Here is a 115,343-nt window from a genome sequence, read left to right on the forward strand (position 1 = left end):
GTGAATCTCTCAAATCTTTGGCAAAGTTGCCTGTTACAACTTCAAGATCAAGTTTCAGCCAGCGATCTTAGCACTTGGCTTCGTCCTTTACAGGCTGATGTAGTATCGAATAACCACATTGTTTTATATGCTTCTAATATGTTTGTGAAAGGTTGGGTGGAAACTCATTATCTCGCACAAATCCAGCAAATTTGTCAAACACTTGCACAAAATCCTGAACTGCGTATTTCTTTAAAAGAAGGGGTCAAGCCTGCACCTAAAGTAGTAGAAAATACGCCAAATACATCACTTAGATCAGAAAGTGCGGTAGATTTTCAAACAGAATCTAGTACGCCAATAAAATTTGAATCTCATCTCAATACTAAACACTTATTTGATAACTTTGTTGAAGGTAAATCGAACCAACTCGCACGCGCAGTCGGTCAAAAACTTGCTCAAGCACCGGGCGAACCATCAGCCAATCCTTTCTTTTTATATGGCGGCACTGGTTTAGGGAAAACTCACTTGTTACACGCCATTGGCAACGGCATTTTAGCCAATAAACCGAATGCGCGAGTGCTTTATATTCACGCCAACAACTTTATGCAACATATGGTAAAAGCAGTGCGTGATAATAAAATGGATCAGTTCAAAAAATTCTATCGTTCTCTTGATGCGCTTTTAGTGGATGACATTCAATTTTTCGCTGAAAAAGAAAAAACCCAAGAAGAATTCTTCCATATATTCAATAACTTATTTGAAACGGGTCGCCAAATTATCTTAACCTCAGATCGTTACCCAAAAGAAATTGAAAAAATAGAAGAACGTTTAAAATCACGTTTTGGCTGGGGCTTAACAACAGCCATTGAGCCGCCCGATCTTGAAACGCGTGTAGCGATTTTATTGAAAAAGGCGGAAGAACATAATATGAACTTGCCAGAAGAAGTTGCTTTCTTCATTGCTCAACGCTTGCGTACCAACGTGCGTGAACTTGAGGGTGCATTAAATCGAGTAAAAGCAATGCGAGACTTCAAAGGTGGCGACATTGATATTGATTTCGTGCGTGATACCTTAAAAGATATTTTGGCTCTACAAGAACGCTTGGTTACCATTGAAAATATTCAAAAAGTGGTGGCTGAATATTATCGAATTAAGGTTTCAGATTTAAAATCAAAAAGTCGTGCGCGTTCAGTGACTCGCCCTCGCCAAATTGCAATGGCATTAGCAAAAGAATTAACAAACCGCAGTTTGCCTGAAATCGGTCGTGCATTTGACCGGGATCACACAACCGTATTAAACGCTTGCCGAGAAGTGCCAAAATTCCGCGAGCAAGATAATAGCATTCAAGAAGATTGGGCGAATTTAATCCGCACTTTGTCTGCATAAAAGGAGAACGCAATGCAATTTAGCATTTCAAGAGAAAATTTATTAAAACCGTTGCAACAAGTATGTGGCGTATTGAGTAATCGCCCAAATATTCCTGTATTAAACAACGTATTGTTGCAAATTGAAGACAATCGTCTGACTATCACAGGTACAGATTTAGAAGTCGAATTATCGAGTCAAACTCAGCTTTCATCGTCTTCTGAAAATGGCACTTTTACCATTCCAGCAAAAAAATTCTTAGATATTTGCCGCACTTTATCTGATGATTCAGAAATCACGGTGACTTTTGAAGAAGAACGTGCATTAGTGCAATCGGGGCGTAGTCGTTTTACACTAACCACTCAACCTGCCGAAGAATATCCAAACCTCACAGATTGGCAGTCTGAAGTGGATTTTCAACTACCACAAAATACCTTACGCCGTTTAATTGAATCCACTCAATTTTCTATGGCAAACCAAGATGCACGCTATTTCTTAAATGGTATGAAATTTGAAACAGAAGGCAATTTATTGCGAACTGTAGCAACAGACGGTCATAGACTTGCGGTGTGTACTATCTCACTTGAACAAGAATTACAAAATCATTCTGTGATTTTACCTCGTAAAGGCGTATTAGAGCTGGTTCGTTTATTAGAAACAAACGATGAACCAGCACGTTTACAAATTGGCACGAACAATTTACGTGTCCATTTAAAAAACACGGTATTTACATCAAAATTAATTGATGGTCGCTTTCCTGACTATCGCCGAGTATTGCCTCGTAATGCCACAAAAATTGTCGAAGGCAGTTGGGAAATGCTGAAACAGGCTTTTATTCGTGCGTCCATTTTATCTAATGAACGCGCGCGCAGCGTGCGTTTAAGCTTAAAGGAAAACCAGCTTAAAATTACTGCCTCAAACACAGAACACGAAGAAGCAGAAGAAATTGTCGATGTCAATTACAATGGCGAAGAATTAGAAGTGGGCTTTAATGTCACCTATATTCTTGATGTGCTGAATGCACTTAAATGTAATCAAGTGCGAATGCGCTTAACTGATGCGTTCTCCAGTTGCTTAATTGAAAACTGTGAAGACAGCAGCAGCGAATACGTCATTATGCCAATGCGTTTATAATATGGCGATTTCTCGTTTACTGGTCGAAAAATTTCGTAACTTAACAGCAGTGGATCTTGATTTTGATCCCTGCTTTAACTTTTTAATCGGCAACAACGGCAGCGGAAAAACCAGCTTATTAGAAGCTATTTTTTATCTTGGTCACGGACGTTCATTTAAAAGTGCGGTCACAAACCGCATCATTTCTTACGACGAACCGCACTTTACCCTATTTGGGCAAATCCAAGAAAGCCAACATCAATGGTCTGTCGGCTTACAAAAACTGCGTCAAGGCAACACCTTAGTAAAAATTAACGGCGAAGATGGCAATAAAATTTCCGATCTTGCCCATCTTTTACCAATGCAATTAATCACGCCAGAGGGCTTAACCTTACTCAACGGCGGGCCAAGTTATCGCCGCGCGTTTTTAGATTGGGGATTATTCCATCACCAAACAAGTTTCTATTCCGCTTGGAGCAATCTCAATCGATTACTTAAACAACGAAATGCCGCCCTTGCACAAAATCAGCCTTACTCTGCCATAAAAATTTGGGACGTTGAACTTGCCAAATTTGCCCACCAAGTAAGTCAATGGCGTGCCGAATATGCAGAAGCACTCCGCCCTGAAATTGAACAAACTTGCCAACTTTTTCTGCCTGAATTAGAAATTAATGTCAGCTTTCATCAAGGGTGGGAAAAAAATACTGATTATTATGAAATTCTTCAACAAAATTTTGAACGAGATCGTTCCTTAAATTACACCTTTTCTGGCCCTCAAAAAGCGGATTTTCGTTTCAAAGCACAAGGATTGCCTGTTGAAGATGTGCTTTCTCGTGGACAGCTTAAACTTTTAATGTGTGTATTAAGACTAGCGCAGGGCGAGCATTTAATGAAAGAAAAGCAACGCCATTGTATTTTTTTAATCGATGATTTTGCCTCCGAATTAGATCAATACAAACGTGCCTTGTTGGCAGAACGATTACAACAAAGCGGTTCGCAAGTATTTGTTACCGCCATCACTCAAAGACAACTAAAAGAAATGCAAGTGGAAAACAAAAAAATGTTTTCTGTCCATAATGGCATCATTAACGCCTTAAATTAACCAAAAGTGCGGTAAAAAATACGCCAATTTTTTAAAAAATATCAAAAATCATTATCATTACCTAATAAATGTAATTCAAGTTTTGAGCGATTTATGCTATAAAACCCACTCATTATAAAAATGAAGACAACTTGCAAACTATCAACGCAACACAGTCAAGACTTGAATCAACTTGTAGCCGTATATCAAATTGTGTCCTATCAAATCTACTTTTTAAACTTAATTAATAAGGACAGCTTCTATGCTAAATAAAAAATTCAAACTCAATTTTATTGCGCTTACTGTCGCCTACGCATTAACCCCTTATACAGAAGCTGCGTTAGTGAGAGACGATGTGGATTATCAAATATTTCGTGATTTTGCAGAAAATAAAGGGAAGTTTTCTGTTGGTGCAACAAATGTGGAAGTGAGAGATAAAAATAACCACTCTTTAGGTAATGTTTTACCTAATGGAATTCCGATGATTGATTTTAGTGTGGTGGATGTAAATAAACGTATTGGTACATTAGTGGATCCGCAATATATTGTAAGCGTAAAACACGCACACAAACATATAAATGACTTTTATTTTGGGCATTATAACGGACACCGTGATGTTTCTGATGATGAAAATAAATATAGTGTGGTCACACAAAATAATGTTAAACCAAATGAAGACTGGCACGTAGATAAGCGATTAGATGACTATAACATGCCTCGTTTAAATAAATTTGTGACCGAGGTTGCACCAACTACGCCTACATTAGCAGGAGATGGTTTAGAAACCTATACAAATAAAGAAAAATATCCGTCCTTTGTGCGAGTAGGTGCTGGTCGCCAATTAGTATATGAAAAAGGAAGCCGCCATGTAGAAGATAAAGAACATGGAGTAGATTTAAAAGATCTTTCAGCTGCATATAATTATGCTATCGGTGGTACACCTTATGAAGGGATTAATATTGATCCTTCCCAAAGTAAAAAAGGACTTATAGGTTTTGGAGATAGCCGTGAAAATCACGTTATTGATGCTAAAACTTTGCTTTCTCAAGACCCACTTACCAACTACGGCGTATTAGGCGATAGTGGCTCGCCTTTATTTGCTTTTGATAAACAACAAAACAAATGGGTTTTTATCGGGCCTTATACTTATTGGGCTGGCTATGGTAAAAAATCTTGGCAAGAATGGAATATTTATAAAAAAGATTTTGCTGATAATATAAAAAAACGAGATAACGCTAAACCTGTGCTTTTCTCTAACAAAGAATATCGTTGGACAAAAACTACAAATCATCAAAGTGAAATAAAAAACAGTGATCATACAATTACTGTAACACTCCCCTCAGATCCAAATCGACTTGTTAATTATCAGAAAAAAGAAAACGAGAATACTGGACAAAATGTAATTTTTGAAGGAAATGGTAATTCTCAAAACACACTTGTTTTAGAAAATAATATCAATCAAGGTGCTGGCGGTTTATTCTTTAAAGGAAACTATGAAGTTAAAGGAAAAACGGACAATATTACTTGGGTAGGCGGCGGAATTTCTGTTGAAGAGGGAAAAACTGTAACGTGGAAAATACATAATCCTGAAAAAGATCATTTAGCCAAGATAGGGAAAGGAACATTAATTGTTGAGGGCAAAGGGAATAATAAAGGTTCGCTAAAAGTGGGCGATGGTACTGTCGTTTTAAAACAACAAATAACTAAAGGAGAACACGCTTTTGCTTCTGTAGGAATTGTAAGTGGTCGCTCAACTGTTGTACTTAATGATGATAAACAAGTAGATCCTAATTCAATTTACTTTGGTTTTAGAGGCGGTCGATTAGATGCCAATGGCAATAATCTCACTTTTGAACATATCCGTAATATTGATGATGGTGCAAGAGTAGTTAATCATAATATGACTAATGCCTCAAATATAACGATTACTGGGACAGGACTAATTACAGATCCAAAGAAAATTACTTCATATGATATAGAATCACCAGATGAAGATTATCCTTATTCCTTTCGACGGATTAAAGATGGATACCAACTCTATTTAAATGTGGAAAACTACACTTATTATGCGTTAAGAAAAGGTGCTAAAGCTAATTTACAACTTCCTTACAATGATAAAGAAAGCAATGAAACTTGGCTATATATGGGTAAAAACAAAGAAGAAGCCCAAAAGAAAACGATGGAATACATCAATAATAGCCGTATGAATGGCTTTAACGGTTATTTTGGCGAGGAAGACGGTAAAAATAACGGTAATCTAAATGTGACTTTTAAAGGCAAAACCGATCAAAATCGCTTTTTATTAACAGGCGGAACAAACCTTAACGGTGAATTAAAAGTTGAAAAAGGCACCTTATTCCTTTCTGGCAGACCAACACCGCACGCAAGAGATATTGCAGGTATTTCTTCGACAAATAAAGATCCTCACTTTTCTGAAAATAATGAAGTAGTGGTAGAAGACGACTGGATTAACCGCAATTTTAAAGCAACAAATATTAATGTAACCAATAACGCCACCCTTTATTCAGGACGCAATGTTGCAAATATTACTTCAAATATCACAGCTTCTAATAATGCACAAGTGCATATTGGCTATAAAACAGGCGATACCGTTTGTGTACGTTCTGACTATACAGGCTATGTGACTTGTACTACTGACAAGTTATCCGATAAAGCCCTTAATAGCTTTAACGCCACCAATGTATCTGGCAATGTAAATTTATCAGGTAATGCAAACTTTGTCTTAGGTAAAGCTAACTTATTCGGCACAATTCAAAGCATTGGAACTAGCCAAGTTAATTTAAAAGAAAATAGCCATTGGCATTTAACAGGCGATAGCAGTGTTAATCAGTTAAATTTAACCAATGGGCATATTCATTTAAATAATGTCTCAGATGCAACAACAGCAACAAAATACCACACGCTCAATATTAGCAATTTATCAGGTAACGGTTCTTTCTATTATTTAACTGATCTTGCCAATAAACAAGGCGACAAAGTTGTTGTAACACAATCCGCCACAGGTAACTTTACATTGCAAGTAGCAAATAAAACAGGCGAGCCAAATCATAATGAACTCACGCTTTTTGATGCGTCAAAAGCTCAAAGAGATCATTTGAATGTGTCATTAGTTGGGAATACCGTTGATTTAGGTGCTTGGAAATATAAATTACGCGAAAACAATGGACGTTACGATTTGTATAATCCAGAGGTAGAAAGAAGAAATCTAACTGTCGATACGACAAATATCACAGCACCTAATAATATGCAAGCTGATGCACCTAGCGTATCAAGTAACAATGAAGAAATAGCCCGTGTTGAAGCACCAGTTCCACCACCAGCACCACCTGCACCTGCTACTGGATCAACAATGGCAAACGAGCAACCAGAAACTCCTCCTGTAGAAACCGATCAACCAGCGATGGAAGAGACAAATACTGCTAACTCAACGGAAACTGCTCCAAAATCTGATACCACAACACCAACTGAAAATCTAAATTCAGAAAGTGTTCCATCAGAGACAACTGAAAAAGTGGCTGAAAATAGTCAGCAAGAAAGTGCATCAGTAGAGAAAAACGATCAAAAAGCAACCGAGACAACAGCTCAAAATGGAAAAGTTGCAGAAGAAGCTAAACCAACTGTAGAAGCTATCACTCAAACGACTGAAACTGCTCGTCAGTCTGAAATAAATTCTACTGAAGAAACAGCAGTGGAAGATGATCTGACACGCAGTGAACCAAAGAACAGACATAGAAGAAGTATTAGCTCGTCTTCTAATAATATAAATCCAGCAGGAACAGAGGATACTGCTAAAGTAGAAAAAGAGAAAACTCAAGAAGTCCCTAAAGTGACTTCTCAAGCGTCTCCAAAACAAGAAGAACCAGAAATGGCTAAACAGCAAGAACAGCCTAAAACTGTTCAATCGCAAGCAGAGCCAGAAACTACCACACAGCAAGCAGAGCCTGCTCGTGAAAATGTTTCGACTGTTAATAATGTAAAAGAAGCTCAACCGCAAGCAAAACCTACAACTGTTGCTGCGAAAGAGACAACTGCATCAAACAGTGAACAGAAAGAAACTGCTCAACCTGTAGCTAATCCAAAAACAGCTGAAAATAAAGCAGAAAATCCTCAATCAACAGAAACGACAGATGAAAATATTCATCAGCCTGAAGCCCACACTGCTGTTGCTTCAACAGAAGTTGTTACACCTGAAAATGCTACAACACCTATTAAACCTGTTGAGAATAAAACTACAGAAGCTGAACAACCTGTGACAGAAAGCACAACAGTAAACACTGGAAACTCTGTAGTGGAAAATCCAGAGAATACAACACCTGCTACAACTCAATCTACGGTTAATTCAGAGGCAGTTCAATCAGAAACAGCGACAACAAAAGCTGTTGTTAGCCAGTCTAAAGTGACTTCTACTCAAGAAACGACAGTGGATAATTCAGTATCTACTCCAGAACCACGAAGCAGAAGAACTCGTAGATCAGTGCAGACAAATAGTTACGAGCCAGTGGAACTACCTACTGAAAATGCGGAGAATGCGGAGAATGTGCAATCGGGAAATAATGTGGCTAATTCACAACCAGCATTACGCAATCTCACAAGTACAAACACAAATGCGGTAATTTCTGATGCAATGGCAAAAGCACAATTTGTTGCATTAAATGTGGGGAAAGCAGTTTCTCAACATATTAGCCAGTTAGAAATGAATAACGAGGGGCAATATAACGTTTGGGTATCTAATACTTCAATGAACGAAAATTATTCCTCAAGTCAATATCGTCGTTTTAGTTCTAAAAGTACGCAAACTCAACTTGGTTGGGATCAAACAATCTCAAACAATGTTCAGTTAGGTGGCGTGTTTACTTATGTTCGCAATAGTAACAACTTTGATAAGGCAAGCAGTAAAAATACTCTAGCACAAGTTAATTTCTATTCTAAATATTATGCGGATAATCATTGGTATTTGGGCATTGATTTAGGCTACGGCAAGTTCCAAAGCAACCTACAAACCAATAATAATGCGAAATTTGCTCGCCATACTGCACAATTTGGTTTAACCGCAGGCAAAGCATTTAATCTTGGCAATTTTGCTGTTAAACCAACTGTAGGAGTTCGTTATAGTTACTTATCAAACGCTAATTTTGCATTAGCTAAAGATCGCATTAAAGTAAATCCAATATCTGTCAAAACAGCCTTTGCTCAAGTTGATTTAAGTTATACTTATCACTTAGGCGAGTTTTCCATTACGCCAATTTTGTCTGCTCGATATGATGCAAATCAAGGCAATGGCAAAATTAATGTAAGTGTATATGATTTTGCTTACAATGTGGAAAACCAACAGCAATATAACGCAGGACTTAAATTGAAATATCATAATGTGAAATTAAGTCTAATCGGTGGATTAACAAAAGCAAAACAAGCGGAAAAACAAAAAACAGCGGAAGTGAAACTAAGTTTTAGTTTTTAATAAGCCTGTTTGAATTAGCGTTATAGACGACAAAGCCCTGTGTATTACAGGGCTTTATTTTTGAATGAAATTCAGTGATTAAGTGCGGTGAAAAATCAGCTCATTTTTTATTTTTAACGTAAAAACGCTGGAATATTTTTTTCGTATGCTGAGATTTTGTCTTCGTGCTGCAGGGTTAAGCCGATATTGTCCAATCCGTTTAACAAACAATGACGGCGGAATTCATCCAGTTCAAAGTGATAAACTTTATCCCCTACAGTGACCGTCATCGCTTCTAAATCTACGTGGATTTGTTTGCCATCATTTGCCCATACCCATTGAAAGATTTCTTCTACTTCTTCTTCGCTTAAACGAATCGGTAACATATGATTATTTAAGCTGTTGTTATAGAAAATATCTGCAAAACTTGGGGCGATCATTACTTTAAAGCCGTAGTCTGCTAATGCCCAAGGGGCGTGTTCACGAGAAGAACCACAACCAAGATTTTTACGTGCGAGCAAAATCGTCGCACCTTGATATTGTGGATAATTTAAGACAAATTCTGGATTTGGCTTGGTGCCGTCCACATCAAGATAACGCCATTCGTGGAATAAATGTTTGCCGAAACCTACGCGAGTGATGGCTTGTAAAAATTGTTTTGGAATAATTGCATCAGTATCTACATTCGCCGCATCCAATGGAACGACTAAACCCGAAAGTTGTTTAAATCCTGCCATTTTTCTTTTTCCTCTTATTGAGCCTTAATTTAATGCCACTTCACGAATATCAACAAATTTACCGAACATTCCTGCCGCCGCTGCCATTGCAGGACTTACTAAATGGGTACGTCCATTACGACCTTGACGCCCCTCAAAGTTACGGTTTGACGTTGAAGCACAGCGTTCCCATTCGCCTAAACGGTCGTCGTTCATTCCTAAGCACATTGAACAACCTGGATTACGCCATTCTGCACCTGCGGCAATAAAGATTTTATCCAAGCCCTCTTTTTCCGCTTGTTCTTTCACTAAGCCAGAACCTGGTACTACTAAAATACGTTTTACATTATCCGCTTTTTTACGACCTTTCATTACAGCCGCTGCTGCGCGTAAATCTTCAATACGTGAGTTGGTGCAAGATCCAATAAACACTTGATCAACTTTAACCTCTTTTAAATTAGTGCCAGCTTCCAAACCAATATAATGTAAGGCTTTTTCTGCCGAAGCACGTTGTACAGGATCTTCCATTTCTTGCGGATTTGGTATGGTTTCATTCACAGAAATTACCTGCCCTGGGTTTGTCCCCCAAGTGACTTGTGGTGCGATGTCTTTTGCTTCTAGCGTTACCACAGTGTCAAATTGTGCATCATCGTCAGATTTTAAGGTTTTCCAATAAACAACGGCATCATCCCAATCCTTGCCTTTAGGTGCGTGTGGACGATCTTTCAAATATGCAAATGTGGTTTCATCTGGTGCAATCAAGCCTGCTTTCGCGCCCATTTCAATTGCCATATTACAGACGGTCATACGACCCTCCATAGAAAGGTCTCGGATCGCTTCGCCACAAAATTCCACAACGTGTCCTGTTCCGCCTGCCATCGTGGTTTTACCGATAATGGCAAGAATAATATCTTTTGCCGTAATACCTGATGCGACTTTACCACGCACTTCAATTTTCATACTTTTTGCGCGAGCCTGTTTTAAAGTTTGGGTGGCTAATACGTGTTCTACTTCAGAAGTACCAATACCAAAAGCCAAGGCACCAAATGCACCGTGCGTTGCGGTGTGTGAATCGCCACAAACAATTGTCATACCCGGTAAAGTTAAGCCTTGTTCAGGCCCCATAACGTGTACAATGCCTTGCTCTTTGGTTGTTATATCAAATAATTTAATGCCTGTTGCTTTGGTATTTTTATCCAGTTCTAACACTTGAATTTTAGCCTGACCTTCAAGTTTATTGACATCTCGTACTTGAGTAGAAATGCTGTGATCCATTGTGCCAAAAGTTTTGTTTACTTGACGTACTTGGCGATTTGCGACGCGTAACCCATCAAAGGCCTGCGGGCTGGTTACTTCGTGAATCAAATGACGGTTGATATACAAAATCGGCGTTTCGCCCTCTGCTTCATACACAATGTGTGAATCAAATAATTTTTCGTAAAGTGTTTTTGCCATAATATTTTTCTCTATTCGTTAAGGGAAGTGCGGTTAAAATTCGACGTGTTTTTCAACCGCACTTTAAATACTTTGTCCCCCTGTTTATTGGGGATATTTCTAAATAACTAAGGGTGGGAAATTGCCCCCTTCCGCCCTTCGGGCACCTTCCCCCGTAAACGGAGGAAGGCAAGTATTAAATAATTGCTTGTGTAATCAATTTACCCATTTCTGCAGTAGAAACTGGTGTGGAATCATCGGCTAAATCGGCGGTGCGATGACCACTTGCCAAGACTTTTTGAACCGCACTTTCAATGGCATCGGCTGCTTCGTTTAAGTTGAAGCTATAACGCAACATCATTGCTGCAGAAAGAATTTGTGCGATTGGGTTGGCAATGCCTTTGCCTGCAATATCAGGGGCAGAACCGCCAGCAGGCTCGTATAAACCAAAACCCTCTTCATTTAAGCTGGCAGATGGCAACATTCCCATAGAACCTGTGATCATCGCTGCTTCGTCAGAAATAATATCGCCGAAAATGTTAGAGCAAAGTAAAACATCAAAAGATTCTGGTGCTTTGATTAATTGCATTGTGGCGTTATCGATATAGATATGCTCTAAAGTCACTTCAGGATATTCTTTTGCCATTTCTGTCACAGTTTCACGCCATAAAATGGAAGACTGTAATACGTTCGCTTTATCCACAGAAGTGACTTTTTTATTGCGTTTCATTGCTGCCTCAAAAGCCGCACGTGCAATGCGTTCGATTTCATATTTGTAATACACTTCTGTGTCGAATGCTTTGGTTTGTACGCCTTCGCCTTCACGGCCTTTAGGCTGACCGAAATAAATTCCGCCCGTTAATTCACGCACCACCACCATATCAAAGCCTTTTGCGGCAATATCTGCACGTAATGGACAGAATTTTTCCAAGCCTTTATAAAGGGTTGCAGGGCGAAGATTACAGAATAATTTGAAATGTTTACGCAAAGGCAATAATGCACCACGTTCTGGCTGTTGATCTGGCGGTAAATTTGTCCATTTAGGGCCACCTACAGAACCAAATAAAATGGCATCCGCTTCATCACAGCCTTTTAAGCTTTCGGCTGGTAATGGGCAACCGCAATAATCAATGGCAGCACCACCCACAAAAAACTCGTTAAAGTTAAGTTTAAAACCAAATTTTTCTTGGGCTTTGTTTAATACCTTAATCGCTTCCGCCATTACTTCAGGGCCGATACCATCACCTGCTAATACTGCTACATTGTATGATTGCATATTATTTTTCCTATTTTTTACTGCAAAAGTGCGGTAGTTTTTTTCGTATTTTTCCCCTCTTAAAAAGAGGAACTTGATAAATTAATGATGTTTATGATTCTTAATATCTGCCACTTTATGCGCACGATAAATCGCATTGATGGCGTGGACTAAAGCAAGTGCGGAAGATTCAACAATATCTGTTGCTAAACCAACACCGTGGAATTTACGCCCTTTGTGTTCCACCACAATATCCACTTGCCCTAATGCTTCTGCACCCTCGCCTTTGGCAGTTAAGTTATAGTGAGACATTTTGATTTCTAAGCCTGTTAAATTTAAGATGGCGTTATAAACCGCATCTACTGGGCCGTTACCACCAATTGACGAAGTGCTTAATTTTTCGCCATCTAATTTCAATTGAACAAAGGCTGTGGCTGGATATTCTTTGGTTGAATGCGCAGAAAGTTTATCTAATACCAAACGATCTTCATCCCCTTGTTGCATATCGATAAACGCCAAGGCTTCCAAATCATAATCGAACACTTGACCTTTTTTATCCGCCAATTTTAAGAACGCGTCATACAATTTATCCAAATCATAATCTTGTTCGTTATACCCCATATCCGTCATATGACCTTTCACAGCCGCACGACCAGAACGTGCAGTTAAATTCAATTTTTCTTTTTTCAAGCCAATGGTTTCTGGAGACATAATTTCGTAGGTATTTTTGTTTTTCAACATACCATCTTGATGGATACCAGAAGAATGGGCAAAAGCATTTGAACCCACAATGGCTTTATTCGGTTGAATCGGCATATTGCAAAGTTGGCTAACCATTTGGCTGACACGATGAATTTCTTGGGTATTAATACGAGTATCCACGCCCATAAAATCCTGACGAACTTTCATTGCCATGACTACTTCTTCAAGGGAAGTATTGCCCGCACGTTCCCCAATTCCATTAATGGTACATTCAATTTGACGCGCACCATTTTGTACAGCCGTTAAAGAATTAGCGGTTGCCATACCTAAGTCATTATGGCAATGCACAGAAATCACAGCTTTGTCGATATTCGGCACGCGATTACGCACTTGAGCAATAATATTGCCGTATTCATTTGGTAAGCAAAAACCAACGGTATCTGGAATGTTTACTGTAGTCGCACCTGTATTGATTGCGGCTTCAACAATACGACAGATATTATCAATGCCCGTACGCCCCGCATCTTCGCAAGAGAACTCAACATCATCCGTATAATTACGCGCGCGTTTCACTGCTGCAACTGCCATTCCTACCACATCATCAAAAGAACGTTTTAATTTCGCTTCAACGTGTAATGCGGAACTTGCAATAAACGTATGAATACGAAATGCTTCAGCGACTTTCAATGCTTGGTATGCGGCATCAATGTCTTTATCTACGGCTCGAGATAACGCGGCAACACGGGCGTTTTTAATATGGCGTGCAATGGTTTGAACAGATTCAAAATCCCCTTGAGAAGAAACGGGAAACCCCACTTCCATTACATCCACGCCTAAGCGTTCAAGTGCTAAAGCGATCTGTAATTTTTCTTTTACCGTCAAACTTGCTTTTAACGCCTGTTCCCCATCACGCAAGGTGGTATCAAAAATAATAACGCGATCTGTCATAACAATATCCTTACTAAAAGTTCCTCTAAAATCACTCCAAAAGTGCGGTGCGTTTTTCCTGTATTTTTTAGACAAAAAACCCGCGACTTATAAAGTGCGGGTTTAAAATTGGGTATTTACATCTGACTGTTTTTTATACACAACTTAGCCGCACGCAAAATGTGAGAGCTGCAGGTTAGAGATAAAGAAACAATACGAGACATAAATAAAAATCCTTCTGTGTAAAACGTTTTCCATATTACGAATAAAAAACTGGCTGTCAAACTATTTTTTTGGCATTTTATATTAAAAATAAACCTACTTACACTTCATAAAATATACATTTAACTAATAAATTTAATAAAATTAGCATATTTAACCAACACCATCTTAATCAACAAATTTTTCTTATTGGATTTTTTATATTTTCAAAATAAGAAAAATTTTGCAATTTTTTATTCATTAAAAAGAATTTTTGCGATCTACATCGCAAAATGCTTTTAAATTAATCGTTTCTCTCCCTCGTTTTTTCCATACTAGATTTTCAAATAAAAAGGAAAAAATATGAATGACATTACCTACACATTACTCCGTTTAATGCAAGTGCCTAAACTTGGCGGCGTTGGCATTGATAAAATTTTGTCCAATATTACCTTAAATGAATTACTTAATTATGATGATATTGCTTTCCGACAAATGGGATGGGGAGCCATTCAAATTCGCCGTTGGTTCAAACCTGAAGCAAAATTTATTGAGCCAGCACTCGCGTGGTCACAAAAAGAGGGAAATCATTTAGTAAATTATTTTTCCCCTTTTTATCCCTTTTTATTGAAACAAACCGCAAACTTTCCGCCACTATTATTTGTAAAAGGAAATTTAACCGCACTTTCACAACGCCAAATGGCAATGGTTGGGAGCCGTTATTGCACGACTTATGGAGAATATTGGGCAAAACATTTTGCGACAGAACTTTCATTAGCTGGCTTTACGATTACCAGTGGACTTGCATTAGGAATTGATGGACATTGCCATCAAGCTGTCGTTAATATTCAAGGGCAAACTATTGCGGTCTTAGGCAGTGGATTAGAACAAATCTATCCCTCTAAACATCAAAGATTATCGGCACAAATCATCGAAAATAATGGCGCATTAGTCTCTGAATTTTTACCAAACCAAGCACCTATTGCTGCTAATTTTCCACGCCGTAATCGGATTATTAGTGGGCTTTCAGTCGGCACGCTTGTTGTTGAAGCCACCGAAAAAAGTGGATCACTTATTACAGCACGGTATGCGTTGGAACAAAACCGAGAGGTTTTTGCTGTGCCAGGCAATATTCAAAATGAATCAAGTCAAGGTTGTCATCGCCTAATTAAACAAGGCGCAATGTTGGTAGAAAATGCAAAGGACATTTTGGAAACGCTCTACCAACATTCTATCCACAGCCAAACTGAAATTGATTTTGACCAGATCGCCGTGCCTAATTACACGCCACCACCCGATCCTCGCCGATTAGTAGAAGCACCAAGCCACCCGAAACTTTACTCGCGTATTGGCTATACTCCTGTGAGCATTGATGATTTAGCTGAAGAATTTAATTTAAGTGTCGATGTTTTACTTGTTCAATTGCTCGATCTTGAGCTACAAGATCTTATCATAAGTGAAAATGGCTTATATAAACGCGTTTAACGTAAATTTTTATGCTAAGATACGCCCATTCTTTTTTCATAAAAGGACGATTATGTTAGCAATTATCTCCCCTGCCAAAACCCTTGATTTTGAAAGTGCGGTAAAAAATTTTCCTGTTTCTCAACCGCACTTTACTGATTACAGCGAACAACTTATTGAGGTTTGTCGTAAACTTTCTCCGCAAGATCTTTCATCATTAATGTCTATCAGCGATAAGTTGGCAGGTTTAAATGCCGCACGCTTTGCAGAATGGACAAAAATTCACAATGAAGACAATTCCCGCCCTGCACTCTTTGCATTTAAAGGCGATGTTTATACGGGTTTAGATGCTGATTCCCTTTCGGAAGATGATGTCATTTTTGCACAATCCCATTTACGTATGCTTTCTGGTCTTTATGGGCTTTTAAAACCACTTGATTTAATGCAACCTTACCGATTAGAAATGGGCACAAAATTAGCCAATCCGAAAGGAAAAGATCTGTATGCCTTTTGGGGAAATGTGATCACCCAAGCGGTTCAACAAGCTATAGATGAACAAGGCGATAATGTTCTGATAAATTTAGCCTCTGATGAATATTATAAATCTGTTAAAGAAAGCCAAATTAACGCTAAAATTATTAAGCCAGTTTTCTTAGATAATAAAAATGGCAAATATAAAGTAATTAGTTTTTATGCGAAAAAAGCTCGAGGCTTAATGTGTCGCTATATTATTCAACATCATTTAACTGAAATTGAACAGTTAAAAGAATTTGATTTAGGTGGTTATTGGTTTGATTCAGCATCCTCCACTGAAACTGAATTTGTCTTTAAGCGAGATATTAATGAATAAAATTTTTGTTATTTTGACCGCACTTATACTTTCAGGCTGTGCAACTAAGCTGACGCAATTAAATGTGCCTACGCAGTTAGAATATAATGGAAAACATTATGTACTTACTGGCAGCCAAGATTTCGAAACCATTGCACGCTATGTGTATATTGCTAAACCAGATACGCTGGAAAATTGGCAATCTGAAATTGAAATTCTCTTTGATCGCAATCAATCCGAACGTTCTATTAAAGAACGTATTGCATTAAGAGAACGCATTTATCGCAATACAGGCGTAAAAGATTTCCATTTCGATGCTATTCCAAAAAATTCGACCAATCCAAATGAATTAAATGGATATGTTATCTATTCGCCAACGAAAGAAAATCCATCTTGGCAAGTCAATGTGATGAAAGGACGACAATTGTCCCAATGTGGCTTTGTGCAATTTCAATATTCGCAGAAAATACAGCAACCAACGCGTTCTAAACATTTATCTGTCAATAAAGTACAACGACATTTGCAAAAATACATTGTGGATATAGAAAGAAAGCATTTACAAAATTTGAAATGGCAACTGTTTTGTGAAAAATAATGTAGATCAAAATCTCGTCAAATTTTGCTAGAGCAGATTCTTTGAATAATGTAATCTTATGCCCATTTTCAATTATGCTTAAAAGTAGGTAAATTATGATTAAAAAAATTGCAGTTTTAACAAGTGGTGGCGATGCGCCTGGTATGAATGCCGCAATTCGTGGCGTAGTACGTTCTGCACTTGCAGAAGGCTTAGAAGTATTTGGTATCTATGACGGTTATCAAGGTTTATACAATAATAAAATCAAACAATTAAATCGCTATAGCGTATCTGATGTGATTAATCGTGGCGGTACTTTTTTAGGTTCTGCACGTTTTCCTGAATTTAAAGATCCTAATATTCGGGCAAAATGTGCGGAAATTTTACGTTCTCACGGCATTGACGCACTTGTGGTTATCGGTGGTGACGGTTCTTATATGGGGGCAAAATTATTAACCGAAGAACACAGTTTCCCTTGTGTTGGCTTACCCGGTACTATTGATAATGATGTGGCAGGTACTGACTATACCATCGGTTATCAAACCGCATTACAAACTGCAGTGGATGCAATCGACCGTTTACGTGATACATCAAGCTCACACCAACGTATTTCTATCGTTGAAATTATGGGTCGCCACTGTAGTGACTTAACCATTTCTGCGGGCATTGCTGGCGGTTGTGAATATATCGTCGCATCAGAAATTGAATTTAATCGCGAAGAATTAATTCAACAAATTGAACGTAGCATTATTCGCGGTAAACGCCACGCTATTATTGCTATCACTGAACTTTTAACTGATGTTCGTTCTTTGGCAAAAGAAATTGAAGCTCGCGTAGGTCACGAAACTCGCGCAACCGTTTTAGGGCATATTCAACGTGGTGGTTCTCCTTGTGCTTTTGACCGTATTCTTGCCTCACGTATGGGCGCATACGCAGTAGATTTATTGCTACAAGGCAAAGGCGGCTATTGCGTAGGTATCCAAAATGAACAACTCGTTCATCACGATATTATTGATGCCATTAATAATATGCAGCGTGTATTTAAGGCTGATTGGCTTAAAGTGGCAAAACGTTTGGAATAATCCTTTATTCACTATATAAATCACTAACACTTAATTCATCTTTTTATCTTTCTCAAACAGACACAACAATGTGTCTGTTTTTTCTTAAAAAGTGCGGTCAGTTTTTCTCTTATTTTCTACAAATCATTTATTTTTAAAGATTGAAAATAAATGCGACTGCCAGTTCTACCTAGATGATCTTTTTGCTATCAAAATAGAGATCCGATAAAATGCCTCAGGCAAAATAAGGGATAAAATTATGACAAAGAAAAAAGTAAAACCCAATTCAAATACTATCGCACTGAATAAACGTGCAAGACACGATTATTTTATTGAAGATGAAATTGAAGCAGGTCTTGAATTACAAGGCTGGGAAGTCAAATCTATGCGCGCAGGCAAGGCAAATATTAGTGATAGTTATGTTATTTTTAAAAATGGCGAAGCCTTTTTATTCGGCGCAAGCATTCAGCCATTAAATGTTGCATCAACGCATATTGTTTGTGATCCAACTCGCACTCGTAAGTTATTGTTAAATAAACGCGAATTAGCATCCCTATTTGGCAAAGCAAACCGAGACGGTTTTACCATAGTTGCACTTTCTCTTTACTGGAAAAGTGCGTGGGCAAAAGTCAAAATTGGTTTAGCCAAAGGTAAAAAACAACAGGATAAACGTGATGATATTAAAGAACGTGAATGGAAAGTAACAAAAGATCGCATTATGAAAAATGCACATCGAAGATCTTAAATTGTAATAATAAATTAGCCCCAAATTACTTGGGGCTAATTTTTAAAATAGAATGAAAAACATTCAATCTTTTTGTTAATAAAAGAATATCGCCTTATCCCATACCGTATTTTTTTAATTTTTTACGTAATGTACCACGGTTGATACCAAGCATATTTGCTGCACGGGTTTGATTACCACGAGTATATTGCATAATCATATCTAACATAGGGTGTTCAACTTCCGCTAATACTAGCTCGTAAAGATCATTCACATCTTGACCATCTAATTGTGCTAAATAATTACGCAACGCTTGTTTGACTGAATCGCGTAATGGTTTGCTGGTCACTTGTGATTGCGCATTTAATACTGATACCGTTAAGGCATCGGCAGAATTACGTTGTTGTTCTAACATTTTTCTTTATCCAAAATTAAATTGAAAAAATCTTCCAATACAATCAGCTGCTCTTTAGGATCACTAATTGCATTAAAAGTCTGTTTAAAAACGGAATCAGGTTGAATTCCCTGTAAATACCAAGCTACGTGTTTACGCGCAATGCGATAGCCTTTTTGTTCGCCATAGAATTGATGTAATTCTTGAATATGACGCAAAATCTGACCGCACTTTTCTTTTAAACTTGGCATTTGACTTATCGAGTTATGCTCAATTAGGTTTTCTACCGCTTGAAATAACCAAGGGTTACCTAAGGCAGCACGACCGATCATAATGGCATCCGCTCCAGTATAATCAAGAACGAATTTTGCTTTCCGAGCAGAATCAATATCGCCATTAGCTATAACTGGTATAGCAATCGCTTGTTTAACAGCTTTAATGTTGTCATATTCCGCTTCGCCTTCAAAAAGACAAGCTCTTGTACGACCATGCACCGTTAATGCTTGTATGCCACATTGTTCTGCAATTTTGCCGATTTGAACGCAGTTTCGATTAGATTTATCCCAGCCTGTACGAATTTTTAAGGTCACTGGCACATTGACGGCGGACACTACTTCTCGCAAGATTTTTTCCACCAAATCTGGAAATTGCAACAACGCAGAGCCTGTGAGTTTGCGATTTACTTTTTTGGCAGGACATCCCATATTAATGTCAATGATTTGAGCGCCATATTCCACGTTAATAGCAGCGGCTTGCGCCATCTCGAGTGGATCACTACCTGCAATTTGCACCGCATTGAGACCTAAATCTTCGCTATGTGCCAAACGCAATTTGGATTTTTCGGTATGCCAAACTTGCGGATTTGTGGACATCATTTCTGAAAATGTAAGCCCCGCACCATAATATGCACAAAGACGGCGGAAAGGCTGGTCGGTAATACCTGCCATTGGTGCAAGTAAAACACGATTTTTTAATTGGTATGAACCGATTCGCATTTTACGTTCCTTTCCTAGCAAGCCTAAATCTAATTTATATCGAACTGCTCGACAACCAACAAGGCTGGCTATAATACGCATTTTGCCTTACTTTGCAAAGTGAAATTTGTTTAAAAAATACACTTTTTTTGATTGACAAAAAGAAATTAAAGCGTTTTTAGATTACCCGTAATTCGGCACCATTCTTCTCTTACCGCGACGGGCTCTAACGCAAATGTTTGCGTATAAGCATCACAGACAGATTGAGCTTGAGTTTCTAAAATACCTGATAAACCAAGATTGCCATTCGGTTTAACAAGTTGGCTAATGATTGGGTAAAGTTCTTTGAGTGGGCCAGCAAGAATATTTGCCACCACGACATCAGCTTTTAAATCAGAGGGTTTTTCATCAGATAAGAACAGTTGTAGGCGATCTGCTACACCATTTTGCTCGGCATTATTACGACTGGCTAGAATTGCTTGTGGATCGATATCAATTCCCACCGCACTTTTCGCACCAAGTTTTAATGCTGCAATGGCTAAAATACCTGAACCACAGCCAAAATCAATGACGCTTTTATCTTTTAAATCAAGGCCATCTAGCCATTCTAAACATAGTGCGGTTGTAGGATGAGTGCCTGTACCAAATGCTAAACCTGGGTCAAGCATAACATTGACGGTATTTTTATCAGGCACATCACGCCAACTTGGACAAATCCATAAACGCTTACCAAATTGCATTGGGTGGAAGTTATCCATCCACTCACGCTCCCAGTCTTTATCTTCTATTTGTTCAATTTTGTATGCCGTATTGCTATCTAAGTGTTTTGCTTCTTTTAATAAGCGGACAATTTCTGCCATATCTGTTTCTGCATCAAATAGCGCAATAACATCGGTATTACCCCATAAACGCGTTTCGCCCGGCAAAGGCTCAAAAATCGGTGTATCTTGACTATCCATAAAAGTTACAGAGACGGAGCCGATTTCTTCTAAAAAATCACTCATTTGTTCTGCTTTTTCATTGGTGCTATTTAGGCGAATTTGAATCCAAGCCATTTGTTTTTTCCTTTCAAAAATTTGCGGATTTTCACCGCACTTTATTCTTTCTCATAACCTTCGTAATAATAAGATTGCTCAATACCTTTAAAAATAATTTCTCGGTTATTTACATCATCTGTTAAATTTGCTTGTAATAAAAAACGAATTTCTAAATCGTTAATTGGGCTACGCTCCATTGCTTGTAAGTATTGAGTTTTATCCACATTTTGCCAATTAACAACTTTACCTAAATTTTTCTTTAAAACTAAATCTAACCAAATGCGAGTTGAACGACCATTACCTTCTAAAAAAGGGTGCGCAATATTCATTTCTACATATTTATTAATAATATTTTCAAAAGTATCTTCTGGCATTTGCTCTATTTTTCCTAATGCTTCTTTTAAATAAAGTGCATTAGCAAAACGAAAATGACCTTTTGAAATATTTTGTTCACGAATTTTACCAGCAAATTCATAAAGACCATTAAATAGGTAATGATGAATTTGTTGCAGACTTTTTGTTGAACCAATTTCAATTTGATGAATATCACCGCTTTCAAATAAACGGTAGGCATTTTCTAAACTTTGTTGATCAATTTTTTTCACAATAATGATAAATCCAAAATTTGGGGGGCATATTATACCGATTTTTTTAAAAGTTTCGGTAGTAAAGTCGAGCCAAGTGTGGCTAACATAATAATTGTTATGCCAAGTACGGCTGAAAATGACAGCGTTTCGCCAAGTAATGATACGGCAAATAAGATTCCGAATAATGGTTCAAGTGCGACTAAAACACCGGAGATATTGGCATCCACACTATTAAGGCCTTTATTCCATAACCAATAGGCAAGCCAGCTACAGCCAATGGCAAGATATAATAAACCTGCAATACCAGTAGAATTTAATGATATTTGCCAGTTTTCTGTGAGTAATAGCGTAAATGGCAATGTTGTGATGGTGCCAAGAACAATGCTGACGGAGGTATAAGCCTGCGTTGAGACTTTGGCTACAACTCGCTGTGTCCAACGTAATACGGCAGCGAAAATGATCCCAGCACTTAGTACTAATAAACAGCCGAATAAACTGATGTTATCAATGCCTTCATTATTTTTTCCGCCATTAATTAAAATTGCCACGCCAATAAATGCCATTGCACCGAATAGCCAGTGAAACCATTTTGCTTTGTCTTTAAAGAAGAAATGCCCGACAAATACAACGAGTAGCGGTTCTAGCCCAATCATGGTGACTGCACTGGAGGCTGATGTATATTTTAGTCCGATGAATTGCAATAAAAATACGGCGGTATAGTTAAAGAATGCCAACCACCAAAGCTGTTTACGCATTGGTTTATCAATTTTTTTCCAACGACGTAAAAAGAGTGGCATGACAATAATCATTGCAATAATTAACCGCACTTGCACAACAAGCACAGGATCCATCATCGAATAAGTGAGCTTACCGACGATTAATGAACTGCTCCAAATAAGTAGCGCAAGAATTTGATAGAGCATTGATGTATCCCTGTGAATTGTTCCAATTCTATGTTTTAGCGTAGAAATTGCTGAAAGTGAGAAAATTAAATATCACCTTCCTCTCATTTAGAAGAAGGTGACAGCATATTGATTAATACTTAAAGTGCGGTAACTTTTAATTGAGTTTTTTCAATACGACGTTCGCCCAATTTATTACCCACTAAAAAGGCAATTAATCCAAATACTAATGACGGCACGATTTGATGGAAGTTAAATAATTTTATGCCAAGTTGAGTGAGCAAGATATAACTCCCCAAGCCGATAATCATTGAGCTTAACGCACCATAAGCATTTGCTTTATCCCAATAAATACCCAGTACAATTACCCATAAAAATGCGGCTTCCAGTCCGCCAAAGGCAAATAGGTTTAACCAAATAATCATATCTGGTGGATTGAGTGCTGCAAAGATTAAAAGTGCGGTCAAAATCAGCGTAATAATTGATGAAAAATAGCTCACTTTTTTCTCATTTTTTGCGGCCTCTGGTTTCGCAGAAAGGTATAAATCTTTTACAAAAATAGAAGAAGATTGAATAAGTTGCGCATCAATTGTGGACATAATTGCGGACATCGGTGCAGCTAAAAAAATCCCCGCAACAATAGGCGGTAATACTTTTAACATTAAAGTTGGAATTACTTGATCCGATACCGTTAAATTTGGAATAACCGCTCTGCCAAGCGCGCCAGCTAAATGCATACCTAACATAATTATAGAAAGTACAATGGTTCCAATCAGCATGCCGCGATGTAAGGCTTTACTGTCTTTAAATGCCATACATCGAACTGCGGTATGTGGAAGACCAACCACCCCGAAACAAACGAGTATCCAGAAAGAAGCCATAAATTGAAAATCTAACATTCCATTTGGCCCGTAAGGCGTGACTAAGTCAGGATCAATTTCAGTCAATTTATTGACCGCACTTTCTACACCACCGAGGGCATAAATCGTGCCAATAAGGAGGATTATAGTCCCAAAAATCATAACGGTGCCTTGAATGGTATCCGTCAGTACGACAGCACGGAAGCCCCCGATAAAAGTATAGATTCCCACCGTTAAAGCAAATAAAAGTAATGCTTGAGTATAAGAAATGCCGATGGTTGTTTCTAATAAGCGCGCCCCACCAATAAATTGCACGGTCATAGCCGCAAAAAATGCGAGAAGAAGAGCAAGGCTTGATAACCAGACTAAATATTTGTTTTTATAGCGATAAAAGAAAAGATCATTAATGGTTAAAGCATTGGTTTCTCTTGATAAGAGTGCGAATTTTTTACCCAACGCACCTAATGCTAACCATACAGCAGGGACTTGAATCATCGCAAGTAATACCCAGCCTAAGCCGTATTTATAAGCAGCCCCTGGCCCTCCTACAAAAGAACTTGCACTGGCATAAGTAGAGGCTGTGGTCATTGCAAGTACAAACCCCGTCATTGAGCGATTTCCTACATAATATTCTGTTAAAAAATCGCCTTTTGTACGTTTTACATAGGCAAAAATTGCCGCACCAAAAACAAAAGTGAGATAAATAATTAAGGGAAGAATAATACCTAGATTCATTTCTGACTCTCCTGATCGTTAATTTCAAGAGAAATATCCTGAAAAATAATTTTGATAATCCAATAACCAATCACGATGAATAAAATAGGTAAGTAAATACAGGAAAGTTCAAACCAGAGAGGGAAACCAATCGGCCCTTGGGTTTCTTTGGGTAAATAAGCACATAAGCACCAACCTATCACATATAAAATAGATAGGCCTAATGCCCAACTGGCTTCTTTACCAGCTTGTTGATAACGTTGTTTTAATGTCATATTTCTTCCTTAAAATTTTTTATAAGTGAAAGTATATTTTTGAATGGTATAAGGAGCGCATATATCCTACGCCCCTTATACTTATTCATATTACAACTTTTTTGAATAATTCAAAACGCTTTACTAGCTTTAGTTTTTATTATCATTAAATAAATATCGGCATATATAAAAAATGGCTAACCTTTGTTAGCCATTTAACGTTTAATTATTCATTCATACCTAATTTTTTCTCCAAATAGTGGATGTTTGTTCCGCCTTTTTGGAAATTTTCATCTTCAAGAATTAATTCATGAAGTGGGATATTGGTTTTTATACCATCAATAATCGTTTCAGATAAGGCATTTTGCATACGACGGATTGCAATTTCACGCGTATCGCCATAAGTGATAAGTTTTGCGATCATAGAGTCGTAATGTGGAGGCACAGTATAACCACCGTACACGTGAGAATCCCAACGAACGCCCAAACCACCCGGAGAATGTAAGTGATTTAATTTACCTGGAGACGGTAAGAATGTTTTTGGATCTTCTGCGTTAATACGGCATTCCATTGCGTGTCCTTTAACTTTGATGTCTTCTTGTTTAAAGGAAATTGGTAATCCTGCTGCAATACGTAATTGCTCTTTCACTAAATCTACACCTGTAATCATTTCAGTTACAGGGTGTTCTACTTGGATACGCGTATTCATTTCAATGAAATAGAATTCGCCATTTTCATATAAGAATTCAAAGGTTCCAGCTCCACGATAGCCGATTTCTACGCAAGCTTTTGCACAGCGTGAGCCAATATCGCGACGAACTTCTTCTGTAATACCTGGAGCTGGCGCTTCTTCCACCACTTTTTGGTGACGACGCTGCATTGAGCAGTCACGTTCAGCCAAATAAACTGCATTACCGTGAGTATCTGATAACACTTGAATTTCCACGTGACGTGGATTTTCTAAGTATTTTTCCATATAGACCATATCATTATTGAATGCAGCTTTCGCTTCAGCTTTGGTCATCGCAATAGATTCTTCTAATGCGTCTTCGCTACGTACAACACGCATACCTCGGCCGCCACCACCGCCAGATGCTTTGATGATGATTGGATAGCCAATACGTTTAGCGATTTCTTTATTTTTAGCAATGTCATTACCTACAGGGCCATCAGAACCAGGTACACAAGGCACACCTGCTTTTTTCATCGCTTTAATAGCTGAAACTTTATCACCCATTAAACGGATGACATCTGCTGTTGGGCCAATGAAAGTGAAACCTGAACGTTCAACTTGTTCAGCAAAATCAGCATTTTCAGATAAAAAACCGTATCCTGGATGAATTGCATCCGCACCTGTGACTTCGGCGGCAGCAATGATAGCTGGAATATTTAAATAACTTTTTGCGGAAGGTGCTGGACCGATACAAACGGTTTCATCAGCGAGTAAAACATGTTTTAAATCACGATCAGCGGTAGAGTGAACCGCCACTGTTTTAATGCCTAATTCTTTACAAGCACGTAAAATGCGTAGTGCAATTTCACCACGATTAGCAATCACAACTTTTTCTAACATAAAAGAGTCCGTTTAGTCAGATAGACGTGAATTTTTATGTAGGTTCTTGAAATATTGTTCTCCCTATTCAAATTTGGTGTGAACAGATTTCAATTTATATCGCCTACGATAAATTCGCTCTAATTGTTTGTATATGAAATAGGCGGACTAAAGTCCGCCCGACGAAAATATTGGAAATTATTCAATAACGATTAATGGTTCGTCGAATTCAACAGCGTCACCGTCGTTGATAAGAATTGCTTTTACTACGCCAGCCTTGTCCGCTTCAATGCGATTCATCATTTTCATTGCTTCAACGATACAAAGCGCGTCGCCAACTTTCACAGACTGACCCACTTCAACAAATGCTTTTGCTTCAGGACTTGGACTGCGATAGAACGTTCCCACCATTGGAGAACGTACAAGATGACCTGATAATTCATCCGATGCGGCTGGTGCTGGTGTCGCAGCTGCTGGTGCTTGAGCTGGCGCAGCGGCAGGAGTCGGTGCTACTACTGGTGCAGCAGCATATTGAACGGCTGCTGGAGCAACGACTGGTGTGGCACGGCTAATACGTACTGTGCCTTCCTCTTCTTGCACTTCTAATTCAGTAATGCCAGATTCTTCTACTAATTCGATTAATTTTTTGATTTTACGAATGTCCATACGTTCTTCCTAAAAAGATTGAAATTTTAACCGCACTTTTAAACGAAAAAAGTGCGGTTATGAATAAACTTGTTTTTGTGTTGCAGAGATTACCTCAAATTTTGCAAATTTGCGATAAAATTCTATGAATTTCGCCAAAAATGCTCGATTTTCTTATTTTTTAGCAAGGTAATCCATAGCAAATAAAAAGGCAAACTCGTAACCTTTTGCACCCAAACCGCAAATAACACCTTCAGCCACATCGCTAAAATAAGAATGATGACGAAATGGTTCACGTTTATGCACGTTGGATAAGTGAATCTCCACAAAAGGAATTGAAACGGCTAAAAGTGCATCGCGCAATGCTACACTGGTATGGGTATAAGCCGCAGGATTAATTAAAATAAAATCGACTTGCTGAAAACTTTCGTGGATCTTATTAATTAATTTTTCTTCACTATTGGCTTGAAAACATTCCACTTTTACATTGTGCTGAGTGGCTAAAGTTTGTATTTTCTCTTCAATGGATGCAAGAGAAATACTGCCATAATGTTTTGGCTCGCGAGCCCCTAACATATTTAAGTTCGGGCCATTTAACAGCAAAATTCTGTGTGTTTGCGACATTTTTAATCCTTTTTGTGTGGTGCATTATACTGGTTTTTCGATTTTTGGTGGTCGAATCAGATAATTTTAGTGATAAATTCAGATTCTAAATCCACAATAGGTAAATTAGAAGCAGGCCAAGCACGTAGCACTTGATATTCCATCAAATCTAACGTGTCTAAGCCTGGAGTCACATTCGGGGTGTATTGTTGTGCGATTCGCGCAAGTTGAGAAAGCCCTAAACTGCTTTCGATACTTGAACTAATAACCGCTTTTAGACCTAACGAATGGGCTTTCTTAATAAGTTCTGCACAACGTTGAATTGAACCAATTAAAGTGGGTTTGATTACGACAGCCGATAAGTGCGGTTCTTTTTCTAGGCAAAAATTAGGCTCTCGCAAGGATTCATCCCATGCAATCACGATGTCGGTTTGAGCTGCAAATTCACGGCTGAGTTCTTGTGTTTTACAAGGTTCTTCTAAAAATTGAATACGTTTTCTATGTTGCGGTTTGACTTTAGCGGCAAATTGTAACGCTTTTTCTAACGACCAATGTCGGTTTGCATCTAGTCGTAATTGTAAATCGGGAATGGCTTCTAAAAACATATCGGCAATTAATCCATCGCGATTGGCTTCGTATATACCCACTTTCATTTTTGCCACTTTTTCGCCTTCTATGCTCGCAAGTTTGGCGTACAGTTCATCTGTATCGCCATAACAAAGTGGTGCTGTATGGTAATTGCCTTCAGTTTGTAAATAACCTTTCATTTCATCCATTGCGCAACTGATACCAAAAGCAACGGAGGGATAGGTGCCATTTAATGGTACGCGAGGTGCGTCACAGCTTGCATTGCACCATGTTGTTAGCCATTCAATTGCTTGTTCTTGAGCTTGGTCTAAGGTTTCTTCGCTAAAACCAGGTAGCGGGGCGATTTCTCCCCAACCGTCTCGGCTGCAACTCACTCTTACGATTAAGCCTTCACGGCGTTTTAAAAAACGATCACGCAGAATAAGTTGGCTATCAACGGGGATGGAATAACGGTAAAGATTGAAGGATTTTTGTGCCATGCTTGCTCCCAATGCAAAAGTGCGGTCAAAATTCACGAAGATTTTTAACCGCACTTTAGAACGATAAATTAAGGGTTACGTCTGAATTTGCTGAAGTCTGGAGCGCGTTTTTCGTTAAACGCATTGCGACCTTCTTGACCTTCTTCAGTCATGTAGAACAACATTGTCGCGTTACCCGCTAATTCTTGAAGACCCGCTTGGCCATCACAATCCGCATTTAATGCTGCTTTCAAACAACGAATTGCGATTGGGCTATTGCGTAACATTTCACGACACCAACGCACAGTTTCTTTTTCAAGATCAGCGTAAGGCACAACCGTATTGACTAAGCCCATATCTAATGCTTCTTGTGCATTATATTGACGGCATAAGAACCAAATTTCACGTGCTTTTTTCTGACCCACTAAACGAGCCATATAGCTTGCGCCCCAACCACCATCGAATGAACCAACTTTTGGCCCAGTTTGCCCGAAAATGGCATTTTCAGCAGCAATGGTTAAATCACAAAGCATATGAAGTACGTGACCGCCACCAATAGCATAACCAGCCACCATTGCCACCACAGGTTTTGGACAAGAACGAATATCGCGTTGGAAATCCAATACATTTAAGTGATGTACGCCGCTATCATCTTTATAACCGCCGTAATCGCCACGCACTTTTTGGTCACCACCAGAACAGAATGCTTTTTCGCCTTCGCCAGTTAATACGATAACACCAATGTTTTCATCGAAACGAGCATCAGAAAATGCAGTGATCATTTCTTTCACTGTTTGTGGACGAAATGCATTACGAACTTCTGGGCGGTTAATCGTGATTTTAGCAATACCGTCAGTGGATTTATGATAGCGAATATCGCTATAGCCTTCACTGTGATCGACCCATTCAACAGGCGCATATAACACATCATCTTTTGGATTTTGCATAAGAATTCCTTTTAATTAACGTAAAAAAGTGCGGTCATTATAACGGAAGTTTTTCAGATCAGGAAAACTAAATTCATTTGTTGCTTTATCTGTTGTGAAGATATTGCTAGAATTTTGCGTATTCTCTCTTTTATAAGGATCAAATGTGAAATTAATTGCAACCTTAGGTATGGCAGCATTGTTATCTAGCTGTTCAATGTTTGGTAGCCAACAATCCGTAATTCCAGCGGAATTTGCGGGGGCAGATTACCAACTGTCTGATCAAGATTCAAAACAATGGGCAATTGCAAGTAAGCAAGTAGAACAATGCGTTTACCCAAATTTAACTCGTATTTTACAACAGCATTTTTCTAAAGAAGATAGCTATATTCACTCACAATATGTCTTTTTCTATCCGTTGGAAAAAATTATTGGCGAACAATATGTGAAGATTATCCAAGCCGATGAAAAATCAATGAATTATGCAAGCTATCAGTTTAAAAAATTCCGTACCGAAATGGGTAATGTTGAGCCTTTAACTGAACAGGCTTGTTTTAAATTGCGTAACGAAGCACGCGATGATTTGGCTGTCGTGAAAGGTCAATATAAAAATGGTATGTTGGAAGTGCAAAAAAATGAAGATGGCACACCAAAAAATTCTGATGGCATTGCAACCAATCAAAATAAATTCTTCTTTGATATTATCAAATGGGGATCGATGTTGTTGCTTTAGTCTAAAATTCAATGGAATAAAAAACCGCACTTTAAAGTGCGGTTTTATTTTTCATTCTTTCTAGCTAAAAATTACGCTAATTTTTTGATTTGTGCAGCTAATTTAGATTTGTGATTTGCTGCTTTGTTAGCGTGGATTAAGCCTTTAGAAGCCATACGATCAACAACTTTTTGCATTTCAACGAATGCTGCTTCAGCTGCTGCTTTTTCACCTGCTGCTACTTGAGCATATACTTTTTTGATGTAAGTACGCATCATAGAGCGTTGGCTTGCGTTATGTTGGCGGCGTTTTTCAGATTGAACCGCGCGTTTTTTTGCTGACTTGATATTAGCCAAGGTCAAACTCCTAAAATTTCTGTTGATTGATAGACAAAATAAAGGGCGTCAATTTGCCGATTTTGTATGTTTTTGTCAATGAAAAATTTGTGTTGATTTCGGTGAGACACAACCGAAAGTAAGCATCGTTATTTTTACAAGCTCTTTCAATAGGGGCTCACACAAACGATGTGCGACGGATTTTATCAGTTTTTTTTCACGGAATATAGCGTAAAAACAAAATTTCTATACAATTAGGCAAAAATTTTAGGGTAGAGAAGAATATTTTGAGTAAACGACTTTTAAAATCTAGCATTGTTGTTAGTTCTATGACTTTATTATCAAGAGTGTTAGGTCTTGTTCGCGATGTAGTTATCGCACATCTTATTGGTGCAGGCGCGGCAGCAGACGTTTTTTTATTTGCTAATCGTATCCCAAATTTTCTTCGCCGTTTATTTGCTGAGGGAGCTTTTTCTCAGGCTTTTGTGCCTGTTCTCGCTGAATATCAACAATCTGGCGATATAAATAAAACCCGTGAATTTATTGGAAAAGTTTCTGGTACTCTTGGAGGATTGGTCAGTATTGTTACGATCCTTGCAATGGTTGGTTCGCCTGTCGTTGCCGCTTTATTTGGGATGGGATGGTTCACTGATTGGATAAATGATGGCCCTGATGCACATAAGTTTGAACAAGCCTCTCTTCTTCTTAAAATAACCTTTCCTTATTTATGGTTTGTCACTTTTGTCGCACTTTCTGGCGCGGTACTTAACACAATCGGGAAATTCGGCGTGATGTCTTTTTCGCCTGTACTCTTAAATATAGCGATGATTTCCACCGCACTTTTCCTTGCGCCACAAATGGACAATCCAGATCTTGCACTGGCTGTCGGGATTTTTCTTGGCGGCTTATTGCAGTTCTTATTCCAAATTCCCTTTATGAAACAAGCAGGTTTACTAGTGAAACCCAAATGGGCTTGGCGGGATGAAGGCGTAACCAAAATTCGTAAATTAATGATCCCTGCGTTATTTGGTGTATCGGTAAGTCAAATTAATCTTTTGCTGGATACTGTGATTGCAAGCTTTTTAATGACAGGTTCAATTAGCTGGTTGTATTATTCTGACCGCTTATTGGAATTTCCTCTTGGTTTATTTGGTATTGCTATTTCTACCGTAATTTTGCCAACGCTTGCTCGCCACCACGTTAATCGTGAAGGCGATTCAGCTAAAAGTGCGGTTGATTTTCGTAATACAATGGATTGGGGCGTGCGAATGATTTTATTACTTGGCGTTCCTGCAGCCATTGGTATTGCTGTATTGGCTCAGCCAATGTTACTGACTCTCTTTATGCGTGGAAATTTTATGCTAAATGATGTTCATGCCGCCTCTTATTCTTTATGGGCATTTAATGCGGGGTTACTTAGCTTTATGTTGATTAAAATTCTCGCCAATGGCTATTACGCCCGCCAAGATACCAAAACACCAGTAAAAATTGGCATTATTGCAATGATAAGCAATATGGGCTTTAACTTATTAGCAATTCCTTTCAGCTATGTAGGATTAGCCATTGCTTCAGCGATGTCGGCAACTCTTAATGCTTATTTGCTCTATCGCGGCTTAGCCAAAGCGGATGTCTATCATTTCTCACGTAAAAGTGCGGTCTTTTTTGTGAAAGTTTTATTGGCAGCAATTGCAATGGGGGCAGCAGTTTGGTATTACGTACCTGAAATCAACCAATGGGCGAAAATGGATTTCTTTATGCGTGTTTATTGGCTTGTTTGGTTGATTGTCTTAGCCGCCATAGTTTATGGCGCAACGTTGATTTTATTAGGCGTTCGAAAACACCATTTGCTGACAAAAAACTAACTTCTCGCTATAATGCCGAAATTCTCTTATTTTCATGGATAAGGACATGCAATTAATTCGCGGGCTTCACAATGTAAATCGTGTTTTACAAGGTTGTGCGCTAACGATCGGCAACTTTGATGGCGTGCATTTAGGGCATCAAGCCGTCCTTCGCCATTTGCGTCAAAAAGCTGACGAATTAAATTTACCCATGGCGGTATTGTTATTTGAAGCTCAGCCGCGTGAATATTTTATGGGGGAAAATGCTCCAGCCCGTTTAATGCGTTTGCGTGACAAAATTTGTTATCTCGAAAAAGCGAAGGTTGATGTCGTAATTGTGGCGAAATTTGACCGCACTTTTGCCGAACAACCAGCTGATGTGTTTATTGAGCAAACGCTTGTTAATCATCTACATGTGAAATTTTTAAGCATTGGCGATGATTTCAAGTTTGGTTCAAAACGCCAAGGCAATTTTGCAATGTTGCAAGAAGCTGGTAAGCGTTTCGGTTTTGTTGTTGAAGATAACCGTAGCTTTTGTCTAGATGAACAGCGAATTAGTAGTACTGCAATTCGCGAAGCGTTAGCGAATGATGACTTACAACTTGCAAAAAATTTACTCGGTAAACCTTATCGTATTTTCGGGCGTGTGATTCATGGGAATAAGTTGGGCAGAACAATTGGATTTCCAACGGCAAATATTCGTTTGCATAGACAAGTCAATCCAATCAAAGGTGTTTATGCCGTAAAAGTGCGGTTAAAATCGGGTGAGATTTTTAACGGCGTGGCAAATATGGGAAAACGCCCAACTATAAATGGATTAATGCAATTATTAGAAGTGCATTTATTTGATTTTTCTCAGAATATTTATGGCCAAATGGTGGAAGTCGAATTCTGCCACAAGATTAGAAACGAGATTAAATTTCCGTCTTTTGATGATTTAAAACTGCAAATTGAGAAAGATGTAGAAACAGCGAAAGCGTTTTTTAACAGTTAATTTTAAAATATAAAAATTGGAAAATAAAATGACAGTCGATTACAAAAACACTCTTAACCTACCGGAAACCAACTTTCCAATGCGTGGCGATTTAGCTAAGCGCGAACCTGTAATGTTAAAAAATTGGTACGAGAAAAATCTTTACCAAAAAATTCGTGAAGCGAGTAAGGGTAAAAAATCTTTTATTTTGCATGATGGCCCTCCGTATGCGAATGGTAACATTCATATTGGTCACGCTGTAAACAAGATTCTGAAAGATATTATTATTAAATCCAAAACAGCATTAGGTTTTGATTCGCCTTATATCCCAGGTTGGGACTGTCATGGTTTACCAATTGAACTTAAAGTTGAAGGTTTAGTAGGTAAACCAAACGAGAAAATTACGGCGGCTGAATTTCGTCAAAAATGTCGCGAATATGCTGCGGAACAAGTCGAAGGTCAGAAAAAAGACTTTATCCGTTTAGGTGTGTTGGGCGATTGGGATAATCCATACCTCACGATGAATTTCGATACTGAAGCGAATATTATCCGTACTTTAGGTAAAGTGATTGAAAACGGTCATTTATACAAAGGTTCAAAACCAGTTCATTGGTGTTTAGACTGCGGTTCTTCTTTGGCTGAAGCAGAAGTAGAATATGAAGACAAAGTTTCTCCATCTATCTATGTTCGTTTCCCAGCAGTAAGTGCGGTTGAAATTGAAGAGAAATTTAATACGGTCAGTAAAGGGCAAGGTAAATTATCTGCTGTTATTTGGACAACCACACCTTGGACAATGCCATCTAACCGTGCGATTGCAGTAAATGCCGAATTAGAATACAACTTAGTACAACTTGGCGATGAGCGCGTGATCTTGGCCGCTGAATTAGTTGAATCCGTAGCGAAAGCGGTGGGCGTAGAACAAGTTGAAATTTTAGGTTCAGTAAAAGGTCAGGCGCTTGAGTTAGTTCGCTTTAACCATCCGTTCTATGATTTCACTGTACCAGTAATTTTAGGTGATCACGTGACCACTGATGGTGGTACGGGTTTAGTACATACCGCACCTGATCACGGTTTAGACGACTTTGTCGTGGGTAAACGATATGATTTACCGATGGCGGGTCTTGTTTCTAATGATGGTAAATTTATTTCAACGACTGAATTCTTTGCTGGCAAAGGTGTATTTGAAGCAAATCCGCTTGTGATAGAAAAATTACAAGAAGTAGGTAATTTATTAAAAGTTGAAAAAATCAAACACAGCTATCCACACTGCTGGCGTCACAAAACCCCAATTATTTTCCGTGCGACACCGCAATGGTTTATCGGTATGGAAACGCAAGGTTTACGCCAACAAGCATTAGGCGAAATCCAACAAGTTCGCTGGATTCCAGATTGGGGTCAAGCACGCATCGAGAAAATGGTGGAAAATCGCCCAGACTGGTGTATTTCACGCCAACGTACTTGGGGCGTGCCGATGACGTTGTTCGTGCATAAAGAAACAGAAGAATTGCATCCTCGAACATTAGAATTACTTGAAGAAGTAGCGAAACGTGTAGAGAAAGCCGGTATTCAAGCATGGTGGGATTTAGACGAAAAAGAATTATTAGGTGCGGACGCAGAAACCTATCGCAAAGTGCCAGATACCCTTGATGTATGGTTCGACTCAGGATCGACTTATTCTTCTGTTGTCGCGAATCGTCCAGAATTTAATGGTCAAGATATCGATATGTATTTGGAAGGTTCTGACCAACATCGTGGTTGGTTTATGTCTTCTTTAATGCTTTCTACGGCAACAGACAGCAAAGCACCATATAAACAAGTATTAACCCATGGCTTCACGGTGGATGGTCAAGGCCGTAAGATGTCAAAATCTATCGGTAACATCGTGACTCCACAAGAAGTAATGGATAAATTTGGTGGCGATATTTTACGTTTATGGGTTGCTTCAACAGATTATACGGGCGAAATGACTGTTTCTGACGAAATCTTAAAACGTGCAGCGGACAGCTATCGTCGTATTCGTAACACCGCGCGTTTCTTATTGGCAAACTTGAATGGTTTTGATCCAAAACGTGATTTAGTTAAACCAGAAGAAATGATTAGTCTAGATCGTTGGGCTGTGGCCTGTGCCTTAGATGCGCAACATGAAATTAAAGATGCGTACGATAACTACCAATTCCACACAGTGGTACAACGTTTAATGCGTTTCTGTTCGGTAGAAATGGGTTCATTCTATTTAGATATTATTAAAGACCGTCAATACACCACCAAAGCAAGCAGCCTTGCGCGTCGTAGCTGCCAAACTGCGTTATGGCATATTGCTGAAGCATTAGTTCGTTGGATGGCACCGATCTTATCTTTCACTGCCGATGAAATTTGGCAACACTTGCCACAAACCGAAAGTGCTCGTGCAGAATTCGTATTTACTGAAGAATTTTATCAAGGCTTATTTGGTTTAGGCGAGAATGAAAAATTAGATGATGCTTACTGGCAACAACTGATTAAAGTTCGTTCTGAAGTGAACCGCGTATTAGAAATTTCTCGTAACAATAAAGAAATAGGCGGCGGTTTAGAAGCAGAAGTGACCCTTTATGCGAATGACGAATATCGTGCATTGTTAGAACAATTAGGCAATGAATTACGTTTTGTATTAATTACCTCAAAAGTAGATGTAAAATCTTTATCGGAAAAACCTGCTGATTTAGCGGACAGCGAATTAGAGGGTATCACAGTAAGCGTAACACGTTCTAACGCAGAAAAATGCCCTCGTTGCTGGCATTATTCTGACAAAATTGGGGTAAACCCAGAACATCCAATGCTTTGTCCACGTTGTGTAGAAAATGTAGTGGGCAATGGAGAAGTTCGACACTTTGCATAATTAAATTCATTGTAAAACCAAAAAGTGCGATTGATTTGCTCAGCCCTCAAAAGTTAGACTAAATAAGCAACAATTATGGGCAGATTAATTCGCCGCACTTTTTCTATTAAGGAGCAAACAATGGCAGAAGAAACAATTTTTAGTAAAATTATCCGTAAAGAAATTCCGGCAAATATCGTCTATCAAGATGAATTAGTCACTGCATTTCGTGATATTTCCCCTCAAGCTAAAACACATATTTTGATTATTCCAAATAAAGTAATTCCCACAGTGAATGATGTGACGGAGAAAAATGAAGTAGCTCTAGGTCGATTATTCAGTGTAGCGGCTAAACTCGCTAAAGAAGAAGGCATTGCGGAAGATGGTTACCGCCTAATTGTGAATTGCAATAAACATGGTGGGCAAGAAGTATTCCATTTACATATGCACTTAGTTGGTGGAGAACCTTTAGGTAGAATGTTAGCGAAATAATGAAAAAATATTTTCTAATTTTGGCGAGCTTTATGCTCGCGGCTTGTTCAATTTCAGAGCAAAACTTAACTTATTCAACAAAGCCGATTTTGAATATTACGTCGTCTCTTTCGCCTTTAATTCAAGTTGAAACGACTCAAAAATCAGCGGTTATAAAAAATAAAAGTCAGCAACTTTTGAATATAAGTTACCATTTATATTGGTACGATCATTTAGGGGTAACCCAAATTTGGGAAAATCAGCAAGAAAGCTATTCCGCTCAATTTTTGCTAAAACCACAAGAGCAAAAATCAATTGATTTAACTAAACCTACTGTAGAAAGTAAAAATTACCGCCTTTATTTAAAATAATTTATGAGTACCTTGTTAATTGATTTAAAAGGAAAAGAGTTGGAACAAGAAGAAGTTGAGTTACTTTCGCACCCTCTTGTTGCAGGATTGATTTTATTTACTCGAAATTTTGAAGACAGAGAACAAATTCAAGAATTAATTCGTTCTGTTCGCCAACGAGTAAAAAAGCCTTTATTAATTACGGTGGATCAAGAGGGTGGACGAGTTCAACGTTTTCGTGATGGATTTACAATATTGCCTTCAATGCAGGCTTTTCAAGAAACACTATCAGCAACTGAACAAGTGAGTTTTGCTAAAGAAGCAGGTTGGCAAATGGCAACAGAAATGATTGCCTTGGATATTGACTTGAGTTTTGCACCAGTGCTGGATTTGGGGCATGAATGTCGAGCGATTGGTGATCGCAGTTTCTCATCTGATGTAAAAAGTGCGGTAAATTTAGCCACCGCTTTTATTGATGGTATGCATCAAGCAGGTATGGCATCTACGGGTAAACATTTTCCCGGTCATGGTCATGTATTAGCCGATTCTCACTTAGAAACACCTTATGATGATCGCACAAAAGACGAAATTTTTGGTTGCGATCTCCAACCTTTCCAGCAATTGATTGCACAAAATAAACTTGATGCGATTATGCCTGCTCACGTGATTTATTCGCAATGTGATAGTCAGCCTGCAAGTGGTTCAGAATATTGGTTGAAAGAAATTTTACGCAAGAAATTAAATTTCCAAGGTACAATTTTTTCCGATGATCTAGGAATGAAAGGCGCGGGAGTAATGGGGAATTTTGTAGAGCGTAGTAAAAAAGCACTCAATGCAGGTTGTGATCTTTTGTTATTGTGCAATGAACGAGAGGGCGTAATTCAAGTGGTGGATAACCTAAAACTGGCTAAAAATCAACCGCACTTTATGGCTCGTCAAGCTCGCTTACAAAATTTATTTAAACGTAGAGTGATCGATTGGAATGATCTGGTTTCAGATCTACGTTGGAAACTGAATTACCGAAATCTCGCAGATATTCAAATCCGTTGGCTAGATATTCAGGCTGCAAAAAAATGATTGATTGTCAATACTATCAACAAAATGAATGTCGTTCTTGCCAATGGCTTGAAATACCTTATGACCAACAGATCGCTGAAAAACAACATCATTTAAAACAACAACTTATCTCTCTTGATTGTTCTGACGTTCACTGGTTAGCTCCTTTTAAATCCAATGAACAAGGCTTTCGTAATAAAGCTAAAATGCTTGTTAGTGGTAGTGTGGAACGCCCAATACTTGGTATTTTAAAAAATCCTAATGATCCACAAAGTGCGATTGATTTGTGTGATTGTCCTCTTTATCCTGCTCATTTCTCAATAATTTTTTCAATCCTCAAAGATTTTATTGGTCGCGCAGGTTTAGTACCTTATAACATTGCTAAACAAAAAGGCGAGCTTAAATATATTTTACTGACAGAAAGTATCGCAACAGGAAAATTAATGTTGCGTTTTGTGTTACGTACAGAAAATAAATTGCCGTTAATCCGTCGAGAATTACCAAAATTATTAGAAAAACTACCGCACTTAGAAGTGGTTAGCGTTAATTTGCAACCACTGCACGCTGCTATTTTGGAGGGAGAACAAGAAATTTTTCTGACAGAACAACAATTTTTGCCAGAAAATTTCAATAATATTCCGCTTTTTATTCGTCCACAAGGCTTCTTTCAAACTAATCCTAAAGTGGCGGAGGGATTATATGCAACCGCTCAACAATGGGTATCTGAATTACCTATTTATAACCTATGGGATCTATTTTGTGGTGTAGGTGGATTTGGCTTACATTGCGCCAAAGCGTTACAGGAAAAATGGGAAAAACCCACAGAATTAACGGGAATTGAAATTTCTTCTTCTGCTATTTTAGCGGCGAGTAATTCTGCTAAAATACTGGGGTTAGAATATATAAATTTTCAATCTCTAGATGCAGCAAGCGTGATTGAAAATAAAAATGAAAATAAGCCAGATCTTGTGATTGTAAATCCACCACGTCGTGGAATTGGAAAGAAATTAAGTGAATTTCTTAACGAAATGCAATCAGACTTTGTTTTATATTCTAGTTGTAATTCTGTCACAATGGGTAAAGATTTCACTTATTTGACCCATTACAAACCATTAAAAATTCAACTTTTTGATATGTTTCCACAAACATCTCATTATGAAGTATTAGTTCTATTACAAAGAAAAAAGAATAATCAAAAAATATAAATAGTTTGAGGATTTGAAAGAAGGGTGGTGGAACTAAGCAGAATTGGTCTTAACAGCAAGTGGCTTACTGCACGCATCCCTGCGGGATTTCTACCCAGCCCACCATAGATTAGAAAATGCATCTCGGTGTTCTAGCTTTTGCAGCATAAAACTATGCAATAAGGTTTAAACCTTTAAAGCCACTATATCAGGAGACCAATCCTGTCTTCTTACAATATCCGTAAGAAGTGAAGCAATGATAAAATCCTTTATATTAATTGTCAATTAATGTTTTGAATATTCTTTCCAATTAAACAAAAACCACCCAAATTGATTTCGGATGGTTTTATTTTGAATAAATTATGATGAAAAATTATCTTGCGCCATATACAACGATGGTTTTTCCATGGGCATGAATAAGGTTCTGATCCTCTAACATCTTGATAATTCGTCCCACAGTTTCCCGTGAACAACCCACCATTTGCCCTATTTCTTGGCGTGTAATTTTGATTTGCATACCATCAGGATGGGTCATTGCATCGGGTTGTTTAGCTAAATTCATCAGTGTTTGAGCGATACGCCCTGCTACATCTAAGAATGCAAGGTTACTTACTTGACGTGATGTATTTTGCAAACGTCTTGCCAATTGTGCGGTTAAAAACATTAAGATTTCTGGGTTTGCTTGAATTAATTGACGATATTTTTTATAAGAAATCTCAGCAATTTCACATGTTGTTTTTGTTTTTACCCAAGCTGATCGTTTTGAACCCTCATCAAATAATCCCGCTTCTCCAAAAAATTGTCCTGCACCTAAGTAAGTGAGAATCATCTCTTTGCCTTCATCATCTTTTGAAGACACCATTACAGAGCCTTTAATTACATAATACAACGTAGTCGCATCTTCCCCTGCGTGAATTAAAGTTGATTTTGCAGGATATTTATGCAAATGGCAGTGGGTAAGAAACCAATCTAAAATGGGATCATTCGGTGTTGTTTCTTCCTGCGGAGATGTTACAACATCATCAACTTCAGTTAATTCATTTGACATTCGTACTCCTTACATTCCTGTTTCAAAAATTCCGTTTTATTTTTGATGTTAATGGATTCATGCAATTCAGACCATACAATCACCGCAATTCCATTGCGAATTTGAGTCAGTAAAAGTTGTTTTTTTTGGTTGAGTGAAAGTTCTTCTATACCGTAATCAGTTCCTTCGCGTAAAATCACGCTTTCTACGATATTATCTAATGTTTCTGCTTCTAGTTCTTGCCAAGGAATAATCATATATTTACTCAGTAAAGTCAATTTAGGCAAAAAGTGGCTCGATAAAACGCCATTGTTGTTCAAAAGACTGGCTTGCATTCAGACGGAAATTAGTACGAACATAGCGCATAAATTGTCCTTCGCAAAGTATCACTAAATGCGAAGCAATTATGCGTTCATCCACATTAAAACCACGCCCTTCACGCAATTTTCGCATCTGTAAAATATTGACAAACTGCATTTCAAGACGATCGAAAAATTGTGCCACACGTGCTTGTAATTGTGCTTCTTCAAACATTAACGCGTGCCCTGTTAGAACACGTGTTAAGCCAGGATTTTTACGGGCAAAATCCAAAATTGTTTGTAAAATGTCGTGAATGCGATTCATTGTTTGAGTTTCGTTACGCATTGACGCTGTAATTCGGCTCAGCAAAGTATTTTCAATATGTTCAATTAATGCTTCAAACATTTTTGTTTTACTTGGGAAATAACGATACAGTGCCGCTTCAGATACACCAACTTCTTTTGCTAGACGAGCCGTTGTCATACGCTCCATACCACGTTCCGAATGAAGCATATGTATCAATACTGTAAGCACTTGCTGACGGCGTTCTTTTACCGTTCTTTTTTCAATTTTTGGAGTTTCAATTTTAGGCGCAATCTCTTCTACGCCTGATAAAGATAATTGTTCTTCTACCATAAATTATTGTTTACCTGAATGACCGAAACCGCCTTCGCCACGTTCGGTTTGTTGAAAATCTTCTACAATATTAAATTCAGCTTGTACCACAGGCACAAAAACAAGTTGAGCAATACGATCGCCAACTTCAATTTTGAATGGCTCATTTCCACGATTCCACATTGATACCATTAATGGCCCTTGATAATCGGAGTCAATTAATCCTACAAGGTTTCCTAGCACAATGCCATGTTTATGACCAAGACCCGAGCGAGGCAAAATTACTGCCGCTAAATTTGGATCCGCAATATAAATTGAAAGCCCCGTTGGAATTAATTTTGTCTCCCCCGCTTGAATTTCAAAAGTTTCATCGATCAACGCCCGCAAATCAAGACCTGCAGAACCTTCAGTTGCGTAAGTTGGCAGAGGAAATTCATTGCCAATACGAGGATCTAAAATTTTTACGTCAATTTTTTTCATGTAATACTCCGTTTGAAATTCATTCTGCGATTGATTGCCTAGGGTAATATACCCTAAGCTAGTTGCAATGTTACCCCCTTGGGGTAAACGTTCCCCAAAGGGGAACTACTATCACTATAATTAACCGTGGGTATACTTACCCTCGGTTAAACATCATTACGATAATATTTAATTACCTAGGGTAATATACCCTAGGCTAGTTGCAGTGTTACCCCCTTGGGGTAAACGTTCCCCAAAGGGGAGCTACTATTACTATTACTATAATTAACCGTGGCTATGCTTACCCGTGGTTAAACATCATTGTGATAATATTTAATTACCTAGGGTAATATACCCTAGGCTAGTTACAATGTTACCCCCTTGGGGTAAGCGTTCCCCAAAGGGGAACTACTATCACTATAATTAACCGTGGGTATACTTACCCTCGGTCAAACATCATTACGATAATATTTAATTACCTAGGGTAATATACCCTAGGTTAGTTGCAATGTTACCCCTTTGGGGTAAGCGTTCCCAAAGGGGAACTACTATCACTATAATTAACCGTGGGTATACTTACCCTCGGTCAAACATCATTACGATAATATTTAATTACCTAGGGTAAGTATACCCTAGGCTAGTTGCAGTGTTACCCCTTGGGGTAAGCGTTCCCAAAGGGGAACTACTATCACTATAATTAACCGTGGGTATACTTACCCTCGGTTAAACATCGATTGTTTATATTGTTCAACAATCTCACTTACCAAATCCACCGCCAAATCTGCTTTCGATTGTAATGCCAGTGTTTTACTGCCATTTTTCCAGAAAAGCTGCAAGGCATTTTCATCAGCGTTAAAAACTTGTCCGCCAGATACATCGTTGGCACAAATCATATCAAGATTTTTGCGTTCAAGTTTATCTTTTGCATAATCATCAATATTTTGGGTTTCGGCTGCAAATCCAACAGTAAAAGGACGATGTGTTTTTAAATGTCCTACATCTGAGATAATATCGGGATTTTTGATTAACTTGATAGATATTTCATCCCCAGATTTTTTGATTTTTTGGTCAGCAACTTCAGCTACTCTGTAATCAGCAACTGCCGCACAGCCAATAAAAATTTGATTTTTCACCGTACTTTCAAGAGAAGCTTGCCACATATCTTGTGCTGAAATGACATTAATTCTATTTACATTTTTTGGTGTTGTTAAATTTACTGGCCCTGAAATTAACGTGACATTCGCCCCTCGTTTGGCAAAGGCTTCAGCAATCGCAAATCCCATTTTGCCTGAACTATGGTTAGAAATATAACGAACAGGATCGATTTCCTCACGAGTTGGGCCTGCTGTAATGGCGACATTTAATCCTTGTAGATCTTGTTTTTGAGAGAAAAAGTCAGAAAGTGCGGTAAAAATTTCCTCTGGTTCTGACATACGCCCTTTCCCCATATCGCCGCAAGCTTGAAAACCACTATTCGGGCCAATAAGCGTAATCCCACGTGTTTGAAGAACCGTTAAATTTTGTTGAGTAATAGATTGACGATACATCTGTTGATTCATTGCTGGGGCAAGAAAAATTGGCGCGTCAGTCGCAAGACAAATTGTTGAAAGTAAATCGTTCGCCATACCAACAGTAAGACGGGCGATAAAATCTGCACTAGCTGGCGCAATAACGATAGCATCAGCCCATTTGGCAAGCTCAATATGCCCCATCGCCAGCTCAGCTTGTGGATCAAGTAAGGATTGTGCGACAGCATTGCCAGAAATGGCTTGAAGCGTTAAAGGCGTAACAAATTCTGCCGCAGCAGGGGTTAATACTACACGTACCTCAGCTTCTGCTTTGCGTAATAAACGAATCAACTCTATTGTTTTATAGGCTGCAATACCGCCAGTTATACCGACTACAATATGTTTTCCGTTTAAATTCATTTTCTTACCTTGTTAGTACTCAACCACAATTTCGCCATTTTACTTGAATTTTGCCGAATACCCAATGCTATTTTTGCGATATGCATCGCAGATTTTGAATCACTTGCTCGTCAAAGCTAAAAAGTGCGGTCAAAATCTTTCTTATTTTTCTTTCATAAATTTATGGAAAACAATGATGATTTAATGCCACGGGAAAAATTGCTGGCATTCGGAGCAAAAGCATTAAGTGATTATGAACTACTTGCGATTTTTTTACGTACTGGTATCAAAGGTTGTCCTGTTATGTCACTTTCTAAAAATGTATTAACGCATTTTGGCTCCTTGCACGCTTTACTTTCCTCAGATAAAAAAGCTTTCTGTTCTGTAAAAGGCTTAGGTATTACGCAATTTATTCAACTACAAGCAATTACGGAAATGACCAAGCGTTATTTAAAGCAAGAGATGTTAAGTACGCCGATTATTAATGATCCTGAAACTGTAAAACTTTTTTTACTCACTGAATTGCAACACGAAGAAAGAGAAGTGTTTATGGTTTTATTTTTGGATAATCAACATCGTCTGATTAAAAAAGAGCGGTTATTTTTAGGTACAATTAATGTATCAGCGGTTTATCCTCGAGAAATTATTAAAGAAGCACTCTATTGTAATGCAGCGGCTTTAATTTTGGCACATAATCATCCTTCAGGTGTAACGGAGCCGAGTTATTCGGATCAGCTTATTACTAAAAAAATTCAAGATGCAGCTGAACTAATGGAAATTCGCGTACTTGATCATTTAATTGTAGGGAAAAGCGATTGTTATTCTTTCGCGGAGAATTGTTTATTATAATTTTTTATAATATTGACCATTTTTTTACCGATTACATTCAGGAAAATCGCATTTACACTTGAGAAATGAAAACAAAGTCAGTATAATTTGCGACCTTTAATATAGTAAGCGGGTCGGATTAGTGCGGCCTGACGAGGTAGCAAGCTAGGTTTAACCAGCTTTAAACAATCCGAACCGTAAGCTCGAGCTTATATTTAATTATTGGAGATTATTATGTCTAGAGTTTGTCAAGTAACAGGCAAGCGTCCAGCTGTGGGTAATAACCGCTCACACGCGATGAATGCGACACGTCGTCGTTTTCTTCCAAACCTTCACACTCACCGTTTTTGGGTTGAAAGTGAAAACCGTTTCGTAACCTTACGTTTAACTGCGAAAGGTATGCGTATTATTGATAAAAAAGGCATTGATGCAGTATTAGCTGAAATCCGTGCTCGTGGCGAAAAAATCTAAGGAGCTAAAAAATGGCAGCTAAAGGCGCTCGTGAGAAAATCCGTTTAGTTTCTACTGCAGAGACAGGTCACTTCTACACAACTGATAAAAACAAACGTAATATGCCTGAAAAAATGGAAATCAAAAAATTTGATCCAGTAGTGCGTAAACACGTTATCTATAAAGAAGCAAAAATCAAATAATATTGATTTAATTATTTTAAACCCGAGTAAAAACTCGGGTTTTTTATTTGTTCTTATTACAAACGTTTGCTTTTTATTTAACCGTTTGACTCGTAAGAAGTTAAATTTGCTTTTCATATTGCAAAAAAAATGTACAATTGTCCCCGTTTTGACGTAACCCTACATCAAAACCTGTTTCCAACCTAGCCCGTCCTGTGGGCAAACTAGGGTAAAAACAAAAAAGCTGAAACGCTTTTTTTAATAAGTAACGAGTCAAATGCCCTATCTGTCTGTTTTATAAACGGTAAATTTATCGCAAGGCACCCGACTTATTTTTTTCACCTCTTTTAGAAGGTTTTAATCAAAAATGACAATAATCACCCCTGTACAAGCAATTCTTGCTTCAAACCAACATTTTTTAGATCGCCAAGATGTAATGGAATCCAACGTACGTAGTTATCCTCGCAAATTACCTTTTGCCTATGCAAAAGCACAAGGCTGTTGGGTTACTGATGTTGAAGGTAATGAATACCTCGACTTTTTAGCAGGCGCAGGAACCCTTGCATTAGGACATAATCATCCTGTGTTAATGCAAGCCATTAAAGACGTATTAGATAGCGGATTGCCGTTACACACTTTAGATTTAACCACTCCACTTAAAGATGCGTTTAGTGAAGAATTATTGTCATTCTTCCCGAAAGATAAATATATCTTACAATTCACAGGCCCTTCTGGCGCAGATGCAAATGAAGCAGCCATCAAATTAGCCAAAACTTACACAGGGCGTGGCAATATCATCGCTTTCTCAGGCGGTTTTCACGGTATGACCCAAGGGGCATTAGCCTTAACAGGTAATCTTGGTGCAAAAAATGCCGTTGAAAATTTAATGCCGGGCGTACAATTTATGCCATATCCACACGAATACCGCTGCCCATTTGGCATTGGTGGAGAAGCGGGTGCAAAAGCAGTTGAACATTATTTTGAAAACTTCATCGAAGATGTAGAAAGCGGCGTGGTAAAACCTGCTGCGGTGATCTTAGAAGCAATCCAAGGGGAAGGTGGCGTTGTGCCAGCACCAATCAGCTTCTTACAAAAAGTACGTGAAGTTACCCAAAGACACGGTATTTTAATGATCGTCGATGAAGTACAAGCTGGTTTCTGTCGTTCTGGAAAAATGTTCGCCTTTGAACACGCAGGTATTGAGCCTGATATTATTGTGATGTCAAAAGCAGTTGGTGGCAGCTTACCATTAGCTGTATTAGCTATCCGTAAAGAATTTGATGCGTGGCAACCTGCAGGACATACAGGTACATTCCGTGGCAATCAATTAGCGATGGCGACAGGTTACGCTTCACTTAAAATTATGCGAGATGAAAATCTTGCACAAAATGCGCAAGAACGTGGCGAATACTTAACCAACGCATTACGTGAATTAAGCAAAGAATATCCGTGCATCGGCAACGTACGTGGTCGTGGCTTAATGATGGGCATTGATATTGTTGATGAACGCCAATCGAAAGATGCGACAGGGGCTTATCCACGCGATGGCGAATTAGCCGTTGCCATTCAAAAAGCCTGTTTCAAAAACAAACTCTTGCTCGAACGTGGCGGACGCGGTGGCAACGTGGTTCGCGTGCTTTGTGCGGTAAACATCAACCAAAATGAATGCGAAGAATTTATCAAACGTTTCAAGCAATCTGTAGCAGACGCATTGAAAGCCGTGAGAGGCTAAAGTGCGGTTAAATTTTTCAAAATTTTTGTGAATTTTGACCGCTTAGTAATTATCCTCCCTCTTTAAAAATAGGGGCAAGGGGGAATTTGATTACAATGTTTAATTACTCACAAAGTTGAATTTTCTTCTGCTAAATATCCCCTACCCCCTCTTTGCTAAAGAGGGGGAATCTTTTAGGAAATTAGATAACAATGTCAAACCTCAAACAACACAAACAAGCTTTGTTTTGCAACGATAGCAAAGCAATTACCGATTATGAAACAGCGATGCATAATGCGGTGCAAGCAGTCTCTGCTTGGCTGAAAAATGAAAAAATGTACACCGGCGGTTCAATCAAACAAATGCGAGCCTTAATAAGCGGTTTTAATCCGACGAAAGAGGGTATGGGTGTACAGAAATCACTCGATCATTTGGTAGAAATTTTCCTTAATCCAAGCCTTAAAGTGCATCATCCACACTCACTTGCCCATTTACATTGCCCAACAATGGTGGCAAGTCAAATTGCGGAAGTACTGATTAATGCGACCAACCAATCAATGGATTCGTGGGATCAAAGCCCAGCAGGTTCAATTATGGAGGAGCATTTGATCGACTGGCTACGCCAAAAAGCAGGCTACGGCGAAGGCACTTCGGGCGTGTTTACCTCTGGTGGCACGCAATCAAATTTAATGGGTGTGTTGCTGGCACGTGATTGGGCGATTGCGAAACATTGGAAAAATAATGATGGCTCCGAATGGTCAGTACAACGTGATGGTATTCCAGCGGAAGCAATGCAAAAAGTGAAAGTAATTTGTTCAGAAAACGCACACTTCTCTGTACAAAAAAATATGGCAATGATGGGAATGGGTTTCCAATCAGTCGTTACTGTGCCATCAAATACCAATGCACAAATGGATGTGATTGCACTTAAGCAAACACTTGCACAGCTTAAAGCCGAAGGCAAAATTACTGCCTGTATTGTTGCTACCGCAGGCACAACAGATGCGGGTGCAATTGATGACTTAAAAACAATCCGCAAACTTGCCGATGAATATCAAGCGTGGTTACACGTTGATGCTGCTTGGGGTGGCGCATTATTGCTTTCCAAAGATTATCGCCATTTCTTAGCTGGTATTGAATTAACCGACTCAATCACGCTAGATTTCCACAAACACTTCTTTCAAACCATTTCCTGTGGTGCATTTTTGCTCAAGGATCCAGCAAACTATCGCTTCATCGATTACAAAGCTGATTATCTCAATTCGGAATATGATGAAGCTCACGGCGTGCCAAACTTAGTGACAAAATCGCTACAAACAACTCGTCGTTTTGACGCATTAAAATTATGGTTTACCCTTGAAGCATTGGGAGAAGATCTTTACGCTTCAATGATCGATCACGGTGTAAAACTAACCAAAGAAGTCGAGCAATATATCAACGATACTCCAGCCTTAGAGATGCTTGTACCAAGTCAGTTTGCATCCGTGTTATTCCGTGTCGTACCAAAAGGCTATCCAGCTGAATTTATTGATACGCTAAACCAAAACGTGGCAGATGAACTCTTTGCACGAGGCGAAGCGAATATTGGCGTGACTAAAGTGGGTGACAAGCAATCACTGAAAATGACTACCCTAAGCCCGATTGCAACATTGGAAAATGTTAAAGCGTTATTAACTCAAGTACTAACAGAAGCAAATCGTATTAAAGACGACATCAAAAATGGTACTTACACACCACCCATTGATTAATTAGTCAATTAACACAAAAAATAACCGCTTGTATCTGAAGACAAGCGGTTATTCTGTAAAATAAAAATCTTTTAGCATAGATTAAACGAGATATATAAATTTTATCCATTAGATAACTACCTATATTTTTGAAATATTCATCATTTTAATTTTCAAAGAATATAAAAAATGGTAAAACTAACCGCACTTTATATCATTATTCAATCTACTCACTAAGTTAAAAATTATGCCAGAACTTCCCGAAGTTGAAACTGCACTACGTGGTATTAGCCCTTATCTTAAAAATTTTACGATTGAGAAAGTTGTCGTACGCCAGCCTAAATTGCGCTGGGCTGTATCAGAAGAATTGATAACCCTTAAAAATGTAAAAATTGTCGATCTCACTCGTCGCGCAAAATATTTGATTATTCACACGGAAAAAGGCTATATCATCGGGCATTTGGGCATGTCAGGTTCGGTGCGAATTGTGCCACAGGATAGCGCAATAGATAAACATGACCATATTGATATTGTGATGAACAATGGCAAATTATTACGTTATAACGATCCTCGCCGTTTTGGTGCGTGGTTATGGACGGAGAATCTAGATGACTTTCATCTTTTCTTAAAGCTAGGGCCTGAACCGCTTTCTGATGAATTTAATGCAGAATATTTATTCAAAAAATCTCGTCAAAAATCAACCGCACTTAAAACCTTCTTGATGGATAACGCTGTGGTGGTGGGTGTTGGAAATATTTATGCGAATGAAAGTTTGTTTATTTGTGGTATTCATCCACTTAAACTCGCTAAAAATCTGACCCTCAATCAATGTATTTCCTTAGTGAACACGATTAAAGATGTTTTGAGAAAAGCCATTATTCAAGGTGGAACGACACTTAAAGATTTTTTACAGCCAGATGGTCGCCCAGGTTATTTTGCACAAGAATTATTGGTATATGGCAATAAAGATAAACCTTGTCCAAAGTGCGGTGGAAAAATTGAAAGTTTAGTTATTGGGCAGCGTAATAGTTTCTTTTGCCCGAAATGTCAGAAAAGGGGTTAGAACAAATAAATTTTCAAATTGAAAAGAAAGTATTAAATATAATGAAAACAGCGGTCAAAATAGACCGCTATTTTTAGTTTACTGGAAATTCTTCAATGACAACAGGAACTTGTAAGATTTTGCCTAACCGTAAAATAGTAACAAGAACTTTTGAATTAGGTTTTGTATTTGCGATAATTTGCATCATTTCTCGGGCTGAAATCCCCTCTTGATTATTTAATTTCAAAATCACATCACCAACTTGAATACCTGATTTCGCTGCGGGGCTGTTCGGGCTTACGTCTGTGATAACTATTCCTTCTTCATTACTTGAACTAATATCACTTTGTACACCAAAATAACCTCGAATCACACGTCCATCACGCATAATTTTACGTAGTACATCATTTGCAATATCTATTGGAATGGCAAAATTTAGTCCTTCTGCGATTTCATTGGCGGTTTTACCAATACTAAGTGTGCTGATTCCTACCAATTCTCCTGCAGAATTAATTAAGGCACCGCCTGAGTTTCCGCGGTTAATTGATGCATCGGTTTGGATGAAGTTTTGTCTGCCAACAGAATCACCTACCGCATTACGACCCATTGCGCTAATGATTCCTTGGGACACGCTTTGTCCTAAATTGTAAGGATTACCGATTGCCAACACTACATCGCCGACTTGAGCTTGACGATTTGAATTTTGTGGAATAGTTGAAAGATTATTTGCACGAATTTTGAGAACAGCGAGATCAGTGAGATTATCTGAACCAACAAGACTGGCCTCAAAAATATTTCCGTTTTGCAACGCTACTACAATTTGATCGGCATTTTGGATAACGTGTTTATTTGTCAAAATATAACCGTCTTTACTCATAATTACGCCAGAACCTAAGTTATTCACTTGTAGTTGCTCATTATCATTAATGCTGGAAGAAAAAGAGCGGTTATAAACATTCACTACTGCTGGAGAGGCAATACGCACGGCATTTTTGAATGATACAATATCATCAGTAGTGAAGATGTTGCTGTTATTCAGTCTTGGAACCGCAAACAAAATCACGCCCGCAGCAGCCAAGCCCCAAAGGGCGGAATGGAAAAGTTTTTTAAGCATTTAGATTCCTTTCGGCGTGTAAGTTAATTTTATATCGTCACCGATTTGTTCTAATTCATTGAGTTGCCATAATGGTGCATCGGCAAGTTTAGTTAAATTCGGTAATTGGCATAGACCACGAGCATTGTCGCCAAGTAATTTGGGTGCAACGTAAATAATCAATTCATCGACTAATTTCGCATCAATTAAACTCCCTGCTAAATTTGCTCCAGCTTCTACCCAAAGGGTATTTATTTGTCGTCTTCCCAATTCTTGCATTAATTCTTCTAGTAAATTTTCTTTTGGAAGAATAATTTGTTCACAGAAATCAGGAAAGCCTGTTAAATCTCGTGGTTCATTAGAAACTAACCAAACGGGAGAATGAGTTAAAAAAAGTTTATGAGTCGGCTGAATGCGATGTTGTGAATCTAAAATGACACGCACAGGCTGGCGAAGATCTTCTTTTTTATATTCTGTTTTAAGATTTTCAGGAAATTCGTCCCAGCGTACATTAAGGCTTGGATCATCAGCAATTATTGTCGCAGAAGTAGATAAAAGTGCGGATGATTTTGCTCGCATTTTTTGTACGTCCGAACGAGCATCAGAGCCTGTAATCCATTTACTTTCTCCACTTTCCATTGCTGTTCGTCCATCTAAACTCATCGCGAGTTTGAGTTGAACAAAAGGCATACCTTGACGCATTCGTTTTAAAAAGCCTTTATTTATTTTTTCCGCTTGATCGTTCAATAAATTCACCGCACTTTCGATGCCTGCATCAGACAACATTTTCAAGCCTTTCCCTGCGACTTGAGGATTTGGATCTTGCATAGCCGCAATGACTTTTACTACGCCAGCCTCAATTAATCCTAATGCACAAGGTGGGGTGCGACCATAATGAGAGCAGGGCTCTAAGGTGACGTAAGCTGTTGTTCCTTTGGCATTTTCGCCAGCTTGAGCTAAAGCAACGCGTTCGGCATGAGGTTGTCCTGCCTTAAAATGAAAGCCTTCCCCCACAATTTCACCATTTTTTACCAATACGCATCCCACCGATGGGTTCGGTGTGGTGGTATATTGTCCTTTGGTGGCTAAATCTAAGGCGCGTTGCATAAATACGTGATCTTGTGAGGAAAATTCGCTCATGGTTAATCCTTTAAGCTCTCAATTTCTTTGGTGAATTGATTAATGTTATCAAAACTCAAATAGACTGATGCAAAACGAATATAAGCCACTTTATCGAGTTTTTTTAACTCATTCATCGCGAGTTTTCCAACCAGTTTACTTGGTACCTCACGTTCACCCGTCGCACGTAATTGAAAAATTATATGGTTAATTGCTTGTTCAACATCATCCGCACTTACAGGGCGTTTTTCTAATGCGTGCTGAATACCACTGCGTAATTTATCTTCATTGAACGGCTCTCGAGTGCCATCAGTTTTAATAATTTTTGGTACGATTAATTCGGCTGTTTCAAAGGTAGTAAAACGCTCATGGCAATGACCGCACTCACGACGGCGGCGAACTTGATAGCCATCCGATACCAAACGGCTATCAATTACCTTGGTTTCTTCTGTAAAACAAAATGGACAGCGCATAGACAATTCTCCGTCAAAAGGGTCGTTATCTTAGCAAAAAATCGGTTCTTTGACGATTGCTTTATGCTTTTCTTGTCTTCTTTTGTGCGAATAATAAGCCAAACCAATCTTTTGTTTGTGTTAATAATTTTGCAATATTTTCAGGTTGTTTAAATCTTGAGGTCTGCGTTAATACGCGTGACCAATATGGATCGGCTTTTGACCCGAAACCATTACTTTCAGTTAATTCCTGAAGTTTTTCAGAAACATTGTCAAAATTTACCGCACTTTTATCATCTACAATAAAATCACTTATATTTCTTATTGTTGGCACCAATTGGATTTCAATTTGACTTTGTAAATAATCTTTTACGTAAGTTTGTAATTGAGAGAGAGCGGCTTCACGCTCAATAGTCGGTAATTCAAGAACCTTATCTTGCGTAATTAATTTTGCTGGTAGCGCATTTTCTTGTGTAACACATTGAATCAAATAATAAATCCAAGGACGGATGCAATAGCGATCTTTGTATTTTGCAAAATGCCACTGAATCACCTGTGAATCATCGCCAAATAAAGCGTCCATATAACCAAATAAGCGGATTTTTTGATTTTCGTTTTGCCAATCTACGGCAATATTAAAATCTATAGAAGCCTGTTTAGGCTCGCCAAGATCTGCTATTTTCTTTTTAAATTCTAGAACATTGTTACGAATATTTTCAGCATAAACCTTTCTAAATTCTGCGCGCGGTAACACGCCTTTTACTTCTGCTTGTCTAAAATAATCAGCAAAATTTTGTTCATCAAGGTAGATTAAGTCATTATTGAGTGAGTAATTATCTAACCCACTTAAAGTGAAGTTTTCACTGTCAGCAATGCGTTCATCTTTATCGCGAAAATAAACACCGAGTTGTTTTTCAAAGAAAAATTTCACTGGGTTTTCCACAAAACTGACTAAAGAATCCAGTTCAATTTCTTCGATTTTTTCTGGGTTTTCTGTCATCGTGACGGCAAATTCCGAATTACTTGCATTTGCGTCAAATTGAGCCATTGGCAACCATTTTGTCGCAAAAGAGCGGGTAAATTTTTCGTTGTTTTTGAAATTATCTGGGCTAAATGCAGTCATTGGATGTTCAATGACAGTAAGGACATTTTCACTTTGACCTTGATTAATATAATCCACGAGTTGGCTTACCAATACAGATGGTTCTTTCGGTTGATTATCGGTAATGGAACGCCCAACATAGCTGATATAGCAATAATTACGTGCTGCCAATAAGGCTTCTAAAAACAAATAGCGATCATCATCACGGCGAACACGGTCGCCTTTTTGATGATATTGCATTAAATCAAAACTGTTTGGTGTTTGTGTTCTAGGGTAATCAGCATCATTCATTCCAAGTAAACAAACTACTTTGAATGGCACTGAACGCATTGGTAATAAGGTGCAGAAGTTTACTTTCCCTGCAAGGAATTTGAGGCTATTTGGCGCATCTTCCAATTTCATTGTGATGACATCGGCAATCACATCTGCTTGTAATTCTTCAGTAAAATGGAGCGTTTTTAGATGCTCAGCTAATTCATTAATTTTCTCTTGAATATAGAAAATCGTGTCGCTAGTGTCTTCATTTTGTATGAAGAAATCTGATAAAAGTGCGGTTAAAATTTCTTGCCATTTTTCGATGGAATGTGCTTTTTGCAGGGTTTCATGCAGCGAGGAAAGTGCGGTGAAAAAGTGCGATAAATTTCCAGCAAGTTCACCTTTTAAGCCATAGCTGCTGTTTAACCCCAAACTATCTTGCCAAATGCCCTGTTCTTCACGCATCGCATAGCCTAAAATCATTCTTTCTAATCCAGCTTGCCAAGAATTGAAATTGATGCCATCTTGATTTTTTTGCAAACCGAAACGAATCCCTGAATCCGCCACCCATTCTCGCACTAATGGTAAATCAGCAAGAGAAATATTAAATCGTTCTCGCATCGCAGGAATATCCAACAACGCTAAGACATCCTCTGCACTAAAATTGCTTTCTTTTAAGCGTAATAAAGTTAAGTAACTTGAGACCAACACATCGCTTTCTGAAAGTTTATTATCTGAAAGTGAAAATGGAATTTGTGGCGCATCTCCATTTTTTTGCCCGAAAACTGCCTGAATATAAGGTGTGTATTGGTTTATATCTGCCACCATCACGACCACATCTTTTGGCGTAAGGCTAGGATCTTGATTGAATAAATCCAGTAAATAATCGTGCAATACTTCCACTTCTCGCATAGCGCTGTGGCAAGAATGTAGGGTTAAAGTGCGGTCATTTTTTGCGATATTTAGCGGTTTATTTTCTAAATGCAGAATTTGAGACTGCAATTGTCCAAGTAAACTGTTCGATTTAATTTCTTGATAAGCATTGACAGGATAAGTTGGAATATGTTCTTCATCTCTCACCAATGTATAGAGAAAATCTCGTCCCATTTTCCCCCAAGCTGCCAGCAATGGATTGCCTACTTGAAGGTTTTCTTTTTGATAAGTGACATCAAACTGAGCGTTTTCTAGTTGAGAAAGTTGATCCTCGGAAAAGAGCGGTTGATTTTCATCTTGTTTATTGAATTGATAACGCTGACGAGAACGCAAATAATCGAGGCGTAAATCACTAATATCCCCCCAATATTCTTGGCAAGGATTATTAAAAAATAAATGAATATCCACTTCAGAGGATATCGCTTGCAAAATATTGAGATAAGCAGTTGGAAGCGCTGGAATACCAAAAATAAATATGCGTGAAGGTAATTTTTTCGGTGCTTTTTTATCGGCAAGCAAGGCTAAGAACTGATTATGCAAAGCCGCTCGATGGGTGGCTTCATTAACATCTGATTTAACATCGACGACCAACGCACGCCATAGCTCCCCTTGCCATTTTGTATTGCCTTGAATTTGCTCAAACAACGTATCGTTTAGGTTAGGTTGTTGCTTTTGTATTTGAGCAGTAATTTGTTCATCTTCGCCTTTTTCCCAAGCAAAAATCCATTCTGGTCGATAAACTAAATATTGGTCAAATAAGTCGGCTATTTTACTGCTAAGTTGATAAAGTTTGTATTGTTCAGAATGTGGCGAAGATGCTAAATAATTGCGTAAAGGCAAAAAATTTTCTTTCTCGAGAAAAGTCGGGATTAAGCGTATTAAACGCCACATCATTGAATCTTTATCAAAAGGGTTTTCCAATGCCGTTGCGGGTAAATTTTGAGCATAAAGCTGCCAAATAAAACTTGCTGGCATAGGAAATTTTAGGTTCGCTGAAATGCCTGTTTCTTTGGCGAGTTCAATTTGTAGCCATTGCGCCATATTAGGGCTTTGCACCAAAATGATATCTTGTTGAAAAGGATCTTCAGGTGGTAAAGATTTGAATAAGGAAGAAAGAATTTCTTTTTGTTTTTCAAGCTGATTGGAATAATAAACAATGAACACAATGGCGACCTTTTGATGATTTAACCTAGAAAAAACAACGCCATTTTACTGAGTTTTTATCAAAATTTCACTCGTAGGATAACGCACAATAATGCGTTCATTTTCACATCGAATACGAAAAGTTAAGCCATTTTGTTGTATCAATCGTTCACAAGCTAACCCTAAAAATTGGCGTTGAGCTTGATTCTCTGCAATTTGTGTTGCCTGAAAATCTTGATAAGTTTTTACCGCACTTTTTCGCTGATCTGCCGTCCATTGATTAAAAACAAGAAATAAAACGCTAAATAAAGCTAAAGAAAATAACAATGTAATAAGCGACATTCCTTTATTCATCCTGAACATTAAAATCACTCCAACTTTTTTCTGCTAACTGCCACTGACTATATTGTTGCACTAAAGCAACCACCGTCTTTTTCCCATAAGCTAAAGTTACGCCATCTAAAGTTAAATTCCCGTTGGTAATCACTGCGCCACTAATCCTCCCTTTGCCAGTCAATTTTAAATCGCCCTCTGCAATTAATACGGCAGACACTGTGCCATTAATTTCAACTTCCGCTTGTGAATCTGAAAACCAATAAAGTTTAGGTGTTTTATTCGCGTTTAAAATTCTGGGTGGGGAAGAAAAGTGCGGTCGAAAATCTGTAAGTTTTTCTGTGTGAATGAAATCTTTCAATGCACCTTGATTATCTCCCTTTTTAGGCGATTTTTTAAATAGGCTCATTCTTTCACACCAAAGAAAATATTGAATTGAATCTGTGGCACCATCAAGCGTAATGCTGATTTGCTTCACACTTTCATCATTATTTAACGGTAAATCAAGGCAGGCAGTTTGTTTTTTCGCCGCTGTCATTTTTTGCAGTTGTAATGTTCTTTCCACATACAGTTTTCGTTGATTTTGTTGCACACGAAAAAAACTTAAATGGCTATCATCTAACAACAAAATTGCGGTTAATAAACCCGAAATAAAAATCAAAATAGTCAGCGTGATAATACCTTTTTGTATTGTCATTGTTTTTGATTCCAGAGCGCAACAACAATGGAGGTTTCATAACTGATGTTTGAGGCTTGTTTTAAATTTCCTTTTAGCTTGATTTCTAATCCTTTTCCTTCGATTAACCAATTAAATTGTAGCTTAGTGATTTCATATTCGTTGTTATCTAATAAATCTGCCCAACCTCCCCCAGCGTTGCAAGCGGTTTGTTGAAAAGCACGTTTACAAGTTTCTGCCGTGCAATTAGTAGGAATAACACTTTGATAAGTCAGTTTGGTTTTTATCATTTTGTTACTCACTTTATAGCCGAATAATTCTTCAGTACTACTTTTAGATGTATTTTTACCTTTTTTCATACAGGTTTTCGGCGAACCTTTACCAATACATCCATTTTTATTTAAATCATAAAAGAACAACACGCAGCTATTAGGTGGCGCATTATCTTCTTGGCTAATAAAAATAGCTGTGCCTTGTTCATCTAATTCAAATAAAGATAAATTGCTTTCCGTCAGTTTTGCATTTAATGCTCGAAATCCTAATCGGCGAAGATCTTTACCTATTAACTGTAATGTTCGTTGTAATTCAGCTTGTAATTTTAAATGCAATAGCATGTGTTGATTTTGTGTTTGTATTTGCACATAAAAATGCGAAATGCTTAGCAGCAATAAAGAAGACAAAGCCAGTGAAATCATCAGTGCTAATAGGGTTTGCCCTTTTAATAATGTTTTCATCATTAATTACAAGCACTATCAAATTGATTGGTTTTTAAACGAATACTACCAACATTGAAAAATAAAAATAACGTACGTTCATTTTCTGCTTGCAAAATAAAGCAACGAGTAACGATAGTATTACGAATGCCATCAAATCTCGTGATTTCTTTTGGATAAATATGATGGCTTTGAATCATCGTTTTATTAGGAAAATAAGGATAGTAAAAATGTGCATAAACCTCTTTCGGGCAATTTATCGGATTTAAACAATCGCAAGTTTGGTTATTTTTTACTTGTGCCGTTAAGCACCATTGTTGTGTCGCAAGGTTCCGATTGATAAGTAAAAACCACACTTCCGATGAATTTTCTGCCCGAGCCTGAATTTGTCGTAGAAATAAATACAGGCGATGTTGCTCTTTGGCTAAAATCGTTTTAGGTGAATCTGTTTGCCATAATGGCACGGCAAAACTCAGTGCAATGCTGATAATGGCTAATCCAATCAATAATTCCACTAATGTCATACCTTTTTGCATAAAACGCTCCAATTTTCTACCGCACTTTAACCATAAATAATGGGTAGAAAAATCACTTGATGTGATTTTTGCGATCTATATCGCAAAGTTTTTCTGAAAACCTATAAAAACCATTGTTTTATGATTTTCAACTGGTTATTTTGGCAAATCTCGCTATAATGGTGCGGAATTTTTCTGTTCTTTAAAATCTGGTGGAAATATGAATCCAATGTTAAATATCGCTATTCGTGCGGCACGAAAAGCGGGCAATGTGATTGCTAAAAATTATGAACGCCGTGATGCGATCGAAAGCACACAAAAAGGTATTAATGATTATGTGACAAACGTTGATAAAGCGGCAGAAGCAGAAATCATTGAAATTATTCGTAAATCTTATCCTGATCACACAATTATTACGGAAGAAACAGGCGCAATTGAAGGCAAAGATAGCGATGTACAATGGATTATTGATCCGCTAGATGGTACTCGTAATTTTATGACAGGGCTTCCCCACTTTTCTGTGTCTATCGCAGTTCGTGTAAAAAATCGCACTGAAGTCGGGGTTGTTTACGATCCAATCCGCAATGAATTATTTACTGCTGTGCGTGGCGAAGGTGCAAAATTAAATGAAGTACGTTTACGTGTAGATAGTAAACGTGAACTTCAAGGTTCAATTTTAGCCACTGGTTTTCCATTCAAACAACCAAAATTAATGCCAACTCAATTTGCAATGATGAATGCCTTAATTGAAGATGCTGCGGATTTCCGTCGCACGGGTTCCGCTGCATTAGATTTATGCTATGTGGCGTCAAACCGTATTGATGGTTATTTTGAAATGGGCTTAAAAGCATGGGATTGCGCAGCTGGCGATTTAATCGTGCGTGAAGCAGGTGGTTTAGTCTGTGATTTTGATGCAGGTAACGGCTACTTACGCAGTGGCAATATCATCGCAGCCCCATCACGCGTAATAAAAGAAATGTTAAATAAAATCCGCCCTTGTTTAGGTGCTGAATTTAATCATTAATTTTTATAAGTACAATAGCACCTATCAAGGTGCTATTTTTAATTTTATTAATGAAACATACTTGATTAGCGACTTTATCTGCGCATCAACGAAAAAAACGACGACATTATGCTTCCAGAACTTGGCTTTTTCCTTCTTTTACTCGCAACAGCTAGCGCATTTTTTCTTACGTTAGTACCTCAATTTGGGTTATTCAAAAAAAATCCGACTTTAATTAATGCCGCTTGGCCACTGAGTTATATTTTTACCCTTGCGACGACGTTATCAATTGGTTTGCTTGCTTATTCTTTTGCGGTGGATGACTTCACCCTTGAATATGTAGCGGCACATTCTAATTCCCAATTACCTACATTTTTTAAAGTGGCTGCCACTTGGGGCGGACATGAAGGTTCAATGTTGTTTTGGTTATTTTCATTGAGTTTATGGCTTGCTGCTTTTGCTTTTTTTAATCGAAAAAATAACCGCACTTTTTCCGCTCAATCTTTATCTTTATTGGGATTGATTTGCTTTGGTTTTTCGGTGTTTATCTTATTTTATTCTAATCCGTTTGGACGCATTTTTCCTGCGCCAGCAGAAGGTCGCGATCTCAATCCAATGTTGCAAGATGTGGGATTAATTTTCCATCCGCCGTTGTTATATGTTGGTTATGTGGGCTTTGCGGTGAATTTTGCGATGAGTTTGAGTGCGTTGATTTATAACCAATCAGCACGACAAATTGCACGCTCAATGCGTGGCTGGGTGTTGTTTTCTTGGTCGTTTTTAACCATTGGCATTGTGCTTGGTGCGTGGTGGGCATATTACGAACTCGGCTGGGGCGGTTGGTGGTTCTGGGATCCCGTAGAAAATGCATCTTTAATGCCTTGGTTGCTTGGTTTGGCGTTATTACATAGTTTAATGGCGACAGAAAAACAAGGTGTATTTAGTTATTGGACAACGCTTTTTTCTCTGCTTGCTTTTGCCTTTAGCGTATTAGGCACGTTTATTGTTCGTTCTGGCGCACTCACTTCTGTGCACGCTTTTGCATTGGATAATACGCGCGGTTATGTATTGTTATTAATTTTCTTTGTTTTGACAGTGTTAGCCTTTGGTTTATTCGCTTTGCGTGCGGGCAGTTCATCAGAAAGTGCGGTGAATTTTCAGTTCGTTTCTAAATCGGGTGGCATTTTATTGCTGAATATTTTGCTGACCATTGCCACTGTGTCTACTTTTTTAGGCACCTTCTACCCAATGTTATTCCAAGCGATGAATTGGGGCTCAATTTCGGTGGGAAGTCCTTATTTTAATAGTATTTTCTTCCCAATCATTACGGTGATTTTAATCTTAATGGTGGTTTCCCTTACCATTCGTTGGGTGCAATTTGATCGCACATTATTGATACGTTGCGTATGGTTGCTTATTCCGTCTTTGATTCTCGCCAGCTTGATGATTTGGCAACAGCTACGCCATAATTCTGCGTTGAATTTTCACGCTTTCGCTTTTGTGTTATTAACTCTTGCGATTTGGCTTTTGTTGGTCACTTTATGGCAAAATTGGCGACAAATTCGTTTGTCTCAATTTGGTATGATTTTAGCCCACTGTGGCGTGGCGATTGTGACTATTGGCGCAATAATGAGCGGTTATTTTGGCAGTGAAATTGGTGTACGTTTAGCACCGCAACAAAGTCAAACGCTGGGACAATATGAATTTCACTATCGCCAATTTTCTAATGAAATCGGACCAAACTTTACGGCAGAAATCGCCTTTTTTGACGTAACTGAAAATGGTAAACCTTATGCAGAAATTATCCCCGAACGCCGTTATTACGATGTTCGTACAATGACAATGAGTGAAGTGGGGCTTAATGGCGGTTTTTGGGGCGATTTATATATTGTGATGGGAGATTCTCTCGGCAAAGGAGAATTTACTTTCCGCTTACATTATAAACCGCTGATTCGTTGGCTTTGGGCTGGCGGTATTTTAATGGCCTTTGGCGCACTTTTTAGCGTCTTCGGATTACGCAGAAAACAGGAAAAATAATGAACAAAAAACTTCTCTTTTTTGCACCGCTCTTTGTGCTTTTAGGCGTGTGTGTATTATTAATTGCTGGGTTAAATCAAGATCCGAAAAAAATTGCGTCGGCTTTAATTGATAAACCTGTTCCAGAGTTTTATCAGGCTAATTTAAATGATCCATCACAAATCGTAAGCCCGAAAGATTTTCCTAAACAGCCATTTTTATTAAATGTGTGGGGCAGTTGGTGTGGTTATTGTAAAGAAGAACATCCGTTGTTAATTGAGATTGCAAAAACGTTGCCTATTGTGGGCGTAGATTATCGCGACAATCCGCAAAATGGCATTGAAATGCTTAAGCGAATGGGCAATCCGTTCGTCTTAACCATTAATGATAGTCAGGGAGAACTTGCCCTCAAATTAGGCGTGGATGGCGCACCAGAAACTTATCTTTTGGATGAAAATGGTGTGATTCGTTATCGCCATTCTGGTTTATTGGATAAAGAAACTTGGCAAACGGTATTTTTGCCAAAAATTGAAGCAATGAAGAACAAATGAAAAGCATATTAGATATTTTTACTCGCGGTTTTATTCAGGTTCAAAAAACAGTCTTTTTTGCAACCGCACTTTTATTCGCATTTTCCTTATTCGCCCGAGCGGAAATGGTGGATACCTATCAATTCCAAAATCAAGATGATCGTACTCGCGCCGTAGAGTTGGCAAAATCTTTACGCTGCCCACAATGTCAAAACCAAAATTTGGTGGAATCTAATTCACCTATTGCGTATGACTTGCGTCTTGAAGTGTACAAAATGGTGGATGAGGGCAAAAGTAATCAGCAAATTATCGATCAAATGACCGCTAGATTTGGTGATTTTGTGAACTATAAACCACCGTTCAAATGGAATACGGCGTTGTTATGGCTATTACCAGTCGCTCTTTTAATTTTAGCTGCTGCACTGCTTTATTTCTCAAATAGAAAAAAACAGTTTTCAGAAAAAGTGGTTACACAACAACTAGAGAATGATGAAATAATTTCCCTCCCCTCAGCCTTTGGCAGCTCCCCCCGCAAGCAAGAGGAGCCAAGTAAACTTTCTAGGGGAAAAGTGAATAGTAAAATTTATTTTGTGCTTTTTACTTTACTCATCGCTATTCCAACCGCTTATTATTTTTCCCTTGATCGTTTTAGTCGTGTTCAACAAGGCGAGCAATCGATGATTGAGCAACATAATCAAAATGTTGAAATGAATGATGAACACAAAAATGAAAATGTGATTGAGAAGATCCAAAATAAACTGCGTACTGATCCGAATAATGCGGAAACTTGGCTTCAACTTGGGGAAGCCTATGTGCAGAATAATGAATTTGACAGTGCGCTTGTGGCTTATTCTAATGCGGAAAAATTGTCGGGAAGTAAACCTAATATTTTAGGCTTGGCTGCCACCGCACTTTATTATCAAGCAGGTCAGCAAATGACCCCAAAAATCGAGCAACTTTTGAATGAAGCTTTGGCAAAAGATAAAAATGAAGTGTCAAGTCTTTCTTTGTTGGCGACGATTGCCTTAGAAAATCGTCAATATCCACAAGCCAGTGGGTATTTACAGCAATTATTAGATTCTGGTAATGCGGCAGTGGATCGTCGTTCTGTTATTCAACGAATGAAGATGTTGGATTTTTTACAACGTGGTGAAAAAGGGCAAAATCCGTGAGCCAATATTCTGAAAATATTATTATTGGTGCAGGTGCCGCAGGATTATTTTGCGCTGCACAGTTGGCTAAGTTAGGCAAGTCAGTGACAGTTTTCGACAACGGTAAAAAAATCGGACGTAAGATTTTGATGTCGGGCGGTGGGTTTTGCAATTTCACCAATTTAGAGGTTACGCCAGCTCATTACCTTTCACAAAATCCTCATTTCGTTAAATCTGCCCTTGCCCGCTATACCAATTGGGATTTTATTTCTCTTGTGGCGGAGCAAGGGATTACTTATCACGAAAAGGAATTGGGGCAATTATTTTGTGATGATGGCGCAGAACAAATCGTTGAAATGTTGAAATCTGAATGCGATAAATATGGCGCTAAGATTTTATTGCGTAGCGAAGTTTCTCAAGTTGAACTCATTCAAAATGATGAAAAAGTGCGGTTTGTTTTACAGGTAAATTCAACCAAATGGCAATGTAAAAATTTGATTGTTGCGACAGGTGGGCTTTCTATGCCAGGGCTTGGTGCAACGCCATTTGGCTATCAAATTGCAGAACAATTTGGCATTCCAGTTATTCCTCCGCGCGCGAGTTTAGTGCCTTTTACTTATCAAGAAACAGATAAATTTTTAACCGCACTTTCAGGCATTAGCTTGCCAGTCACGATCACAGCCCAGTGCGGAAAATCTTTTCACAACCAGCTTTTGTTTACCCATCGTGGAATTTCAGGCCCTGCGGTGTTGCAAATTTCCAATTATTGGCAGCCTACTGAGTCAGTGGAAATTGATTTATTACCTAACCACAATGTGGAAGAGGAAATTAATCAAGCAAAACAATCTTCGCCAAAACAAATGTTGAAAACTATCTTGGTTCGATTACTTCCGAAAAAATTGGTTGAACTTTGGCTTGAGCAAGGTCTTATGCAAGATAAAGTTATCGCTAACATCAGCAAAGTGTGGGTAAAAAATCTGGTGGATTTTATTCATCACTGGGAATTTACTCCAAATGGCACAGAAGGCTATCGTACGGCTGAAGTCACTATGGGCGGTGTGGACACCAAAATGATTTCTTCTAAAACGATGGAAAGTAACCTTGTACAAGGTTTGTATTTTATTGGCGAAGTGCTAGATATAACAGGCTGGCTAGGCGGTTACAACTTTCAATGGGCGTGGAGTTCAGCTTATGCTTGTGCAACGAATATCTCAAGACAATAAATAGATAAAGATCAAAGCATACGCATTTTTTACAAGACAAAATCTCAAAATAGCTTTATCATATCGCCTGTTTTAGGCTCGCCTAACCCGTTTTAATTAACTTAATTGAGGAAAATAAAAATGGTAAAAATCGTTAAAGTGATTGGTCGCGAAATCATCGACTCACGCGGTAACCCAACTGTTGAAGCTGAAGTTCATCTTGAAGGTGGTTTTGTTGGTTTAGCTGCGGCTCCATCAGGTGCATCTACCGGTTCTCGTGAAGCATTAGAATTACGTGACGGCGACAAATCTCGTTTCTTAGGTAAAGGTGTATTAAAAGCTGTAGCTGCAGTGAACAACGAAATTGCACAAGCTATCGTTGGTAAAGATGCAACAAACCAAGCTGAAATCGACCAAATCATGATCGATTTAGACGGAACCGAAAACAAATCTAACTTTGGTGCAAATGCAATCTTAGCGGTATCTTTAGCAAACGCAAAAGCAGCGGCAGCATCTAAAGGTTTACCACTTTACGCTTACATTGCAGAATTAAATGGCACTGCTGGTGTTTATTCTATGCCATTACCAATGATGAACATCATCAACGGTGGCGAACACGCAGATAACAATGTCGATATTCAAGAATTTATGATTCAACCAGTGGGTGCGAAAACGTTACGTGAAGCACTTCGTATCGGTGCTGAAGTATTCCACAATCTTGCAAAAGTATTAAAATCTAAAGGTATGAGTACGGCAGTTGGCGATGAAGGTGGTTTCGCACCAAACTTAGCCTCTAACGCAGACGCTTTAGCATGTATCAAAGAAGCAGTTGAAAAAGCAGGTTACGTATTAGGTAAAGATGTAACCTTAGCGATGGACTGCGCATCTTCTGAGTTCTACAACAAAGAAACTGGCAAATACGAAATGAAAGGCGAAGGTCGTTCATTCACTTCTCAAGAGTTCACACACTATCTTGAAGAATTAACCAAACAATACCCAATCGTGTCTATCGAAGATGGTCAAGATGAATCTGACTGGGAAGGTTTTGCATACCAAACTAAAGTGTTAGGCGACCGCGTTCAATTAGTGGGCGACGACTTATTCGTAACTAACACCAAAATCTTAAAAGAGGGTATCGAAAAAGGTATCGCAAACTCTATCTTAATCAAATTCAACCAAATTGGTTCTTTAACTGAAACTTTAGCGGCAATCAAAATGGCTAAAGATGCAGGTTACACCGCTGTAATCTCTCACCGTTCAGGTGAAACCGAAGATGCGACTATCGCTGATTTAGCGGTTGGTACAGCAGCAGGTCAAATCAAAACGGGTTCTATGAGCCGTTCTGACCGTATTGCGAAATACAACCAATTAATCCGTATCGAAGAAGCATTAGAACGCGCTGGTACTCCAGCTGCATTCCCAGGCTTAAAAGCGGTTAAAGGTCAAGCGTAATTCACGCTGAATTTACTGTAAAATCTCACCGCACTTTGTATAAAAGTGCGGTGTTTTTATATCTAATATTTAAAGGAAAGGGAATGTTACATTTAACTTTAGAGGACGAACTCTTTTTAGGAACGCCAAAGCAAGTAGGAACGCATTCTACGGTATTTGAGCATTTTGCCGTAATGTTTGAAGATGACGGTGAAACAGGCTATTTTTATGCACTTGATATGCGTCAAAATGCTCAACCGATAGTTGATATGTTACACGTGTATAATGTTGATTCAACCTCTAATCATCATGAGGCACGCAAACTTGAAATTTGTTGGGATGAAAGTGGTTATTTAGCCTTGTTGCTTATTAATGGCTATCCTCATGCCGTATTTGATTTTGCTCGTTTAGTCGGCTATAACAGCAATAAATATCCACAACCAGATCTAATGAGCATGTGGACTCGTGAAGAAATTACCAATAAACAGGCCGAGCAATGGCTAGGCGTGAAAACCATTCGATAAAAATTGAGAACAATGAAAAAGAAAAATCAGATTTTAGTGAGTTTATCTATTGTGGCCTTATTAGGAGGCTGTTCAGAAGAACAAGTACAACGTGATGTGTATCAGTCTTTAGACGATTGTTTAGCGGATTGGAAAAAAATTGAGCTTTGTGAGGCAGATAAAAATACCGAGAGTACTCAGAAAACTGAAACCACACCACAGCAGGGGCTTGGTTTAAATATTCGTGATAACGGTAATGCAGAAAGTGCAGTAAAAAATCCAGCTGAAAATAATGCACAAGCTAATCAAAGTGAGAACAATGCTGAATCGACTGCAAAAGCTGAAAGTACCGATCCTTCTTTAGGGGCCGCAATTGCTGGTGGCGTTATGGGGTATCTGGCAGCTCGTGCAATTAGTAGTTTCCTTGGCCCAAGCTATCATCCTGGAAATCGAGCTGTCACCACACCAACAGGGCAAGTTGTGCAACCTCAAACGAATCGTTCTGTTGGAAAACCAATGCTCGTGAAAGGAAATGCAGGAAGCATGAATAGCAAACCTGTATCTCGTGGTGGTTTTAGTAGCCCAAATAATACTCATCGTAGCAGTGGGGGCTAAATGAAACGTGTAACCGGGTTTTCTACTCGACCAGATATGGTGCAACAGCTACTTAATGTTGGATTTGATTACTATAATTTGCCTTCTAGTGATGGCTCTCATTATTGGTCTGATAATGTTGCCTATGAATTTACTTTAGCGGAAATTGATCGCATTGAGGATACAACTAATGAATTACATTTAATGTGTTTAGATTTTGCGGCGGATGAAATTAAAAAAGGCGATTATGAAAATTATCGTTTTACGGAGTTGCAAAAACAGCTTATTGAAAGCTCTTGGCGTAATCAAGATCCTTATTTATATGGACGCTTTGATTTTGGCTATGATGGCGACAACCTAAAAATGTTTGAATATAATGCCGATACGCCAACATCTTTGTTGGAGGCTGCGGTTGTTCAATGGCAGTGGTTGGAACAAATTGAGGGCTTGAAACATCGTGATCAATTTAACTGGATTCATGAAGAATTAATTAAACATTTCCAATTTTTGAAACAACAAAGTGGTAAAACAGATTTCCATTTGAGTGCTATGCACGATGCTGGCCGTGAAGATTGGGGCAATGTGGATTATTTAGCTGATGTGGCTTATAACGCAGGTTGGAATATTCATCAATTAGCGGTGGAAGATATTGGCTATAACAGCGAAACAGAAAAATTTGTAGATTTAAATGATCAGCCTATTGAAATGTTATTTAAATTGTATCCTCTGGAGTGGCTAAGCCACGCTGAATTTGCTCGCCATATTACAACCTCTGAAACACGATTTATTGAGCCTGCGTGGAAAATGTTGTTAAGTAATAAAGCACTATTGGCAAAACTTTGGGCGCGTTATCCTAACCATCCAAATTTATTGCCTGCTTATTTTACGCCTTTCGAATTACCAAAAGATTTATCGATGTGGGTGAAAAAACCATTGTTAGGTCGAGAAGGTGCCAATGTCTTCTATTATGAGAAAAACAATGGCGTAGAATTTGCAGCGAAAGGAAGCGAACACTCTACGTTTTATGCTAATTCAGGTTATGTTTATCAACAAAAATTTGAATTGCCAAGTTTTGATGGAATGTATCCCATTATCGGCTCTTGGGTTGTGGGTGATGTGGCTTGCGGTATGGGATTACGCGAAGATTTTACTGCAGTGACGGGGAATGATAGTCATTTTATACCTCATTATTTTGTACCTTGATATATATTTATCATTATTACTCAAATGCAATATTTATCATAAGAATGGAAGCTATTATAGGTTATTTTTCACATTCAAATTTTTAACCGATTACAAAATCGTTCACGTATTATGTAATTAATTAGTAATATTTCATTAAAAAAAATCTGCATCCAAATTGATTAAACCTTAGTCTAACTTTTGGGTGCAGATTAATTACTACTATTATTTATTTAAAGTAATTAACTCGAAAGATTATAACAATCCGCCTTGACCTAATGCAGGGTCAGTATCACGAGCTTTTAATGCATCTTCAACGGTTAAACCTAATGCTTTCGCAACGCCTTCACCGTATGCGGCATCACACCAGTGACAGTTACGAATGTGGCGATATTTGATGAAATCAGGTGCATCGCCCATTGCAGCTGCTGTGTTATTAAACAACGCTTGTTTTTGCTCTGCATTCATTAAGTTAAATAATGCACGTGGTTGGCTGAAGTAATCGTTATCATCGTTACGATAATCCCAGTGTGCTGCATCTCCGTTGATACGAAGTGGTGGCTCAGCAAAGTCTGGTTGTTGTTGCCATTGGCTGAAGCTGTTTGGCTCGTAGTGTGGCAAGCTACCGTAGTTACCATCTACACGACCTTGACCATCACGTTGGTTGCTATGAACTGGGCAACGTGGACGATTTACTGGAATTTGACGGTAGTTCACACCTAAACGGTAACGTTGTGCATCCGCATAGTTAAATAAACGAGCTTGTAACATTCTGTCAGGGCTTGCGCCGATACCTGGAACCAAGTTACTTGGTGCAAATGCAGATTGTTCTACATCAGCGAAGAAGTTTTCTGGGTTACGGTTTAATTCAAACTCACCTACTTCAATTAATGGATAGTCTTTTTTTGACCATACTTTGGTTAAGTCAAATGGATGATAAGATACTTTTTCTGCATCAGCTTCTGGCATAACTTGTACAAATAATGTCCATTTAGGAAAATCACCACGTTCAATCGCTTCATATAAATCACGTTGATGGCTTTCACGGTCATTTGCAATAATTTCTGCTGCTTCAGCATCTGTTAAATTTTTAATGCCTTGCTGAGTACGGAAGTGGAATTTTACCCAAAAACGTTCTCCCGCTTCGTTCCAGAAACTATAAGTGTGAGAACCAAAACCGTGCATATGACGATAACTTGCTGGAATACCACGATCACTCATTACAACGGTTACTTGGTGTAATGCTTCTGGTAATAATGTCCAGAAATCCCAGTTATTTGTTGCTGAACGCATATTAGTACGCGGATCGCGTTTTACTGCTTTGTTTAAATCTGGGAATTTACGTGGATCACGTAAGAAGAATACTGGCGTATTGTTACCTACTAAATCCCAGTTACCTTCTTCAGTATAGAATTTTAATGCAAAACCACGAATATCACGCTCAGCATCTGCTGCACCACGTTCGCCTGCCACGGTAGTAAAACGTGCAAACATTTCAGTTTTTTTACCTACTTCACTGAAAATTTTTGCACGAGTATATTTAGTAATATCGTGTGTCACAGTAAAAGTACCAAATGCACCAGAACCTTTTGCGTGCATACGACGCTCTGGGATTACTTCGCGTACGAAATCAGCTAATTTTTCGTTAAGCCATAAATCTTGTGCAAGTAATGGACCACGCGGACCAGCTGTTAAGCTGTTTTGGTTATCAGCAACGGGTGCACCGTTACCCATTGTTAAGTTTGTCGCAGCTAAGTGCGAGAAAGGACATTGAGAACTCATTGTAGACTCCTTGTAAAGTTAATAAATTTAGTTAGGTTGAAATGAATTTCTTGCGTATCATATAGAAAGGTTTAAACAATTGAAATCTATTAAATCAATCAAAAAAAACTATACTAAAAATAAGGTTTAAAATCTACCTAAGTATTCAAAATTGCTTACTAGATATATTTTATAAACCCTGATTTTCAACTGCATTTTTTCGTCTTTATCCGTTTTACGGATTCAAGTATAATGCCAATATTTTTAATCACATTAGATCAACGATTATGAGCACAAAATTTAACGTAAAAACATTCCAAGGTATGATTTTAGCCCTGCAAGAATATTGGGCAAACCAAGGCTGCACCATTGTACAACCTTTTGATATGGAAGTGGGTGCAGGTACCTCTCACCCAATGACCGCATTACGAGCCTTAGGCCCTGAGCCGATGGCATTTGCTTATGTGCAACCTTCACGCCGCCCGACAGACGGTCGCTATGGCGAAAACCCAAACCGTTTACAACACTACTACCAATTCCAAGTAGTGATCAAACCTTCTCCAGATAACATTCAAGAACTTTATTTAGGTTCACTTGAAATGCTTGGTTTCGATCCGACCAAAAACGATATTCGTTTTGTGGAAGATAACTGGGAAAACCCAACATTAGGTGCTTGGGGCTTAGGCTGGGAAGTATGGTTAAACGGTATGGAAGTAACCCAGTTTACCTATTTCCAACAAGTGGGCGGTTTAGAATGTAAACCTGTCACGGGCGAAGTGACTTACGGTTTAGAGCGTTTAGCCATGTACATTCAAGGCGTAGATTCTGTATATGACTTAGTTTGGTCTGACGGCCCATTAGGCAAAACCACTTATGGCGATGTTTTCCATCAAAACGAAGTTGAGCAATCAACCTATAACTTTGAACACGCAAACACCGATTTCTTATTCTACTGCTTCGATCAATACGAAAAAGAAGCACAAGAGTTATTAGCCCTAGAAAAACCGTTACCATTGCCAGCTTACGAGCGTATTTTGAAAGCGGCACACAGCTTCAACTTGTTAGATGCACGTAAAGCAATTTCGGTAACCGAACGCCAACGCTATATTTTACGCATTCGTGCCTTAACCAAAGGTGTGGCGGAAGCCTATTATGCAAGCCGTGAAGCCTTGGGTTTCCCTGGTTGTAAAAAATAAGGCTTAAACAAATTCACAAAAGTGCGGTGAAATTTGACCGCACTTTAGGAGAGCAAAATGAACAAACCCATTCTTTTTTATGCAGAAACATGCCCAGATACCGCACCATTTATCGCGGAGTTGGATCGCTTAGGTGTGGATTACGATGAAGTAGAAATTATGACTTCATTACCTAACCTCAAACAATTCATTCGTTTACGCGATAGTAATGCAGAATTTGATAACTCGAAAGCAAATGGCTATTTAGGCATTCCTGCGTTGTTATTACCAAATGGCGATGTTGTTTTAGATCCATCAAAGTTAAACACGATTTTTGAGTTCTAGGAAAAAATAGAATAGCGGTTTTCATGCAACCCTATGAAAAATACTTAAAGCTGAATTCGCAGAAATTGCGAGTGGATCAAACGGATGCGGAAAGAAAATTATGGCAACGTATCAATCGAGATCAATTATTAGGATTTCGATTTAATCGACAAAAGCCACTTTTAAGTTATATCTTTGATTTTTATTGTGCGAAAACAAAGCTGGTTATCGAATGCTAGCCGGCACTATGAACCTGATTATCAGAAAAAAGACGCGTTACGAAATGCAGAATTAAATTCACTGAGTTTTACAGTAATGCGATTGAGAAAGAATGAAGTGATAACGAAGAAAATAAGAATTTAAATCTACAGAATTTTTAAATAAGAGAAACAAAATGACAACCCAAAACTTCCTAGTAGAAATCGGCACGGAAGAGCTGCCACCAAAAGCTCTCAAAACATTAGCGACCTCTTTTGCGGATAACGTTGAAGCGGAATTAAATCAAGCAGGTTTAACCTTCGACAAAATCGAATGGTTTGCAGCGCCGCGTCGTTTGGCAGTGAAAGCGTTGAACTTAGCCATACAACAGCCAAGCAAAGAAATCGAAAAACGCGGGCCTGCCGTGTCAGCCGCTTTTGACGCGGAAGGTAAGCCAACCAAAGCGGCTGAAGGTTGGGCGCGTGGCTGTGGTATCACCGTTGAGCAAGCAGAACGCATTGCCACTGATAAAGGCGAATGGCTTGTTCATCGTGCGAAAATTGAAGGTCAACCGACCAAAAACTTGCTTAATGACATTGTGGCAAATGCGTTGGCTAAATTGCCAATTCCAAAACCAATGCGTTGGGCAGATAAAACCGTGCAATTTATTCGCCCAGTTCACACTGTGACCATGCTTTTGGGCGATGAGTTAATCGAAGGTGAAATTTTAGGTGTGGCAAGTGCGCGCACTATTCGCGGCCACCGTTTCTTAGGCGAGAAAGAATTTGAAATTCAACATGCAGATCAATATCCGCAATTATTGCGTGAAAAAGGTTCTGTAGTGGCTAATTTCAACGAGCGTAAAGCAGAAATTTTGGCAAAATCTCAAGCAAAAGCGACCGCACTTGGTGGCGTGGCTGACATTGAAGAAAGCTTGCTTGAAGAAGTGACTTCGTTGGTGGAATACCCAAATGTGTTAGCGGCAAAATTTGAAGAACGTTTCTTAGCAGTGCCTGCGGAAGCCTTGGTTTACACCATGAAAGGCGACCAAAAATACTTCCCAATTTATGACAAAGACGGCAAATTATTACCGCACTTTATTTTTGTCTCGAACATCAACCCAGAAGATCCAACCGCGATTATTGAAGGGAACGAAAAAGTGGTTCGTCCACGTTTAACTGATGCGGAATTCTTCTTCAAAACGGACTTAAAACAAAAACTGGTTGATCGTTTACCGCGTTTAGAAACCGTATTGTTCCAACAAAAACTGGGTACATTGAAAGACAAAACAGATCGTATTGAGCAGCTAGCAGGCGAAATTGCAAAACAAATCGGGGCAGACGAAGCGAAAGCAAAACGTGCAGGTTTACTGTCAAAATGTGACTTAATGACCAACATGGTATTCTAATTCACTGATACACAAGGTGTAATGGGTATGCACTATGCACGTCACGATGGCGAAGATGAAGAAGTCGCAGTGGCATTAAACGAACAATATATGCCACGTTTTGCCGGCGATGAATTACCTAAATCTTTGGTGGCAAGTGCGGTCGCCTTAGCGGATAAATTTGACACCTTAACTGGTATTTTCGGCATCGGCCAAGCACCAAAAGGAAGTGCAGACCCATTTGCATTGCGTCGTGCGGCATTAGGTACGTTACGTATTATTGTAGAGAAAAATTTACCACTGGATTTAGAAGATTTAGTGAAAAAATCAGCCGCACTTTTTGGCGATAAACTCACGAATCAAAATGTGGTTACTGATGTCGTGGACTTTATGCTCGGGCGTTTCCGTGCGTGGTATCAAGATGAAGGCATTGCAGTGGATGTGATTCAAGCGGTATTAGCACGTCGTCCAACTCGTCCAGCAGACTTTGATGCGCGAGTGCGTGCGGTTTCACACTTCCGCACGTTAGATTCAGCGGAAGCGTTAGCGGCAGCAAACAAACGTGTCAGCAACATCTTAGCGAAAGCGGATGCTGCAATTGGTGAGATCAATTTGACCGCTTGCGTAGAGCCAGCAGAAAAAGCCCTTGCTGAAGCAGTGCTTGCATTACGCACTGAAGTACAACCGCTTATCGCACAAGGCGATTACACTGCTGTGTTGGATAAACTTGCCAACCTCCGCACGCCTGTGGATAACTTCTTCGACAACGTGATGGTAAATGCTGAAGATCCAGCGTTACGCCAAAACCGCTTAGCGATTTTAAACACGTTGCAAGGCTTGTTCTTACAAGTAGCTGATATTTCAGTGCTTCAATAATGTAAAAAGGGATGGTTGATTTTTCGTCAATCATCCCTTCTTTTATAGACTTCAAGTGATTATTTCTCTATAATTACCGCACTTCCCCCCCTTAGCTCAGTCGGTTAGAGCAGGCGACTCATAATCGCTTGGTCACTGGTTCAAGTCCGGTAGGGGGGACCATTTTCCAGCAAAAAATCTCTTTTTTATCAAAAATCTTATTTCAATATTGTCTATTTTATTTGCCTTGTGACTACAAACAAATTTTCACAGATAAATCAGCGAGTTTAATCCACACTTCATCGCTAAATTCTTGTTTAGCAAGGCGTTCAATATTGGCGAGTTCTTGGATAATTTCGTAGAGCTTTTGGTAGGTTAAACGTTGAATTGCACTTAAAAAGAGCGGTCGGCGATTTTGCCAGATTTTTAGACGATCAAATTCAGCCTTAATTTGTTGAGTTGGAAGTTTTTCCGTTGTCATAATACGTTGCTGTGGTTTTGTGAGTTCAAGCAACGTAAATAATTCTCGCTGTAGTGTGCGTAATAAAATAACAGGTTGCACATCTTCAGCTTGTAAACCTTTTAAAATACGTTTAGCACGATTTGCTTTTCCCACTAGCAAAGCATCAATCCATTGAAATGGTGTAAAAATTGAGGATTGTTCCACCGCGCTAATGACACGATTGTAGTTAAGTTTATGATCAGGATAGAGCAAATCTAAAAGCTGCAGAGCTTGTTTAAGAGCGAACAGGTTATTTTCATAACTATAACAAAGTTGTTGAATTGCTTCATTATCGGCATCTAATCCCATTGCTTTAGTACGATTTTTTACCCAACGTGGCAAGTTTTCTACCGTCGGTGTTTGACAATTTATCAGTATTACATTTGGTTCATATTGATTAAGTGCAATAAACCACGCTTGCTTTTCAATCGCTTTAGTCAATTTTGCTACCTGTAAAATAAGCAAGACATCTTTATTCAATACGGATATAAGTTCTTGCAGGTTTTTCTGCAAAAGTGCGGTGAAATTTTCAGGTAAATTCAAGCTTAGTATTTGTTTACTAAAAAATAACCCCATAGATTGACAAGATTCTATAAGTTGCACCCAATCAGTTTGGCTATCAACCTGAATGCTATTTTTTTCATCAAAACCTTGCTGGTTTGCCACTTGACAAATAGTATCCTCAGTTTCACTAAGTAATAAAGGATCTTGCCCATGCGAAAGATAAACTCTAGCTAAACCTTGAGCAAGATTATAATTTAGTTGCTCTGGAAAAATACGGTTCATTATTTGCTTTTTATTTGATTTTGTAACGCAATTATTTTTACGATTAATTGACGCGCTACTTGCTCGCGCATATCATTCCAAATTACCTCACGTTCTTCTGATTTGGCTAATGCTGCACGTGCATTATCAAAGAAAGTACGGTTTACTTTCGCATTGATTGGATAGCTTTCGCCATTAGCAAGGCGAAAAGTGGCTTCAACTTCCAATATTAAAAGTTTTTCTGCTTCACGTCCGTGCTTAAAAATAGATGCGACTTGATCTGAAGTAATCTGTTTATTAATACGTAAAATGGGAATATTTTGTTTTACATTAACAATATTAACCTGATTTTCCTGTAACTTGCGACGCATAATAACAGTGAAATCATTATAAGGGTCATCACTTTCAAGGGCTAATGTTCGCCATTCATTTGGCATAGTAACCGACTGTTGAAAATGCCAACCGCAAGCAGAAAGAATTGCTAGTGTTGCGATAAGCAGTAAAGTCTTGATTGATTTGATCATAAAAACTACCTTTAATTGTAGGACGTGTAAAATGTAAATATTTCACGTACGTATAAAAAATGGTGCGTGAATTTTGAATTCACACACCCCACGTATTATGGTTTCACTACTACGTTTAATAATTTACCTGCGACATAAATCACTTTGACAATATGTTGATTATCAACAAATTTCTTCACATTTTCATCCGCGAAAGCAATCGTTTTGACTGTTTCTTCATCTGCATCTGCCGCAACGGTAACTTTGCCACGAACCTTACCGTTTACTTGTACCACAATAAGTTTTTCGTCTTCTACCATTGCATCTTCGTCGGCTTTTACCCATTCTGCGGTATCAATAGCACTTTCATTGCCAAGAGCTTGCCATAATTCAAAACAGATATGTGGCGTAATTGGATAAAGCATGCGAACAACTGCACTTAATGCTTCCGCCATGACTGCTCGATCTTGATCGCTTTCTAAGGAAGCCTTAGTCAGTTTATTCATCAACTCCATTACTGCTGCAATCGCAGTATTAAATGTTTGACGACGACCAATATCATCACTCACTTTCGCAATTGTTTTATGTACTTCACGACGAAGCGATTTTTGCGCGGCTGAAAGTGCGGTGATATCTAGGCTAGTTTTTGCTGGATTCTGTTGATATTGATATACCAAATTCCAAACACGTCCTAAGAAACGTTTCGCACCTTCTACGCCAGATTCTTGCCATTCCAAGGTCATTTCTGCTGGAGAGGCAAACATCATAAAGAGACGAACAGTATCGGCACCATATTTTTCTACCATTTCTTGTGGGTCAATACCGTTATTTTTAGATTTCGACATTTTGGTCATGCCACTGTGGACTAGTTCACGCCCTTCAGGATCGGTGGCTTTAATAATTCTGCCTTTTTCATCACGCTCAAGGGTCACTTGGGTTGGGCTTACCCAAATACGCTCGTTGGTTGGGCTGGTGTAGTAGAAAGCATCTGCAAGCACCATACCTTGACATAATAATTTATCGGCTGGTTCCTCACTGGTTACAAATCCTGCATCGCGTAACAATTTGTGGAAGAAACGGAAGTAGAGCAAGTGCATTGTTGCATGTTCAATACCACCGATATATTGATCCACTGGTAACCAATAGTTTGCTTCTTCCGCATCAAGCATGCCATTTTGATATTGTGGACAAGTGTAGCGCGCGTAATACCAAGAGGATTCCATAAAGGTATCAAAGGTATCCGTTTCTTTTAATGCAGGTACACCGTTGAAAGTGGTTTTCGCCCAGTTTGGATCCGCTTTAATTGGGCTTTTCACGCCATCCATTACCACATCTTCAGGAAGAATAATGGGTAAATCTTCTATTGGTGCAGGTACTACATCGCCATTTTCAAGGGTTAGCATCGGAATTGGTGCTCCCCAATAACGTTGGCGAGAAACACCCCAGTCACGTAAACGGTAATTAACTTGACGTTTTCCAACACCTAATTTTTCTAATTTATCCGCGATACCGTTGAATGCACCATCAAAGTCTTTACCATCAAATTCAGCTGAATTAACGAGTTTGCCGTGTTCAACGAAAGCTTGTTTAGTTAAATCAATTTCTTCATCTGCAAGCGGTGCGATCACTTGTTTAATTGGCAAACTGTATTTTTGAGCAAATTCAAAGTCACGTTGGTCGTGAGCTGGAACCGCCATGACAGCCCCTGTGCCGTAGTGCATTAATACGAAATTCGCAACCCAAATTGGTAATTTTTCCCCCGTCAATGGATGAATAGCAAATAAGCCCGTTGCCATTCCTTTTTTCTCCATTGTCGCAAGATCAGCTTCTGCCACTTTGGCATTTTTTGCTTCTTGGATAAAGGCGGCTAATTCAGGATTATTTTGAGCTGCCAAACTTGCTAATGGATGTGCCGCTGCAATGCCTAAATAACTCACGCCGTAAAAGGTATCTGGACGTGTAGTGTAAACTGCTACTTTTTCGTTTGTGTCTGCAACATCAAAAGTAATTTCTACCCCTTCAGAACGACCAATCCAGTTACGCTGCATGGTTTTTACCATGTCTGGCCATTGTGGAAGGGTATCTAAACCACCTAATAATTGCTCTGCATAGTCAGTAATTTTGATAAACCATTGTGGGATTTCTTTTTGTTCCACAGGTGTATCACAACGCCAGCAACAACCTTCGTGTACTTGCTCGTTTGCGAGTACGGTTTCATCATTTGGACACCAGTTTACGGTTGAGGTTTTTTTGTACACCAAGCCTTTTTTGTAAAGCTCTGTGAAGAACCATTGTTCCCATTTGTAGTATTCTGGTTTACAGGTTGCGATTTCACGATCCCAGTCGAAACCAAAGCCTAAAAGCTGAAGTTGTTTTTTCATGTAGGCAATGTTTTCGTATGTCCATTTAGCAGGCGCAGTTTTATTTTTGATCGCCGCACCTTCTGCCGGTAAGCCGAAAGCATCCCAACCAAATGGTTGCAATACGTTTTTACCTAGCATACGTTGATAACGAGAAATTACATCGCCAATAGTGTAGTTACGCACATGCCCCATATGCAGGCGACCTGATGGATATGGGAACATAGAAAGACAATAATATTTTTCTTTAGATTCGTCTTTGATTGCTTTGATTGCTTTGAAAACTTTATTTTCTGCCCAATATTGTTGAACCTTTGGTTCGATCATATCGGGGCGATATTGTTCTTGCATAAAATCACCTTAAATTTTAACCGCACTTTTGCAGCATTTTGACAATAGAAAATGTGGCATAGAATACCGTAAAACGGCAAAAATTAATAGGGAGAGAAATAAAAGTGCGGTGATTTTTTTAGTTGTTTTTCACAATAAATTTTCAATTTTTACAGAGCAGATTCGAACAAAGGAATTCATAGCAAGCAAATACAACTTATGATATAGTTCACAACCGAATTTATAGGGATCTTTTTATAATAAAAATAATGATAGAACTCGATCAAAACAATATTCCAAAACACATTGCCATTATTATGGATGGTAATGGGCGTTGGGCAAAACAGAAAAATAAAATGCGAATTTTTGGACACACCAATGGCGTTACTGCAGTACGCAAGGCAGTGGCTTATGCACGACAAATCGGTGTGAAAGTGCTCACACTTTATGCCTTTAGTAGCGAAAATTGGAGTCGCCCAGAACAAGAAATCAGCGCGTTAATGTCACTTTTTATGCAAGCCTTAGATCGAGAAGTAAAAAAATTACATAAAAATAATATTTGTCTGAAAATTATTGGCGATGTATCTCGTTTTAGTGAAACTTTACAAGAAAAAATCAAAAAAGCGGAAAATTTAACAGAAAAAAATACCGCACTTACGCTCAATATTGCGGCAAATTACGGCGGTTGTTGGGATATTGTTCAAGCAGCTAAACAAATTGCAGAAAAAGTTAAAAAAGAAGAAATGTCAGTTTCAGATATTAATAACTCGACGTTTCAACATCATCTTGCAACGCAAAATGCACCACCTGTAGATTTATTAATTCGCACCAGTGGAGAACAGCGCATAAGCAACTTTTTATTATGGCAAATTGCCTATGCGGAATTATATTTTTCCGATGTACTTTGGCCCGATTTTAATCAATTAGAATTTAATCGTGCTATTGCAAGTTATCAACAACGTCATCGCCGTTTTGGTGGGACAGAATAATTCAACGGATTAAAATTATGCTTAAACAACGAGTTTTATCTGCTATTGTGTTAATTGCTGCAGTTTTATGTGCACTATTTTTATTCACACCTTTTTATTTTGCCCTTGCGTTAGGTATGGTAGCTGCTTTGGGGATCTGGGAATGGACTCAATTTGCTCGTCTTAAACAACCTTTGATACGTTTTTTTGTGACTACCTTTTTAGGCGTATTTATCTTCTTATGGCTCTATACTGAGGGTAACTATTTAAATGCAGGGCGTGTGTTTGAACAACATATTCAGCTTTTATTGATAAATGCTGTAAGCTGGTGGGGCTTAGCTTTATTGCTAGTAATCAGTTATCCTAAATCAGCTAAATTTTGGTCTAAAAATCCACTTTTACAACTTTTATTTGCCTTTTCTACGTTGATTCCCTTTATCGCAGGTGTATTACGTTTACGTTTAGAACACTATACCAATAATCCTTATCACGGATTATTTTTATTACTTTACGTATTTGTACTTGTTTGGGCGGCTGATTCTGGTGCTTATTTTAGCGGACGCGCCTTTGGTAAACGTAAACTTGCCCCTAAAGTATCTCCAGGTAAAAGCTGGGAAGGGGTCATTGGCGGCTTAATTACAGCGTTAGTGCTTGCTTTTATCTTTATTCATTTCTCTGGCGATACTTTAGTAGGAGATCGAAATATTACTGGATTTATCATTCTTTCTGTAGCCACAGTTGCAATTTCAGTATTGGGCGATTTAACTGAAAGTATGTTCAAGCGTGAGTCTGGTGTGAAAGACAGCAGTCAATTAATTCCAGGTCACGGTGGTGTATTAGATCGTATTGATAGCTTGACTGCTGCAATACCTTTTTTCAGCTATTTCTATTTCTTTGTATTATAAGGATTTTTAATGTCATTTTTGTGGTCACTAGGTTCTTTTATCATTGCTATTGCGGTATTAGTATCCGTTCACGAATACGGTCACTTTTGGGCTGCTAGAAAGTGCGGTATAAAAGTCCATCGTTTTTCAATTGGTTTTGGTAAGGTAATTTGGAAACGTATCGATAAACAGGGTACAGAATTTGCGGTTTCAATGATTCCTTTAGGCGGCTATGTAAAAATGCTTGATGGACGTAATGAAGTAGTTCCTGCAGAGCAAAAGTCACAGGCATTTGACAGTAAAAGCGTATTACAACGGTCATTTGTAATTATTGCAGGCCCTTTAGCTAATTTTATTTTTGCAATTTTTGCCTATTGGGTAATCTACTTTTATGGAATGCCAAGTGTTAAACCAGTGATTGAATCGATAACGCCAAACTCAATCGCAGCACAAGCCCACATTGAACCCAATACGCAAATTCTGACAATTGATGGCGAAGAAACTCAAGATTGGGAAACCATCAATATGCTACTTGCCACAAAAATGGGGGAGCCTAATGTTGAGATTACCCTTTCTCCTTTCAATTCTAATATTGAGCAACAACGGACTTTAAATCTTACAAATTGGACATTCGATCCTGAAAAAGAAAGTGCGTTCGCTGCTTTAGGGATTGTTCCAATTCATTCAAAAGTGGAAATGGTACTTTCTAAAGTTGTTCAGGCTTCTCCAGCGGAGAAAGCGGGTTTACAAATAGGAGACAAAATTTTAACAGAAAATTTCACCGCACTTAGTTGGCAAAATTTTGTAAAACAGGTCGAACAAGGCGAATCTTTTTCTATTAAAGTTGAACGTAATGGCGAAACATTTGACAAAGCCCTGACTCCAGTGCGTAACCAAAATGGCAAATGGTTTGTAGGAGTTAGCCCAACCTTAACAAAATTAGCGGATGAATACCGTACTGAATTAAAATATGGTATTCTTGAATCTTTACAAAAAGGCATTGAAAAAACAGGGCAGCTTTCCCTTTTAACCTTGAAAATATTAGGGAAATTACTTACTGGCGATTTGTCATTAAATAATTTAAGTGGGCCAATTTCTATTGCAAAAGGTGCTGGTGCATCAGCAAATATTGGATTGGTGTATTTTTTAAGTTTTATGGCATTGATTAGTGTAAATTTAGGGATTATGAATTTATTTCCATTACCAGTATTAGATGGCGGTCATTTAGTTTTTTTAACAATGGAAGCTGTTAAAGGAAAACCTGTTTCTGAGCGGGTGCAAAGCATCTGTTATCGAATTGGCGCAGCACTGTTATTAAGCTTAACGGTGTTTGCATTATTTAATGATTTTTTACGTCTATAATTTATATAGGATACAATCGATGAAAAAACTTCTAATCGCAAGTTTATTATTCGGTACGACAACGACTGTGTTTGCCGCACCTTTTGTGGCAAAAGATATTCGTGTGGATGGTGTTCAAGGTGACTTAGAACAACAAATCCGAGCAAGTTTACCTGTTCGTGCTGGTCAGCGTGTGACTGACAATGATGTGGCTAATATTGTCCGCTCTTTATTCGTAAGTGGTCGATTCGATGATGTGAAAGCGCATCAAGAAGGCGATGTGCTTGTTGTTAGCGTTGTGGCTAAATCGATCATTTCAGATGTTAAAATCAAAGGTAACTCTGTTATTCCCACTGAAGCACTTAAACAAAACTTAGATGCTAACGGGTTTAAAGTTGGCGATGTTTTAATTCGAGAAAAATTAAATGAATTTGCCAAAAGTGTAAAAGAGCACTATGCAAGTGTAGGTCGCTATAACGCAACCGTTGAACCTATTGTCAATACGCTACCAAATAATCGCGCTGAAATTTTAATTCAAATCAATGAAGATGATAAAGCAAAATTGGCATCATTAACTTTCAAGGGGAACGAATCTGTTAGTAGCAGTACATTACAAGAACAAATGGAATTACAACCTGATTCTTGGTGGAAATTATGGGGAAATAAATTTGAAGGTGCGCAATTCGAGAAAGATTTGCAGTCAATTCGTGATTATTATTTAAATAATGGCTATGCCAAAGCACAAATTACTAAAACGGATGTTCAGCTAAATGATGAAAAAACAAAAGTTAATGTAACCATTGATGTAAATGAAGGTTTACAGTATGACCTTCGTAGTGCACGCATTATAGGTAATCTGGGAGGTATGTCTGCCGAGCTTGAACCTTTACTTTCAGCATTACATTTAAATGATACTTTCCGCCGTAGTGATATTGCAGATGTAGAAAATGCAATTAAAGCAAAACTTGGAGAACGCGGTTACGGTAGCACAACGGTAAATTCAGTACCTGATTTTGATGATGCAAATAAAACATTAGCGATAACCTTTGTTGTTGATGCTGGACGACGTTTAACTGTTCGCCAACTTCGCTTTGAAGGAAATACCGTTTCTGCTGATAGTACTTTACGTCAGGAAATGCGCCAACAAGAAGGAACTTGGTATAATTCACAATTAGTTGAGTTAGGAAAAATTCGCTTAGATCGTACAGGTTTCTTCGAAACAGTCGAAAACCGAATTGATCCTATCAATGGTAGTAATGATGAAGTAGATGTCGTATATAAAGTCAAAGAACGTAACACGGGTAGTATCAACTTTGGTATTGGTTACGGTACAGAGAGTGGTATTAGTTATCAAGCAAGTGTTAAACAAGATAATTTCTTGGGAACAGGGGCGGCAGTAAGTATAGCTGGTACGAAAAATGATTATGGTACGAGTGTCAATTTGGGTTATACCGAGCCCTATTTTACTAAAGATGGTGTAAGTCTTGGTGGAAATGTTTTCTTTGAAAACTACGATAACTCTAAAAGTGATACATCCTCTAACTATAAGCGTACGACTTATGGAAGTAATGTTACTTTAGGTTTCCCTGTAAATGAAAATAACTCCTATTATGTAGGATTAGGCCATACCTATAATAAAATTAGTAACTTTGCTCTAGAATATAACCGTAATTTATATATTCAATCAATGAAATTTAAAGGTAATGGCATTAAAACAAATGACTTTGATTTTTCTTTTGGTTGGAACTATAACAGCCTTAATAGAGGCTATTTCCCAACTAAAGGGGTTAAAGCAAGTCTTGGTGGACGAGTTACTATTCCAGGTTCTGATAACAAATACTACAAACTAAGTGCAGATGTACAGGGTTTCTACCCATTAGACAGAGATCACCTCTGGGTTGTATCTGCAAAAGCATCTGCAGGATATGCAAATGGTTTTGGAAACAAGCGTTTACCGTTCTATCAAACTTATACAGCGGGTGGCATCGGTTCATTACGTGGTTTTGCTTATGGTAGTATTGGGCCTAATGCAATTTATGCCGCTCAAAATGGTAGCGGTAATGGTAATTTTGATAAGATAAGTTCTGATGTGATTGGTGGTAATGCAATCACAACTGCGAGTGCAGAACTTATTGTACCAACACCGTTTGTGAGCGATAAGAGCCAAAATACAGTCCGAACCTCCCTATTTGTTGATGCGGCAAGTGTTTGGAATACTAAATGGAAATCGGATAAGACTGGATTAGCGAGCAATGTATTAAAAAGCTTACCCGATTATGGCAAATCAAGCCGTATTCGCGCCTCTACAGGTGTCGGATTCCAATGGCAATCTCCTATTGGGCCATTGGTATTCTCTTATGCCAAACCAATTAAAAAATATGAAAATGATGATGTCGAACAGTTCCAATTTAGTATTGGAGGTTCTTTCTAATAAATTGAACTTTTTTCTTCATCAGAACTCAAAAACAACGTTCTCTGTCTAATTTAATTGGGCAGAGAAAATATTAAAACCATCATTTAATTAAGGATATTTATCAAATGAAAAACATCGCAAAAGTAACCGCACTTGCTTTAGGTATTGCACTAGCTTCAGGCTATGCTTCCGCTGAAGAAAAAATTGCTTTCATTAATGCAGGTTATATTTTTCAACATCACCCAGATCGCCAAGCGGTAGCAGATAAACTTGATGCTGAATTTAAACCTGTAGCTGAAAAATTAGCAGCAAGCAAAAAAGAAGTTGATGATAAAATTGCTGCTGCTCGTAAAAAAGTAGAAGCAAAAGTTGCAGCTTTAGAAAAAGATGCACCTCGCTTACGTCAAGCTGATATTCAAAAACGCCAAGAGGAAATTAATAAATTAGGTGCGGCTGAAGATGCTGAATTACAAAAATTAATGCAAGAACAAGATAAAAAAGTTCAAGAATTCCAAGCTCAAAATGAAAAACGTCAAGCTGAAGAACGTGGTAAATTATTAAATAGCATTCAAACTGCGACAAATAATTTAGCAAAAGCAAAAGGTTATACTTATGTGCTTGATGCAAATTCAGTTGTATTTGCGGTAGAGGGTAAAGATATTACTGAAGAAGTATTAAAATCTATTCCTGCTTCTGAAAAAGCACAAGAGAAAAAATAATAGGTTCTCATAATGCAAAAATCCTATTCTTTACAAGAATTGGCAACTCAAATCGGCGCTACCGTTCACGGTAACGCCGATGTTGTTGTTGAGAATATCGCACCTCTCGATAAAGCCCAATCAAATCAACTCACTTTTATTTCTAACGTAAAATTTCGTGCATTATTGAAAGATTCTAAAGCAGGGATTTTGGTTGTTTCTGAAGAGGATGTTGAACACTGTTCTCCAGAAAGCAATTTACTTATTGTTAAAGATCCTTATGTGGCTTACGCAATTTTAGCGCAATATATGGATAGTACGCCAAAAGCGGCACAAGGAATCGCAAAAAGTGCGGTCATTTTTGATGACGTTTTATTGGGCGAAAATGTATCTATTGGTGCGAACGCAGTGATTGAAGAAGGTGTTGTACTAGGTGATAACGTGATCATTGGTGCAAATTGCTTTGTTGGTAAAAATACCAAGATAGGTTCAGGCACTCAACTCTGGGCTAATGTCACTGTTTACCATAACGTTGAGATTGGAGCTAATTGCTTAATTCAATCAGGAACAGTTATCGGTAGTGATGGTTTTGGTTATGCAAATGATCGTGGTCGTTGGATTAAAATTCCACAAGTAGGGCAAGTAATAATTGGTAATAACGTTGAGATTGGTGCGAATACCTGTATTGACAGAGGCGCATTAGACGCAACAATTATTGAAGATAACGTTATTATCGATAACCTTTGTCAAATTGCGCATAATGTTCATATTGGCACTGGTACAGCGGTTGCGGGTGGCGTTATTATGGCAGGTAGCTTAACTGTTGGTCGCTATTGCTTAATTGGTGGTGCAAGTGTGATTAATGGTCATATGGAAATTTGTGATAAAGTAACCATTACTGGAATGGGAATGGTTATGCGCCCAATTACAGAGCCTGGCGTATATTCCTCTGGTATTCCATTGCAAACGAATAAAGAATGGCGTAAAACAGCAGCTCTAACATTAGGCATTGATGGCATACATAAACGCTTAAAAGCATTAGAAAAGAAAATTTCTTAATTGATACCCCATCATTTAATCTGCATTTTACAAGTTTAATAACTGATTAAAATGCAGATTTTTATGTGTATAAAATTTACTTAACGAAATAAGTTGAAATTCTTTTAAAAATAAATAAGCCCAACTTTAAATTGGGCTTACAAGCATACATTTTTTATCGTTAAAGAATTATGCGTTACCGCCAGTGATTTTTGCAACTTCAGCAGCAAAATCTTCTTCTTTTTTCTCAATACCTTCACCTACTTCTAAACGAATGAAGTTAGAAACTGAAGTATTTACTGATTTTAAGAAATCCCCTACAGATACAGAAGGATCCATTACAAATGCTTGACCTGTTAATGAAACTTCACCAGTGAATTTCTTCATACGACCTTCAACCATTTTCTCTGCGATTTCTTTTGGTTTACCAGAGTTGATCGCAATATCGATTTGGATTTGGCGTTCGTGTTCAACCACTTCAGCAGATACATCTTCTGGGTTCACGAATTCAGGTTTAGATGCAGCTACGTGCATTGCTACTTTTTTCAGTTCATCAGCAGAACCTTCGCCCGCAACTAATACGCCAATTTTTGCACCGTGTAAGTATTGTGCAATTACTTGACCATCTAAGTAAGCAACACGACGAATATTCATGTTCTCACCGATTTTAGCAACTAATGCAGCACGTTTTTCTTCAAATTGCGCTTGTAATGCTTCGATAGTGGTACCTTTGTTTGCTGCTGCGAAATCAGCTACTTCGTTTGCTAAACCTAAGAAACCAGCATCTTTTGCTACGAAGTCAGTTTCACAGTTCATTTCAACTAATACACCGAAACCATTTTCTACACGAGCAAGGATAACACCTTCAGCTGCAACACGGCCTGCTTTTTTAGCTGCTTTAGCTTGACCAGATTTACGCATATTGTCGATTGCTAACTCAATATCACCGTTTGCTTCAACTAATGCTTTTTTACATTCCATCATACCTGCGCCAGTACGGTCACGAAGTTCTTTTACTAATGATGCTGTGATTTCAGCCATTTTTAAAATCCTCTGTCGAAAATGCGGTTTATTTTGACCGCACTTTTAGATAAAAATATAGGGGCTAAATTTTAGCCCCTATGCCAATTAATCGCTTGATTATTAAGGGCTTCGCCTTATTGCAAAACTTAAATTATTCTGCGTCAGCTGCTAATTCTTCAGCAACTTGAGCTTCGTTACCACGACCTTCTTTAACCGCTGCTGCAGCTGCAGAAACGTAAAGTTGGATAGCACGAGTCGCATCATCGTTACCAGGGATAACGAAATCTACGCCAGCTGGTGTTGAGTTAGTATCAACGATAGCAAATACAGGAATACCTAGGTTGTTTGCTTCTTTAACAGCGATATGTTCGTGGTCTGCACCGATAACAAATAATGCATCTGGTAAGCCACCCATATCTTTGATACCGCCAAGGCTTAATTCAAGTTTTTCCATCTCACGGCTACGCATTAACGCTTCTTTTTTGGTTAATTTATCAAAAGTACCGTCTTGAGATTGGGTTTCTAAATCTTTTAAACGTTTAATTGATTGACGAACGGTTTTCCAGTTAGTCAACATACCACCTAACCAACGGTGGTTTACGTAATATTGCTGACAATCTAATGCTGCTACTTGAACTGCTTCAGACGCTGCACGTTTTGTACCAACGAATAATACTTTACCGTTGTTGCTAGCAATGCGAGTTAATTCCGCTAAAGCTTCGTTGAATAAAGGTAAAGTTTTTTCAAGATTGATGATGTGAACACCGTTACGAGCACCAAAAATGAAAGGTTTCATTTGTGGGTTCCAGTAACGAGTTTGGTGTCCGAAGTGTACGCCTGCGTTGATCATATCGCGCATTGAAACTTGTGCCATAATATTTTCCTTTTGTTGGGGTTGAGCCTCCACATATCAGCTAATCGACCGTTTGGCACCCCGATTAAGCCTTGTTAATATGTGTGTGTTGTTAGTAATTAAAAAACTGCTTTTGAAAGGCAAAAACAGCGGGGCGATTTATACCATAAAGTGCGGTTAAAAACCAGTTTATTTTGTTTATTTCTCCACTTTTCTTGCTTTGATAAATAACAATGGTGGTCGATGTGACAAATCTTTAAATTCATTATGCCATTGCGGTTGGTCAGCAAGCATGGGTTCTTCCATTTGCTCGATTTGAAACCTTGCATGAATTAAATTATTGATAATTGTTGCTGTTGTTCGATGATAGGTTTGAAAAGGTTGTTTGAACCAATTTCTATTGCGTTTCCCCTCTTCTCGATAATGATTTAAACGATAAGCGACTTGCTGTTTTTTGTCATTTTTTTCCCAGCGTTCTCCCTCTTTATGGCAGGTAGTTATCGGATGTTCTTGTGAGAAAATTAATGTGCCATTAGACGAGAGTTTGTCATGGATCGTTGATAATAATGTCGGAAAATTTTCAATATAATGAAAGGCAAAAGAGCTAGTAATCACATCGAAATGACTTTCTGGTAACTCAGCTAATTTTTCTATTGGTAAGTGATATAAGGAAAAACGCCCTGAAAATTGACCGCACTTTTGAAGATCTTTTTCAGCTTGTTCGAGCATTTTTTCGGAAAGATCAGTTCCAATTACTTTAGCCGCCCCTCGTTCTAAATAAAGTTGTAAATGCCCTCCCGTACCACAGCCTAAATCGAGTAATTTCTTCCCTTTTAAATTAGGCAACAATGAAAGCATGGTGGGCTTTTCGATAATTTCATTGAGGCTAATTGGATTTGCACGGAGTTTCTGATAAAGCTCAAAGAAATTATCTTTATCATAAACACTAATTTTATTATTCATTTATTGCCTTAAAATAAAAATTTACGTGATTTAAATCACTCAAAAGTAAATACTTAAACGAGAAGTTAAAATTTAATATTTTTATAGATAAAAAATAATTTTATGAATGATCATTTGATATTTCTTCTTCAATTTTCTCACTTAGAATTTCTTCTGTTTCTTTATTTAATGCTTTTGTATCAAGATGCGGTTTAATAAATGGTCTTGGTGTCCAATATTTTTTTACTATTTCATTCGAAAAACCGTGTAAAACTTCTTCATTTAACCGTTCTTGATCTAATGTTCGTACTTCCTTAATAATTTCTTCCGCTTCAATTTTATCAATACCTAATTTCATCAATGTTGCTCGACTAAGTGTAATTGCTGATTCAAAAGTTTCACGCACAATAAAATCTACATCCTGCTTAATCAAACTAACTGTTGTTTTTCTGTCATAAGTTCGGGTTAAAATCGGTAAATTTGGATAAGCCTCTTTCATTTGACTGACAATATGTTCAATTCTTTGTGTATCGTTAATACCTAATACGACACATTTCGCCTTTTCAATTCCTGCGGCTCGTAAAACATCTAATCGAATGCCATCGCCATAATAAACTTTAAAACCAAACTTTGCGGCAGCACGGATATTTTCGATATTGCGATCAATCACTGAAACGCTAATTCCACGAATCAATAATGTTTGGCAGACAATTTGACTAAAACGTCCAAAACCAATAACTAAAACGTTATCTTCCAAATCCACGATGCTGTCTAGATCATTTTCATCAAGCTGATCAAGATGTTTAGACTCTGTACGCTGTATAAGTTTACGAGCAATTTGAGCAATAATAGGCGAAAAAAGCATCGAAATAATCACTGCAGCAGTGAATGTCGCTTGTTCTTCATTACTGATTACTTCCGCGGTCGCTGCGGCTGAAAAAAGCACAAAGGCAAATTCGCCACCGTGTGCCATCAAAGACATTCGCCCTATGGATTCTCGATGATCAAGACGAGTAATTCGGGCAATAATATAAACAGCACTGGCTTTTCCAAGTATATAAAGAAAAACAATTCCAAGTAGCAAGATCCAATGATTAAACACTAAATGCAAATCTAAGGACATTCCTACGCCCATAAAAAATAATCCAAGTAATAAACCGCGAAATGGTTCTATATCCGCTTCAAGCTGATGGCGAAAAGCTGATTCAGACATCATCACACCAGCAACAAACGCACCCATTGCCATTGAAAGCCCGCCAATTTCCATTGCTAATGCGGCACCTAAAACGACCAATAATGCGCCCGCTGTCATCATTTCACGAATACGTGCCTTAGAAATTAAACGAAATAGTGGGTTCATTAACCATTTTCCAGCCACAATTAGCCCCACAACAGCACTTAATGCTATGCCAATTGATACCCAATTAGTGTGTGGTGTAGCTTCTTTCGAATGAGAGGCAAGAAAAGCGACAGACGCCAAAAGTGGTACGATAGCAATATCTTCAAAAATTAATGTCGAGATTACGCGTTGTCCTTTTGACGTAGAAGTAAGCCCCCTTTCTTCTAGTGATTGCATTACAATAGCAGTAGAGGAAAGCGTGAAACCCATACCAGCAATAAATGCTACTTCTTTTGTTAATCCTAATAAATAAATACCCGAAAAAGTGAGTAAGCAACCACATAATCCAACTTGTAACAAACCTCTGCCGAAAATAGCTTTACGCATTGCCCAAAGGCGTTCTGGATACATTTCAAGCCCGATAATAAAAAGAAACATTACCACACCTAATTCCGCTAAATGTACCACTGCTGTTGGATCTTGCACTATGCCAAAGACAGATGGGCCAATCAAACAACCTGCTACTAAATAACCTAGCACGCTACCCAACCCGAGTCTTTTAAATAACGGCACAATTGTTACGCTAGATGCGAGTAAAATAACGACTTTCATCAGTTCTGGATTGGCAAGTTGAGACATAATGACTCCAATAATGCAAAAAATACAAATATTTTGGCGAGTATATTAAAAAGTTATATGTGATAAATCATATTAAATCTTTTAATATAACTTTAAACCACATTTATTTTATATGAAATTGTGAGTTTCATTTAGTAATCGATGAATTAATTTTGCATTTGCGGGGGGAAACTGTCCTGCATCCAATGCGCGCTGCTCAACCCAAAAACCTTCTTGCCCCTCTCGCCCAAAAGGTTCGCCAATCCATTCATTTACCAGATAAAAGAAAAAAGAAATGATTTTTGTTGGATATTCAAATTGAAAACGTTCATAAAGTTCTGCATTTAACGCAACAATGCCTATTTCCTCTTCCAGTTCACGTTTTAAAGCCTGTTCTGGGGTTTCTCCCTCATCTACTTTTCCACCGGGAAATTCTAAAGATTGGGCAAAATCCTGTCCTTCTAAACGCTGCGTTAAATAGATCTGACCAAATTCATTACGAATAATCCCCGCAGCAACTTGTATAATTTTTTTATCCATTTTTCTATCCAATGTAGAGGTATGAAAAAAGTGCGGTGAAAAATCACCGCACTTTGATTGTTCATTACTGGCGTGCTACACGACTGCCGTGACAATGCTTATATTTTTTACCCGACCCACAAGGACAAGGTTCGTTGCGACCAATGCGACGATCTGAATAATCTTCAGTCTCTGAATTTTGAGTTGTCTGACTATTTTCATCCACAGGTAAATTATTTTGATTGATACGAGTAGCCATCTCCTGACGAGCACGTTCAGCTTCTTCCATTTCTTCTTGAGTACGCACACGTACACGGGTTAAAGTCATGATAACGTGGTGTTTTAAGGAATCTAGCATTTCCGTAAACATGCGGAAAGATTCTTTTTTATATTCTTGTTTTGGATCTTTTTGTGCATAGCCGCGTAAATGAATACCTTGGCGTAAATAATCCATCGAAGCTAAGTGTTCTTTCCAAAGTTCATCTAAGGTTTGCAACATAACACCTTTTTCAAAATGGTGCATAGCATCTTCGCCAACCAAAGCCTCTTTTTCTTTGTATTCCTTTTCTGCAATTTCCACAATGCGTTCGCGCAAACTTTCTTCGTGAAGATTATTATCTTCTTCTAACCAATTAGAAATCGGTAATTCCATACCAAATTCTTGAGATAAACGTTCTTCAAGCCCTTTAATATCCCATTGTTCTTCCAAAGATTGTGGTGGAATATATTGATCAATCACACCATTAAACACATCGTGGCGAATAGCGTTGATAGTTTCAGAAATATCATCATTATCAAGCAAATAATTGCGTTGCTCATAAATCGCGTGACGTTGGTCATTTGCCACATCATCATATTCAAGTAGGTTTTTACGGCCATCGAAATGGAACGCCTCAACTTTTGCTTGAGCAGATGCAATCACTTTCGCCAGCATTTTCGACTCCATTGCCTCGCCTGCTACCGTGAACGCTTTACGCATTAAATTGCGCTTACCCTCATTCAAATAAATGCGCATTAAACCATCTTCTAAAGAAAGATAGAAACGAGAAGAACCGGGGTCACCTTGACGCCCAGAACGACCGCGCAACTGGTTATCAATACGACGCGATTCGTGACGCTCTGTACCGATAATATGCAACCCACCCGCTTTCATTACAATTTCGTGGTTTTTCTCCCACTCTGCTTTAAGGGCTTCAATTTGTTCTTGAGTTGGATTTTCTAATTTGGCAGCCTGCGCTTTCCAGTTACCGCCAAGAATAATATCGGTACCTCGACCCGCCATATTCGTTGCGATAGTCACTGCGCTAGGAAATCCTGCTTCTGCCACGATTTCCGCTTCTTGTTGGTGGAATTTCGCATTCAACACATTGTGTTTTATACCTGCTTTATCTAACGCTTTAGATAATTCTTCTGATTTTTCGACTGAAATCGTACCCACTAATACTGGTTGCTGGCGTTCTACACAATCTTTAATGTCTTCAATAATCGCATTAAATTTATATTGTTCATTTTCAAACATCACATCAGTGCGATCATCACGAATCATTGGACGATTTGTTGGAATTACAACAGTTTCCAAGCCATAAATTTGTTGGAACTCAAATGCTTCGGTATCAGCAGTCCCCGTCATACCCGCAAGACGTTCATATAAACGGAAGTAGTTTTGGTACGAAATTGACGCAACAGTTTGGTTTTCGCTCTTAACATCCACCCCTTCTTTTGCCTCAATGGCTTGGTGCAAACCATCTGACCAACGACGCCCCGCCATTGTACGACCAGTATGTTCATCAACAATCACGATTTCACCGTCCTTCACAATGTAATCGACATCTTTTTCAAACAATGTGTGCGCACGCAATGCAGCCATAACGTGATGAAGCAATACAATTCGACTAGGAGAATACAAAGAGTCCCCCTCAGGCATTAAACCTTGTGCAATTAACCAATCTTCTACTTTTTCTTGACCACGTTCGGTTAAATGCGCTTGTTTAGATTTCAAATCTAAAGTGAAATCGCCCTCTCCTTGATATTCTTCCGTATCTTCTTTTTCTTGTTTAATTAAACTTGGGATCAATTTATTTACCGCAATATAAAGCTCTGAACTTTTTTCTGCCTGACCTGAAATAATCAATGGCGTACGCGCTTCATCGATTAAGATAGAATCCACTTCATCCACCAACGCATAGCCTAAAGTACGTTGGAAACGCTCTTCTTTTGAGTGGGCTAAGTTGTCACGTAAATAATCAAAACCAAGTTCACTATTGGTTGCATAAGTAATATCTGCCGCATAAGCTTCACGTTTTTCTTCTGGCGATAACCCAGGAATATTGACGCCTACGCTCATACCCAAAAATTCAAATAACGGACGGTTGGTTTCTGCATCTCGGCGAGCAAGATAATCATTCACCGTGACAACATGAACGCCTTTACCTTCAAGTGCGATTAAATAACAAGGCAAAGTCGCCGTTAATGTTTTACCTTCACCAGTACGCATTTCTGCGATACAGCGGTTAGTCAATACCATCCCACCGATAAGCTGCACATCAAAATGGCGCATACCAAGCACACGCTTACTTGCTTCGCGTACAGTTGCGAATGCTTCTGGTAAAATTTGTTGCAAAGTTTCGCCACCACTTAAACGATCACGAAACTCTTGTGTTTTTGCTTTTAATTCATCATCACTTAATGCCTCAAAAGCAGGCTCCATTTTATTAATTTTTACGACTTGTTTTTTTAATTTACGTAAAACGCGTTCATTACGACTACCAAAAATTCTTGTTAAAATGCTCATAATTTCTCTTTTTAAATATATAAGTTAAATAGTTAAATGCTTATGAAATACTTTATTTCATGCACAATAATTTTTTAAAATATCGCTATTTCAATAGCAATATTCTTCACAAAAAACAGAAAAATTAAATAAGCAAGGGGCCTGCTCGAATTGGCGCACTAATATTCAACGCTTCAGTAAAAAAGTGCGGTTGAATTTTAAGTTGTTTTTCAGTTTGACGGGAAATTGAAGGTTGAGGAATGGCTTGTCGTTGCACTTCACGAGCAACTTTTACCGTTTCTAACGCTTGTTGAATGGAAACACTCGAGGAATAATTTTCCGTATTATTTTGATTTTCAAAACTTTGTGCGTTAGGCAAAGCAAAAATCGCGATGATACTTAAAAGTAATCGCGACCAAAAATTCTGTTTGACAGTGCCTGAAATCATTCGTCTCATTGTTTATTATGAAAATTGCGTGTATTGTAGCGGAAATCTAAACTGATGTCATTTACTGGGGGCTGACTTTATGGAAAACAAGGCTGATCGTTATCAAAAAGCAGTCAATATTACGGATGTGCTTGAGCAATCGCCCTTTGCCAAAATAATGAAAAAAGGCCTTGCCATCAATGAACTCAATCAAAAATTTAACCGCATTTTTCCACAGGAATTTTACGGCAAATTTCGTATTGGCAACATAACAGATCATTTAATTTTTATTGAAGTGTCTAATGCTATTGTTCGGCAGGGGATTCTATTTAAACAAATTGAATTATTAACACTAATTCAAGAAGAATTTCCGCAAGTAACAGGGTTTGAGATAACGATCAATCCTGGATTTTAAGTTTCAAATATAAGAAAAAATAAAGAATTAATTATCACTCAGACTTTTTAATAATGCTTTCTCTATTTTTTTCTCCTCGCGTCTTTTCTGAAAAAATGTACTCAATTTTTGACTACACTCTTCTGCCAATACGCCAGATGTAATCTCTAAAGTATGATTCATCTTGTAATCATTAAAAAAATGAAAACGTGATCCAATCGCGCCAGTTTTATAATCAGATGCACCGAACACAAGACGTTTAATACGGCTATGCAAAATTGCCCCTGCGCACATTGTGCAAGGCTCTAATGTCACATAAAGCGTGCTATTCAGTAGGCGATAATTTTGAATATTTTTCGCGCCATTACGCAAAGCAATAATTTCAGCATGTGCAGTAGGATCACTTTGAACAATGGAGAGATTCCAACCTTCTCCAATAATATTTCTAGCGTCATCCACCAGCACCGCCCCCACAGGAATCTCACCTAACGCTTCCGCTTTATCGGCAAGCTCAAGGGCATAGCGCATCATTTTCTCGTCAAATTCTGACCGCACTTTTGCTGCATCCATTAGACGGAAAAAGGATATTTAATCGGCTCATGAGATTGATAGCCAACGACTTTAAAATCATCCATCGTGACCCAAGTTTCTAAATCTTCAAGCGTTTTTATATCTGGATTGATTTCTAATTTTGGCAATGGGAAAGGCTCGCGTTTAAGTTGTACGTCACGCATTAACTCAAGCTGATCTTCATAAATATGCGCATTCACAATTTTATGATATGCCTTGCCGGCTTTTTTGCCCGTGATCTGAGCCATAAGTGCTAAGAAGGTAAACACCTGAATTTGATTGAAATTCAATCCAAGCGGAACATCACAGGAACGCTGATAGCTAGTAAGATGTAAAGTATCACCCACAAGAGAAAAAGTATGCGTGTGCATACAAGGACGAAGACAACCAAGATCAAATTCCCCAGGGTTAAAAAAAGTTAAAATCTCTCCTCTATCATCAATACCTTTCGTTAAGTTATTAACAATTTTACGTAGCTGATCTATGGTTTCTCCATTAGGCTTACGCCATGCTCTGCCTTGCACACCATATACGCGCCCCATATCATCAACGCCTCTACGATGCGGATTTGCAAGCCAAGCTGCATTTTCATTCGCATTAGCATCCCAAGTTTTCGTGCCAAGTGCGCGGAAATCAGCGGCATTGTCATATCCACGAATATAACCTAGAAATTCAGCAATGGCCGCTTTCCAATAACTTTTACGGGTAGTAATCAGCGGAAATTGATTATTCGCCACATCATATTCTAAATCTGCATTAATGACCGTGAGGCAACGCTTACCTGTACGTTCATTAGCAACCCATTCCCCTTCACTAACAATGCGGCGACAAAGATCAAGATATTGCTTCATAAAAATCTCCTATTTTATGACCGCACTTTTGCGTGAATAAGCCCAAGTCATAATTAAGGCTCCACCAATAATCATCGGTAAACAAAGTGCTTGCCCTCGCGTAATGACTCCAAAGAAATTTTCAACTTCAGGTTCGCGTACATATTCCACAATAAAACGGAAGACGCCATAACCAATTAAGAATAAGCCTGCAACAGAGCCCATTGGACGTGGCTTTTTAATAAAAATATTCAAAATTGCAAACAACACCACGCCTTCTAAAAAGGCTTCATAAAGTTGTGATGGATGACGAGGCAGTAATAGCGGATCATTCGGGAAAATCATTGCCCAAGACACATCTGTTTGGCGTCCCCATAGTTCAAGATTAATTAAATTACCAATTCTGCCTAAACCTAAACCAAACGGAATCAAAGGCGCAACAAAATCAGCGGTTTGCCAAAAATTACGTTTTTGTGAATAGGACGTCCAAATCATAGCAACAATTACACCAATTAAGCCACCGTGGAACGACATTCCACCTTCCCAAACACGGAATAAATAAAGTGGTTCTTGTAAGAAATGATCGAGATTATAGAAAAATACATCGCCAACACGTCCACCAATAAATACCCCCATAAAACCGTTGAAAAGTAAGCTATCAACTTGATCCACTGTCCAACCGCTATTTGGACGATTAGCACGGCGAACCGCAAGCCAGCGTGCAAAAATAAAACCCAAAAGGTACATCAAACCATACCAACGTAAGCCGATATTACTATCGCCAAGCGTAAAAATACTCGGATCAAAATGGGGAAGAAGTAAATAATTTGAATTCATAATTTTCCTTATTTCAGAAACATATTGATCGCAACCACAATTAAGAAAAGGGCGAAACCTTTTTTTAAGGTTGAAACAGGCAATTTAGCGGTTGCACTTGCGCCTAATTTGGAAGTAAAAAATGAAGTGGCAGTAATGCCTAACACTGCGGGAAGATAAATGTAGCCAAGCGAATATTCAGGCATTAATGGATTTCCCCAACCACTCACTATAAAACTAAACATCCCTGATACGCCCAATAACATCCCACAAAATGCGGAAGAACCAATGGCTTGTTTGATATTAATGCCACGAGCAGTTAAAAACGGCACAATAAATCCACCACCGCCAATTCCCGCAGCACTAGATGCCATACCAATAAAAATACCGCCGATTACGGAAGCAAGGGGAGTAAGTGGTTTTGTTGTGACTTGATCTTTTTTAATCGAAAGTACCATTTTTGTGGCTAAATATACCACTAAGCAAGCAAAAATTTTGGCAGAAATTTCACGATCAAGTCTTCCAATAAATAAACCACAAATAAAAACAGAAAGCATAATAACCGGAGCTAAAATGCGAACTGCCTGCCAGACTATATTACCTAATTTATGATGACGTTGTGCCGAACCAATGCCAGTAATCACAATGGTAGCAAATGATGTGCCAAGTGCGGTAGACATCAACAAAGATTCTGGTACATCCACAATGGGCAGTAAATACACTAAGGTTGGCACAATTACTAACCCACCGCCAATACCAAATAATCCTGCAAGAAAACCCGCTAATGCGCCAACAAGTAAACAAAGAAGAATAAAAGTGAACATTATTAACCTTTTGATTTGTAAAAATGGCGTTTTGTGTATTTTGTCTGAGAATATTTTTTATTTGCCGAATAAGACTGTGAATTTGCTTCACGAGATGCGGAAAATATTGGTGGATTATCCGTAAATAATACCGAAGCAAACTCTTTCATTACCTTTCGATAAACATCTCGCTTAAAAGACACAACTTGACGAACAGGATACCAAAAACTTACCCAACGCCACCCATCAAATTCTGGCGATTTGGTCGTTTTCATATTGATATTTTTTTCATCGCCAACAAGCTGTAGCAAAAACCAGCGTTGTTTCTGCCCAATACACATCGGCTTGCTATCATAACGCAATAAACGCTTTGGCAATTTATAACGCAACCAATGTTTAGAAACATATAACAAACGCACATCTTTAGGTTGTAAACCAACTTCCTCGTGTAGTTCGCGATACATCGCTTGCTCGGCACTTTCATTATCATTAATGCCACCTTGCGGAAACTGCCACGAATTTTGCCCACAACGCTTCGCCCAAAGCACTTGCCCTTTGCGATTACAAATCACAATACCCACATTTGGACGGTAGCCATCAAAATCGATCACTATCGTTTTACCTTACATTTTTCCTATAAAAATAGCTCAAGATTGTTTCATAAATCAGTGCTTTTATCAACCAAAGGGCATTATGACAAAATAATCATGTCATCACGATGTATTGCTACCGCACCGTATTCATAGCCTAACACATGTTCAATGTCTGTTGATTTTCGGCCCTTAATTAATTGTAGGGCATCGCTGTTATAGCGTGGCATACCTAGTGCAATGTCTTTACCCGATTGAGTGCGTATTTTGACTACTTCACCACGCGAAAAACGCCCTTCCACGTTAATAATACCAGCGGGTAATAAAGATTTATTTTGTTCAAGAATGGCATTTTTCGCTCCATCATCAATAGTGATAATGCCTGCCGATGGCGCGGCGAAAAGCCATTGTTTGCGGCTTTCTAATCGATCAGATTGGTGTGCAATAAATTTTGTGCCAATATTTTGTTCATAAGCAAGATCTGCAATTACATTTTGGCGATTACCCGGAGCTATAATGGTTTCAATTCCAGAGCGAGTGGCAACATCTGCAGCAATGATTTTTGTCATCATTCCACCAGTACCAAGATTTGTACCACTTCCTCCTGCAATTGATCGAATATGATCCGTGATTTGTTCTACAACTGGAATTAATTTTGCTTCAGGATTTTTACGCGGATCACTATCGAATAAACCTTGTTGATCAGTCAATAAATAAAGTTGTTCCGCTTGCACAAGAATAGCGACTAGTGCAGATAAATTGTCATTATCGCCCACTTTAATTTCTGCAGTCGCCACCGCATCATTTTCATTAATCACAGGAATAATGTGATTATCTAAAAGTGCGTGTAAAGTATCTCGCGCATTTAAAAAACGTTCGCGATCTTCAATATCGGCACGAGTTAATAAAAGTTGTCCGATATGAATATCATAAATAGCAAATAATTTTTCCCAAGCCTGAATTAATTGGCTCTGACCAACCGCTGCAAGTAGTTGCTTTGAGGCGATTGTGGGTGGTAATTGAGGATGATTCAGATAATGGCGACCTGCTGCAATAGCGCCAGAAGTCACGATCACTATACGAAATCCATCATTATGCAGTTGTGCAATTTGACGAACGATTTCCATCATATGTGGCGAATTCAGTTTTGGCGACCCCTGAGTTAGCGTGCTTGTACCGAATTTCACAACAATTGTTTTTTTGTTCATAGTCCTTTCCCAAGTTCTTAAAATTGGTATTAACGTTATCACTAAATCAATGACAAATCACTTAATATCAGGTATAGTAACGGCAAATTTTAGGGGGACTTATGACATTTAGTTTAATTGTGGCGACAACATTAAATAATGTGATTGGTAAAGATAACCAAATGCCTTGGCACTTGCCTGCTGATTTAGCATGGTTTCGTCAGAACACGACTGGCAAACCTGTCATCATGGGACGTAAAACGTTTGAAAGTATTGGTCGCCCGCTACCTAAACGCACTAATATCGTACTTTCTCGTCAGCCCTTTGAACGAGAAGGCGTGGTATGGAAAGATAGCCTTGAAAGTGCGGTCGATTTTGTCAGAGATTTTGATGAAATTATGCTGCTTGGTGGGGGAGAGTTATTCAAACAATATTTGCCACAAGCGGACAAGTTATACCTTACTCAAATTCAAACAGAACTAGATGGCGATACTTTTTTCCCTCAATTAAATTGGGAGGAGTGGGAAATTGAATTTGATGAATATCGTAAGGCAGATGAACAAAATCGCTATGATTGCCGATCTTTAATTCTTACCCGAAAATAAATCAGATAAATGAAACAATACTTCTAGAACATTCATTAATCTAGCAAACAAAAAGATGATGATTTTCCCTTGAGTTCCCCTTTTTAAAGTTTCATAATGACCTTCCATTTTTATTTTTGATAGTTTTAAATATCCCATTTTTAAACATTATCCCAAATCAGGGAAGGCATTATGACGCAAACTGCAACTGAAACCCCATCAAATAAATCTGTATCAAAGAAAACTAACCGTAAAAAAGGCTTAAGCATTTTTATTTTTATCTTGCTTATTATTGGTATTGCTTGTGCTTTGTATTGGTTTTTCTTCTTGAAGGATTTTGAAGAAACAGAAGATGCTTATGTGGGCGGTAATCAAGTGATGGTGTCATCACAAGTTGCAGGTAATGTAGCGAAGATTAATGCTGACAATATGGATAAAGTCCATGCAGGTGATATTCTAGTTGAATTGGATGATACGAATGCGAAACTTAGTTTCGAACAGGCCAAAAGCAATCTCGCCAATGCTGTACGTCAGGTAGAACAACTCGGTTTCACTGTGCAACAATTGCAATCAGCTGTGCACGCCAATGAAATTTCTTTAGCTCAAGCACAAGGCAATTTGGCTCGCCGAGTTCAACTTGAAAAAATGGGTGCGATTGATAAAGAATCTTTCCAACACGCAAAAGAAGCTGTCGAGCTTGCCAAAGCAAATTTAAATGCCTCTAAAAATCAATTGGCTGCTAATCAGGCTTTATTGAGTAACGTTCCATTACGTGAACAACCGCAAATACAGAATGCAATGAGTTCACTCAAACAGGCTTGGTTGAATTTACAACGTACAAAAATTAGAAGTCCAATTGATGGCTATGTGGCGCGTCGTAATGTTCAAGTTGGGCAAGCCGTTTCAGTGGGTGGCGCGTTAATGGCAGTGGTATCTAATGAACAAATGTGGCTAGAAGCTAACTTCAAAGAAACCCAATTAACGAATATGCGCATTGGTCAGCCAGTAAAAATCCATTTTGATTTATACGGTAAAAATAAAGAATTTGATGGCGTGATAAATGGTATTGAAATGGGGACTGGCAATGCATTTTCTCTTTTGCCTTCACAAAATGCTACGGGTAACTGGATTAAAGTGGTGCAACGCGTACCTGTGCGAATTAAATTAGATCCACAACAATTTACAGAAACGCCATTGAGAATTGGTCTTTCTGCAACGGCAAAAGTAAGAATTTCAGATTCATCAGGCGCAATGCTACGAGAAAAAGCAGAACCGAAAACGTTATTTTCTACTGATACACTTAAATATGATGAAAGTGCGGTAGAAAATTTGATTGAATCTATCATTCAGCAAAACAGCCATTAAGGCGGCATTATGGACAATTCCGCAAAAAAATTCCCGCCTATTCAAGGTGGTGCGCTGATTTTATTAACGCTGGCTTTATCTCTTGCCACCTTTATGCAGGTATTAGATTCTACCATTGCAAATGTGGCAATTCCTACTATTGCGGGCGATCTTGGCGCATCTTTTAGTCAAGGTACGTGGGTAATCACTTCTTTTGGTGTGGCAAATGCGATTTCTATTCCAATAACGGGTTGGTTAGCAAAACGTTTTGGCGAAGTGCGGTTATTTTTAGTCTCAACTTTTTTATTTGTTGTCTCTTCTTGGCTCTGTGGGATTGCGGATAGTCTTGAAGCATTAATTATTTACCGAGTCATTCAAGGTGCTGTCGCAGGCCCAGTGATCCCTCTTTCTCAAAGTTTATTATTAAATAATTATCCACCAGAAAAACGCGGAATGGCATTGGCATTTTGGTCAATGACTATTGTGGTTGCGCCTATTTTTGGCCCAATTTTAGGCGGATGGATTAGCGATAATATCCATTGGGGATGGATCTTTTTTATCAATGTTCCGATCGGTTTGTTAGTTGTGCTAATCAGCTGGAAGATTTTGGGTGGCCGAGAAAGTGAAATTGTTCATCAACCTATTGATAAAGTCGGTTTAGTTTTACTTGTCTTAGGCGTGGGATGTTTGCAATTAATGCTTGATCAGGGCCGTGAGCAAGATTGGTTTAATTCTAATGAAATCATTATATTAGCCGTTGTTGCTGTCGTTTGTCTGATTGCCTTGGTTATTTGGGAATTGACAGATGACAATCCTGTAGTGGATATTTCGCTTTTCCATTCTCGTAATTTTAGCGTAGGGTGTTTATGTACTAGTTTAGCCTTTTTGATTTATCTAGGTTCTGTGGTATTAATTCCGCTCTTGCTACAACAAGTCTTCCATTATACTGCGACGTGGGCAGGGCTTGCGGCTTCCCCAGTTGGATTATTCCCTATTTTACTTTCACCGATTATTGGACGTTTCGGTTATAAGATCGATATGCGAATTTTAGTGACGATAAGCTTTATTGTATATGCAATAACATTTTATTGGCGAGCGGTAACTTTCGAGCCATCAATGACATTTGTTGATGTAGCTTTACCACAATTAGTGCAAGGTTTAGCGGTGTCCTGTTTCTTTATGCCACTTACTACAATAACGCTGTCTGGCTTGCCTGCGCATAAAATGGCTTCAGCCTCTAGCTTATTTAACTTTTTGAGAACTTTAGCGGGTTCTGTAGGAACATCTTTGACCACATTTATGTGGTATAACCGTGAAGCTGTTCACCACACTCAATTAACAGAACACATTAATCCTTATAACCCAATTTCCCAAAGTTTTTACCATCAAATGAATCAATTTGGTTTAAGTGATAGCCAAACTTCAGCTTACCTCGCTCAACAAATAACATCGCAAGGATTTATTATTGGTGCAAATGAAATATTTTGGCTATCCGCGATGGGATTCTTAGGATTGTTTATTGTGATTTGGTTTGCAAAACCACCTTTCGGTACTCGGCATTAAAATAAATAGATATTACATACCAATCACAACACAATCGGTAACAGTTTTAGCTCTACTTTGTGCCTGTACTGCAAGCTCTCGAGTATCAAAACTTGCTACACGAACACGGTTCCATTCGCCGTTAGTTTGTATTTGAGCATTTAATCCTGTCATCTGTAAACGACCTTGCAGATTTTCGGCTTGCACTCGATTTTTGAAAGCCCCGCATTGTAAACCAAATTTCTTGCTATCCCGTACATTATTAACCGTTTTTATTTGTTCTACTTTTTTTACGCTTTCAATTTTCTGTGAGTCTTGCTTTTTAATTGATTCCAATTTTACGATTTCTGCCTCTGTATTTTTCATATCTTCCGTTTTTTTGGATTGAGTTCTCGTTGCATCTTCTATTCTCTGTTGCTCAGCCAGTTTTCTAGCTTCATCAGCCGCTTTTTGATCTCTTTCCATTTGAATTAAAACTTGACGTTGTTCTTCTGTTAAACGCATATTTTGTTCTACACTCGCTGGATTATTATCTACAGGTACAGTACGCGTTTCTAAGGCTTTAATATAACTCCACACTTCCTCTGGACGATTAGGTAACACACTTTTAAGTTGAGCTTTTTCCTGTTGTGTTATAGCTTGCTGCACTATTACCTTGCTATTTTTATTTTTCAACAAATAAAGTCCAACAGCAAAAACCAGAACAATAAATAAAGCAAGAAAGATCAAGACATTTGTATTCTTTTTCTTATTTTTTTTCTTATTATTTGAGCTACGACGCGCAGCAAAATCTCGATGTGCCACAATAAATTCCTAGATTTGAAGTGATAATTTTAATAATTCAACAAAATTTGCTAAGTTTACTGAAAAATAGCCTTTAAATAAAGACTAAGATAAGTGGATCATTTATATAATTAACAGAATAAAAAAATACCGCACTTATACAGGTTATGCTCAAAAAAGTTGGATAAAACAACTATTTATAAGTACGAATTACGTAAGATAACCTAAGTGCGGTTTGTTTTTTCTATGTTTTAATTAGTGGGTTGTTTTATTTTCATCAAAAACCGGTAATGGTTTGTGTTCAGTTGCGACATAGCTATATACCACAGGCAAGACGAACAAGGTAAAAATAGTACCAATGGATAATCCAGCCACAATCACTATCCCCATACTAAAGCGAGATACCGCTCCCGCACCTGTTGCATAGAGTAATGGAATTAAGCCAGCTACCATTGCTGCGGTTGTCATTAGAATTGGGCGCAAACGCACTTTTGCCGCGTGAGTGATTGCCTCAATACGCGTTTTCCCATAGTTTAGCTGTTCTTCTTTTGCCACTTCGCACATTAAGATACCGTGTTTAGTGATTAATCCTACTAGGGTAATCAATCCTACTTTTGAATAAATATTCAACGTAGTGCCAGCTATACCGAAGAAAGAGAGTAAGTTTAAACTCACTAATGCACCACTTACGGCTAATGGTACGGAAATCATAATTACCATTGGGTCACGTATAGATTCAAACTGAATAGCAAGCACCAAGAAAATAATTACGACAGCAAGAATGAAAGTCGTCGTAAGTGCATTACCCTCTTGTACTAATTGACGAGCTTCGGATTTGAAATCATAAGTGTATCCTTGTGGCAAATTATCATTTGCCTGTTGTTGAAGCCAAGCAATGGCATCGCCACTTGATGTTCCCGGCATTGGTACAGCACTGATTTCAGCCGAATTTAATTGGCTGAAACGCGGTAATGATGTTGGCTGAGTTTCTAATTTCATACTGATAACACTACTTAATGGCACTGATTGACCATTAGATGCAGTTAAATAATAATTTTGGAAACTTTCTGGCGATAAGCGATCATCTCGTTTTACCTGCGAAATTACTTTATAAGCACGTCCATCTACATCCACACGCGTAACTGTCGCACCAGATAAGAAACTGCCTAAAGTATTACTAATCTGTTGCATTGTAATGCCGTAAGTTCCCGCTTTTTCCTTATCCACAGAAATCGTCATTTGTGCGGTGTCATAAGTTAAATTTAAATTGGAATAAATAAATTTACCTGAAGCTTTCATCGCATTTAAGAATTTCTCTGCAGTATTCGCTAAAGATTTATAATCTTGTGCAGTTTTTAACACAATAGAAACTGGCGGCCCTTGTTCTCCTGTATCAATTTCAGGGAAATTGAAGGCAGAAACTGATACTTCTGGAATAGATTTTGCTTTTGCATTTAATTCATTCATCACAACAGATTGTTTACGTGTGCGTTCTTTCCAATCTTTTAAAGTAATGATATTCAAAGAACCATTAGAATTTGGTGCTCCAGCAATACTCATTCCAAAAGAAACCTCAGGCGTATCCATTACATTTTTCATATATGGTTGCATTGCATTTTGAATGTAATCTACATTTACGCTAGATGGTGCATTACCAATTGCAATAAATGCGCCTTTATCTTCATTTGGTGTTAATTCACTAGAAAGCGCATTAAACAAAAATGGGAGCGTTGAGAAAATTACCACAGCAAAAGCCAGCATTGATTTACGATTGAGCATAACAAGATCAAGCATATATTCGTAAATACGATTAACTTTTCCTAATGTATGTTCAACCTTTTGTTCTAACCAAGTTGGTTGGGCGTTTGATTTAAGCAACTTGCTACTCATCATCGGAGAAAGAGTTAATGCCACAATGCCTGAAATAAATACCGCACCAGCTAGAGTTAAAGCAAACTCTTTAAACAATGTGCCAGTAATCCCCCCCATTAAAGCCATTGGCGAATAAACTGCGATCAATGCAATAGTCATAGAAATAACGGGGACTGCAATTTCACGCGTACCAATAATCGCCGCTCGGAATGGCGTTTCCCCCTCTTTAATATGACGATCAACATTTTCCAGCACTACAATAGCATCATCCACAACTAAACCTATGGCAAGAATTAAAGCGAGCAAGGTCATTAAATTAATAGAAAAGTTGAAACTTTGTAGCAGCATTAACACGCCAATAAGAGAAATTGGAATAGCTAATATTGGAATTAAAATGGCGCGGAACGAACCGATAAACATTAAAATTACCACTAAAACGATTAAAGTGGCTTCTCCAATAGTTTTTATTACCTCGTGAATGGAACTATTAATAGCAATAGTGCGGTCATAAAGAATATCGCTTTCCATACTGTCTGGCAGTTGTGTTTTTATACTTTCATATAAAGGGCGAATTTTTTCTGCGACAGTCAAAGGGTTTGCTGTGGAGGTTGGATTGATGGCTAACACGACGGATTCTGCGCCATTTGCCGTAGCACGCGAATTATCACTTTCTTTATTTAATTCAACGGTTGCAATATCACGCAAACGCACTAAATCATCGCCATTTGATGAAATAATTAAGTTGCTGAGTTGTTCCACAGATGTCGTTGTGGTCTCAACTTTGTTACGATAACTCACATAATAGCCATTATCGTTCCCCGCAGCCGTTTGTACGTTATTAGCAGAAAGCGCAGACATTACTGCTGGAGCAGAAAGATTTTGAGCTGCCATTTTTTGTGGATCAAGCCAAATACGTAATGCATATTCAGCGGCACCAAATACCTGTACTTCAGCAACACCCTCAATGGTAAAAAACTGTGGTTTGACTACACGATTGATATAATCGGTCACCTGACTAGAATCCAGTTTTTTAGATCGGAAACTGATATACATAATACCGCTCCCACCTGAAGAAGAGGATACACTAGGATCTTCAATACCATTTGGTAACGCCGACTTTACTGCATTCACTTTGGCTAACACATCTGCCAACGCACCTGCAGGATCGGTATTTAATTTCATTTTTATTGTAATAGTCGAACTGCTAGGCGCACTAGTCGAAGACATATAGTCAATATTATCGGCTTGCGCGATAGATTCTTCCAATTTTGAGGTAACAAATGCTTGGATTAAATTCGCATCTGCCCCTGGATATGCGGTACTCACTGTAATGACTGTAGTGGTCATTTTAGGGTATTCACGCACTGCCAATTTCGAGATCGCTTGCAACCCTAAAATAATCATTAACAAACTAATTGAAACTGCTAAAACAGGGCGACGAATAAATATATCGGTAAATTTCATTCGGATTTCCTCATACATTAAAGTGGTGTTTTATGTGCAGGCTCTACTGCACCCACAATGTCTTTTTTAATCCATTCCACAAGACTTCCATTACCAATACCTTGCTGACCGCCTGTAATAATTTTATCTCCTGCTTTAACTTCATTTCCTTGTAATTGAGCATAAACACCTTGACGATCTTTAGTAAATACGGTGATTTGTTTCGCACGATAGAGACGATCCAATTTTTCATTACCTGACATTTTTCCTTTATCTTCATCAGATAATGGTGTGAGTAAATAAGCAATTTCACCATACATATTGTAGCTGATAGCGACTTGTGGCACGACAATTTGATTTGTTTCCGTTGAAAGCGCAATACGCAAACGAGAGAACATACCTGAAAGCAGTTTACGTCCATCTTCTGGATCAAATGTTGCTTGAATATCCACAAGCCCAGTAGCTGCATTTACCGCAGGTTCAATCGCCGTAATACGTGCAGAAAATGTTTCGCCAGAACGAGCATCAACGGTAGCCGTAACACGCTGACCAATATGCAACTTATCTAAATCATTTTGTGAAAGAGCAAAATCTACTTTCATTGAGCTAGTATCTTCTACACGCACAATTTCTGTTCCAACATTCACATATTGTCCAATATTGATTTTCACAATACCCGCTTTACCATCAAATGGTGCCACAATTTTACGACGTTCAATTGCTGCTTTTAGAGATTCAATATTAGCTACTTGAGCGTCATAAGCCGCTTTTGCGTTATCCATTTCTTGACGTGATACAGCATTGCTATTTAATAAGCTCACATAACGTTGGTAAGTTTGACGAAGTGCTGATAATTGTGCCTGAGCAGCTTGTAGGCTGGCACGTTCAACAAAATTATCAAGTTCCACAAGCACCTCACCTTTTTTCACATTTTGTCCATTTTGAACAAGCACTTGTGAAACCGTACCCGCATTTTGTGCGCTAAGCATAGCACCTTGATGTGGACGTATTAGCCCTGTTGTATTGATAACAGGTGTCCACTCGCGTGGTTGTACTTCAAGTGCGGTCACGGGACTTGAAGGTTCTGGCATACTAGCAATCACTCGACTTGTCATTACACCTTTAAATACATTAAAACCGATGACACCAGCAAAAATTAAGACAAATACAGCTAAAATCACTTTCATCAAGAAAATATGTGAGCGTTTTGGTCTTTGATGTTGAGTTTGACTCATGTTTAAAGCTCCGTTATAAAATAACAATTCCTATTTCTGAATCGCACGCCAAGAGCGTTCAATCACAGATTCTAAAATTTCAGGATTAAGATCGAAATCGATAAATTTTGCATCAGAGACCAAATTTATCGCCGTTTTCAAACTTAATAAAAAGAGAATATCTTCAGGTAACTCGGCTAATAAGCCAGCTTTTTTGGCTTGGTCACAAAATAAATCCCAACGACAATTTTTAACGTTTTTACAAATATCCTTGAAATTCGGCAAAGATTCATATTGCTTTAAATTGGATAGAATAGTGGGATTTTCTTGTAAGAAATACCAAATGTTTTTCCACATTTGTCGATACTGTTCGAAAAAAGGCTTAGATTCATCAAAATCTTTTTCAAGTGTTGCCATAAACATTGAAAACACCCTGTGTGCAAATTGTTCAAGCAACTCATCTTTGTTTTTGAAATAAAGGTAAATCGTTCCCGCCGCTACATTTGCCTCTTTTGCGATTTTATGCATAGAAAGCCGGTCTAAACCTTCTTTTGCCATTAAACGATCGGTAGCAAGAAAAATTTGTTCGGCTAAATCAGTTTTAGCTTGTCGCATAAGATCCTTGAATAAAATAAAGAGCAATAATCGCCCAAAAATGAATGGACGTTCATTTTATTTATTTTTTGTTTTTTGGCAAGTTAAAAATAAAAAAGGACAACGAAAATGGGCTACATTTAAAAGCTAGATTTTGTAATCAACTTTTAAATATTGCCCATTTTGACCGCACTTTTGATTGGGCGGAATAAAAAGCTAAATTGGTTCTAGTCCTAATACTTTACGACCATTAATACTTGCGATATTGACCATTTCATCTAAGTGTGGGAAACGGCAGCCTGCAGCCAATAGGCTTAATTCTTGCCATAAATCCCCCTCACATAATGGCACCATATAATCGCAAATATTATCTGTGCCTAGGGCAACAGTGATACCTTCGGGGATCATTTCATCTGCTGGCGTGAGTGCATTATGGAATGGCATAAGATCTTCTTTGCGATTACTGTCAATCCATGCCATTGGACAGGCGATCATCATCATTTTAGCTTTACGCATTTTTTCGTAAAGTTTGTAGCGATATTCTTTTGAATGTGAGCCAATGGAAATACCATGGATACCCACAACTCGCCCTTCCATTCCGTGTTCAATGGTTTTGTCGCAAAGTTGCTCAGTTTCTTTTTCACTTGGGTTATTGAATTGGTCTACATGTACATGACACATAATTCCAAGAGATTTGGCCTTATCTAACAAGATATCCATTGCCTCTAGGCCGCGTCCATAATCCAATTCATCACGATATGGTAAGCCGCCAATCATATCTACCATTTCTGCACCAATATCAAACCATTTACGCGCAGTGGGTTCGATTACCCCTTTTAAAGTTTGATTGGCAAATTTCAAAATAATGTCATGTTTATACACTTCGCGGGCTTTGTGTGCGGCAATAATTGCACGATCTTCACAAATTGGGTCTATATCTACAAATGTTCCAAATGCGGTTACACCTTGGGATATCATTAATTCAATAGATTGGCAAAAACGTGCGTAATAATCATCAACACTGGAAGTACGTTTTACTTCATCCACTAAATCCCATTTTTGTTGCAAATTACTACTATGATAAATCCCAATTTTCTCTGGCGTCATCGTAAAAGCGCGGTCAGCATGTGCATGGGCATTTACCCATCCGCCTTTTTTGATAATTTCATCGCGAATATAGGTTTTAAAACTACGAACGTGGCTTTTCATACAAACTCCGTAAAAAAGAAAGGATAAAAAGACGAGAATGTATATTAATTGAAAGGTGCTGTAAGTACGGCGAGAAGCATTATGGTAATGTTATGAAAAACTCACGGATTTTCATTAATAACATTTTTCAGTCTTAAACTGAGGCGTGAGTATAAAGACTTAAGGGCAAAAAATCCATTCTTTTATGCACTTATAGGTTATTTGTCGTAACGCAGGCATTCACATATCTAATTAGATATAATCACTATTCTATAAGAACTTAATAAATGCGTGGGCTAACGCCCACCCTACATAACTTAGACTTATCTACACAACTTCCATAGCGTGGATACAAGCCCACGAGATGAATAAAAGGATATAAAATACTGTCAAAATTAACCGCACTTTTTACCTTTATAGATTATTTTTCAAAGAAGAAATTTTGTAATTGGAAAGCTTCTAAGAAGATTCCAAGTGGCGGTCTGTCTGAAGATTGCTCAATATAATCTTTATCGAGTTTTTTGTAATTACCTTTGCGATCAATATGGTATTGTGTTCCATCAGGTTGAATCACCACATTCCAGTGGAAATTAGAGGCAAGTACCCAGTCATCCCCCTTAAGATCAAAGAGATTGCGTCCTTGACTATAATCCATCAACGGGTTTTCTACACGGAATACTGTCTGCATTAACGCAGAGAAAATATCAGCATGATTACTTAATCCATTTTGTTTGCCTACTGGTAAATCTTTCCAATATACAAGCAATGGCACTTGAATTTCATCGCGCCCAAAGTAGTTTTCTCGCTCTTTGTCATTCATTTCATTGAAAGTTAAACCGTGTTCAGCAGTGATAATCACTAATGTGTTTTCAAGCGGTGTATTTTCTAGCACTTTTGCTAAAAGTAAATCCACGTCCTGTAAAGTGCGGTCATAATCTGCTTGGTTTTTAGCCTCCAAGGCTAAATCCAAATAAGCAAACCAAGGGGAGTCTATTTTTTGTGCTTTAATAAAATCATTGAGATTTTTTACCGCACTTTCATTATTTGGTTTGCTGGTTTTATTCGATGAAAGTTTCATTTCACGAAATAATGCTTGGCGGAAGACGCTATCTTTGAAATTCGTAGCAGAAAATAAACCCAATTGATAATTTTCAGCACGTAATTTTTCGATTAAAACAGATTGGGTATGATTGCTTAAAATGCTATCGGTGTAATTTGCATTTAGCCCGTAAAATAACCCAATTAAGCCTGCATTATTACTATTACCTGTGCTGTAATGATTAGTGAATTCCGTTGAACTTGTTGCAAATTCAGCTAACTTGGGCATTTTGCCTTGAGAAATGGCATCGTAACGTAATCCAGAAACAGTGATCATTAAAATGTTTGGTTTATTGTCAATTGGTGCAAAAGTGAGTGTTTTTTTAGGGTAATCAATCTTTAAGGCATCTAAACGCCCCTCTTGTTTTAATGTTTGTGCGTACTGCTCGCCATCAATGAAACCGTGTTTTTCTAAAAAAGAACGAGCTGTCATTGGATAAGAAAGAGGAAAATTAGAGCGTTGCATCGTAATTGGACGATATAAATAAGCATCTGCCCAAGCATAAATTAAATGCGTAGTAATAAACATGGAAGTTAAGGATACACCGACAGCTTTTAGCCATTTTTGGCGTTCAAGACTACGTAATTTTTCCCAACTCCAGCGAGAAAATAACATCTGTGCCAGTAAAATTATTGGCATTGGTGCAAAGAAAATTTGCCAATCGCGCGACATTTCGCCATTTTCTGGATTAACCAGCAAATTCCATACCACAGAGGATAAATGCAGGCTGAATCGATTGAATACTGCAGTATCAAATAATAATAAGGTTGTGCAAATTGTGGAAAAAATCACGGTTAATCCGCGAAAAGTGCGGTGATTTTTAACAATGAAACTCAGTGGAAAGACAACGAGTAAGTACAACGCAAAAACGTTGAAACTGAAATGCCCGAGCAAACTTACAAAGAAATAAAGTTTTCCTGCGAGAGTATCTGGCCAGTCAATGATAAAGGCATAACGTGCGCCAATAAGAATAGCAACAATAATATTAAAAAAGGCAAACCAATGACCCCACGAAATTTTTCGTGAAACGTCATCGCGGTATTGTTTGCCGCTGAAGGTGCCTTTTTTAATCCATTTCATATTAACGTGTTTTTACTGCATTGATTAAGGAATTAGAAAACGCTTGAGCCAATGCCTCACGTTGAGTTTGCGGCACACTGCTAGTTAATAGATTACTTGCCATATTACCCAATGCGATTAAGGAGAGATCTACCGAGGCTTTATGCTTTTCTAGCACTGCGATTATATCGTTTACAATCGCACTTAATTGAGCATCAGAATATTTAGAATGTTGAGCCATAATGTCAAAAATAAAACAAAAAATTTGGCTTATGATACCCGATTATTTGGTAGAACCTAAATAATTTCTTTTTTCTTGCTTAAAAAGTGCGGTTATAATTTGCGGCAAATTTTTCAAAGGTGACAAAAATGAGTATTATCGTTAATCAAATTGTTTTGCATCAGTTAGTCAAAAATGTGGATGGCGACAGCATAAAAATGGAAAGCGTATTACGCGATGAGTTGCTGTCAATTACGCCAGAAGTAGAGCAAATGATGTTGCAACTTCATCAAGGCTATCAAAATAAAGCTAAGGCTTTTGGCGTGTTTCAGGAAAAGTCTATCTTTGCACAACATTTAAATCGTTTATTAGAACAAGAAATTGAGTTTTTAGGTTTTAGTCAATATTCAACAAAATTGCTTGCTGATGAGCTAGGTAAATATAACTTTGCGGAAAGTGGCACCTTGATTTTATGCCAATATAATTTCTTAGCGACAGATTATTTGTTTATTGCATTGCTTGATAGCCGTCATAGTATGTTAGTCGATGAGCATTTAGATATTCACCGTACAGAATATCTTGATATAACTCAGTTTGATATTGCGGCACGGATAAATTTGACGGATTTGCAAGTAAATGCGAACTCTAATCGTTATTTAACTTTCATAAAAGGCCGTGTAGGTCGCAAAATTAGTGATTTTTTCATGGGTTTTTTAGGTGCTGAAGAAGGATTAAATCCACAGGTTCAAAATCAGTGTTTATTGCAAGCGGTAAGTGATTACTGCGATCAAGGCGAACTCAACAAAGAGCAAACTCAAGCGGTAAAAAAACAAGTGTTTGAATATTGTAAAGGTCAGCTTTCAAACGGTAACAATATTGAATTAAGGGAACTTTCTGATTCATTACCCACTCTAAACGAACAGCCTTTTGTCGCCTTTACGGAAGAACAGAATTATGGTTTGGAAGAGAGCATTCCTCCTGTTCGTTCAGCATTGAAATCGCTAACAAAATTCTCTGGGTCAGGAAAGGGCGTTACCCTAAGTTTTGATGCGGAATTATTGAATACACGTATTCAATGGGATCCTATGACAGATACCCTAACCATCAAAGGTTTACCGCCAAATTTAAAAGATCAATTACAAAAGGCTTTAAAATCAGAGAATTAATTTGGAAATACACCCAATTTTGGATATTATTTGACAGAACTTTTGCACAAATTAAGGTAAAGAAAATGCAAGTTAAAACACTTTTAGGCGCAACCTTTTTAGCATTAAGCCTCGCTTCTTGTTCCACCGTTGAAAAAGTTGTATATCGAATTGATGTACCGCAGGGCAACTATTTAGAAGCGACTACCGTTGCGCAAGTTAAAGAAGGCATGACTGCTCAACAAGTACAATATTTGTTGGGAACGCCAGTATTAATCGATCCTTATAATAACTACACTTGGTATTACGTATTCTTACAACAACGTGCCTATGAAACACCAGCTCAACATACGCTAACCGTAAAATTCGATCAACGTGGGATTGTGACAGAAACCCATCTTGATAAACCTTTACCAGAGGTTTCACAACAAGGCGAAAATAACACCATCATTGAAACAGGTGAGAAACCAAAATCAAGTTGGTGGAAATTCTGGAAATAATCTTTTTATTTTCACCGCACTACAATAATAATTGGTAAAAGGAATCCCCAATGTCAAAACTCTTGCTCGTTGATGATGATATTGAATTAACTGAATTACTTTCTACACTTTTAGAGCTTGAGGGTTTTGACGTTGAAACAGCAAATAATGGATTAGAAGCATTACAAAAACTCAATGAAAGCTATAAGCTGGTTTTGCTTGATGTAATGATGCCAAAGTTAAATGGTATCGAAACATTAAAAGAAATTCGTAAAGTCTCTAACGTGCCAGTGATGATGCTAACAGCAAGAGGCGAAGACATTGATCGCGTATTAGGCTTAGAATTGGGAGCGGATGATTATTTATCCAAACCTTTTAACGATCGTGAGCTTATTGCAAGAATTAAGGCAATTTTGCGTCGTAGTGCATCTCCTTCAAATAATACCGCAAATGTAGAAATCCTTTCTTTTGACGGAATAACTCTCCACTTTTCTCACGGAATTGCAACCTATAATGAAGAAAATCTCAATTTAACTGATTATGAATTTAAGATCCTTTGTTTATTGCTTAAATCTAAGGGAAATGTGGTAAGTCGAGAAGAATTAAGTTTAGAAGTAATGGAAAAACCGCTCACTCCATTTGACCGCTCTCTTGATATGCACATCTCTAATTTAAGACGCAAATTACCAGAACGAAAAAACAAGCCCTCTTGGTTTAAAACTTTACGCGGAAAAGGATACGCTTTAGTTACCTAATTTTTATAAAATTACGTTATTTTTTCAATTTAAATCAACTCACTATCCAAACATTTCTTATGTTTTGGTTTTCTTTTTTCATAATGATGAGCCTTGTGATCGCCGTACCTAATTTCGATCTCAGAATTTATTCCCCATTAAAAGAAGCGAATATTGTTAATTACCAAAAAGAAATTCTTCATATTTTTATCCAAAAAGAAGAATTCCTCAGGATCTGTATCAATGACAACGGATCTGGGGTAAATCCGAATGAATTTGAAAAAATTTTCACTCCGTTTTATCGCGTCGATGAAGCGCGAACTAGAGCGACTGGAGGCACAGGATTAGGGCTTGCAATTGTATCTCATGTAATAAAAGAGCATCAAGGAAGTGTTTGGGCTGAAAAAAGCCCATTAGGTGGGCTATCAATGAATATAAAATTGCCATTATGGATCAGTAAATAAAAATGATGACAATTTTTACCGCACTTTTACCTTTAAGCATTGTCCACAGCAAAAGAAATGACGTCATTAATTTTTTCGCAATCTAAAGCGATCATCATTAGACGATCTATTCCTAATGCGACACCAGAAGAATCTGGCATACCCGCGTCTAAAGCAGCAAGAAAGCGTTCATCAATTTCTCGAGTAGGCAATCCACATTTTTTTCTTTGTTGATTATCTAATTCAAAGCGATGACGTTGTTCCTGCGCATCGGCAAGTTCGTGAAAACCATTGGCTAATTCTAACCCTTTGTAATAAAACTCAAAGCGTTCTGCCACACGTTGATCTTCTGGGCTAACTTGTGCTAGGGCGGCTTGCGTTGAAGGGAAATGATAAACCGCAATAGGTCGTTCTTTTCCAATTTGAGGCTCAACGACTTCACTAAATAAAAACTGTAATAAAGTATCGCGATCTTCATCATCTTCAGCCATAAAATTATGTTTACGTGCCGCTTCAATTAATTCTGAACGTTCTGCAGATAAGGGATCTAAACCTACATATTCTTGGAAAACAAACTGATAGCTTAAACTTTCTGCTGGTGGGCAATCTAAAATTTGTTGGAGTAAATCATCCACTTCATTAATTAAACGATGCATATGAAAGTGTGGTCGATACCATTCCAGCATAGTAAATTCTGGATTATGACGATTTCCAGCCTCTTCATTGCGAAACACTTTGCTGATTTGGAATATAGCTCCACTGCCTGCAGCAAGCAAGCGTTTCATATGATATTCAGGGCTTGTAGAAAGCCAAAGTGTTTTGGATTGATTATCAAAAGGCGCGAGAAATTCTGTGCTAAATGTGTAAAGATGTAAATCAGTGACGCCAAATTTACTTAGAACAGGCGTCTCTACTTCAAGCAAGCCTCGTTCGGTAAAAAATTGACGAATTTCAGCAATAATTTTTGCCCGTTTAAGAAGATTTTTTATATCAGCAGAAGGTTGCCAATGATTAAGTGCGGTCATTTTTAATCCTGTTTTAAAAATTTTGCACATTGTAAACGAGAGCTG

At 38.3% G+C, this 115,343-nt stretch carries 102 protein-coding genes, 1 tRNA gene and 3 pseudogenes; 51 read left to right on the top strand and 55 right to left on the bottom strand.

What is annotated here, in order from left to right:
• The 4 genes from dnaA (at nt 1) to ACPT8Q_RS00020 (ending at nt 9,017) form a co-directional block, all read left to right on the top strand.
• On the top strand, nt 1-1,365 hold the full coding sequence (gene dnaA, locus ACPT8Q_RS00005) for a chromosomal replication initiator protein DnaA (protein ID WP_050948653.1): 1,365 nt from the start codon (nt 1-3) through the stop codon (nt 1,363-1,365).
• Between the two features lie 12 nt (nt 1,366-1,377).
• Entirely contained in the window at nt 1,378-2,478 is a 1,101-nt protein-coding gene (gene dnaN / locus ACPT8Q_RS00010; protein WP_425627524.1) for a DNA polymerase III subunit beta, read from the top strand.
• Between the two features lies 1 nt (nt 2,479).
• On the top strand, nt 2,480-3,559 hold the full coding sequence (recF, locus tag ACPT8Q_RS00015; RefSeq protein WP_050948655.1) for a DNA replication/repair protein RecF: 1,080 nt from the start codon (nt 2,480-2,482) through the stop codon (nt 3,557-3,559).
• A gap of 241 nt (nt 3,560-3,800) precedes the next feature.
• Entirely contained in the window at nt 3,801-9,017 is a 5,217-nt protein-coding gene (locus ACPT8Q_RS00020; RefSeq protein ID WP_061671267.1) for a S6 family peptidase, read from the top strand.
• A 113-nt stretch (nt 9,018-9,130) separates the two neighbouring features.
• Here ACPT8Q_RS00020 and leuD read toward each other — a convergent pair whose 3' ends face one another.
• From leuD to leuA, 4 genes are all read right to left on the bottom strand, one after another.
• Nucleotides 9,131-9,733 carry a 3-isopropylmalate dehydratase small subunit gene (gene leuD / locus ACPT8Q_RS00025; RefSeq protein ID WP_005669693.1) on the bottom strand — a complete coding sequence of 201 codons (603 nt, stop codon included), beginning with the start codon at nt 9,731-9,733 and terminating at the stop codon, nt 9,131-9,133.
• Between the two features lie 24 nt (nt 9,734-9,757).
• The gene (gene leuC, locus ACPT8Q_RS00030; RefSeq protein WP_005647943.1) at nt 9,758-11,167 is read right to left on the bottom strand and encodes a 3-isopropylmalate dehydratase large subunit; all 1,410 of its coding nucleotides are present in this window, start codon (nt 11,165-11,167) and stop codon (nt 9,758-9,760) included.
• A 175-nt stretch (nt 11,168-11,342) separates the two neighbouring features.
• A complete protein-coding gene (gene leuB / locus ACPT8Q_RS00035; RefSeq protein WP_061671268.1) occupies nt 11,343-12,422 on the bottom strand; it encodes a 3-isopropylmalate dehydrogenase in 1,080 nt (359 codons plus the stop codon).
• Between the two features lie 81 nt (nt 12,423-12,503).
• The gene (gene leuA / locus ACPT8Q_RS00040; protein ID WP_050948658.1) at nt 12,504-14,051 is read right to left on the bottom strand and encodes a 2-isopropylmalate synthase; all 1,548 of its coding nucleotides are present in this window, start codon (nt 14,049-14,051) and stop codon (nt 12,504-12,506) included.
• A 543-nt stretch (nt 14,052-14,594) separates the two neighbouring features.
• On the opposite strand from leuA, the gene dprA reads away from it, so the two are divergent.
• The 5 genes from dprA to smpB all read left to right on the top strand — a co-directional run bounded on the left by dprA (nt 14,595) and on the right by smpB (nt 18,904).
• A complete protein-coding gene (gene dprA, locus ACPT8Q_RS00045; protein WP_050948659.1) occupies nt 14,595-15,716 on the top strand; it encodes a DNA-processing protein DprA in 1,122 nt (373 codons plus the stop codon).
• A 52-nt stretch (nt 15,717-15,768) separates the two neighbouring features.
• Nucleotides 15,769-16,545 carry a peroxide stress protein YaaA gene (yaaA, locus tag ACPT8Q_RS00050; RefSeq protein ID WP_050948660.1) on the top strand — a complete coding sequence of 259 codons (777 nt, stop codon included), beginning with the start codon at nt 15,769-15,771 and terminating at the stop codon, nt 16,543-16,545.
• Nucleotides 16,538-17,119, top strand: a complete 582-nt coding sequence (locus tag ACPT8Q_RS00055; protein WP_015701980.1) for a hypothetical protein — start codon at nt 16,538-16,540, stop codon at nt 17,117-17,119. Before yaaA ends, ACPT8Q_RS00055 begins: the two co-directional genes overlap by 8 nt.
• Before the next feature lie 95 nt (nt 17,120-17,214).
• Nucleotides 17,215-18,180, top strand: coding sequence for a 6-phosphofructokinase (pfkA, locus tag ACPT8Q_RS00060; RefSeq protein WP_005651584.1), 966 nt, complete (start codon nt 17,215-17,217; stop codon nt 18,178-18,180).
• A 238-nt stretch (nt 18,181-18,418) separates the two neighbouring features.
• Nucleotides 18,419-18,904 carry an SsrA-binding protein SmpB gene (gene smpB / locus ACPT8Q_RS00065; RefSeq protein ID WP_005647965.1) on the top strand — a complete coding sequence of 162 codons (486 nt, stop codon included), beginning with the start codon at nt 18,419-18,421 and terminating at the stop codon, nt 18,902-18,904.
• Between the two features lie 94 nt (nt 18,905-18,998).
• On the opposite strand, the gene fis is transcribed toward smpB, so the two are convergent.
• The 12 genes from fis to menB all read right to left on the bottom strand — a co-directional run bounded on the left by fis (nt 18,999) and on the right by menB (nt 29,398).
• Complete coding sequence (fis, locus tag ACPT8Q_RS00070; protein WP_005651583.1) at nt 18,999-19,298, bottom strand: DNA-binding transcriptional regulator Fis; 300 nt, start codon at nt 19,296-19,298, stop codon at nt 18,999-19,001.
• Nucleotides 19,292-20,272, bottom strand: a complete 981-nt coding sequence (gene dusB / locus ACPT8Q_RS00075; RefSeq protein WP_050948661.1) for a tRNA dihydrouridine synthase DusB — start codon at nt 20,270-20,272, stop codon at nt 19,292-19,294. Before dusB ends, fis begins: the two co-directional genes overlap by 7 nt.
• A 146-nt stretch (nt 20,273-20,418) precedes the next feature.
• Nucleotides 20,419-21,306, bottom strand: a complete 888-nt coding sequence (gene prmA, locus ACPT8Q_RS00080; RefSeq protein ID WP_050948662.1) for a 50S ribosomal protein L11 methyltransferase — start codon at nt 21,304-21,306, stop codon at nt 20,419-20,421.
• Between the two features lie 41 nt (nt 21,307-21,347).
• Nucleotides 21,348-21,893 carry a protein adenylyltransferase Fic gene (fic, locus tag ACPT8Q_RS00085; protein WP_014550986.1) on the bottom strand — a complete coding sequence of 182 codons (546 nt, stop codon included), beginning with the start codon at nt 21,891-21,893 and terminating at the stop codon, nt 21,348-21,350.
• A 32-nt stretch (nt 21,894-21,925) separates the two neighbouring features.
• Entirely contained in the window at nt 21,926-22,798 is an 873-nt protein-coding gene (locus ACPT8Q_RS00090; RefSeq protein ID WP_042611104.1) for a DMT family transporter, read from the bottom strand.
• A 119-nt stretch (nt 22,799-22,917) separates the two neighbouring features.
• A complete protein-coding gene (panF, locus tag ACPT8Q_RS00095; RefSeq protein ID WP_050948663.1) occupies nt 22,918-24,372 on the bottom strand; it encodes a sodium/pantothenate symporter in 1,455 nt (484 codons plus the stop codon).
• The gene (locus ACPT8Q_RS00100; protein WP_011272322.1) at nt 24,369-24,626 is read right to left on the bottom strand and encodes a YhdT family protein; all 258 of its coding nucleotides are present in this window, start codon (nt 24,624-24,626) and stop codon (nt 24,369-24,371) included. Before ACPT8Q_RS00100 ends, panF begins: the two co-directional genes overlap by 4 nt.
• A gap of 205 nt (nt 24,627-24,831) precedes the next feature.
• Complete coding sequence (gene accC, locus ACPT8Q_RS00105; RefSeq protein WP_050948664.1) at nt 24,832-26,178, bottom strand: acetyl-CoA carboxylase biotin carboxylase subunit; 1,347 nt, start codon at nt 26,176-26,178, stop codon at nt 24,832-24,834.
• Nucleotides 26,179-26,355: 177 nt separating this feature from the next.
• Nucleotides 26,356-26,823, bottom strand: a complete 468-nt coding sequence (accB, locus tag ACPT8Q_RS00110; protein ID WP_011272320.1) for an acetyl-CoA carboxylase biotin carboxyl carrier protein — start codon at nt 26,821-26,823, stop codon at nt 26,356-26,358.
• Nucleotides 26,824-26,976: 153 nt separating this feature from the next.
• A complete protein-coding gene (gene aroQ / locus ACPT8Q_RS00115) occupies nt 26,977-27,426 on the bottom strand; it encodes a type II 3-dehydroquinate dehydratase (RefSeq protein ID WP_050948665.1) in 450 nt (149 codons plus the stop codon).
• A gap of 56 nt (nt 27,427-27,482) precedes the next feature.
• Nucleotides 27,483-28,472 carry an o-succinylbenzoate synthase gene (gene menC / locus ACPT8Q_RS00120; protein ID WP_050948666.1) on the bottom strand — a complete coding sequence of 330 codons (990 nt, stop codon included), beginning with the start codon at nt 28,470-28,472 and terminating at the stop codon, nt 27,483-27,485.
• Between the two features lie 68 nt (nt 28,473-28,540).
• Nucleotides 28,541-29,398, bottom strand: coding sequence for a 1,4-dihydroxy-2-naphthoyl-CoA synthase (gene menB / locus ACPT8Q_RS00125; protein WP_005630980.1), 858 nt, complete (start codon nt 29,396-29,398; stop codon nt 28,541-28,543).
• A gap of 145 nt (nt 29,399-29,543) precedes the next feature.
• On the opposite strand from menB, the gene ACPT8Q_RS00130 reads away from it, so the two are divergent.
• Nucleotides 29,544-30,110: a DUF5358 domain-containing protein gene (locus ACPT8Q_RS00130; protein ID WP_050948667.1), complete on the top strand. Its 567-nt coding sequence runs from the start codon at nt 29,544-29,546 to the stop codon at nt 30,108-30,110.
• A 71-nt stretch (nt 30,111-30,181) separates the two neighbouring features.
• Here the strand turns inward: ACPT8Q_RS00130 and rpsT are convergent, their stop codons facing one another.
• Nucleotides 30,182-30,445 (bottom strand): 30S ribosomal protein S20, encoded by a 264-nt coding sequence (rpsT, locus tag ACPT8Q_RS00135; protein WP_005548279.1) that lies wholly within the window; start codon nt 30,443-30,445, stop codon nt 30,182-30,184.
• Between the two features lie 266 nt (nt 30,446-30,711).
• Here rpsT and murJ point away from each other — a divergent pair, with 266 nt between their 5' ends.
• The 7 genes from murJ (at nt 30,712) to rlmC (ending at nt 39,174) form a co-directional block, all read left to right on the top strand.
• Nucleotides 30,712-32,286 (top strand): murein biosynthesis integral membrane protein MurJ, encoded by a 1,575-nt coding sequence (murJ, locus tag ACPT8Q_RS00140; RefSeq protein ID WP_050948668.1) that lies wholly within the window; start codon nt 30,712-30,714, stop codon nt 32,284-32,286.
• A 46-nt stretch (nt 32,287-32,332) separates the two neighbouring features.
• The gene (gene ribF / locus ACPT8Q_RS00145) at nt 32,333-33,259 is read left to right on the top strand and encodes a bifunctional riboflavin kinase/FAD synthetase (RefSeq protein ID WP_050948669.1); all 927 of its coding nucleotides are present in this window, start codon (nt 32,333-32,335) and stop codon (nt 33,257-33,259) included.
• Between the two features lie 28 nt (nt 33,260-33,287).
• The gene (gene ileS, locus ACPT8Q_RS00150; protein ID WP_050948670.1) at nt 33,288-36,113 is read left to right on the top strand and encodes an isoleucine--tRNA ligase; all 2,826 of its coding nucleotides are present in this window, start codon (nt 33,288-33,290) and stop codon (nt 36,111-36,113) included.
• Between the two features lie 120 nt (nt 36,114-36,233).
• Nucleotides 36,234-36,584: a purine nucleoside phosphoramidase gene (gene hinT / locus ACPT8Q_RS00155; protein ID WP_005651576.1), complete on the top strand. Its 351-nt coding sequence runs from the start codon at nt 36,234-36,236 to the stop codon at nt 36,582-36,584.
• Nucleotides 36,584-36,934 (top strand): YcfL family protein, encoded by a 351-nt coding sequence (locus ACPT8Q_RS00160; protein ID WP_032824530.1) that lies wholly within the window; start codon nt 36,584-36,586, stop codon nt 36,932-36,934. The genes hinT and ACPT8Q_RS00160 overlap by 1 nt, the downstream gene beginning before the upstream one ends.
• A 3-nt stretch (nt 36,935-36,937) precedes the next feature.
• On the top strand, nt 36,938-37,990 hold the full coding sequence (nagZ, locus tag ACPT8Q_RS00165) for a beta-N-acetylhexosaminidase (RefSeq protein ID WP_050948671.1): 1,053 nt from the start codon (nt 36,938-36,940) through the stop codon (nt 37,988-37,990).
• Nucleotides 37,987-39,174: a 23S rRNA (uracil(747)-C(5))-methyltransferase RlmC gene (gene rlmC / locus ACPT8Q_RS00170; RefSeq protein WP_050948672.1), complete on the top strand. Its 1,188-nt coding sequence runs from the start codon at nt 37,987-37,989 to the stop codon at nt 39,172-39,174. The genes nagZ and rlmC overlap by 4 nt, the downstream gene beginning before the upstream one ends.
• Nucleotides 39,175-39,526: 352 nt before the next feature.
• Here rlmC and crp read toward each other — a convergent pair whose 3' ends face one another.
• The 5 genes from crp to coaBC all read right to left on the bottom strand — a co-directional run bounded on the left by crp (nt 39,527) and on the right by coaBC (nt 43,482).
• Nucleotides 39,527-40,201: a cAMP-activated global transcriptional regulator CRP gene (crp, locus tag ACPT8Q_RS00175; RefSeq protein WP_032824524.1), complete on the bottom strand. Its 675-nt coding sequence runs from the start codon at nt 40,199-40,201 to the stop codon at nt 39,527-39,529.
• Nucleotides 40,186-40,437, bottom strand: a complete 252-nt coding sequence (locus ACPT8Q_RS00180; RefSeq protein WP_032824522.1) for a YheU family protein — start codon at nt 40,435-40,437, stop codon at nt 40,186-40,188. Before ACPT8Q_RS00180 ends, crp begins: the two co-directional genes overlap by 16 nt.
• A 22-nt stretch (nt 40,438-40,459) precedes the next feature.
• Nucleotides 40,460-41,116, bottom strand: a complete 657-nt coding sequence (gene slmA / locus ACPT8Q_RS00185; protein WP_050948673.1) for a nucleoid occlusion factor SlmA — start codon at nt 41,114-41,116, stop codon at nt 40,460-40,462.
• 3 nt (nt 41,117-41,119) lie between these two features.
• Nucleotides 41,120-41,575, bottom strand: coding sequence for a dUTP diphosphatase (gene dut / locus ACPT8Q_RS00190; protein ID WP_044330861.1), 456 nt, complete (start codon nt 41,573-41,575; stop codon nt 41,120-41,122).
• Nucleotides 41,576-42,267: 692 nt separating this feature from the next.
• On the bottom strand, nt 42,268-43,482 hold the full coding sequence (gene coaBC, locus ACPT8Q_RS00195) for a bifunctional phosphopantothenoylcysteine decarboxylase/phosphopantothenate--cysteine ligase CoaBC (protein ID WP_050948674.1): 1,215 nt from the start codon (nt 43,480-43,482) through the stop codon (nt 42,268-42,270).
• A 162-nt stretch (nt 43,483-43,644) separates the two neighbouring features.
• On the opposite strand from coaBC, the gene radC reads away from it, so the two are divergent.
• The 6 genes from radC (at nt 43,645) to mutM (ending at nt 49,422) form a co-directional block, all read left to right on the top strand.
• A complete protein-coding gene (radC, locus tag ACPT8Q_RS00200) occupies nt 43,645-44,310 on the top strand; it encodes a RadC family protein (RefSeq protein WP_050846688.1) in 666 nt (221 codons plus the stop codon).
• A gap of 213 nt (nt 44,311-44,523) precedes the next feature.
• Complete coding sequence (gene rpmB / locus ACPT8Q_RS00205; protein WP_005542826.1) at nt 44,524-44,760, top strand: 50S ribosomal protein L28; 237 nt, start codon at nt 44,524-44,526, stop codon at nt 44,758-44,760.
• A gap of 11 nt (nt 44,761-44,771) precedes the next feature.
• Nucleotides 44,772-44,942, top strand: coding sequence for a 50S ribosomal protein L33 (gene rpmG, locus ACPT8Q_RS00210; RefSeq protein WP_005613503.1), 171 nt, complete (start codon nt 44,772-44,774; stop codon nt 44,940-44,942).
• Between the two features lie 346 nt (nt 44,943-45,288).
• Complete coding sequence (locus ACPT8Q_RS00215) at nt 45,289-46,653, top strand: diaminobutyrate--2-oxoglutarate transaminase (RefSeq protein WP_050948675.1); 1,365 nt, start codon at nt 45,289-45,291, stop codon at nt 46,651-46,653.
• Nucleotides 46,654-46,844: 191 nt separating this feature from the next.
• A complete protein-coding gene (ddc, locus tag ACPT8Q_RS00220) occupies nt 46,845-48,380 on the top strand; it encodes an L-2,4-diaminobutyrate decarboxylase (protein ID WP_050948676.1) in 1,536 nt (511 codons plus the stop codon).
• A gap of 226 nt (nt 48,381-48,606) precedes the next feature.
• Nucleotides 48,607-49,422, top strand: coding sequence for a DNA-formamidopyrimidine glycosylase (gene mutM / locus ACPT8Q_RS00225; RefSeq protein ID WP_050948677.1), 816 nt, complete (start codon nt 48,607-48,609; stop codon nt 49,420-49,422).
• A 73-nt stretch (nt 49,423-49,495) separates the two neighbouring features.
• On the opposite strand, the gene degS is transcribed toward mutM, so the two are convergent.
• The 8 genes from degS to ACPT8Q_RS00265 form a co-directional block, all read right to left on the bottom strand.
• Entirely contained in the window at nt 49,496-50,515 is a 1,020-nt protein-coding gene (gene degS / locus ACPT8Q_RS00230) for an outer membrane-stress sensor serine endopeptidase DegS (RefSeq protein ID WP_005690625.1), read from the bottom strand.
• Nucleotides 50,516-51,634 carry a bifunctional diaminohydroxyphosphoribosylaminopyrimidine deaminase/5-amino-6-(5-phosphoribosylamino)uracil reductase RibD gene (ribD, locus tag ACPT8Q_RS00235; RefSeq protein WP_050948678.1) on the bottom strand — a complete coding sequence of 373 codons (1,119 nt, stop codon included), beginning with the start codon at nt 51,632-51,634 and terminating at the stop codon, nt 50,516-50,518.
• Between the two features lie 2 nt (nt 51,635-51,636).
• Nucleotides 51,637-52,086 carry a transcriptional regulator NrdR gene (gene nrdR, locus ACPT8Q_RS00240; RefSeq protein ID WP_005627362.1) on the bottom strand — a complete coding sequence of 150 codons (450 nt, stop codon included), beginning with the start codon at nt 52,084-52,086 and terminating at the stop codon, nt 51,637-51,639.
• A 61-nt stretch (nt 52,087-52,147) separates the two neighbouring features.
• Complete coding sequence (gene recC, locus ACPT8Q_RS00245; protein WP_050948679.1) at nt 52,148-55,519, bottom strand: exodeoxyribonuclease V subunit gamma; 3,372 nt, start codon at nt 55,517-55,519, stop codon at nt 52,148-52,150.
• 45 nt (nt 55,520-55,564) lie between these two features.
• On the bottom strand, nt 55,565-55,852 hold the full coding sequence (locus ACPT8Q_RS00250; RefSeq protein ID WP_050948680.1) for a DUF5374 domain-containing protein: 288 nt from the start codon (nt 55,850-55,852) through the stop codon (nt 55,565-55,567).
• Nucleotides 55,845-56,528, bottom strand: coding sequence for a DUF2572 family protein (locus ACPT8Q_RS00255; protein ID WP_050948681.1), 684 nt, complete (start codon nt 56,526-56,528; stop codon nt 55,845-55,847). The genes ACPT8Q_RS00250 and ACPT8Q_RS00255 overlap by 8 nt, the downstream gene beginning before the upstream one ends.
• The gene (locus ACPT8Q_RS00260; RefSeq protein ID WP_050948682.1) at nt 56,525-57,244 is read right to left on the bottom strand and encodes a PulJ/GspJ family protein; all 720 of its coding nucleotides are present in this window, start codon (nt 57,242-57,244) and stop codon (nt 56,525-56,527) included. Before ACPT8Q_RS00260 ends, ACPT8Q_RS00255 begins: the two co-directional genes overlap by 4 nt.
• Nucleotides 57,244-57,756: a pilus assembly FimT family protein gene (locus ACPT8Q_RS00265; protein ID WP_050948683.1), complete on the bottom strand. Its 513-nt coding sequence runs from the start codon at nt 57,754-57,756 to the stop codon at nt 57,244-57,246. Before ACPT8Q_RS00265 ends, ACPT8Q_RS00260 begins: the two co-directional genes overlap by 1 nt.
• Before the next feature lie 199 nt (nt 57,757-57,955).
• On the opposite strand from ACPT8Q_RS00265, the gene suhB reads away from it, so the two are divergent.
• The 9 genes from suhB to ACPT8Q_RS00310 all read left to right on the top strand — a co-directional run bounded on the left by suhB (nt 57,956) and on the right by ACPT8Q_RS00310 (nt 67,368).
• Nucleotides 57,956-58,759 (top strand): inositol-1-monophosphatase, encoded by an 804-nt coding sequence (gene suhB / locus ACPT8Q_RS00270; protein ID WP_050948684.1) that lies wholly within the window; start codon nt 57,956-57,958, stop codon nt 58,757-58,759.
• A 108-nt stretch (nt 58,760-58,867) separates the two neighbouring features.
• A complete protein-coding gene (gene nrfE, locus ACPT8Q_RS00275; RefSeq protein WP_050948685.1) occupies nt 58,868-60,775 on the top strand; it encodes a heme lyase NrfEFG subunit NrfE in 1,908 nt (635 codons plus the stop codon).
• Nucleotides 60,775-61,305 carry a DsbE family thiol:disulfide interchange protein gene (locus tag ACPT8Q_RS00280; RefSeq protein ID WP_050948686.1) on the top strand — a complete coding sequence of 177 codons (531 nt, stop codon included), beginning with the start codon at nt 60,775-60,777 and terminating at the stop codon, nt 61,303-61,305. The genes nrfE and ACPT8Q_RS00280 overlap by 1 nt, the downstream gene beginning before the upstream one ends.
• Entirely contained in the window at nt 61,302-62,456 is a 1,155-nt protein-coding gene (gene nrfF, locus ACPT8Q_RS00285) for a heme lyase NrfEFG subunit NrfF (RefSeq protein ID WP_050948687.1), read from the top strand. The genes ACPT8Q_RS00280 and nrfF overlap by 4 nt, the downstream gene beginning before the upstream one ends.
• Nucleotides 62,453-63,658 (top strand): NAD(P)/FAD-dependent oxidoreductase, encoded by a 1,206-nt coding sequence (locus ACPT8Q_RS00290; protein ID WP_050948688.1) that lies wholly within the window; start codon nt 62,453-62,455, stop codon nt 63,656-63,658. The genes nrfF and ACPT8Q_RS00290 overlap by 4 nt, the downstream gene beginning before the upstream one ends.
• Before the next feature lie 120 nt (nt 63,659-63,778).
• Entirely contained in the window at nt 63,779-65,089 is a 1,311-nt protein-coding gene (gene eno / locus ACPT8Q_RS00295; protein ID WP_050948689.1) for a phosphopyruvate hydratase, read from the top strand.
• Between the two features lie 83 nt (nt 65,090-65,172).
• Nucleotides 65,173-65,592, top strand: coding sequence for a DUF2251 domain-containing protein (locus ACPT8Q_RS00300; protein ID WP_005636440.1), 420 nt, complete (start codon nt 65,173-65,175; stop codon nt 65,590-65,592).
• Between the two features lie 12 nt (nt 65,593-65,604).
• Entirely contained in the window at nt 65,605-66,186 is a 582-nt protein-coding gene (locus tag ACPT8Q_RS00305; RefSeq protein WP_050948690.1) for a hypothetical protein, read from the top strand.
• Nucleotides 66,187-67,368: a glutathionylspermidine synthase family protein gene (locus tag ACPT8Q_RS00310; RefSeq protein ID WP_050948691.1), complete on the top strand. Its 1,182-nt coding sequence runs from the start codon at nt 66,187-66,189 to the stop codon at nt 67,366-67,368.
• Between the two features lie 234 nt (nt 67,369-67,602).
• Here ACPT8Q_RS00310 and ACPT8Q_RS00315 read toward each other — a convergent pair whose 3' ends face one another.
• Complete coding sequence (locus tag ACPT8Q_RS00315) at nt 67,603-69,129, bottom strand: catalase (RefSeq protein ID WP_050948692.1); 1,527 nt, start codon at nt 69,127-69,129, stop codon at nt 67,603-67,605.
• A gap of 266 nt (nt 69,130-69,395) precedes the next feature.
• Between ACPT8Q_RS00315 and glyQ the strand changes: the two genes are divergently transcribed.
• The 5 genes and pseudogenes from glyQ to ACPT8Q_RS00340 all read left to right on the top strand — a co-directional run bounded on the left by glyQ (nt 69,396) and on the right by ACPT8Q_RS00340 (nt 73,230).
• Nucleotides 69,396-70,304 carry a glycine--tRNA ligase subunit alpha gene (gene glyQ / locus ACPT8Q_RS00320; RefSeq protein WP_005628151.1) on the top strand — a complete coding sequence of 303 codons (909 nt, stop codon included), beginning with the start codon at nt 69,396-69,398 and terminating at the stop codon, nt 70,302-70,304.
• 57 nt (nt 70,305-70,361) lie between these two features.
• Nucleotides 70,362-70,628 carry a hypothetical protein gene (locus ACPT8Q_RS00325; RefSeq protein ID WP_050948693.1) on the top strand — a complete coding sequence of 89 codons (267 nt, stop codon included), beginning with the start codon at nt 70,362-70,364 and terminating at the stop codon, nt 70,626-70,628.
• A gap of 23 nt (nt 70,629-70,651) precedes the next feature.
• Nucleotides 70,652-70,970: pseudogene (locus ACPT8Q_RS00330) on the top strand (DUF559 domain-containing protein).
• Between the two features lie 31 nt (nt 70,971-71,001).
• Nucleotides 71,002-73,068: pseudogene (gene glyS / locus ACPT8Q_RS00335) on the top strand (glycine--tRNA ligase subunit beta).
• Between the two features lie 85 nt (nt 73,069-73,153).
• Nucleotides 73,154-73,230 (top strand) — tRNA-Ile (locus ACPT8Q_RS00340).
• Between the two features lie 70 nt (nt 73,231-73,300).
• Here ACPT8Q_RS00340 and holA read toward each other — a convergent pair.
• The 3 genes from holA to leuS all read right to left on the bottom strand — a co-directional run bounded on the left by holA (nt 73,301) and on the right by leuS (nt 77,528).
• Nucleotides 73,301-74,335 (bottom strand): DNA polymerase III subunit delta, encoded by a 1,035-nt coding sequence (gene holA / locus ACPT8Q_RS00345; RefSeq protein WP_038440295.1) that lies wholly within the window; start codon nt 74,333-74,335, stop codon nt 73,301-73,303.
• Nucleotides 74,335-74,838, bottom strand: a complete 504-nt coding sequence (gene lptE / locus ACPT8Q_RS00350) for an LPS assembly lipoprotein LptE (protein WP_038440296.1) — start codon at nt 74,836-74,838, stop codon at nt 74,335-74,337. The genes holA and lptE overlap by 1 nt, the downstream gene beginning before the upstream one ends.
• Nucleotides 74,839-74,933: 95 nt before the next feature.
• Complete coding sequence (gene leuS, locus ACPT8Q_RS00355; protein ID WP_050948695.1) at nt 74,934-77,528, bottom strand: leucine--tRNA ligase; 2,595 nt, start codon at nt 77,526-77,528, stop codon at nt 74,934-74,936.
• 248 nt (nt 77,529-77,776) lie between these two features.
• Between leuS and uppS the strand changes: the two genes are divergently transcribed.
• From uppS to lpxD, 6 genes are all read left to right on the top strand, one after another.
• Nucleotides 77,777-78,496, top strand: coding sequence for a polyprenyl diphosphate synthase (gene uppS / locus ACPT8Q_RS00360; protein WP_050948696.1), 720 nt, complete (start codon nt 77,777-77,779; stop codon nt 78,494-78,496).
• Nucleotides 78,497-78,513: 17 nt separating this feature from the next.
• Nucleotides 78,514-79,380, top strand: a complete 867-nt coding sequence (locus ACPT8Q_RS00365) for a phosphatidate cytidylyltransferase (protein WP_050948697.1) — start codon at nt 78,514-78,516, stop codon at nt 79,378-79,380.
• Nucleotides 79,381-79,389: 9 nt separating this feature from the next.
• The gene (gene rseP, locus ACPT8Q_RS00370) at nt 79,390-80,721 is read left to right on the top strand and encodes a sigma E protease regulator RseP (RefSeq protein ID WP_050948698.1); all 1,332 of its coding nucleotides are present in this window, start codon (nt 79,390-79,392) and stop codon (nt 80,719-80,721) included.
• Nucleotides 80,722-80,740: 19 nt separating this feature from the next.
• Nucleotides 80,741-83,131 (top strand): outer membrane protein assembly factor BamA, encoded by a 2,391-nt coding sequence (gene bamA, locus ACPT8Q_RS00375; protein ID WP_061671272.1) that lies wholly within the window; start codon nt 80,741-80,743, stop codon nt 83,129-83,131.
• 107 nt (nt 83,132-83,238) lie between these two features.
• Nucleotides 83,239-83,832, top strand: a complete 594-nt coding sequence (locus ACPT8Q_RS00380) for an OmpH family outer membrane protein (protein ID WP_005655852.1) — start codon at nt 83,239-83,241, stop codon at nt 83,830-83,832.
• A 12-nt stretch (nt 83,833-83,844) separates the two neighbouring features.
• On the top strand, nt 83,845-84,870 hold the full coding sequence (gene lpxD, locus ACPT8Q_RS00385) for a UDP-3-O-(3-hydroxymyristoyl)glucosamine N-acyltransferase (protein ID WP_061671273.1): 1,026 nt from the start codon (nt 83,845-83,847) through the stop codon (nt 84,868-84,870).
• 168 nt (nt 84,871-85,038) lie between these two features.
• On the opposite strand, the gene tsf is transcribed toward lpxD, so the two are convergent.
• The 7 genes from tsf to secM form a co-directional block, all read right to left on the bottom strand.
• Nucleotides 85,039-85,890, bottom strand: coding sequence for a translation elongation factor Ts (gene tsf / locus ACPT8Q_RS00390; RefSeq protein ID WP_005648092.1), 852 nt, complete (start codon nt 85,888-85,890; stop codon nt 85,039-85,041).
• A gap of 133 nt (nt 85,891-86,023) precedes the next feature.
• On the bottom strand, nt 86,024-86,746 hold the full coding sequence (gene rpsB, locus ACPT8Q_RS00395; protein ID WP_005666038.1) for a 30S ribosomal protein S2: 723 nt from the start codon (nt 86,744-86,746) through the stop codon (nt 86,024-86,026).
• Between the two features lie 177 nt (nt 86,747-86,923).
• The gene (locus ACPT8Q_RS00400) at nt 86,924-87,688 is read right to left on the bottom strand and encodes a class I SAM-dependent methyltransferase (protein ID WP_005666039.1); all 765 of its coding nucleotides are present in this window, start codon (nt 87,686-87,688) and stop codon (nt 86,924-86,926) included.
• A 100-nt stretch (nt 87,689-87,788) separates the two neighbouring features.
• Nucleotides 87,789-89,645, bottom strand: coding sequence for a monovalent cation:proton antiporter-2 (CPA2) family protein (locus ACPT8Q_RS00405; protein ID WP_425627525.1), 1,857 nt, complete (start codon nt 89,643-89,645; stop codon nt 87,789-87,791).
• 108 nt (nt 89,646-89,753) lie between these two features.
• Nucleotides 89,754-90,164, bottom strand: a complete 411-nt coding sequence (gene mutT / locus ACPT8Q_RS00410; protein WP_005655844.1) for an 8-oxo-dGTP diphosphatase MutT — start codon at nt 90,162-90,164, stop codon at nt 89,754-89,756.
• Between the two features lie 64 nt (nt 90,165-90,228).
• Nucleotides 90,229-92,934, bottom strand: coding sequence for a preprotein translocase subunit SecA (secA, locus tag ACPT8Q_RS00415; protein ID WP_005686163.1), 2,706 nt, complete (start codon nt 92,932-92,934; stop codon nt 90,229-90,231).
• A 124-nt stretch (nt 92,935-93,058) separates the two neighbouring features.
• The gene (gene secM / locus ACPT8Q_RS00420) at nt 93,059-93,361 is read right to left on the bottom strand and encodes a secA translation cis-regulator SecM (RefSeq protein WP_425627526.1); all 303 of its coding nucleotides are present in this window, start codon (nt 93,359-93,361) and stop codon (nt 93,059-93,061) included.
• A 79-nt stretch (nt 93,362-93,440) separates the two neighbouring features.
• On the opposite strand from secM, the gene ACPT8Q_RS00425 reads away from it, so the two are divergent.
• Nucleotides 93,441-93,755 (top strand): DUF721 domain-containing protein, encoded by a 315-nt coding sequence (locus tag ACPT8Q_RS00425; protein ID WP_005655839.1) that lies wholly within the window; start codon nt 93,441-93,443, stop codon nt 93,753-93,755.
• A 27-nt stretch (nt 93,756-93,782) separates the two neighbouring features.
• Here the strand turns inward: ACPT8Q_RS00425 and tadA are convergent, their stop codons facing one another.
• The 6 genes from tadA to proB all read right to left on the bottom strand — a co-directional run bounded on the left by tadA (nt 93,783) and on the right by proB (nt 98,551).
• The gene (gene tadA, locus ACPT8Q_RS00430; protein ID WP_005655837.1) at nt 93,783-94,304 is read right to left on the bottom strand and encodes a tRNA adenosine(34) deaminase TadA; all 522 of its coding nucleotides are present in this window, start codon (nt 94,302-94,304) and stop codon (nt 93,783-93,785) included.
• Nucleotides 94,304-95,155 carry a thymidylate synthase gene (locus ACPT8Q_RS00435; RefSeq protein ID WP_425627527.1) on the bottom strand — a complete coding sequence of 284 codons (852 nt, stop codon included), beginning with the start codon at nt 95,153-95,155 and terminating at the stop codon, nt 94,304-94,306. The genes tadA and ACPT8Q_RS00435 overlap by 1 nt, the downstream gene beginning before the upstream one ends.
• A 9-nt stretch (nt 95,156-95,164) precedes the next feature.
• The gene (gene lgt, locus ACPT8Q_RS00440) at nt 95,165-95,971 is read right to left on the bottom strand and encodes a prolipoprotein diacylglyceryl transferase (RefSeq protein WP_116966634.1); all 807 of its coding nucleotides are present in this window, start codon (nt 95,969-95,971) and stop codon (nt 95,165-95,167) included.
• Between the two features lie 8 nt (nt 95,972-95,979).
• The gene (locus tag ACPT8Q_RS00445; RefSeq protein ID WP_265469056.1) at nt 95,980-96,774 is read right to left on the bottom strand and encodes a sulfite exporter TauE/SafE family protein; all 795 of its coding nucleotides are present in this window, start codon (nt 96,772-96,774) and stop codon (nt 95,980-95,982) included.
• A 2-nt stretch (nt 96,775-96,776) separates the two neighbouring features.
• Nucleotides 96,777-97,364 carry an RNA pyrophosphohydrolase gene (gene rppH, locus ACPT8Q_RS00450; protein WP_032824459.1) on the bottom strand — a complete coding sequence of 196 codons (588 nt, stop codon included), beginning with the start codon at nt 97,362-97,364 and terminating at the stop codon, nt 96,777-96,779.
• An 80-nt stretch (nt 97,365-97,444) separates the two neighbouring features.
• Nucleotides 97,445-98,551, bottom strand: coding sequence for a glutamate 5-kinase (gene proB, locus ACPT8Q_RS00455; protein ID WP_425627530.1), 1,107 nt, complete (start codon nt 98,549-98,551; stop codon nt 97,445-97,447).
• A gap of 101 nt (nt 98,552-98,652) precedes the next feature.
• Here proB and folA point away from each other — a divergent pair, with 101 nt between their 5' ends.
• From folA to ACPT8Q_RS00470, 3 genes are all read left to right on the top strand, one after another.
• Entirely contained in the window at nt 98,653-99,135 is a 483-nt protein-coding gene (gene folA / locus ACPT8Q_RS00460) for a type 3 dihydrofolate reductase (RefSeq protein ID WP_425627531.1), read from the top strand.
• A 171-nt stretch (nt 99,136-99,306) separates the two neighbouring features.
• On the top strand, nt 99,307-100,479 hold the full coding sequence (locus tag ACPT8Q_RS00465; RefSeq protein WP_425627532.1) for an EmrA/EmrK family multidrug efflux transporter periplasmic adaptor subunit: 1,173 nt from the start codon (nt 99,307-99,309) through the stop codon (nt 100,477-100,479).
• Between the two features lie 9 nt (nt 100,480-100,488).
• On the top strand, nt 100,489-102,021 hold the full coding sequence (locus ACPT8Q_RS00470) for a DHA2 family efflux MFS transporter permease subunit (RefSeq protein ID WP_425627533.1): 1,533 nt from the start codon (nt 100,489-100,491) through the stop codon (nt 102,019-102,021).
• Nucleotides 102,022-102,033: 12 nt separating this feature from the next.
• On the opposite strand, the gene ACPT8Q_RS00475 is transcribed toward ACPT8Q_RS00470, so the two are convergent.
• The 7 genes from ACPT8Q_RS00475 to ACPT8Q_RS00505 form a co-directional block, all read right to left on the bottom strand.
• A complete protein-coding gene (locus tag ACPT8Q_RS00475; RefSeq protein WP_425627534.1) occupies nt 102,034-102,804 on the bottom strand; it encodes an SPOR domain-containing protein in 771 nt (256 codons plus the stop codon).
• Nucleotides 102,805-103,038: 234 nt separating this feature from the next.
• Nucleotides 103,039-106,119, bottom strand: coding sequence for a multidrug efflux RND transporter permease subunit AcrB (gene acrB / locus ACPT8Q_RS00480; protein WP_050948713.1), 3,081 nt, complete (start codon nt 106,117-106,119; stop codon nt 103,039-103,041).
• Between the two features lie 17 nt (nt 106,120-106,136).
• Entirely contained in the window at nt 106,137-107,333 is a 1,197-nt protein-coding gene (gene acrA, locus ACPT8Q_RS00485; protein WP_050846588.1) for a multidrug efflux RND transporter periplasmic adaptor subunit AcrA, read from the bottom strand.
• A gap of 30 nt (nt 107,334-107,363) precedes the next feature.
• Nucleotides 107,364-107,927 carry an efflux transporter AcrAB transcriptional repressor AcrR gene (gene acrR / locus ACPT8Q_RS00490; protein ID WP_050846587.1) on the bottom strand — a complete coding sequence of 188 codons (564 nt, stop codon included), beginning with the start codon at nt 107,925-107,927 and terminating at the stop codon, nt 107,364-107,366.
• A gap of 195 nt (nt 107,928-108,122) precedes the next feature.
• The gene (locus ACPT8Q_RS00495) at nt 108,123-109,115 is read right to left on the bottom strand and encodes an amidohydrolase family protein (protein ID WP_005631292.1); all 993 of its coding nucleotides are present in this window, start codon (nt 109,113-109,115) and stop codon (nt 108,123-108,125) included.
• 400 nt (nt 109,116-109,515) lie between these two features.
• Nucleotides 109,516-111,273, bottom strand: coding sequence for a DUF3413 domain-containing protein (locus ACPT8Q_RS00500; protein WP_061671281.1), 1,758 nt, complete (start codon nt 111,271-111,273; stop codon nt 109,516-109,518).
• A 1-nt stretch (nt 111,274) separates the two neighbouring features.
• Nucleotides 111,275-111,493, bottom strand: coding sequence for a YejL family protein (locus tag ACPT8Q_RS00505; RefSeq protein WP_005670154.1), 219 nt, complete (start codon nt 111,491-111,493; stop codon nt 111,275-111,277).
• A 128-nt stretch (nt 111,494-111,621) separates the two neighbouring features.
• Here ACPT8Q_RS00505 and yejK point away from each other — a divergent pair, with 128 nt between their 5' ends.
• The 4 genes and pseudogenes from yejK to ACPT8Q_RS00525 all read left to right on the top strand — a co-directional run.
• Nucleotides 111,622-112,638, top strand: a complete 1,017-nt coding sequence (gene yejK, locus ACPT8Q_RS00510; protein ID WP_050948715.1) for a nucleoid-associated protein YejK — start codon at nt 111,622-111,624, stop codon at nt 112,636-112,638.
• Nucleotides 112,639-112,703: 65 nt separating this feature from the next.
• On the top strand, nt 112,704-113,117 hold the full coding sequence (gene bamE / locus ACPT8Q_RS00515; protein ID WP_005648317.1) for an outer membrane protein assembly factor BamE: 414 nt from the start codon (nt 112,704-112,706) through the stop codon (nt 113,115-113,117).
• A gap of 50 nt (nt 113,118-113,167) precedes the next feature.
• The gene (locus ACPT8Q_RS00520) at nt 113,168-113,851 is read left to right on the top strand and encodes a response regulator (protein ID WP_050948716.1); all 684 of its coding nucleotides are present in this window, start codon (nt 113,168-113,170) and stop codon (nt 113,849-113,851) included.
• A 149-nt stretch (nt 113,852-114,000) separates the two neighbouring features.
• Nucleotides 114,001-114,294, top strand: a pseudogene (locus tag ACPT8Q_RS00525) (ATP-binding protein); the annotation flags it as partial.
• Between the two features lie 32 nt (nt 114,295-114,326).
• On the opposite strand, the gene epmA reads toward ACPT8Q_RS00525, so the two are convergent.
• Nucleotides 114,327-115,298, bottom strand: coding sequence for an elongation factor P--(R)-beta-lysine ligase (epmA, locus tag ACPT8Q_RS00530; RefSeq protein WP_061671282.1), 972 nt, complete (start codon nt 115,296-115,298; stop codon nt 114,327-114,329).
• Nucleotides 115,299-115,343: the final 45 nt, after the last annotated feature.

It is taken from the genome of Haemophilus sp. HN_Hi10 (assembly GCF_049821985.1).
Classification (GTDB): domain Bacteria; phylum Pseudomonadota; class Gammaproteobacteria; order Enterobacterales; family Pasteurellaceae; genus Haemophilus; species Haemophilus influenzae_D.

Bases quoted from the DNA above. Each gene is read 5' to 3' on its own strand.
- dnaN (WP_425627524.1), top strand. From the start codon at position 1,378: ATGCAATTTAGCATTTCAAGAGAAAATTTATTAAAACCGTTGCAACAA.
- recF (WP_050948655.1), top strand. From the start codon at position 2,480: ATGGCGATTTCTCGTTTACTGGTCGAAAAATTTCGTAACTTAACAGCA.
- ACPT8Q_RS00020 (WP_061671267.1), top strand. From the start codon at position 3,801: ATGCTAAATAAAAAATTCAAACTCAATTTTATTGCGCTTACTGTCGCC.
- leuD (WP_005669693.1), bottom strand. From the start codon at position 9,733: ATGGCAGGATTTAAACAACTTTCGGGTTTAGTCGTTCCATTGGATGCG.
- leuC (WP_005647943.1), bottom strand. From the start codon at position 11,167: ATGGCAAAAACACTTTACGAAAAATTATTTGATTCACACATTGTGTAT.
- leuB (WP_061671268.1), bottom strand. From the start codon at position 12,422: ATGCAATCATACAATGTAGCAGTATTAGCAGGTGATGGTATCGGCCCT.
- leuA (WP_050948658.1), bottom strand. From the start codon at position 14,051: ATGACAGATCGCGTTATTATTTTTGATACCACCTTGCGTGATGGGGAA.
- dprA (WP_050948659.1), top strand. From the start codon at position 14,595: ATGAATGACATTACCTACACATTACTCCGTTTAATGCAAGTGCCTAAA.
- yaaA (WP_050948660.1), top strand. From the start codon at position 15,769: ATGTTAGCAATTATCTCCCCTGCCAAAACCCTTGATTTTGAAAGTGCG.
- ACPT8Q_RS00055 (WP_015701980.1), top strand. From the start codon at position 16,538: ATGAATAAAATTTTTGTTATTTTGACCGCACTTATACTTTCAGGCTGT.
- pfkA (WP_005651584.1), top strand. From the start codon at position 17,215: ATGATTAAAAAAATTGCAGTTTTAACAAGTGGTGGCGATGCGCCTGGT.
- smpB (WP_005647965.1), top strand. From the start codon at position 18,419: ATGACAAAGAAAAAAGTAAAACCCAATTCAAATACTATCGCACTGAAT.
- fis (WP_005651583.1), bottom strand. From the start codon at position 19,298: ATGTTAGAACAACAACGTAATTCTGCCGATGCCTTAACGGTATCAGTA.
- dusB (WP_050948661.1), bottom strand. From the start codon at position 20,272: ATGCGAATCGGTTCATACCAATTAAAAAATCGTGTTTTACTTGCACCA.
- prmA (WP_050948662.1), bottom strand. From the start codon at position 21,306: ATGGCTTGGATTCAAATTCGCCTAAATAGCACCAATGAAAAAGCAGAA.
- ACPT8Q_RS00090 (WP_042611104.1), bottom strand. From the start codon at position 22,798: ATGCTCTATCAAATTCTTGCGCTACTTATTTGGAGCAGTTCATTAATC.
- panF (WP_050948663.1), bottom strand. From the start codon at position 24,372: ATGAATCTAGGTATTATTCTTCCCTTAATTATTTATCTCACTTTTGTT.
- ACPT8Q_RS00100 (WP_011272322.1), bottom strand. From the start codon at position 24,626: ATGACATTAAAACAACGTTATCAACAAGCTGGTAAAGAAGCCAGTTGG.
- accC (WP_050948664.1), bottom strand. From the start codon at position 26,178: ATGTTAGAAAAAGTTGTGATTGCTAATCGTGGTGAAATTGCACTACGC.
- accB (WP_011272320.1), bottom strand. From the start codon at position 26,823: ATGGACATTCGTAAAATCAAAAAATTAATCGAATTAGTAGAAGAATCT.
- aroQ (WP_050948665.1), bottom strand. From the start codon at position 27,426: ATGTCGCAAACACACAGAATTTTGCTGTTAAATGGCCCGAACTTAAAT.
- menC (WP_050948666.1), bottom strand. From the start codon at position 28,472: ATGGCACAAAAATCCTTCAATCTTTACCGTTATTCCATCCCCGTTGAT.
- menB (WP_005630980.1), bottom strand. From the start codon at position 29,398: ATGCAAAATCCAAAAGATGATGTGTTATATGCGCCTGTTGAATGGGTC.
- ribF (WP_050948669.1), top strand. From the start codon at position 32,333: ATGCAATTAATTCGCGGGCTTCACAATGTAAATCGTGTTTTACAAGGT.
- ileS (WP_050948670.1), top strand. From the start codon at position 33,288: ATGACAGTCGATTACAAAAACACTCTTAACCTACCGGAAACCAACTTT.
- hinT (WP_005651576.1), top strand. From the start codon at position 36,234: ATGGCAGAAGAAACAATTTTTAGTAAAATTATCCGTAAAGAAATTCCG.
- ACPT8Q_RS00160 (WP_032824530.1), top strand. From the start codon at position 36,584: ATGAAAAAATATTTTCTAATTTTGGCGAGCTTTATGCTCGCGGCTTGT.
- nagZ (WP_050948671.1), top strand. From the start codon at position 36,938: ATGAGTACCTTGTTAATTGATTTAAAAGGAAAAGAGTTGGAACAAGAA.
- rlmC (WP_050948672.1), top strand. From the start codon at position 37,987: ATGATTGATTGTCAATACTATCAACAAAATGAATGTCGTTCTTGCCAA.
- crp (WP_032824524.1), bottom strand. From the start codon at position 40,201: ATGTCAAATGAATTAACTGAAGTTGATGATGTTGTAACATCTCCGCAG.
- ACPT8Q_RS00180 (WP_032824522.1), bottom strand. From the start codon at position 40,437: ATGATTATTCCTTGGCAAGAACTAGAAGCAGAAACATTAGATAATATC.
- slmA (WP_050948673.1), bottom strand. From the start codon at position 41,116: ATGGTAGAAGAACAATTATCTTTATCAGGCGTAGAAGAGATTGCGCCT.
- dut (WP_044330861.1), bottom strand. From the start codon at position 41,575: ATGAAAAAAATTGACGTAAAAATTTTAGATCCTCGTATTGGCAATGAA.
- coaBC (WP_050948674.1), bottom strand. From the start codon at position 43,482: ATGAATTTAAACGGAAAACATATTGTAGTCGGTATAACTGGCGGTATT.
- radC (WP_050846688.1), top strand. From the start codon at position 43,645: ATGGAAAACAATGATGATTTAATGCCACGGGAAAAATTGCTGGCATTC.
- rpmB (WP_005542826.1), top strand. From the start codon at position 44,524: ATGTCTAGAGTTTGTCAAGTAACAGGCAAGCGTCCAGCTGTGGGTAAT.
- rpmG (WP_005613503.1), top strand. From the start codon at position 44,772: ATGGCAGCTAAAGGCGCTCGTGAGAAAATCCGTTTAGTTTCTACTGCA.
- ACPT8Q_RS00215 (WP_050948675.1), top strand. From the start codon at position 45,289: ATGACAATAATCACCCCTGTACAAGCAATTCTTGCTTCAAACCAACAT.
- ddc (WP_050948676.1), top strand. From the start codon at position 46,845: ATGTCAAACCTCAAACAACACAAACAAGCTTTGTTTTGCAACGATAGC.
- mutM (WP_050948677.1), top strand. From the start codon at position 48,607: ATGCCAGAACTTCCCGAAGTTGAAACTGCACTACGTGGTATTAGCCCT.
- degS (WP_005690625.1), bottom strand. From the start codon at position 50,515: ATGCTTAAAAAACTTTTCCATTCCGCCCTTTGGGGCTTGGCTGCTGCG.
- ribD (WP_050948678.1), bottom strand. From the start codon at position 51,634: ATGAGCGAATTTTCCTCACAAGATCACGTATTTATGCAACGCGCCTTA.
- nrdR (WP_005627362.1), bottom strand. From the start codon at position 52,086: ATGCGCTGTCCATTTTGTTTTACAGAAGAAACCAAGGTAATTGATAGC.
- ACPT8Q_RS00250 (WP_050948680.1), bottom strand. From the start codon at position 55,852: ATGAATAAAGGAATGTCGCTTATTACATTGTTATTTTCTTTAGCTTTA.
- ACPT8Q_RS00255 (WP_050948681.1), bottom strand. From the start codon at position 56,528: ATGACAATACAAAAAGGTATTATCACGCTGACTATTTTGATTTTTATT.
- ACPT8Q_RS00260 (WP_050948682.1), bottom strand. From the start codon at position 57,244: ATGATGAAAACATTATTAAAAGGGCAAACCCTATTAGCACTGATGATT.
- ACPT8Q_RS00265 (WP_050948683.1), bottom strand. From the start codon at position 57,756: ATGCAAAAAGGTATGACATTAGTGGAATTATTGATTGGATTAGCCATT.
- suhB (WP_050948684.1), top strand. From the start codon at position 57,956: ATGAATCCAATGTTAAATATCGCTATTCGTGCGGCACGAAAAGCGGGC.
- nrfE (WP_050948685.1), top strand. From the start codon at position 58,868: ATGCTTCCAGAACTTGGCTTTTTCCTTCTTTTACTCGCAACAGCTAGC.
- ACPT8Q_RS00280 (WP_050948686.1), top strand. From the start codon at position 60,775: ATGAACAAAAAACTTCTCTTTTTTGCACCGCTCTTTGTGCTTTTAGGC.
- nrfF (WP_050948687.1), top strand. From the start codon at position 61,302: ATGAAAAGCATATTAGATATTTTTACTCGCGGTTTTATTCAGGTTCAA.
- eno (WP_050948689.1), top strand. From the start codon at position 63,779: ATGGTAAAAATCGTTAAAGTGATTGGTCGCGAAATCATCGACTCACGC.
- ACPT8Q_RS00300 (WP_005636440.1), top strand. From the start codon at position 65,173: ATGTTACATTTAACTTTAGAGGACGAACTCTTTTTAGGAACGCCAAAG.
- ACPT8Q_RS00305 (WP_050948690.1), top strand. From the start codon at position 65,605: ATGAAAAAGAAAAATCAGATTTTAGTGAGTTTATCTATTGTGGCCTTA.
- ACPT8Q_RS00310 (WP_050948691.1), top strand. From the start codon at position 66,187: ATGAAACGTGTAACCGGGTTTTCTACTCGACCAGATATGGTGCAACAG.
- ACPT8Q_RS00315 (WP_050948692.1), bottom strand. From the start codon at position 69,129: ATGAGTTCTCAATGTCCTTTCTCGCACTTAGCTGCGACAAACTTAACA.
- glyQ (WP_005628151.1), top strand. From the start codon at position 69,396: ATGAGCACAAAATTTAACGTAAAAACATTCCAAGGTATGATTTTAGCC.
- ACPT8Q_RS00325 (WP_050948693.1), top strand. From the start codon at position 70,362: ATGAACAAACCCATTCTTTTTTATGCAGAAACATGCCCAGATACCGCA.
- holA (WP_038440295.1), bottom strand. From the start codon at position 74,335: ATGAACCGTATTTTTCCAGAGCAACTAAATTATAATCTTGCTCAAGGT.
- lptE (WP_038440296.1), bottom strand. From the start codon at position 74,838: ATGATCAAATCAATCAAGACTTTACTGCTTATCGCAACACTAGCAATT.
- leuS (WP_050948695.1), bottom strand. From the start codon at position 77,528: ATGCAAGAACAATATCGCCCCGATATGATCGAACCAAAGGTTCAACAA.
- uppS (WP_050948696.1), top strand. From the start codon at position 77,777: ATGATAGAACTCGATCAAAACAATATTCCAAAACACATTGCCATTATT.
- ACPT8Q_RS00365 (WP_050948697.1), top strand. From the start codon at position 78,514: ATGCTTAAACAACGAGTTTTATCTGCTATTGTGTTAATTGCTGCAGTT.
- rseP (WP_050948698.1), top strand. From the start codon at position 79,390: ATGTCATTTTTGTGGTCACTAGGTTCTTTTATCATTGCTATTGCGGTA.
- bamA (WP_061671272.1), top strand. From the start codon at position 80,741: ATGAAAAAACTTCTAATCGCAAGTTTATTATTCGGTACGACAACGACT.
- ACPT8Q_RS00380 (WP_005655852.1), top strand. From the start codon at position 83,239: ATGAAAAACATCGCAAAAGTAACCGCACTTGCTTTAGGTATTGCACTA.
- lpxD (WP_061671273.1), top strand. From the start codon at position 83,845: ATGCAAAAATCCTATTCTTTACAAGAATTGGCAACTCAAATCGGCGCT.
- tsf (WP_005648092.1), bottom strand. From the start codon at position 85,890: ATGGCTGAAATCACAGCATCATTAGTAAAAGAACTTCGTGACCGTACT.
- rpsB (WP_005666038.1), bottom strand. From the start codon at position 86,746: ATGGCACAAGTTTCAATGCGCGATATGATCAACGCAGGCGTACACTTC.
- ACPT8Q_RS00400 (WP_005666039.1), bottom strand. From the start codon at position 87,688: ATGAATAATAAAATTAGTGTTTATGATAAAGATAATTTCTTTGAGCTT.
- ACPT8Q_RS00405 (WP_425627525.1), bottom strand. From the start codon at position 89,645: ATGTCTCAACTTGCCAATCCAGAACTGATGAAAGTCGTTATTTTACTC.
- mutT (WP_005655844.1), bottom strand. From the start codon at position 90,164: ATGGATAAAAAAATTATACAAGTTGCTGCGGGGATTATTCGTAATGAA.
- secA (WP_005686163.1), bottom strand. From the start codon at position 92,934: ATGAGCATTTTAACAAGAATTTTTGGTAGTCGTAATGAACGCGTTTTA.
- secM (WP_425627526.1), bottom strand. From the start codon at position 93,361: ATGATTTCAGGCACTGTCAAACAGAATTTTTGGTCGCGATTACTTTTA.
- ACPT8Q_RS00425 (WP_005655839.1), top strand. From the start codon at position 93,441: ATGGAAAACAAGGCTGATCGTTATCAAAAAGCAGTCAATATTACGGAT.
- tadA (WP_005655837.1), bottom strand. From the start codon at position 94,304: ATGGATGCAGCAAAAGTGCGGTCAGAATTTGACGAGAAAATGATGCGC.
- ACPT8Q_RS00435 (WP_425627527.1), bottom strand. From the start codon at position 95,155: ATGAAGCAATATCTTGATCTTTGTCGCCGCATTGTTAGTGAAGGGGAA.
- lgt (WP_116966634.1), bottom strand. From the start codon at position 95,971: ATGAATTCAAATTATTTACTTCTTCCCCATTTTGATCCGAGTATTTTT.
- ACPT8Q_RS00445 (WP_265469056.1), bottom strand. From the start codon at position 96,774: ATGTTCACTTTTATTCTTCTTTGTTTACTTGTTGGCGCATTAGCGGGT.
- proB (WP_425627530.1), bottom strand. From the start codon at position 98,551: ATGAACAAAAAAACAATTGTTGTGAAATTCGGTACAAGCACGCTAACT.
- folA (WP_425627531.1), top strand. From the start codon at position 98,653: ATGACATTTAGTTTAATTGTGGCGACAACATTAAATAATGTGATTGGT.
- ACPT8Q_RS00465 (WP_425627532.1), top strand. From the start codon at position 99,307: ATGACGCAAACTGCAACTGAAACCCCATCAAATAAATCTGTATCAAAG.
- ACPT8Q_RS00470 (WP_425627533.1), top strand. From the start codon at position 100,489: ATGGACAATTCCGCAAAAAAATTCCCGCCTATTCAAGGTGGTGCGCTG.
- acrB (WP_050948713.1), bottom strand. From the start codon at position 106,119: ATGAAATTTACCGATATATTTATTCGTCGCCCTGTTTTAGCAGTTTCA.
- acrA (WP_050846588.1), bottom strand. From the start codon at position 107,333: ATGAGTCAAACTCAACATCAAAGACCAAAACGCTCACATATTTTCTTG.
- acrR (WP_050846587.1), bottom strand. From the start codon at position 107,927: ATGCGACAAGCTAAAACTGATTTAGCCGAACAAATTTTTCTTGCTACC.
- ACPT8Q_RS00495 (WP_005631292.1), bottom strand. From the start codon at position 109,115: ATGAAAAGCCACGTTCGTAGTTTTAAAACCTATATTCGCGATGAAATT.
- ACPT8Q_RS00500 (WP_061671281.1), bottom strand. From the start codon at position 111,273: ATGAAATGGATTAAAAAAGGCACCTTCAGCGGCAAACAATACCGCGAT.
- ACPT8Q_RS00505 (WP_005670154.1), bottom strand. From the start codon at position 111,493: ATGGCTCAACATTCTAAATATTCTGATGCTCAATTAAGTGCGATTGTA.
- yejK (WP_050948715.1), top strand. From the start codon at position 111,622: ATGAGTATTATCGTTAATCAAATTGTTTTGCATCAGTTAGTCAAAAAT.
- bamE (WP_005648317.1), top strand. From the start codon at position 112,704: ATGCAAGTTAAAACACTTTTAGGCGCAACCTTTTTAGCATTAAGCCTC.
- ACPT8Q_RS00520 (WP_050948716.1), top strand. From the start codon at position 113,168: ATGTCAAAACTCTTGCTCGTTGATGATGATATTGAATTAACTGAATTA.
- epmA (WP_061671282.1), bottom strand. From the start codon at position 115,298: ATGACCGCACTTAATCATTGGCAACCTTCTGCTGATATAAAAAATCTT.